The organism is Acinetobacter sp. neg1 (assembly GCF_000788125.1).
Classification (GTDB): Bacteria; Pseudomonadota; Gammaproteobacteria; order Pseudomonadales; family Moraxellaceae; genus Acinetobacter; species Acinetobacter vivianii.
Genome location: NZ_JSZD01000014.1, coordinates 173,065 through 288,407, shown reverse-complemented (window position 1 = coordinate 288,407; position 115,343 = coordinate 173,065). Strand labels below are relative to the sequence as shown.

Sequence of the window (115,343 nt, the reverse complement as noted above, 5' to 3'; positions counted from 1 at the left end):
AACTATCGAATTTTCAAATATAAATATACAACTGTAAAATAATGATTGAATCTTTAATTAGAGATACTACATAATAAAAACGGGTGTTAAACGGATTTTAATGATGAGCAAAAAACTAATAAGCGTTTTATTTTTAACAATGATCAGCAGTTTTACTTTTGCAGAGGATATTACGGGGCTCTGGCAAAGTATTGATGACAAAACAGGGGCGCCAAAAGGGTTGGTTGAAATTCGAAAAGAAACCAATGGAACATATACTGGCAAAGTTGTAAAACTCACACCACGTACAGGCTACACACCTAAAGAAACCTGTGTAGACTGCCCTGCACCTTATACCAACAAACCGATTGTAGGTTTAGATGTGGTGACAGGTTTAAAACATAGTGAGGGCCTAAACTATAGCAATGGCCGTATTCTTGATCCGAATACAGGCAAAATTTATAGTATGAAAGCCAAATTAAGTGCAAATGGCAAACGTCTGCATTTACGTGGATATCTGGGTGTTTCTGCACTGGGCCGTAATCAAATCTGGATACGTGCCGAATAAGACATTCTGGTTAAACAAATCAGCAATGCAACTCGGATGATCCAACGTCAATCCATCGTAATCTAAGACAAAGGCTTCTTCATCTTTGTAAAAGGTGAAGAAGCTTTTTCTATTCTCTTTAAAACTGACAGGCATAAAATGATGCCAATGTCAGATCCTCTTACATGTACGTAGCGACATGAGAATCGAGATTAAAAAAGCAATAAAAAGCCCTGTATCAAACAGGGCTTTTTATTTAAAACAATATCAACTTAACGATTTTGTAGCTTGGCATAATCTAAAAGTACATTTGCCGCTTCGGTGATGAAGGTTTCTTCTTCAGGAAGTGGCGGACGTAAATGCGCTTTCATTTTGGCACGAGATTCAATCAAAGCATCAATCGAAGCTTGGTAACTTTCCCAGTTTGCATAAGGTGCCAGACCTGTTGCTGCACGGCGCTGATTTTCAGCATTCAAAGTTTGCTTTTCTAGATCAAGTAACTCTGCACGACGCTGGTTGATATCCAGCACCACTTTCTTCTGATCAGAGGTTTTCTTGGCAATCGCTTTACGCGTTTCCAAATACTTAAACTGTGAATCGGCTGCTACACGTTGCTGAGATGATTCCGTTAACTTGGCAATATAAGGTTGTACTGAACCTTCACGCTTAAATGGTGCAGTTGGAATCGTATCCCATTTCAAAGCATTTTTCGCTTTACGTTCACCAAACTCTTCATTATAGATATCAACGAGTTTGATGTCTGGCACAACCCCTTTATTTTGCGTACTTCCACCCGTAATACGGTAGAACTTACGTTGGGTCAGCGTTGCCTGACCATAAGCCAGTGAATCCAGTTGAACCTGCGCCGTACCCTTACCTGTAGTGGTACTACCAATGATAATACCGCGCTCATAATCCTGAATCGCAGCCGAGTAAATCTCACTTGCAGAAGCCGATGCCAAGTTGACTAATACCGCCATTGGGCCAGCATAAAGCTGTTCGCCGCCATCCGTATCTTCAAACACATTAACATTGCCATTGCCATCACGGATCTGTACCACTGGCCCTGACTTGATCACCTGACCCAGCATACGTGCCACTTCTTCTAAAGAGCCACCTGGGTCATTACGCAAGTCAACCAAAATACCTTCAACTTTTTGAGCTTTCAGCGATTCCAAAGCTTTAGCCGTATCTTCAGAAACTGAACGGTATTCAGTTCCCGCACGGCGTGAGCGATAGTCAAAATAGAATGATGGAATTTCAAGAACACCAAATAGATGTTTTTTACCATCACGGGTGATTTCAACCGTACGCGAACGAACACCCGCATCTTCTTCCTGAATAATGTCGCGCGTTAAGGTGACATTACGTGCCTGACTCATTGGTGCCCCTGCACCTAATAAACGAACCACTACTTTGGTGCCACGTTTACCACGAATCAAGCCAACAATTTCCGAGCTCGGCCAGCCGATCACATCCACCATTTTATCGCCATCTTGAGCGACACCAATGATGCGGTCTCCTGATTTCACCTGACCAGACTTACTTGCAGGGCCACCCTCAACAATCGTTTCGATCTTGGTGTAATCTTCATTGCCACGTTCTGGACGGATCGAAACACCAATCCCCTCAAGTTGCAAGGTGGTCTGACGATTCAGCTCCATCGCATCAATTGGCGGATAATAGTTACTATGCGGATCATAGGTCGCCATCATCGCATTCAGGGTTTTATCAAGTACATCATCACTCTTGACCCGACCAATACGCTCTAACTGGCGGGTATAACGCTTGGTTAGCGTCTGAACTGGAGTTAAATCTTCTGGACCAGTCAAATCCTGACCATTGGCAAGCGATGGATCTGCTTTTAACGCCTTTTGCTTGGCCTGTTCTTCTTCTTTGCTAATCGTCAAATTAATCAGCTGTGAAACCAGCATTTTTTGCCAGTGCGCCCGTTGCTCAGCAGCGGTCTGGAAATAAGGTGCTTTTTCACGATCCGTCTCAAGATAGACATCTTTTTGATTTAAGTTCTGTGGCTTCTTCAACTCGGCCAACATAAACTCATAGAACTGTTTCAAACGGTCACGATATTGAGCATGAATGGCAAAAGGCCCAATTAAGTTCCCTGCTTTTAATGAGCTACCAAAAGTTGAACCATACTTATTCTTATAGTCCGCAACTTCACCGCTTAAAAATAATGAATGATCTGGATCAAGACTATCAAGATACATATCCAAAATACGGTTTGAAGTGGTTGCATCTAAACGCATATTCAAATAATGCTGGCGATCAACCAAAGTTGCGAGCTGACGTGACACGAGCGCTTGTTCTTGTGATGGCTTGATGACGGTTGAAACAACTGGAGTCTCGGTCGCCGCAAACGCCTCATTCATGGTATGAGAGAAAAATAAACCACCAGTCGCAATCGCAACTGCACACGCTATCATTTGAAGTTTCATAAAATTTTGGTACTTCCTTGGATATGGCAATTATTACACGCTGATACTGTCAATATGAACACATTTCATTCGATACTTTACCAACTTGCAGAACTCATTGGTCGTCATAAATAAATGACCAATAAGCACTTATCATCAATATCATGTAGTTTTATCATATTCTGTACTGACAAAATGTAGCAAATCATTGCACAATTTAGCTATCGTTTTTTTCATCAAAATTCAAACGGAATCCTTATGATCGGCGCATTGATGCTAGATATTGCTGGCACAGAACTTACTCAAGAAGATATTGAACTATTACAAGCTCCGCAAGTCGGTGGCATGATTTTATTTGCGCGCAACATTGAATCACCTCAACAAGTCCGTGCTTTAACCGATCATATGCGTCAAGTCCGTCCAGATATTCTGATTGCTGTCGATCAGGAAGGGGGACGTGTACAGCGCTTAAGACAAGGCTTTACCTTGTTACCTGCAATGGGACGCTTAGGCGAGCGTTATCTCACTCATCCTGAGCAGGCAATTGAACTGGCTGAACAATGTGGCTGGCTCATGGCGATTGAAGTATTGGCTGTCGGCATTGATTTTAGCTTTGCACCTGTTCTCGACCTGAATGACGTTAGTGATGTTATTGGTGACCGCGGCTTTGCAAAAAATATGCAGGATATCGTTCCACTTGCAGATGCCTTTATGCGAGGTATGAAAAAAGCAGGTATGGCGACGACAGGTAAACACTTCCCAGGGCATGGTTCAGTCAAAGCTGACTCACACGTTGCAGCTGCAATCGACAACCGTTCATATCAGGAAATCTATGATAAAGATATGCAAAGCTTTATCAAGCTGATGCCACAACTCGATGCCTTGATGCCTGCTCATGTGATCTATGATCAAGTTGATCCAAATCCAGCAGGGTTCTCACCTTTCTGGTTACAAGAAATCTTACGTAAACAACTTAAATTTGATGGTGTACTCTTCTCAGATGACTTGAGTATGCAAGCTGCTTGTGTTGCAGGCGGTGCGGATGCACGTATCCTAGCAGCATTAAATGCAGGTTGCGATATGGGTCTGGTATGTAATGACCGCGCCGCAGCATGTACCGCATTGGATGGCATCCAAACATTGGCTTTACCAAACCAACAACGTTTAGAGCGTATGCGCGGTAAAATTCCAAATATCCAAATCGGTACCACATTAACTTTAGACGATGAAAACTGGCATAACGTCAGAAAAGTCATTGAAGAATTTAAGAATTCATTCTAACTTAGCTCACATCAAAAAGATGTTTTTGCCGATATACGATACTCGGTAAAGTCATCCGCAACCTGCGTGATCTCAAAAGGATAGATGCCATGTCTACCCGTTTGCAATCAATCACATGCAAGGAGTGAACAGGTTTTGCGGATGACAATGCCTTTGGTTACTTTTTGGGCAAAACCAAAGTAACTCCAGCTGAAAGCTTATCCTGTTATTAGATGAGAACTCGGCAAGACACCGTTATAAATATCGTTAAAAATAAGAATCAGGAAAATAGAGTCTAGGACAGATGACACAACAACTTTCAAAACATCGCCATATTTCATTTACTGCACACTACACAGGCTATATCTGGTATCAAATGGGGATCTCACATCCAGCACTGGCAACAAAAAAAGGTAAGACCCTCGCCGCCTTAGTCCATCCAATTGAAAGCTGGGCCGAAAAATATGTTGGCGGCAGCATGCGTACCACATTAAAACAACGCCACACCATGCTTGATTCACATTTAGATGCATTGATCCAGCAACATCCCGACTTGCAGGTACTGGAAATTGCCTGTGGCCTATCCCCTCGCGGCTGGTGGTTTAGACAACATTATCCTGAGATCACCTATCGTGAGCTAGACTTGCCGGACATGGCAGCCACAAAACAAGCAGCATTACAACAGATTGAACAAAATACCGATGAAGTGTTGTCTGTCGACTTATTTACTGAAGCATTTGCTTCAGCATTTGAAGTTTTTGACCCGCAACGTCCATTGGTGATTATGAGTGAAGGGCTGATCAACTACTTTGAAAAGCCGTTATTACAGCAACTCATTCAAGCCATTGCCACCTACGGCCAAAATTTTAAAGAACTGCACTATTTAACAGATATTTATCCAGAACCAACACAAAACAAATTGGCGACCATTATCTGGAACAGCAGCCGTTTACTCAAATGGATGTCACGCAGTGCCTTTAGCTTCCATTTCAAAACCCCTCTCGAAGTCGAAAACTTTTTCCATGCAGCAGGTTTTAACCAAGTCGATGTCTTGCAACCCAAACAATTTTTTGAACAGACCGCTTTAGAAAACAAGCAACAACATTTAGGCGATTTAGTCTGGGTCATTCAGGCAAGCAATAAATAATCTTCAATAAAAAAGGGAAATGGTTGATCCACTTCCCTTTTCCAATTTTGAAAGATTGATTAAATCTGTTTTTGACGCTCAATAAAGCGGGTTAAGCGCTCAGCCACATCAAAACTACCATGCTTAAATAAGATTCGTAACCCTTGTTCTGTTGCATCAAAAATTAAGCATTCAATCTTAAACTCGCCTTCTTCATCCGCTAAATTCAAAGCCAAATCACGTGAATGCTGACTGACAAAATCAAGCTGTTCCAGTTGATGAAGTTTCAAGTAAACGCCAAAGAAGGTGATATCAACAATGCTCACCGCTGCCTCAGTATCTAAATGACGATGGGTCAGTTTGGTTTCTGGTTGCAAGACTGGAATACGTTCTTCACCACGACGCTCAATCTGTTGCATCTGTTCACGATTCATCGGAATGATGCCATCCAGATTGTCGATAGATTCACCTTTTAAGAAGGTGGTAAACAGATTCATGGTTTCTTTACGACGTTGCAATTGCGGGACATGATCTGCATTAGCAATCAAGGCAAACTGCATGTCTTGGCATTGCAAGGCAAAATCGGCATTTTCATGGGGCAAGGTAAAGCTATCGTACTGCCCTGCCGCAACCAACGTTTTACATTGTGGTACAGGCACATTACTTAAACGCAATAAGCGGTTGCAGTTAATTTCATAACGCTCGCGCTCTGTGGCGCTAAACTCAGCCATCTGTCTGAAGAACAGGCGCTTAGCAGTTGGCGACATGCGTGTTTTGTCCAGTTTCGCATGATTCACAAGATAGAGAATAACAGCCTGTCCAAACTCTTCCATGCGATCTTCACGCATTAAATGCAAAGACTCTTCAAGCAGCATACGCCAGCTTTTACGTGTCTTCTGCATGACCCCCATCAATACCATACGGTCAATCAGTTCTGGACGCTGGTCTGCAAATGAAGAAGCGACCACCGACCCCAATGACATCCCCATCATTGAAACCTTATCGATACCAACAATATCAAGCCATTGACCAAGCATTTTTGATAAATCAGGGAGTTCCAGAATTCCAGCAGATTCACCTGTATCAACATTACGAATCTGTTGATTCGCGCCCATTGAAGGTAAATCGATTAAAATCACAGGCCCGCTCTCAAAGAGTTGCTCAACGCAATACTTATAAGAGTTAAAATTTTGAAATGCGCCCCCGACAATGACAATCGGCGTGTTATAGATCGTTTTAGGATCTGCAATCGCCATATATTCAATTTTCCAACCATCGATCCATGTTGTACGCGCTGGTTGTTTAAAACTGTTTTTATTGTATATGTCGAAAAAACCAAAGCCTGTGTAGGTATGATTTATATCCGAGTCCATTTGGATAATGGAATTCATGTCCTTCCTCCATCCTTGTTTATTTTTCTGTTGCAAGCATCACACTTTTACCAATTGCTAGCTGCAAGTTAACAAATTTATAAAATTTGTATTACATTTATCCTATACTTTTTCATTCTATACATATGCACGTTTTATACGCAATCATTTCCTTAACCACTTATCTTGTTTAAATGAATAATCTTTTGCAAAATATGTAGTCTTGGCTTTAGATTCAATATCTTCATCGCACTAAAATAAAAAATTTTGCGCCAATTAACGTTTTATAATTTTTTGAATTGTTAGTTTCGCCTATTCATTGTTCAGCATTTGGCTGTTACTATCTTTATAAATACATGCAAATATCAAACTGCTATGCAAGATTCTATTCAAAATTATATGCAACAAGTCGGTGCTCAAGCGCGTCAGGCATCTCGTATGTTAACGAGTGCATCAACGCATTTGAAAAATCATGCCTTGTCTGCCATCTATACAGCCTTGGAAAATAATCAGGCTCAGATTTTAGCAGCCAATCAAATTGATATGGACAATGGTCGCCAACGTCAATTGGATAGCGCCCTGTTGGATCGTTTAGAGCTTACCCCCGCACGCTTTAAAGGCATGCTCCAAGGCTTAAAAGATGTAATTGGTCTTGTTGACCCAATTGGTGAAATTACAGATTTGGCTTATCGCCCTTCAGGTATCCAGTTGGGTAAAATGCGCGTTCCTTTGGGCGTGATCGGGATGATTTACGAATCAAGACCGAATGTGACCCTTGAAGCGGCATCACTGGCGTTGAAATCTGGTAATGCGATTATTTTACGTGGTGGTTCAGAAGCACTTGAGTCAAACAAGGCGATTGCGACCGCGATCCAGCATGGTTTACAAATTTCGGGCTTACCTGAGCATGCGGTTCAGGTGATTGATACGCCAGATCGTGCAGCTGTTGGACATCTCATCACCATGACTGAGTTTGTTGATGTAATTGTTCCGCGCGGTGGTAAAAGCCTGATCGAACGTATCAGCAATGAAGCACGTATTCCTGTCATTAAACATTTAGATGGCAACTGCCATGTGTTTGTTGAAGCTCAGGCCGACCTGCAAAAAGCGTTACCGATTGCCCTGAATGCAAAAACGCATCGCTACGGCGTATGTAATGCCATGGAAAGCTTATTGGTTGACGAAGCGATTGCTGAAGAATTCTTACCACGTATTGCTGAACTGTATGCCGAAAAGCAGGTTGAACTGCGTGGCTGCCCTGAAACCCAACGTATTTTAGGTGTCTCAGTCAAGGCTGCAACGGAAGAAGACTGGTACACCGAATATCTAGGGCCAATTCTTGCTGTAAAAGTTGTGACTGGAATGGATGAGGCAATTGAGCATATCAATAAGTATGGTTCACACCATACCGATGCCATCATTACTGAAAACTTTAGTCTAGCACGCGAGTTTTTGGCACGCGTTGACTCAAGCTCAGTGATGATCAATGCTTCTACCCGCTTTGCTGACGGTTTTGAATATGGTTTAGGCGCGGAAATCGGGATTTCAACCGATAAAATCCATGCTCGTGGCCCAGTTGGCCTAGAAGGTTTAACCTCGCAAAAATGGATTGTATTTGGCGACGGTCAAATCCGCCAATAATTAAATTTACTATATAAAAAAACGCCTGATATTGATCAGGCGTTTTTTTATTTTTATTACTTATGCAGTTAAGTTCAGATTTCTTGACATATGCCCTTGCTTAGCTCAAGTTGTTGCATGACCTGCGTAACAATTTGTTCAGGTGATAAAGCAATATCAATCGTAATTGCTTCACAAGCATCAGGTTCTTCTAAAGTATCCAGTTGGGTTTGTAATAAGGATGGATCAAAGAAATGTCCCGATCTGGCTGCCAGCCTTTGTTGTAATAACTCATACGAGCCTTTTAAGTACAGAAACTTAATGTTCTGGTCTTGTCCTCGTAAAATATCACGATACATTCGTTTTAAAGATGAGCATGTAAATACCGTGGTTTCCCCCATGCTTTGCTTTGTTTCGATCACCTGACGAATGGCTTGTAACCAAGGTAGACGATCTTCATCTGTCAAAGGTATGCCTTGGCTCATCTTACTTTTGTTGGCAACCGAATGCAGTGTATCACCGTCAACGAAATCACAAGCCAGACGCTCCGACAATAACTCACCAATGAGGGTTTTTCCTGTCCCACAGACACCCATTGCAATCACAATCATGAATTATCTCCCTCTAATCCTTACAAAATAGCGCTAAGCAACAATGTAAAAGACAAACCAAGTACTGAAATAATCGTTTCCAGTACCGACCAAGTTTTAAGTGTCTGTCCAACCGTCATACCAAAATACTCTTTGATTAGCCAGAAACCTGCATCATTCACATGTGAGAAAATTAAAGAGCCAGAACCTGTCGCTAATACCAGAAGTTCAGGTCTAACCACCACACCAGCTGCCGCAGCAATCGGCGCAACAATACTACACGCCGTCGCCATAGCCACTGTAGCCGAGCCTGTTGCCAGACGTATCAAAGCGGCAACAAACCACCCTAACAATAAAGGTGAAAGATTTGCTTTTAAGGCAGTCGATACAATTTCATGGGAAATCCCACTATCTCTTAAAATACCACCAAAACCGCCGCCTGCACCGACAATCAACAAAATACCAGCAATTGACGCCAGACATCCACCACAGAATTTTTCGATTTGCTCACGATTGAATCCTTGCATGGAACCAAAGGTAATAAAGCTGACCAATACTGCAATCAGCAATGCAATATCAGAAGAACCAATGAAACGTAATAGCTCATTTGGAAAGGTTTTTGGAACAAAGAAAATATCTGCCCAACTTCCGACCAGCATGAGTACAACGGGTAACATGATCGTAAACAGCGTAAGACCAAAGCTTGGTAATTCGCGAGTTCTGTCATGATTTACTTCAACAAATTGTGTCGCCAATGGGTTGTTTTCAGGCAATTTGACATACTTGTTGATCCATAAAGCATATAACGGACCCGCAACAATGGCAGTCGGAACACCGACCAATAAACTGTACATAATTGTTTTGCCAATATCAGCATGATAGGCCTGAACCGCGAGTAAGGCAGCGGGATGTGGGGGAATTAAACCATGCACCACCGATAGACCTGCGACCATGGGCAAGCCAACGACAAGTAATGATTTACCTGTCCGCTTAGCAATATTGAATACGATTGGGATCAGTAGTACAAAACCGACTTCAAAAAAAACAGGAAGACCAACGATAAGTGCAATAAACATCATGGCCCAATGAATATACTTTTCACCAAACCATTCAATTAAAGTAATTGCAATCCGTTCTGCACCGCCCGACTCGGCCATCATCTTGCCGAGCATGGTGCCTAACGCAATCACAATTGCAAGGTGACCCAAAGTGTTCCCAGTCCCCTTTTCATAGGATTTGACAATCCCGTCCATTGGCATACCAACGGCAAGACCTAAACCGAGAGAAACAATAATCAGAACTAAAAAGGGATAAATTCGAAACTTCGCAATCATAACCACTAAAGCAATAATCGCGATTACAGTGTAGATAAGCAACATGCCACCTTGAACCGTCTCCATGTAAAACTTCTCCTTGGAGTAATACTATTTAGGCACCAACCTAAACAAAGGTCTTCAATCAAAGTAATCCTACTGTTGAGACACTAATTTTTTATATTTAGATATGACCAGCGTTCACTGGCCATAACGACACGACATCTAAAGCGCATAAAATGCACTTCATTTTTTATAAATTTTGACTAGATTTATAAAGCTTTTAACTGGCTCGCAATTTGTGCCAAGCGAGTAATTTCAGCCCAGTCCTGAGTCGCGACAGCCGCTTTAGGTGTTAACCATGAACCACCGACGCACACGACATTAGGTTGTTTTAAGAAATCTGGTGCTGACTCAGCCGTGATTCCACCCGTTGGACAAAAACGTAAGTTTGGAAATGGACCATAAAAGGCTTTTAGCATTTCAACACCACCAGCCTGTTGAGCTGGGAAGAACTTCACGATGTCATAGCCCAATTCAATTGCCTGAATCAGATCACTTGGTGTCATCACACCCGGTAATAGAGGTAAGCCAGCATCTTGTGCAGCCAAATGCAGATCTTTAGTTAAACCCGGAGATACACCAAATTGAGCACCAGCTTTTTTAGCTTGAGCACAATGTTCCGGTTTGGTAATGGTACCGACACCCACCACAATGTCATCAGCCAATTGACTCGCACGCTCAATCGCAGCCAGTCCCGCAGTGGTACGTAAGGTAATCTCAAGAACTTTTACACCACCCGCATGTAACGCGCGTGATACATCTTCACCTTGCTCGGCAGAATCAAATGCCAATACAGGAATGACTGGACCTAATTTGACGATATCTTCAATTTTAATCATTATTTTTCAGTTCCTTTGATTCAAATCTGCTCTGGCGAATTTTCACCAACTAATGCACCAAACACAGATGCGCCGTGTTCAGCTGGCGCAGCAGCAGCACGGAAAACACCAAATAATTCACGGCCAAAGCCAACTTCGTTTTCAGCCTGATGTTCTGGCTGCGCAACAGGTCGTGCTTGCCATACATCGTTATCTATTTCAACATCGAGTACGCCTGCCTCAGCATCAATGATCAACATGTCCCCAGTTTGAACTTTAGCAATCGGTCCATTTAACAAAGCTTCTGGAGATAAATGAATTACCGCAGGAACTTTGCCTGAGGCACCAGACATACGCCCATCTGTCACTAAAGCAACATGGAAACCTTGATCTTGTAAAACACCCAGCACTGGCGTCAGACGATGCAATTCTGGCATACCGTTGGCACGGGCACCTTGAAAACGAACAACTGCAATAAAGTCCCGGTGCAACTCACCACGATCAAACGCAGCTTGCACAGCTTCTTGAGAATCAAAGACAATTGCGGGAGCTTTAACTTTACGATGTTCAGGTGCAACAGCAGAAATCTTGATAACACCACGACCAAGGCGACCTTGCATTAAACGCAAGCCACCATCTGGTTGAAACGGGGCGTCAATGCTACGAAGGACTTTATCATCAAGACTTTGAACCACACCGTCAACCCAAATGAGCTTAGCGTCAATTAATTTAGGTTCTTTTGTATAATGTTGTAAGCCTTTACCTGCAACTGTCGTTACATCGTTATGTAGTAAACCAGCCTTAAGTAAGTTACGAATAAGGAATGCTACTCCACCCGCAGCTTGGAAATGGTTTACATCGGCTTTACCATTTGGATAGATTTTTGCGAGTAGCGGAACAACAGCAGACAACTCATCAAAGTCATCCCAGTCAATCAAAATGCCAGCCGCACGTGCAATTGCAATAAGGTGTAACGTGTGATTAGTTGAACCGCCTGTAGCGAGTAATGCGACGATGCCATTGATAATGGCTTTTTCATCAACAACATGACCAATAGGTGTGTAGTTACCTCGCTCTGCAGTTAAGTCAAGAACACGCTTAGCGGCTTCAGCGGTCAGTGCATCACGTAATGGTGTATGAGGGTGAACAAATGCGGCGCTCGGCAAATGTAAACCCATCACTTCCATTAGCATCTGGTTACTGTTCGCAGTCCCGTAGAACGTACATGTCCCCTGACCATGATAGGCTGCTGATTCAGCTTCAAGCAAAGCATCGCGACCCACTTGGCCTGTAGCAAATTGCTGACGGATTTTGGCTTTATCATCATTCGATAACCCACTACTCATCGGACCAGCGGGAACAAAAATCGTCGGTAGATAACCAAATTGTAAGGCACCAATCAGTAAACCTGGCACGATCTTATCGCACACCCCGAGGCACAATGCAGCATCGAACATGTTATGCGAAAGTGCAATCGCGGTACTCATCGCAATTGTTTCACGTGAAAACAATGACAATTCCATACCAGCATTACCTTGAGTAATACCATCACACATTGCTGGTACACCCCCAGCAAACTGTGCCACACCACCATTTTCACCAGCGGCTGTTTTTATAATGTCTGGAAACGTTTTGTAAGGGGCATGTGCCGAAAGCATTTCATTATATGAAGACACAATACCAATATTAGGTTCACGTCCAACTTTAATAATTAATTTTTCATTATCTTCCATGCTGGCAAAACCATGCGCTAGGTTGGCACACGAAAGCGCGCCACGAGCTGGAAATTTACCTTGGGCATGTTCAATACGTTGTAAATATGCAGAACGCGTTTTTTGGCTACGCGCAATTACTCGTTCGGTAACTTTTGCCAATATTGGGTTGGGCAAGTCCATGCTGGACGCTCCTGTACAACTGGATAAGCTGGAAAATAAATGCAACAGATGATCGACATCCTGATCACCTGTTAAAGGACGTACAATAGTATTAATGCAAAAAGCGACATGCAAGCCCTCAGCAATGCAACAAACTTGTACAAAATAACAGCGCGAATATTTTTATCGCTTAATTCCCTTCACAGAAATGGTTTTACTTTTGTTAATATAAATTGACCCATCAGAATGAATAAATATGAGAAAATTCTATTATTTTCAAAGTAATAAAATATATTTATACATGTAGAATTACCTCTACTTTCAGTGCCATTTTATATTAAAAATATTTATCATTTATTGTTTAAACCTATATAACAGTGGCAAAGGTTGAACTTCATTTACGTATATTATTTGTAATATATTTTTCAAATTAATATAAGAGACATCATTTATTATTTAAGAAACACTTCCACTTAATACTTGAATTTTACACTGAATACTCATCTGTTCTTTATAAAGATATAGAAGAATCTGATTGCATCATCTACAAAAAAGCCGCATATCATGTTTAAACTTTAGACTAAAAAGTTTAGGTGTTATAAAGAAAGGGTTGTCAGATAGTGCTTAAGTCTAATGGGCTAAAGTCTATCTTCGCCAATACGACGTCCCATGTTAAAACATGGCGCTTGATTCCACTGCCTCATACGTTCGTTGCAGCAAGATCAAAGTGTTGATCATAAAATTTAAAATCTGTTAGGTGTTCAAACGTGGCTATATCTGTATTAGTAATTAACTGTGGTTCATCATCAATCAAATACGCGCTCATCTCGGAATTCCGTGAAGATCGTATTTATGGTTTGGCAGAAAATCTCGGCGCAGCAGATGCCCGTATTAAAGGGGTCACACTGGGTGGTGAACCGTTAGAACTTTCAATTCCTTATGCAGATCATGCCAAAGCGCTTGAAACCTTATTGGCACGTTTAGCCAACTATAACCCGCAAGCCATTGGTCACCGCGTAGTGCACGGCGGCAATATCACCAAAGCAGAATTGTTAACACCTGAACTAGTACAACGTATCGAAGCTGCGACTCCTCTTGCCCCCTTACACAATCCAGCACATTTAATCGGGATTGAAGCCACTATGCGCTTGTTCCCGCAACTGCCACAGGTTGCTGTTTTTGATACCGCATTCCATCAGACCATGCCTGAACACGCTTATCGCTATGCACTGCCACAGTATTTGTACACCGAACATCAAGTGCGTCGTTATGGTTTCCATGGCACTAGCCATGCCTACGTGACAGAACGTGCCAGCGAACTGGCAGGCCATAAAAATGAAGGCGGCTGGCTCAGTGCCCATTTAGGTAATGGTAGCTCAACCTGTGCTGTATGGAATGGACACAGCGTTGATACCTCGATGGGTATGACCCCGCTTGAAGGTGTGGTGATGGGAACCCGTAGTGGTGATGTCGATCCGAGTCTTCACCTCTTCCTTGCCAGCAATCTTGGCTGGGATATCCAGAAAATTGACAGTATGCTAAACAAAGAAAGCGGCTTACTGGGCTTGTCTGGCTTATCCAATGACATGCGCACCTTGGTGGAAGCTTCTGAAAATGGACATGAAGATGCAACACTTGCGATTGAAGTATTCTGCTATCGTCTAGCCAAATCTTTATCCGCTTTAAGTTGTGGTTTACCACGTCTGGATGGTTTAGTCTTCACAGGTGGTATTGGCGAAAACTCAGCCTATGTACGTGAAAAAACGTTGGGCTATTTATCTCACTTTGGTTTGCAATTTAGCAAAGAGAAAAATGATGCTTTAGCACGCGGTAGCGAAGGCCGTATTGATAATGGTACGGGTCCACAAATCTGGGTCATTCCAACTGATGAAGAAGGCCGTATTGCCAAAGAAACCCGTCAAGTGATTGAGCCAACTGCTTAATTTATTCAAAATATAAAATAGTGATAAGGTCATTATGAATACAATTTTACTCATCCCAACGGGGGAAGGTGTTGGTTTAACATCTGCTTGTCTAGGCATGATTTATGCGCTGGACTGTAAAGGGATCAATGCGGGTTTTCTAAAGCCATTTTCTCAGATTGCAGATGCACCTGTAGATCGTACTACCACCCTTTACCACCATCTATTTCAACACCCTTCAGTTGAACCGATTAGCTACGAAAAACTGACCCAGCTGATTGCCTTGGGCGAAACCGATGAATTACTGGAAGAAGCAGTAGCACTCCATCGCCAGATTGCCGCCAATCATGATGTGATCATTGTTGAAGGCTTGGTGCCGAATGGACAAGATCATTTTGCCAGTGAAATCAATGCAGCACTCGCGCAAGCACTAGATGCCCAAGTAGTTCTGGTCAGTACCGCTGATTTGGCAGATCCTCGTAAAACGGCGGAAAAAGTCGACGCACATTTACGCCAGTTTGGTGGTGCCGCCTCAGCACGTACTACAGGCGTCCTGTTCATGCGCACCAAGGGTCTTCCAGAGGGCACCGCAGAAATTCCAGTTACGCTTGATCCAAGTTTACGCCTAGACCAGCATATCGAAGCCTTTGCTCTGGAACTGCAACGTTATAATCGTTATATGGGCACAAATGACCTACCGATTATTGGACTGGTACCATTCAGTAATATTCTGAGTGTGCCGCGTAGTCTGGATATTGCCCCAGTCATTAAAGGAACTTGGTTGCATCAAGGTGAAGCCAAACAACGCCGGATTTTACATACCAGTTTAATTGCTTCGAACATCGAATCTGAGCTACATAAGTTTGTTGCAGGTGAACTGATTATTAGTGCCTCACAACGGACTGATGCGCTTCTGGCAGCTAGTCTTGCCAGTAGTAATGGTACGCCGTTGGCAGGTCTGGTCTTAACTGAACAGGCAGCGCCTGCGGATAACGTTTTAGAATTTTGTCAAAGCGCAATTAAACAAGGTTTACCCATCTTACATACGCCATTAGATACGTTGGAAACGGCGCAACTATTACATCGTTTTGGTAATGAAATTCCAATTGATGATACTGAACGTGCCGAGCAAGTGACGCGATTTGTTTCCAGCCATATTGATAATAACTGGCTTGATCAACATACCCAGAATAACCTGCACCCTCGCCTGTCACCTTCAGCTTTCCGCTATGAACTGGTACAAAAATCGATTTCAGCCAAAAAACGAATTGTATTACCAGAAGGTGATGAACCACGTACCGTACAGGCCGCAGTGATTTGTCAGACGCGTGGTATTGCGCAATGTGTCTTATTGGCAAAACCAGAATCAGTGGCGGAAGTAGCAAAGGCACGTGGCATCCAACTGCCAAATGACTTAGAAATTATTGATCCAGATAGCATTCGTGATCAATACATTGAGCCGATGGTTGAGCTGCGTAAAGGCAAGCTCGATGCCTTACAAGCCAAAGCACAACTGCAAGATACCGTGGTACTTGGCACCATGATGCTGGCTCTGGATCAGGTCGATGGTCTGGTTTCAGGCGCGATTCATACCACTGCCAATACGGTACGCCCTGCATTTCAGTTGATTAAAACTGCACCGAACTATTCGCTGGTGTCATCCATCTTCTTCATGTTGTTGCCTGATGAGGTCTATGTGTATGGCGACTGCGCGATTAATCCTGATCCAAATGCCGAACAGCTTGCTGAAATTGCGATTCAGTCTGCCGACTCAGCCAAAGCCTTTGGTCTTGATCCGCGTATTGCCATGATCAGCTATTCAACAGGAACGTCAGGCACAGGTGCAGATGTCGAGAAAGTGGCTGAAGCAACTAAAATTGCACAACAGCGCCGCCCAGATTTATTGATCGATGGGCCATTGCAATACGATGCCGCTTCAGTTGAAAGCGTGGGTCGCCAAAAAGCACCTGATTCTCAAGTCGCTGGTCGTGCCAATGTCTTTATCTTCCCAGATTTAAATACAGGGAATACCACTTATAAAGCAGTGCAACGTGCGGCAAATGTCGTCAGCGTTGGGCCAATGCTACAAGGCTTAAACAAGCCTGTGAATGACTTGTCTCGTGGTGCGTTGGTGGATGATATTGTATTTACTATCGCCTTGACCGCGATTCAGGCTAAGCAACAAGATTAAATCTACGATTCAATCGAAATTTAAAAAGCCCTTTATTGAAAGGGCTTTTTTATTAGCGGTATTGAGCCAACCAGATGGTATGTCCCGTACATTCAACGTCTTCAGCAATCATTTTAATCAGCTTAAACCCATTGTCTTGCAGCAAAGTCTGATATTCCTCAGCCGAGAGACTAGCATGGTACAGTGGTTCTCCACCGAGTTCACCAATTGTCTCACCCTGCGCAGGACCACTGCTAAACATGAGTGCAGTACCTGATTGTGCATATTTGGCAAAACGATTAAACATCTTTCGCTGATCATCTTGGGTTAAATGGAAGAAACTATCCCAAGCAACAATCCCCTGAAACTCTTGTTCAGTAAAGTACTCCCGAAAATCTTGCTGCACCCAGACCTGTTCAGGAAAAGACTGCCGTGCCATTTCAATCATGTATTCCGAAGCATCAACACCTGTTATATGATGTCCTTGAGCAATAAAATAGGCAGCAATAGGTTGAGCTGAACCACAGCCCAAATCCAAAATACTGGCCGAGCTTGGGAGCAACGTTAGAAAACGATCGAGCCAAACTTTCTCAGATAGTCCTTTGCCTCGTCGTTCAATCCATTCACGAGCATGCTTCTGATAGAGTTCAATAATATGCTGTGCTAGATGTTTCTGTACCATATCCTTGCTTGCCTATTATGAGTCATTCCCTTTTAAAGCCCTTGAGCAAAATCTTAACAAGATTCTGGCTTATTTAATGCCTGAACTTTCTTGGTTTGCGGCCCTTTTACAAAGAAAATTGCATTGCCACATAGAATTAAAATTACCCCAATCACCGCATTCATTTGCCAGTGATAACCTTCCCATATCGTTGAAATCACTAAAGCAACCAAAGGAAACAGTAAAGTACTATACGCTGCCTTTCCTGCCCCAATACGCCCCACCAGAAAGAAATAGGCAGTAAAGCCGATCACCGAACCGAAGATTGCCAGATAGAGCAAGGCACTCACGGCGCTGAATGGCATACTCGGAAAAAAGTTGTCCTGCTTGAACCACGAGATCACAGCCATCAATAATGAACCATACAACATGCCATAGGCATTGGTGGTAAAAATATCTAGCCCATGTTTCTGATGGCGCGCACTGATCATATTCCCCAGAGAGAAGCCATAAGTGCCTAAAATACACAGTCCGATACCCAGCAGAGTATGACTGTTTAAAGTAGTGCCCACCACGTCATGCCAGAATAAAGCAACAATTCCCAACACTCCAAGTAATGCGGCAGGATAAAACCGCGCAGATACTTGCTGAGAGAAAAACAATCTGGCATTGATGGTATTGAAAATCACGGCCATAGAAAAAATGACCGCTTCTAAACCACTGCTAATATATTGCACCGCATAGTAAAAACAGACGAAGTTAAAACCAAAAATACAGCACGCCTGTAACATACAGAATAAGTGATCTTTCGGCGCCAGCTTTTGCAATTTTCGGCTCATTGCAACGAAAATAAACAAGACCAGTGCCGCGATAAAGAAACGCCAGAACACCGCAACATTGGCTGAAATCCCACTTTGTTGTTGCAGCGTAATCGCAATCCATGTTGTCCCCCAGATCACCACCACCAAAGCATATAACAGCGCATTCATCTCTTTTAAACCAAACTTGATCACAACGAATGCTATTTTGCGAGATTTGATGACCTGAGTTCTTGCATAATCTTGCGGTGATTATCATAGAGTTGCGTTTTTCTATAGACTTTTTGACCAGATGACAAAACTGGCTGAAAGTTCTACACTAAACTGGATCATATTTGGCACTGCGTATAGAAGATGAAATATCAGATTCTAGATCAATTACAGCAATATAAAGCGCAATTGCTCGACTCGGTAGAACTGGGTTCGGGTATGCAGTTGGCCATGTGGCAAAATAATCAGGATCGTGTCAGTGTCTGTAGTAATCACCACACTTTGAGTATGTATATTCAAGGGGGTTATGAAAGTTACCAAAAGACACCACAGGGCTGGCACAATGGTGGCGGGCCAGATCGTATGTGCCTAATGCCACAGGATTTTGAATCGACTTGGGATCTACGTGATCCACTCACCTTTGTACATCTGTACTACACTGAACAGCACTTGCAACGGGTAGCTGAGCAAGTCTGGGATCGTGAACCTAGCCAGATCATTTTAAATCCGCAGATTTTTGTAGGCGATGCACAAATTTCCATGATCTATCGGCATTTTTTACTCAATGGTGCATGGCAAAACCGCGAAAATCACTTGCAGATGAGCACCGCCACCACGCTGCTACTCAATCACCTCATCAAGAATTATAGCCATGCTCAATGGCAAGCACCCGAAGTTAAAGGTGGACTCTCCCCTTATGTGCTTAAGCAGTTATTGGAATGGATTGATCAACATTTACATTTGAGTTTGACCTTGTCTGATCTGGCTCAGCAAGCACAACTCAGCGAGTATCATTTTGCCCATATGTTCAAGCAATCCATGCACATGCCACCGCATCAGTATGTCATGCAACGCCGTCTTGAACTGGCACATCAGGCACTCGAACTCACCACAGCCAATTTGACTGAAATTGCGGCTCAATATGGTTTTAGTTCCAGTAGCCATTTTAGTCATCGCTTTAAGAAACAGTTTGGCTATTCGCCATCCCAAATCAGAAAAAACTAAAACACAAAATTTATCCTGAAGCGTGCTTGATGATCAGTCTCATTCTTTAGACCTTTCGCCAAATCTGAGCTAAAACTCCCACAATCATTCCTTTTTGTCATATAATTTAGCCCGCCAGCTAATCGCCCGCTCAAGAGAAATTTGATATGACAACGATCATCAAACAAGATGACTTGATTACATCAATCAAGGATGCCCTGCAGTTTATTTCTTACTATCACCCACAAGACTTCATCCAAGCGATGAGCCGTGCCTATGACCGTGAAGAAAACAAAGCTGCAAAAGATGCTATTGCACAGATCCTCATCAACTCACGTATGTGTGCTGAAGGTCACCGACCAATCTGTCAGGATACAGGGATTGTTAACGTTTTCCTTGAAGTTGGCTTAGACGTTAAATTTGATTTAACCATGAGTCTGGATGATGCAGTCAACGAAGGTGTACGCCAAGGTTACCTAGAGAACTCAAACGTACTGCGTGCTTCTGTTTTAGCAGATCCAGCTTTTGGTCGTAAGAATACCAAAGACAATACGCCTGCCGTAATCCACTACAAACTCGTACCTGGTAATAAAGTAGATATTACTGTGGCTGCAAAGGGTGGCGGTTCAGAAAATAAATCTAAACTTGCAATGTTGAATCCATCAGATTCGATTGTGGATTGGGTACTTAAAACTGTTCCAACCATGGGTGCAGGCTGGTGTCCACCAGGTATGCTCGGTATTGGTATCGGTGGTACTGCTGAAAAAGCCATGATGCTTGCTAAAGAAGCACTTATGGAAGAAATCAACATGGACGAATTACTTCGTCGTGGCCCACAAAGCAAAATGGAAGAACTCCGTATCGAGATCTTCGAGAAAGTGAATGCATTGGGTATTGGTGCACAAGGTCTTGGTGGTTTAACCACAGTGCTTGATATTAAAATCAAGGATTACCCATGCCACGCAGCAGGTAAACCAGTCGGTATGATTCCAAACTGTGCTGCAACTCGTCATGCACACTTCCAGTTAGACGGTTCAGGTGTTGCACATATTCAAGCACCAAAACTTGAAGACTACCCTGCTGTGACTTGGGATTCTTCTCAATCGAAGCGTGTCAACCTTGATACCATTACGCAAGAAGAAATGAATGCATGGAAACCAGGTGATACATTATTGTTGAACGGTACGATTTATACAGGTCGTGATGCTGCACATAAGCGCATGGTCGACATGTTAAATAATGGCGAAGAACTTCCAGTCGATCTAAAAGGTAAATTCATTTACTACGTAGGTCCAGTTGATCCAGTCGGTGATGAAGTGGTTGGTCCTGCTGGTCCTACAACGGCTACTCGTATGGACAAGTTTACCCGTCAAGTGCTAGAAGCAACTGGCTTGTTTGGCATGATCGGTAAAGCGGATCGTGGTCCAACTGCAATTGAAGCAATCAAAGACAACAAAGCGACTTACTTAATGGCAGTAGGCGGTGCGGCTTACCTTGTATCTAAAGCAGTACGTGAAGCTGAAGTAGTTGCCTTTGCTGATTTAGGTATGGAAGCAATCTACAAATTCGTAGTTGAAGATATGCCTGTATCTGTTGCGGTTGATGTGAATGGTACTTCAATTCATGCCACTGCACCAAAAATCTGGCAAGCCAAAATTGGCAAAATTCCAGTGGTTGATGCAGCTGCGTCATAAATAATACTCATACAATAATCATAGCCGAATCATCGTATTCGGCTATTTTTTTGCCTAAAGCTTCTGCTAGATTATAAAGATGAGAAGAATAAGGAAATGCAAATGAATAAATATTTACTCAGCATGCTGCTTGGTCTGAGCTTACTCGGCAACATACAGCACGCCTTTGCATCTCCTGCACAAAGCAAATCAATCAAAGAACTGATCAAGCTCAGTGACCTTGAACATGTTTTAAATACCTCACTGGATGAGATGCAACCAACACTGGATCTTGAGGCTGAAAATATTCTATTACGGGTATTGGGCAAAGATGAACTCACCACAACACAAGAACATCTAGCGGTGCTGGAACTCAGTCAATTATTAAAAGAAACCAGCTCAAAAATGTTTGCTCGACCTGAAACCATTCAAGCGATTGAAAAAATCTACGCAGATGCACTCAGTGAAGAAGAAGTCCAAGCCTATTTAAAATTTTTAAAGACACCTGAAGGCCAGTCAATTAATCAAAAGACATTGCAAATCACCACCCACGTTTTTCAATACATGAATAATATCAGTCAAAAAACCTTGAGTGATCCAGAACAAAGTTCACAACTTAAAGAGCAGTTTCTTACGATTATAAAACCGCTGATTCAAGAAGAATAAACGGCTCTTTTTATTGTCATGATTACCAGGTCAAAGGGTTCCAAAGCTTAAATGGTTTGACTAGATGTACCTCTGACTTTGCATCATACTTCGCTGGTTTTAACTCTTGCGGTTTAGAACGCACTTTACCTGATGCATCCTGCGCGACAAAGTTATAGCTAGATGATTTTAAACGGGTAAAGGCAATTTCCTGATGCGCCACTTTATCAGGCATGACCATAAATGGCCCTGTATGCTCACTGCGGGAAATCTTATTTTCTTCGTCATACTTGATGAAATAAGTCTGAGCAGCATCTACCGTAAAATCCAGATATTTCGGCTTTTGGAAATGTAGTCCAGCCAATGGTCGGCTCACACTCAGACGATAGGTGCCTGCGGGTAGCTCCAGCCAGTAATAGTGATTATGCAATAGACTTGGGATACGGTGTCCGTTAATGAATAAATTGGCCGCAGCAATTTCCTGACGGTTCCAGCGCGTATCAGGACGATATAAATAGACCACCGCTGCTTGTTCATTTTGCGGTTTAACTGGCGCGAAATACTGACCTAATTTTTGATTGACCCAGCCGCCCACACTAAAGCCGCCAACATGATATTGATCAAATAAACCCGGTTCTTTTTCTGTATCCACAGGCGGTAATGTTGCAGTCAGTGCGGTTGGTTTTTCTTCAACAGCTTTATGGCTTTGACAGCCAGCGAGCACCCCTGCACAACATAATGACAATATTAAATAACGCATGACATCCCTCAAGGCGTTTTCTTGAATTTATTTTTAACAACGCAAAACTATGCGGATTTTTTTCAATTTTAAGATTAACACCTCATTGCCCAATTGCAAATAAAAAAAGCATGAAAAGCCAAGCCTTTCATGCTTTTTCAGATGGACGAGAATTAAGCCGATTTAGAATCGACGACCTTCAAATCCTTCTTTTCAATCAGTTCTGGTGTACCTGTCTGTGGTAGACGTTCTGGCTTAAAGGTTGGCTTCGCCGTACCGTTAATGACCGCTTCATCTACAATAACCGTGCCTACATCAGTACGACTTGGTAAGTCATACATGGTTTCAAGCAACACATTTTCAAGAATTGAACGCAGGCCACGTGCACCTGTATTACGATCTAGCGCTTTTTTCGCTACTGCACGTAATGCAGACTCATCAAAGACAAGATCGACATCTTCCATCGTGAACAGATACTGGTATTGACGTGTCAATGCATTTTTAGGCTCTGTCAGAATCTGCATCAATGCTTCTTCATCCAGTTCTTCCAAAGTTGCAATCACTGGCAAACGACCAATAAATTCAGGAATCAAACCGAATTTAACCAGATCAGTAGCTTCCACCTGACGGAACAATTCAGAGACTTTTTTACTGTCATCTTTATTCTTCACATCAGCGGTAAAACCAATCCCGCCCTTCTCTTGACGTTGCTGTACGATTTTTTCCAGCCCAGAGAATGCACCACCACAAATAAACAGGATATTTGCGGTATCAATCTGGATGAATTCTTGCTGTGGATGCTTACGACCACCTTGTGGCGGAATAGAAGCAACCGTACCTTCAATCATTTTTAATAATGCTTGTTGTACGCCTTCGCCAGACACATCACGGGTAATTGAAGGATTTTCAGATTTACGCGTAATCTTATCAATCTCATCAATATAGATAATGCCTTTCTGTGCTTTCTCTACATCGTAATCTGCTTTTTGCAACAACTTCTGCACGATGTTTTCAACATCTTCACCCACATAACCCGCTTCGGTTAAGGTGGTTGCATCTGCCATCGCAAACGGTACGTCAAGTAAACGTGCAAGCGTTTGCGCCAGTAATGTTTTACCTGAACCTGTAGGGCCGATCAGCAAAATATTACTTTTCGCAATTTCAATATCTTGATGCCCATGTGTCGACTGCCCCACTTTTAAACGCTTATAGTGGTTGTAGACGGCAACAGATAAGGTTTTCTTTGCAACATCTTGCCCAATAACATACTGATCTAAGGCAGCACGTATTTCATGTGGTTTCGGCAAAGCTTTAGTTGCCCAATCGCCAGCTTCAACTTGTTGACTAGTTTGTACTAGGTCCAAGCAGACATCCACACACTCATTACAAATATATGCGTCCTCACCAGCAATCAATTTTCCAACTTCAGATTGCGTCTTACCACAAAATGAACAATGTTTTTGTCCTTGAGGATGTTCGGACATATTTACTCCACAACTTAAATCTTAAACTTAGGTCCTAAAAATCAGGGACGTTTGCTCAGCACTTCATCTACTAAACCATATTCTTTGGCTGCTTGTGCAGTCATGAAATTGTCACGATCTGTGTCACGTGCAACAGTTTCATAATCCTGACCACTATGTTCAGCCATCAAGCGGTTTAAACGCTCTTTAATAAAGAGAATTTCACGCGCATGAATTTCGATATCAGATGCCTGACCACGGAAACCACCGAGTGGCTGGTGAATCATGACACGTGCATTTTCAAGACAGTAACGTTTCCCTTTCGCACCCGCATTCAACAAGAATGCACCCATTGATGCTGCTTGTCCCATGCAATAAGTTACAACATCAGGTTTAATAAACTGCATGGTGTCATAAATCGCCATACCTGCAGTTACCGAGCCACCTGGTGAGTTGATGTAAAGATGGATGTCTTTTTCTGGATTTTCCGCTTCAAGAAATAACATCTGCGCAACGATTAAGTTCGCCATGTTATCTTCAACTTCACCCGTTAAGAAAATAACACGCTCACGTAATAGACGTGAAAAAATATCGAATGAACGCTCACCACGAGATGATTGTTCAACGACAACAGGAACTAAAGCATTTTCAATTGTTGGAACATACATACGTTTACTTATTCCTAAATTATTGTGACTCGATCTATGCCAACAATATGAGGGATAATCGATGAAATTGCAAAAGGTTCAATCTGAAATATTCGATTATTTAGACTAAAATCTGGTAATTTTTCGAGAAATTAACACTTTCATAACATAGGGTTTTAAGCACTTGCAGCAATACTTTCGAGGATAGAAATTTTCGAATTCTACACGCTCTACTCCCTCGTATTTCACATGCTAAATGATAGAACAGAATTTAAGCCATAACTGCACAATTCATTTTTTAACGATCTACCCAATGCATATAACTTTATCCTAAAGAAAAAGGCGCTTAATGCGCCTTTTTCTTTAATCAACTTTTTGAAAGATTAGCCACGACGAGCTTGTTGTTCTTTCAATAAGTCTTCGTAGCTGATCGCAACATCTTTTACTTTAGCAGCAGCTAAGATGTGATCAACAACTTGATCTTCTAACACAACAGCTTCGATTTGAGCACGTTGTTGTTTGTCATTTTTGAAGTATTCAACAACTTCTGTTGGATCTTCATAAGAAGAAGCCATGTCATCGATGTAAGCATCAACACGTGATTGGTCAACTTCAAGTTTAGCATCAGCCAATACTTTGCTTACCAATACGCCAAGCTTCACTGATTTTTCAGCTTGCTCTTTGAACAATTCATCTGGAAGCATGCTGCTGTCAAATGCGCCTGCACCTTGAGCACCAAACTGTTGAGTGAATTGCTGGATCATTTGTTGACGTTGACGGTCAATTTCTTGAGCAACCATAGATGCTGGAACTTCGATTTCGTTAGCAGCAACAAGTGCATCAAATGCAGCTTGTTTAACTTGGTTACGAAGACCGTTGCGAACTTCACGTTCCATATTCTTACGAACGTCAGCTTTTAACTTGTCTAAGCCTTCTTCTTCAGTTAAACCAAAGATTTTCAAGAATTCAGCATCGATTTCTGGAAGTTTTGGTTTTTCAACTTGCTTCACAGTGATTTTGAATTGAGCAGCTTTACCAGCCAAGTTTTCAGCTTGGTAATCTTCTGGGAAAGTTACATCGATAACTTTCTCTTCGCCAGCTTTCATACCAACGATACCGTCTTCAAAACCTGGGATCATACGACCTGAACCAAGTACAAGTTTAAAGTCTTCAGCAGCGCCGCCTTCAAACTTTTCACCATCAACAGTACCTTCGAAATCGAAAGTCACTTGCATGTCTTTCTTCGCCATACCTTTGGTTACAGCCCAAGTTTGACGTTGTTTTTGCAAGTTTTCGATCATTACATCAACGTCTTTGTCGTTGATTTCTGATGATTTACGTTCAACTTCCAAGTCAGCAAAAGCTTTCACTTCAACTTCTGGATAAACTTCAACAGTTGCTTCAAAAACTAAAGCATCATCTTTGTTTTCAACTTTCTCAATGTTCGGCATACCGACTGCATTGATTTTTTCTTGTTGAATTGCTTCAAATACGGTGTCACGAATGATGTCATTCACAACTTCTTGATAAATGCCTGCACCATATTCACGGCGAACAACATTCAAAGGCACTTTACCTGGACGGAAGCCGTTGATCTTCACAGTTTTGGCAGTGCGTTGTAAGCGAGCTTCAAATTGCTCGTTAACACGGCTCGTCGGTACAGAAACATTTAAACGACGGGCAACGCCCGAAACCGCTTCAGTCGTTACTTGCATGGCTTCCTCGATATATAGTTAGTAATAACAATTTTTAAAGTGCCACATTATATGACAACTTTCTGGATATACAAAATCGGAAGCTAAAAAAGCAAATATATTTTTCATTTTGTTCGAAATCATAGTTTTCTTAAATGAATCTTAAATTGAATGTTACTTTTTGTTGTTAATGATAAATATTATCATTATAATTCGTAATGATTTTGAGCACTTTTCTATTTTTCTCGTCCAGCTTTGGAACTCTAGTTATGAGTAAATTTAATTTATCCCCGCTTTCTTTTGCATTACTTGGGGCAATGACCACTTCGGCTTTTGCTGATACAACAACATCTGAAAACACCAATACACACCAACTTGCAACCATTGTGGTATCAGCTTCTGGCTTCGAACAAGATATTAAAAACGCACCAGCTTCTATTAGCGTTGTGACTAAAGAAGATATTGAAAAGAAAAATGCGACCAGCATTGCAGATCTACTTTCGGATGTGCCAGGCATCGATATCCGTGATGGTATTGGAAAAACCTCAGGCTTAAATATTAAAATGCGTGGCCTAGGCAATGAATACAGCCTCATTCTGATTGATGGTCGCCGTCAAACCACCTCTTCTGATGTGACTCCAAATGGTTTTGGCGAATCGGCAAATGGCTTTTTACCTCCACTGGCTTCAATCGAGCGTATTGAAGTGATTCGTGGACCAATGGCAACACGCTATGGTTCAGAAGCGATGGGTGGTGTAATTAACATTATTACCAAAAAAATTAGCAATGAATGGAATGGTAATGTCACCGTCAGTGGCAATGTGATGGAACATGGCGGCGAAGCTGATTCATGGAAAACCAGCGTTGTTGTAAATGGTCCAATTATTCAAGATAAGCTAGGTCTACAGTTACGTGGTTCTTATTTAGATCGCCAAAAGTCAGAACGTGTGCCAGGCACTTCAGGTCGTGATCCACGTCCAAGTGAAGCAGATATTTATGATGTTGGTGGAAAACTATCATTTAAGTTAAATGATCAAAATAGCTTCTGGATTGATGGTTTTCACTCAAGTCAAACTTATAAAAATGATGACAACCGCTTAGGTACACTGGATACCCCAGAACGTGCCAATGGCTATAAAGATGAGCTGGAATTCAAACGAGACCAAATTGCTGCCGGTCATAATGGTGACTATAGTTTTGGTCAATGGAATTCTTATGTCAGCCAGACTAAAACAGAAACAATTGGTCGTACAATTCCTAGAAATACATTCCCAGGGAATGCTTCAGCAGGTCAGGACCGTACCTTAAAAAATACTGATTTTGTTGCTGATTCGCATGTCATTTTACCAATTGCAGATCACAAACTTACTGTCGGTGCTGAATACAAAGAAGCTGAAATTGCTGATGATATTGCTGGCATTGGTGCAAAATTCAAAAGAGACTCTTTTTCTGTCTACGCAGAAGATGAATGGCGCATCCTAGATAATCTTGGCTTTACACTGGGTGGTCGTTATGAGGATCATTCTGGCTTTGGTGGTCAATTTAGCCCACGCGCCTACCTCGTCTGGAATGCAAATGACGAACTTACAATTAAAGGTGGTGTCAGCACAGGTTATAAAGCACCGTCAGCAAAAGACCTTCACAATGGTATTGTGAGTATTAGTGGGCAAGGTACATCATTTAACATTGGTTCTCCTAACTTAAAACCAGAAGAATCAACCAACTATGAACTTGGCTTCAACTATAATAATGGCAATTTAGACCTGACCACGACAGCATTCTTTAATAAGATTAAGAACCTGATTACTGAGGGGCCTGAATTACTGAACTGTTTCTCTGCAAAAAAACCAAATCAACCAGGTTGTGTGAGCTATGGATCGCATATCACTCAGGATACTTTTTCACAAAAAATTAATGCAGATGAAGCTGAAACCAAAGGTGTTGAGCTCAGCTTGAAGTACAGTATTATTCCTGAATGGGACATTAAAGCTGCATATACCTATATGGAATCAGAAATTACCAAAGGTAAAAACAAAGGTTCTTATCTGAGTAATGTCCCTAAAAATGCATTTAATATGACTTCAACCTGGCACATCAATGATGCCTTTGATGTATGGTTACAACATGAATATAAGTCAGACCGTAAGCGCTACAATACAGAGCAAACCGCTGGTGATGCCGCTATTATTTATAATGCAACCAACAATAAATTAAAGGGTTATAACTTGTTTAATCTAGGTGCAAGTTATAGTGTCAATGATCAATTACGCTTCAATGGTTCAGTGAACAACCTGCTCGACAAAGACTTTAGCAGCAATGGCTCATATATTGATGCCAATGGTAATCCCGCTTCTTATTATGACTATATGCAAATTAGTTCTGGGATGTCTGGTACTTATCTGGCAGGCCGTAACTACTGGTTATCTGTATCTTATGACTTCTAAATAATTTATAAGCTGTAATAAAAAAAACCTGCACATGCAGGTTTTTTTATACTTATTCCCCAATCACGTCATGTCATGCTTATAAATTCGTAATTCAGTCAGTATTGATACACTGGAAAAAATAATCTAAACGTCAAAACTGCGATCACTTTTCAATCCAAGCGTTCGATCACATTCATTAGCTTTTAACTTTTACTCCCACTACTCTTTTCCATTAAAAATAACAAGCTGATATTCAAAAGTTTTCATATTGACTAAATATAAAAAATTAAAACCCGCTTCATTCAAATGAAAAAAATCACCAAATCTAAATTAAAAGTTAATCTTTAAAAAACAATCGTTTTTATAGATTAAAGAAAAAAATCAACAAATTAACTACATTTTAGAACAAAACTTTATTCATATTTCCATAATTAAAAGCTTAAGAGATTGAAAAAATCAATTTCAAACAAATGAATATAGAAATAAGAATGATTATTCTTTGCATAAATTTTTACACAGTCTAGGCGTGCCTCATGTCTTTTATTAAATCACGGAAGAAACTTGTCTCTTCTGCAATTGCATCATCACTTTCTGTCATTGCAGTACCTGCTCTTGCACAAGAACAGCCCGTTCAACTCCCAACAATTCATGCGCATGCCACTCAGGAAGAATCGTTAAAAGTTGACCAGTCTGCAAATGCAAAATTTGTTGCACCTCTTAAAGATACACCGAAGTCAGTCTCCATTCTTTCTCAAAAATTGATTAAAGATACCAACTCAAATACCTTACTCGAAGCACTTCGTTATGAGCCCGGGATTACTCTAGGGGCTGGTGAAGGTGGTACACCATTTACAGATATGCCTTATATCCGTGGTTACAGCGGTCAATCATCAATTTATGTAGATGGTGTCCGTAATACCACCTCACAAAGCCGCGATATGTTTGCCATTGAACAGGTTGAAGTCATCAAAGGCTCTTCATCTGCACTCGGTGGTGGTGGTAGCGTTGGCGGTAGTATCAATCTTGTCCCTAAAGTGGCTCATCAAGGTGATGTCTATCAAGGTAGTATTCAGGGCGGTACAGATAACTATCGCCATATCCAGCTTGATGCAAATAAAGACTTTGGTAACGGTATCGCAGGTCGTGTTGTCGTTATGGGTCATGAAAATGAAAAAGCAGGTCAACACAATGGCGCAGAATTTGCTCGTGCAGGTCTCGCATCAAGTCTTGCTTTTGGCTTAGATACAGCAACTCGCGGTACATTTAGCTATTACTATTTACGCAGTAATGATGAACCAGATGCTGGCATTCCATTCAATAATCCAACGCGTGCCCCTGCCGGCGTCACACTTAACCCAGGCGATGGACGTCCCGTTAGTGTAAAAGCTGGAACTTACTACGGCTGGAAAGACCGTGATTTTGACAAGCGTGAAAATCACATTGGTACCTTCAAATTAGAACATGATTTCAACGAAAATCTAACTTTGTCAAACGTGGCGACTTACAACAAATCTAAGTCAGACTATGTTTATACCAATGCAGATGACTCAAATGGCAATATTTACCGCGGTACAATCGCTCGCCGTGCTTTAAGCCGCATCCTCGATACCGATGCTTATAGTGATCAGCTTTCTTTAAGAGGTAAGTTCAACACTGGTACGTTTAAACATTCATTTAATGTAGGTACTGAGTGGAGCTATCAAAATACCGATCAGGGTATGCATACCTTTACCAATGCTGCCGGCCAGACAACTTCAACCATTCTCTCTTCGAATGTCAGTGGCTGTGACGCGGCTTCCGCTACGTCAAATGGCTGGTGTACAGGTTTAAATAATCCAGGCAATGGTAGCTTTACTGACAGTTTGGGCAGCATCAAAGGTCAGTCAACAACACGTAGCCGTACCGCCTCCGTTTATGCTCTAGACAGCATTGAATTTAACCCACAATGGTTACTTAACCTAGGTGTTCGTTGGGACAAATTTGATACTGAGAAGAAATACAATAAAGATGTCTACGCAACCAATGCTGGCGCTTATGACTATACAAAAGTTGCAACAGCCAAAGGTACTAAATACGAAAGCGATGCTGACTTCTTTACCTACCAAGCAGGTTTAGTCTTTAAGCCAACTGAAGCTGGTAGTATCTATGCAAGTTTTGCGACTTCTGCAAACCCAGTCGGTGTTTTAGCTGAAGGTGATAGCAGTGATAATGCTTTAGGTACCACAGATATTGTGAATAACCTAAAACCTGAAGAAGCACGCACTTTTGAAATCGGAACCAAATGGGACTTATTTAATGAACGTGCCAATTTAACCGCAGCTATTTTCCGTACAGAAAAGCAAAATACTCGTATTCAAATTGATCCAACCACAACCACTAATGCTGGCGAAAGTAAAGTAGATGGATTTGAAGTAAGCTTAAACGGCAAAATTACCAATAAATGGGATATCTCTGCAGGTTATAGTTACCTAGACAGCGAAATCACTAAAGCAGCTTATAACGCAGTCGCTCAAGAAGGTAAACCGCTTCCATTCGTTGCGAAAAACAGCGCAACTCTCTGGTCAACGTATAAAGTATTACCAAACTTAACTTTAGGTGCGGGCGCAGAATATCGTGATCAAGTGTTTGTAAACACGACAGCACCTAAATTTTTGCCAACGTATACCATCTACAATGCAATGGCAAAATATGATGTAAACAAAAATGTGAATTTACAACTTAACGTAAATAACATTGGTGATAAACGTTACTTTACCAGCGCACATGCTGCACATTATGCATTTGAAGGTAATGGTCGTAACGCGGTACTTGCTGTTAATTTTAAATACTAAGCAAAAGCCATAATAACTTTACGGCATTCTACTTAGTTCATATAAAATAGCCTCGTCATGAGGCTATTTTTACAAATGCAATAAATATTCAAAAGGTGTTCACCGTGATCCATCATATTCCCAATGTATTAAGCAAAGAACAAGTTGCAGAATTCCGCCAATTGATGGCAGATGCAAATTGGGTGGGTGGAAAAATCACTGCTGGGACCCTTTCAGCTTCAGTGAAACAAAATCAACAACTTTCAGAACAAGATCCGCTGACCCATGCACTTAGCGAGATTGTGATTAAAGCAATTTGGCAAAATCCACTTTTTCAAGCCGCAGCATTACCACATAAAATTATTCCGCCCTTATTCAATCGTTATGATGAGTCTGAAAGCTTTGGCTTCCATGTCGATAACTCGATTCGTCTGATTCGTGGTTCTTCTGAACAAATCCGCACTGATTTATCATGCACCTTGTTCTTGAGCGAACCAGAAGAATATGAAGGTGGTGAACTGGTCATTGAAGACACTTATGGCTACCATGAGATTAAACTTCCTGCTGGTGATGTCGTGCTTTATCCATCAACCAGTTTGCATGAAGTCAGTAGTATTAACTCTGGCACCCGTTTCGCTTCATTCTTTTGGGTACAAAGCCTGATTCGGGACGATAGTAAGCGCCACCTATTGTTTACACTAGATGAAAGTATCCGTGAATTGCGTAAAACTCATGGCGATGCTTATCCAGAAGTGATGAAACTCACCAATATTTACCACAATCTGATTCGGATGTGGTCTGAACTCTAATTCACATACTTTTCAGCCTATAGAGATAAAATTAATTTTTTTATCTCTAATCATTAAAATTACGGAAAATTTTCCCCATTAAAATTAAAATAGCGCAAAAAACAGGGAAATATTTTCCATTCATTGTCTTTAAAATGTTTTATAGACCTTTGCAGCCGTCTGTATTTTCACCTAGACTGATCACAGTTAGATGATTAATATAACTGCAAAATTAAATAACCCATATGAATGGTAGATGATGAAAACAAATCGCGGCTTTACCCAACCGTCTCATACAACACATCTCGCTGCTGCTCTTCTCCTGATGCTGCGCCTCGCGCGCGTATAAATTTTTTGCCTACATTTTTAGGCACTCGATCCCCAAATTCGCTTTAAATTAATTCTTATAGACACCATATATATTTGTAGCACGTTGCCTTTTATTTGACTCAGCAACCATGCTACGACAAGGAGTTATCTCATGATGTTGGCTGACCCAAGCAAAAAATACCGCCGTATGTACCAACGCGTCGATTTACCAGATCGCCAATGGCCAAATAATGAAATCAATCAAGCGCCAATCTGGATGAGTACCGACCTTCGTGACGGTAATCAGGCAATTTTTGAACCGATGAACATGGATCAAAAATTAAAAATGTTCAAAATGTTGGTCAAGATTGGCTTTAAACATATTGAAATCGGCTTCCCATCTGCTTCACAAATCGACTTTGATTTCACCCGTATGTTAATCGAAGAAAATTTGATTCCAGATGATGTCTATATCGAAGTCTTGGTACAGGCACGTGATCATTTGATTGAACGTACTTTTGAGGCATTAGTCGGTGCAGAACGTGCCATCGTGCATATCTACAACTCAAACTCTCCAACATTCCGTAAGAAAGTTTTAAATGTCGATGCCAATGGCTCAAAGCAGCTTGCGATTAATGCAGCAAGTAAAGTTAAAGAATATGCAGCGCAATACCCTGCAACAGAATGGATTTTCCAATACAGTCCTGAATGTTTCTCTGCAACAGAATTAGAAGTTGCCAAAGATGTTTGTGACGCTGTGACTGAAATCTGGGAAGCATCTCCGACCAATAAAGTCATCTTGAACTTGCCTGCAACCGTGGAAGTGTCTACACCGAATGTCTATGCCGATCAAATCGAGTGGATGCACCGTAACTTGGCGCGTCGTGATGGCGTGATTATTTCTGTGCATTGTCACAATGACCGTGGTTGCGGTATCGCAGCGTCTGAGTTAGCAATTATGGCAGGTGCTGACCGAGTTGAAGGCTGTGTGTTTGGAAATGGTGAACGTACGGGTAATGTTGACGTTGCTGCAATTGCCTTGAACATGTATACCCAAGGTGTTGCACCAAACTTGGACTTCTCCAATATCAATGAAGTCATTGCAACGGTTGAAGAATGTACGGGTTTACCTGTGCATCCTCGTCATCCATATGCTGGTGATTTAGTCTTTACCGCGTTCTCTGGTTCACATCAGGATGCGATTAAGAAAGGCTTCGAGTTCCAGAAAAACGAAGAAATCTGGGATATGCCTTATTTACCAATCGATCCTAAAGATTTAGGTCGTGACTATGATGCGGTGATCCGTGTGAATAGCCAATCTGGTAAAGGCGGTATTGCTTACTTGTTAGAATCGAATTACAACGTTGCCTTGCCACGTCGTGTTCAAATCGAATTCAGCCAGATCGTACAGCAACATACCGATGAAAATGGTACTGAAATCAGCGCCCATGAAATCTGGTCTTTATTTGAAAAAACCTATGTGGATGTAAAAAACAGTCATTATCACACCAAGCATTATCAATTGTCGGATATTAATGGTACACAAATCATTGAATTAGACGTTGAAATTGACGGCGAAATTCAACGCCTACGCGGTGAAGGCAATGGTCCGATCTCGGCCATGTTAAATGCTTTACAGTTACCAATTGATGTTGTGAATTATGAAGAGCGTAGCATCAGTTCAGGTGCCAATGCCAAAGCCCTTGCCTTGATTGAACTTCAAGTGAAAGGTACAGGTAAAAGTGCCTTCGGTGCTGGCGTACATGACAACATCGTGACCTCATCAATTGAAGCCATTATTGCATGTACCAACCGTTTGATTGAGCAAGGTGTCTTGACCACCGATCAAGTGGCTGCCGCAGCCGTTTAGATGAGTGAAATATCACATAATCGTCAGTAAAGCTGAGTTGTAATATCAGAAAAAATGACTTTTGAAAGGATACCTGAATTGGTATCCTTTTATTATTAATGATTTATTATAGGGCGAATCATTCCAGTGTCTTTTCCATCGGATTCAGTGGGTTTAGTCACACCACAAAAGTTTCAATTTGAACAACCTCTAGAACTTGAATGTGGTCGAGTATTACCACGTTTTGATTTAATGGTTGAAACCTATGGAACACTCAATGCAGATAAATCAAATGCTATTCTGATTTGTCATGCACTCTCAGGACATCATCATGCCGCAGGCTACCATCATGAAGATGATAAAAAAGCAGGCTGGTGGGATAGCTGTATTGGCCCTGGAAAAGCAATAGATACCGACCATTTCTTTGTTGTTTCATTAAATAATATCGGGGGCTGTAGTGGCTCTACAGGACCAACCTCACCCAACCCTGAAAATGAAAATCGTCCTTATGGTCCAGACTTTCCACTGGTTACCGTGCGCGACTGGGTCAAAACCCAAGCCATGCTTTCTGACCGACTCGGTGTTGAGGTTTGGTATTCCATTATTGGTGGCTCTTTAGGGGGCATGCAAGCCTTACAATGGTCACTAGACTATCCTGATCGCCTAAAAAAATGTGCCGTTATTGCCAGCGCACCAAAATTATCAGCTCAAAATATTGCCTTTAACGAAGTTGCACGCCAATCAATTCTGTCAGACCCAGACTTCCATCATGGGCGTTATCTGGAAAATGACAGCTATCCAAAACGTGGCCTGATTCTGGCACGTATGGTGGGTCATATCACCTACTTGTCTGAAGAAGCCATGAAGCAAAAATTTGGTCGTGACCTCAAGTCAGGCAAATTTATGTATGGTTTCGATGTCGAATTTCAGGTTGAAAGCTATTTGCGTTACCAAGGTGAACAATTCAGTCGCAATTTCGATGCAAATACTTACTTGATTATGACCAAGGCACTGGATTATTTTGACCCTTCCCGTGAATACGAGCATTCTTTAACAAAGGCCATGAGTAAGCCGAAATGCCAATTTTTGGTGATTTCATTTACCACGGACTGGCGTTTTAGTCCAAGCCGTTCACAGGAACTGGTGGATGCGTTGATTGATAATCATAAGCCTGTCAGCTACTTGGATATTGATGCTGAACAAGGCCATGACTCTTTCTTGTTCCCTATTCCACTCTATGTGAAAACACTACGGGCATTTTTAGGTGGAGAACAACAGTTGAAATCGACACGACAGGAGCAGCACTGATGCGTATAGATCAACAACTCGCCGAAAAATGGATTAACCCGAACTCTAGCGTGTTAGACTTAGGCTGTGGTGATGGTGAATTGCTGGCTCATATGAGCAAACAGCACAATATTCGTGCCTATGGGCTAGAAATTGATCAAGAAAAGATTGCAATTGCCATCAGTCGGGGGTTAAATATTATCCAACAGGACTTGAACCTTGGTTTAAGTCGCTTTGCCGACCAGTCTTTTGACTCTGTGGTTATGGCACAAGCTTTGCAAGCTGTAGATGCACCTGATGTATTACTTCGTGATATGGTGCGTGTCGGCAAACAGGCAATTATCACTTTTCCAAACTTTGCGCATTGGAAGACGCGTTCTTTTCTTGCATTGAAAGGGAAAATGCCTGTTTCGGAAGCTTTACCTTATATGTGGTATAACACCCCGAATATTCATTTATGTACTTTCCGCGATTTTGAAGCCTTGTGTGCTGAGAACCGGATTAAAATTATTAATCGACTTGCCGTTAATGGTGACCAACAAGGTAGTATGCTCAGCAAGCATATGCCGAACCTATTTGGTGAAGTCGCAATTTATCGAGTGAGCGCTCTATGAAAAAGACATTAATCAGCACATTTTTATTTGGTCTGATCAGTATACAAGCGCACGCTGACTATGTTGCCCAACCACAATCGGTAGCAACACAGGCAGCGCGATATTCAGTGATGGATATCGGTGGATTACAAAGCGCAGCGAAATCTGGTCAGGCTGGGGCACAGTTTTATTTAGCGACCCGTTACCAGTATGGTAAAGACGTTGCTAAAGATGAGAAACAGGCATTTGCTTTATTCAAGGCCGCAGCGGATCAAGGTTTATCTGCAGCGCAGTTAAATGTTGGCCGTATGTATGCCGATGGTATTGGTACCAAGAAAGATGAAGCTTTAGCGCGTCGTTATTTCGAGAAAGCGGCAAGTAATGGTGATAACCGTGCCAGCTTTAATCTTGCAATGATGGAAGAGCAAAAGAAAAACTATATGGGTGCTTATCAGTGGTATGAGCTTTCAACCCGTGATGGCATGCTCGATACCAAAGTAATCAAACTTTCTGAAGGTAAGAAAACGGCGTTGGCGGCTAACCTGACTCAAGACCAGATCCGTACTGCACGTGACCGTGCTGATAAATGGATTCAAGCGCAATAATCTTAATTGTAAGATTTAGCGAAAATATAAAACCGACTTTCTATGTCGGTTTTATATTTAAGAAATTTAAATCATTGAATTCCTCAATATTGTAATCCACCATAGCAAGAAAAAAATCCTCAAAATTTGGAAATCTATCTATTTCTTCTCCTGCTAGCCATATTACTTGGCCTTCTATTAAAGTTCCTTTAGCACCAATTACAAATAAATCCTTATCAATCAAAGTTGTAGCTATAGGTAAAACACTATTTCTAGTTATATTTTTTTGATCAAAATAAGAATCCTCAATAGCATCTAATAAACCTTTTGCATAGCTCATAAGTGGGCTCGCAATTAGATCAACTGTTCCAAATAAATCAACATATTGATATATTCCTTTCCAACCATTCGCATAACTAAGAAAATTGAAATATAAAGGGTCAGCAAATTTTTCTAAGTATTGCTCTACTTCTAATAACTGTATTTTAGTTGCCGCTACTTCTGGCAAATGATATGGCCAAATATTTTGAATATCAGCCTCATTTATCTTATATTTAACATAAGCCATTTTAGAAATCTGTGTAGGCCAATCCATATCTTCCTCTAAAAATTATTCTTAACTACATCTGATATCATATGAAATATAAAATTAAGTAGAATTAGAAAAATACCATAACTCTAATGGCATTAATATTTTTTTCTTATAACACACATATTCACTACTAATTTCTTAAAAAAATTTCTAAAATTCTACTCAATCTAAGCGAATTTAAAATTTATATGTCTACCCAATCATGGCTCAACCAAGGCAGTCTTGTTCTTGCAAGTAATAACAAAGGCAAAGTGGTCGAATTTGAACACCTCTTTCAACAACTCAATCTTCCTGTTGAAATCATTCCTCAAGGCAAACTGGATATTGAAGATGCAATTGAAGACGGTCTCAGCTTTGTTGAAAATGCCATTATCAAAGCACGCCATGCCTCTAAACTTTCAGGTAAACCAGCCCTAGCAGATGACTCAGGACTTTGTGTTCCAATTCTAGGTGGCGCACCAGGCATCTACTCTGCACGTTATGCAGGCGAACACGGTAATGATGCTGCCAACAACCAAAAACTTTTGGCCGATCTCGCACCCTTCCGTAAAGATGGCGAAGTGATTGAAGGCATGTTTGTTTGCGTACTCGCGCTCGTTACTCATGCAGAAGATCCACTTCCACAAATTTTCCAAGGCATTTGGAAAGGTGAGATTTTAGAGGCAGCTCGTGGCGAAAATGGCTTTGGTTATGACCCTTTATTTTGGCTACCTGAACTCAATGTTTCGAGTGCTGAACTGAGCAAGGCAGAGAAAAATAAGATCAGCCATCGCGGGCAAGCCATGCAGCTGTTTAAAGCAAGTCTAGTTTAAAATACTAAAGTGCCCTCCTAAATGAGGGCACTTTTTACATGCAATAAGATGCCATACAAAATAATGGCCAAACAGCTCACCATTGTTCCTGCCGCAATATATCGGGCTGAAATGCCAGTACCCTGATAATGCGTTTCCAACGCCACAATATTGGCGGCTGGCGGCAAACAGAATAAGAAGAACAAAACAGGAAGCAATAACTTAAGCTGTGGAATCGGGATCAAATAATAAGTCATGGCGCAGATCAGCACGCCACACAATAATTTCAACATCAGCGTACGCGTAATTAAAAGTAGATCTACAAAATGTACCCGAGTATGCCTCAGCCACATTCCTAAAATACACATGCCAGCAAAGCTCATCCCAAACTTGGCAATCTCATATATCCCTTCTAACAGCATATTTCCTTCTAGGCGCTGAACTCCCAGAAGCCACAAGATAAAGGCAATCAATAAGGCAAGCACAGGCGGTGATTTTATAACTTTATGTAGCGTTGCGAGATGATTCGCCGGTCCTTCTGAAACGGCTGCAACTGCCCAGATATTGCCAAATAATGAACCACCGATATATAGCGCAATCATGGCAGCGCTGACCTGTTCGCCAAATAAGGCAATGGCAAATGGAAAGCCTAACCAGCCGATATTGCTATAGCTAAAACACAGCGCTTGTAAACGATCTTTTGAATAATAAGCAAATAGATAAAACAGAATAATGGAAGAGAGAAAACTAAACAGAATCAGCGCAAAACTGCCGGCCTGATAAAACACCATATTGTAAATAATCACAACTGGAATAAATAAGCGCGCCAATAAGGATGACAAGACTTTCTTACACTTCTCCGCAAGCTTAAATTGAGCAAGCAACAAGCCGAAAATGAAGGCACTGAGTGGAAGAATAAAAGTCATATTATCTAATTTTGATCGCTTATTTGGCAGCTGTATATGCTAGCACTGTTTTGGGTTGTGCCGATGTTTGTCTTAAAACTGCAATATAAGTGTCACATCTTTGTCATGCCTAGCTGTTGAGATATATCCAAAGTTTTATAGGAATAAAATTATGGCTGGTTTATCGATTTGGCATGTGCTGATTTTTGCAATCGTGGTGATTTTACTTTTCGGTACATCGAAGCTTAAAAACTTAGGTAAAGATGTCGGTGGCGCGGTTAAAGATTTTAAAAAATCGATGAAAGAAGATGAAGTCGCGACGCCTTTAAATGAACCTCGCACCATTGATGCTCAAGTTAAAAATACTGAAAGCTCGGTAAAAAGCTAAGCGAGTACGACTATGCTGAATATTGGAATGTCCGAACTTTTTGTGTTCGGCATTATCGCTTTACTCGTACTTGGACCAGATAAGCTGCCAGAAGCAGCTCGTTTTGCTGGTAAGTGGTATGCAAAAATAAAACGTATGATCAGCAATGTTCAGAATGATATTGATCGTGAACTTCGTCTTTCGGAACTACGAGAACAGATGCAGCAGGAAATGCAGCGGATTACTGAGCTAGAACAAAAAATGCAGGCTCAAATCGCCGAGTTAGAACAGCAAAAAAATATCAGTTTAGAAGCAGAGACGGCAACGCAACTGCAAAAAACAATACAACATCCACATTATCATTATTTAACGGCGACACGATCTTCAGTCTATCTTACACAGCATGTCACGCTCACTGACCCAATTCCCCAAATCGATCCAACGCTCTCGATTCCTGAATTCAAGGTGGCTGTATGAGTGCACCCTCAACATCTCCACTTCCTCATTCAAACTTGAATGACAACGAGCAAGACATTCCGCTGGAAGAGATGCCTATCACCAAGCATTTGATGATTCTTCGCCAACATCTCTTTAAAATTGTTGGAATATTACTGCTTTTATTCTTTTGTTTATTGCCTTTTGCCAATCGCACTTATCAACTACTTTCAGAGCCATTAAGAGCACAACTACCTGCAAGCTCATCGATGATTGCCACAGATGTAACTGCAACATTTATGGCGCCGTTTAAACTGAATTTTTTTGTGGCCTTGATGCTGGCAATGCCTTTTATCATTTACCAGATCTGGTCTTTTGCAAAACCAGCGTTATATGAAAAAGAAAAAAGTCTGGCCATTCCCCTATTACTGAGCAGTATTACCTTATTTTATACAGGGATTGCTTTTGCTTATTTCATTGCACTCCCTTCAATTCTGCATTTCTTTATTAGCGTGTCGCCTGAAACTGTTGCACCAATGACAGATATTAATAGCTATCTAGCATTTTGCTTAAAGCTATTTCTTGTCTTTGGTTTAACCTTTGAAATTCCAGTAATTACCCTTCTGCTCATTCTGATTGGTGTCGTCAGTACACAAAGTCTGATCGAGAAAAGACGCTTTATTGTCGTGGGTTGTTTCTTTATTGCCATGTTTGTTACACCACCCGATGCAATTTCGATGATCATGCTCGCTGTTCCTATGTGGCTCTTATTTGAATTGGGCTTATTCTTCGGAAAAATAATCGAAAAAAGAAAAACAGCATAAGTAAAACAAAATTTAAAAACAGGTCTCAGACCTGTTTTTTTATTGTCATTTATCCATTGATTTTTCACAAATCTGTCATACAAGTGTCAATGCTTCGTCACATTAAAACACTAAGTTTATGGGGGGCAAACTTTTAGAACAACTGTCATTATTTAGGAATTTTCCATGACCGAGCTATCGCCATATCATGAAGATCAAGAGTTGGACAACAATACATCTGACAACATCCATTTCAGAGATATTCTAGAACAACATATTAGCCGTCGTAGCTTAATTAGCAAAACGGCAAGCGGGGCTGTTGCATTAACACTTGCATCAACATTAACAGGCTGTAATGACGACGATAATTCAAATAATAATGGAACGCCAACGACACCGACCAATCCAGATAAAAAACCAGAAAAATTAACATTTAATGCGGTTGCAAAAAATCTAAATGATATCGTAACGGTTCCTGAAGGCTATCAAGCCACTGTTTTATATGCTTTAGGTGATTCAATTAACCCTGCTTATCCTGAGTGGGATGACAACAATATTCCTTCTGGCCCAAGCTTCCAGTTCCGTTCAGGTGACTGCCATGACGGTATGCACTTTTTTGGCTTAAATGCAGCAACACAACGTTTTGACGAAAGTGTATCTGATCGTGGTTTATTGGTCATGAACCATGAATACATCAACCCAACCTTCTTACATCCTAAAGGCCCAACCAAAGTTGATGGTCGTCGTCCAGAAGATGAAGTCATTCGTGAAGTAAATGCACACGGCGTGTCAGTCATTGAAATTAAAAAAGACCAGACCACCCAGAAAGTCGAAGTTGTTAAAAATTCGGTTTTCAACCGTCGTATCACTGGTTCTACCGTGATGGATTTTGCGGGTGTTGCAGCTGGTTCAACGCTATTGGCAACAGGATATTCTCCTGCTGGCCGTCAAACACGTGGTACCCACAATAACTGTGGTAATGGTTATACACCGTGGGGCACATACCTGACGACTGAAGAAAACTTTATCGGTTATTTCGTTCGTAGTGCAGGCGATGATGCGTTGCGCCGTCCAGAAGAAATCATTGCTTTAAAACGTTATGGTTTAAAAGCTGGCTCAAGCTCACGCTACGCATGGGAAACAGCAAAAGGCGGTGTAGAGTCACAAGATTTATATGACCGCTGGAATGCAGATGTAAAAACGGATACAGCAAGCTCAGACTATCGTAATGGCCCAAATACATTTGGCTGGATGGTTGAAATTGATCCGTTTGATGGTCGCCAAAACCCAGTGAAACGTACTTCTTTAGGCCGTTTCGCTCATGAAGATAGCGCATGCCGTGCAGTTGCAGGCCAACCACTTGCCTTCTATATGGGTGATGACTCACGTGGTGAATATATCTATAAATTTGTATCTGATGCGAAATGGGATACGAAAGATGTAAATGGCGGTTACCGTGCTGGCGATAAATACATGAATACTGGCAAACTTTATGTTGCCAAGTTCAATAACGATGGTTCAGGTCAATGGATCGAATTAAGTTATGGAAAAAATGGATTAGATCAAAGCAACACAGTTTATCCATTTAGCTCACAAGCAGATGTTGTTACATTTGCACGTTTAGCAGCAGATTCTGTTGGCGCAACCAAAATGGACCGTCCAGAATGGTGTACGGTAAATCCAGAAAATGGTGAAATCTACGTCACTTTAACCAATAACTCAAACCGCGGTTCAAGCTATCCAACAGATGCAGCCAACCCACGTGCTTACGAAGACCTTTATAACAATGAAACCGTTCAAAAGGGCAACGTAAATGGTCATATTATTCGTTTCCGCGAAACGGGTGACCTGACCACTGCTGAAAGTTTCAAATGGGATATTTACTTATTTGGTGCAGAAGCATCAATGGCTTCAAATATCAACCTTTCAGGTTTGACAGATAATAACGATTTATCTAGCCCAGATGGTATGTGGTTTGACCCTCGTGGTGTACTTTGGATTCAAACTGATGACGGTGCTTATACAGATGTAACCAACTGTATGATGTTAGCTGCATTACCTGGCCAGATTGGTGATGGTACTAAAGTAACAACATCAAACGGCACAGAGACACTCGTTGGGAAAAAAGTAACTGATGATACACTCCGTCGCTTCCTGACTGGGCCAAAAGAGTGTGAGATTACAGGTATTGCGATGACACCAGATTACAAAGCCATTTTCATTAATGTGCAACATCCTGGTGAAGACTCAGCGGACTATGCAACACCAAATAGTCACTGGCCTGCAACACAAACCAACCCTGGTAATACAACTGCTCGCCCACGTTCAGCAACAGTCGTCATCACACGTAAAGATGGCGGTGTAATCGCAGGATAATCCTTCGATCCACTCAAAAATGCCGACTCTATGTCGGCATTTTTTATTTCTGTAAATCTACACTTAATTCAACAATCTCACCCTGCTCTTCTCCTTGCTGAGATTTTTCCAGCCATTGCCATTGTGTAGGCGTAAGTCTTAAAAAGTTAGAGCATCGTGTTCCATATACAGGACTCTGGATAAAAGTTGAAGACAATAGAGCTTCCATTTCAGTACTGATGCCTGTGTCAGGTAATAAATCTGGAATGACTTTGCGCTCATCCTCCAAAATATCCCAAGCCGCATGTCTGAGTTCAGATTCCAGAATCTGGGGTTGTTGCAACATTGGTAAAAATTCTTGAGTAAAGCGCTTGCGCAAATTTCTGGTCTTTTGCCAATCTTCGGACATTAGGCCATTGGACACTACGTATACCCCATTCGGCAGCACTTGAGGTGCCTCCCCACGGTTACTCATGTAAACCGCCTGTTCCCGATCTCCAACAAATAGGTTGAATCCTGCATAGTCCTGTTGTTGCTGTTCCAGTTGCTGTGCAAAACGAATCGGTGCCAGATCACTTTCCAGAAAAGATTGAATCAGATGCCCACGTGATGTTGTATAGGATTGCTGATCCCGACCATTTCGGAAATTGGTCAGAATGGCCCATCGCCCTGATGCAGTTACACCCATCCATGTACCGCCTGACTGTAAGTCCTGCCCAGCCACAATCACATGATTTGGCCACTGATGTAGGCTTGCACTGGGACGGTGATAGAATTCATCACGATTTGAAAGTAAGCATAATGGCATCTCATCCAGCACATGCCATGCGAAAGCAACAATACACATTGATTTGGTTCTCACATCTTTACACATTGAATGTACAACATTTTTCACATCATTCCGCTACAATCTGATCAAAACTTAATTCCAAATTCTAAATTGAGGAACAGCAATGCTGACCTATCCAAATATTGATCCAGTTGCGCTGAGCTTAGGACCAGTCAAGGTGCACTGGTATGGACTCATGTATCTCTTGGCTTTTCTATGTGCTTGGGGTTTAGCATCGTATCGCGCTAAACAACGTGATGGCTGGACTGCCGATATGGTTTCAGACCTGGTCTTTTACGGGGCGCTGGGCGTTGTGCTGGGTGGTCGTGTAGGCTATGTGCTGTTTTATGAATTCGGTAAATTTCTGGAAAATCCACTCTGGTTATTTCAGGTCTGGACAGGTGGCATGAGCTTCCACGGTGGTTTCCTCGGCGTCATGATTGCAATGTTGTTCTGGTGTAAAAAATACCAGAAAACATGGTTTCAAACCTTGGACTTTATCGCACCATGTGTACCAACAGGTTTAATGTTTGGACGTTTTGGTAACTTTATCGGTGGGGAGCTCTATGGTCGTCAGGTTCAAGATCCAAACTATCCTTTCGGGATGATTTTTCCGACAGACCCATTAGGTCTAGTGCGCCATCCCTCACAAATCTACCAAGCCATCTGTGAAGGGCTGATCCTATTTATCGTGCTGTGGTGGTTTAGTTCTAAGCCACGTCCACGTATGGCAGTTTCTGCACTGTTCCTGACTGGATATGGTGTCGCACGCTTCTTTATGGAATTCTTCCGTCAACCCGATGCAGACCAAGGCTTTATCTTGTTTGGCTGGATGACCAAAGGCCAGATCCTCAGTTTCCCAATGATCATCATTGGTCTGTGGATGATCTGGTATGCCTATCGTCGAAATATCTATGACTGGCAGTTAAAGAAATAACAGGATGGGAGCTTAGGCTCCCATTTTTTTGCTCTTTATAAAATACGAATAAAAAGCGTATAGTGATTTTATAAAATAACGATTCCCAACAGACCAAGGCGATGTCAGATCACAATTCAGGTTTTAAAATCCATCAACTCGTTTTATCACGATCGCCCCTACACTTGAATCGGGAGATTGTGATAGAAATAGAAAAAAGACTTGGCCTTTCATTCCTTAATGAAGATCAGCCGCATCGGGTTTGTTTTGCCAATCTAAATGCTGAACTACAAGACGCCTATAAACAGGTTTTCAGTGCAATCGACCTGCTTGATTATGTCTATGCCATGTTGCTCTCAGAACAAGGCAATCTCGATAAGATCTCTCTGCTCAGTGAAAATCAGAGCATGATCGCCTATCCAACCGATCCTCTACAGTTTTGGCAATTGGTTCGAGTCGGACAAAATTACCGTCTTTCGATGCGTTAAAGTTTTCCAGCCAGTGCTTTTACAACTTCACCCAAACGTTTGCCTTGTGCTTCACACAAAACCTTTTCATCTTGACTCAGGCTTTGGTCATGGCGTGGTCCGCTGACATGACTGGCGCCATACGGCGTTCCACCCGTTTTGGTATTCGACAATGCTGGAATCGAGTTCGGTAAGCCCAAGATCATCATGCCGTGATGAAACAACGGCGGCAGCATCGTCAATAAAGTACTTTCCTGCCCGCCATGCATTGAACCTGAAGAGGTGAAGACACATGCAGGTTTATTATGCAAAGCACCATTCAACCATAAGCTGGTGGTTTGATCCCAAAAGTACTTCATTTCGCTGGCCATATTGCCAAAACGGGTCGGTGAACCCAACGCTAAACCTGAGCAATGCGTCAGATCATCCAGACTACAATAAATGTCACCATCTTCTGGAATACTGGCCTCAGCCTGAGTTACCACCGTCGCCAAGTTGGGCACGGTTCGGATGCGTGCAGTCACACCCGCAGCTTCAATTCCATCGGCGATGAGGTGCGCCATTTGCTTAGTTGAACCATATTTACTGTAATAAAGAACAAGAACGTAAGGTTGCATCACTTTCAAGAATTTTGTTAAAAAGAACACTATACGACATTTTATACATTTTAGGCTGTTACAAGTCCTGTGCTTTCACAGGATTTTTATTAAAAATAATTAGGATAGAACCCATGATCTTACACCGTTATCTAAAAAAACTGCCCTTTTTAGAAAAAACATGGTTTCAATTTATTGTGTTTGTGTTACGGCGTTTTGAAGCTGACCGCTGTCGGGAACAAGCAGGAGGACTGACCTATACCACCCTGTTTGCAGTCGTGCCAATGTTGACTGTTTTTCTGGTGATTATCTCTTCCATTAAAGCATTAGAACCAGCTCGGCAACAGCTGCAACAACTGATTTATAGTAACTTTTTACCGAAAAGTACCATTGCCTTTGATAAAGCCTTAAATGCATTTACCGAGAAGTCCAGTAACCTCACGGTGATTGGTGTGCTGTTCCTGTTTGTCACCACCGTTCTGATGCTGACCTCTATTGAAAATGTATTTAACCGGATCTGGCGGGTGAAAGAGACCCGTACTGGTCTGGTCGGTTTTATGCGTTACTGGACCATTATTTCACTGGGGCCGATCGTATTAGGCAGTGCTTTTGTACTGTCTTCCACAGTCGCTTCGATGAGTATTCTCAGCAATAATTTTGCAGGCTATCAGCTGGATGGTGCATTTCTGCTCTGGCTGATCTCGTTTTTACTGACTATTGTTGGTTTCTTCATTTTATACTGGACCATTCCCAACCGTATTGTCCCTGTCTTTTCAGCTTTTATTGCGGCCTGTTTTAGTGCGACGGTATTTGAGGTTTTAAAACGTTTTTTTGGCTGGGTCATGAGCAACTTCACCAGCTATGAAATTGTCTATGGTGCATTTGCTGCGGTGCCAATTTTCCTGCTCTGGATTTACCTCTCTTGGAATATTATTTTACTGGGTGTGGAAATCAGTTTTGCCCTCACCGCATTCCATTCTGGAAAAGAACAGAAACGTCATCCAATCTTGATGTTACTCGACATTCTGGAACTATTTTATAAGAAGCAACAGATTGGACAAAGTGTCAGTGAGAAAGAGCTGTTGAATATTATTGGGCGTGGTGAATTAGGTCGTTTACCTGCTTATATCCTGCAACTGGAACAGCAAAACCTGATTATGCGTACCGATAAAGATGAATATGTACTGGTTCGTAATTTAGCGCAGGTTGATTTCTGGAGCTTCTTCACTGCCCTTCCTTATCCATTGCCATTACGTAATGATGTTGAGCATATTCACCAAGATGATGAATGGATGGAACGACTCGGCCCATCCCTGATTGAAAGTAATGATTATTTAGCTGCCAAGCTCTCTATTCCGCTTTCCACCATCTTTGAACAAAAATAGTCAAAAGGCCTCAATCGAGGCCTTTTTTATTTCCTGAGCCAGCCTTGCAAACTGACCACCACAATTCCAAGTAACACCAGCGCTGAACCAATCACAAAATTCAGTTCAATTCTTTCACCCAGCAACCACACACCAAAGGCCATGCCAAATAACGGAGTGAGGAAGGAAAAAACGCCCAATCGGGAAGCCAGATAATTGCGTAATAACCAGAACCACGCTAGAAAACTGGCAAAGGATACAATCAAGGTATGAAAGGCCAAACTGCCGATCACCAGCGGGGTAAAATGAATCGTGGCTTGTCCAAGGAATATAGCCAAGCCAAACAATAGAACAAAACTACCAGCCAGTTGATAAAACAAGGTTTGCGTGACGGCAGCTTGTGCCAGAGAAGATAAACGCACCGTAATTGTGGTTGCAGCCCAAGCAATACTTGCTGCCAGCGCCAGCAAATCTCCCCATAACATTTGCTGTTCTAACTGCGTTGCACCCTGATTTGCTCGCATGAAAGTGACCACAATCCCTAGAAAAGCAATAGCAATACCGCCCCACTGCAACACACTTAAACGCTCGGAAGGAAGCTTCCAATGCAGCCCCAAAGCCACAAAGATCGGTGCGGTATACAACAGCACCACCGCATGAGATGCAGACGTCCATTGCAAGGCCTGCGCCAGCAGAAAGAACTCTAACGAAAACAAAAAAGCGACCAATGCGCCTGCTTTGAGATTCTGACGATTGAATAACTGACTGGCTTTATCCAGATATAACAAAGGCAACAACAGAACAGCAGACAAACCAGAACGTAATGCAATCTGCATTAAGGGCGAAATATCGGGAGCTGCCATTTTTAAAATGACTTGTTGTAAGCCCCAGATCATACACAGTACGATCATCAGACCTGATGCGGTTGCATCTAATGCTTTGCGCTCATCCATAGCACGCTCCCAATTCTATAATTTGAGAACCAATATAAGACTGTCAGATTTTCATGATATAGTGAAAATCTGACAAGACATGCGTGTTTTCGGGCAATTCTCATCTTATGAAAAAGTCAGCACAAAGGATTCAGGATTTTCAGGCGATTCCGACCTACAATGATATTCCTGCGCCGTTATGGTTAAGCGTTCGGGATGCCCCCGCAGAGACTTTTTATCCTAAACATGCTCATGCCTGGGGTGAGTTTATTTATGCTTTTGATGGCGTACTAGAAGTCAATATTGAGCAAATCAATTACCTTACGCCTCCACCTTATGGCATCTGGCTACCGCCACATTTGCAACATAGCGGGATTAACCGTAATGATGTGACCTATTGTACGCTTTATATCCATGAGTCTTTATGCCAACGGATGCCGCAACAGGCAGGTATTTTACTGTCCGCACCACTGGTTTCTGCGCTGCTGGAACATATTCGCCATCATTCATTTTCAGAACAAGAACCAGAATATATACGCCTTCTACATGTTTTACTGGACACATTAACGCATGCCGAACTTGTCGGTAGTTATTTGCCTACCACTCAACATCCAGCACTGGCGAAGATCCTGACCCATTTACATGAATTTCCTGCCGATAACAGTACTCTTGAACAACTCGCACACATGATCAATATGACCGAGCGAACCTTAGCGCGTTATAGCCAAAAAGAATTGGGGATGTCACTGCATGAGTGGCGGCAACGTTTAAAAGTCATGAAAGCCATGTCGATGCTGAATCAGGGAAAAACCATTGAAAGCATTGCCCTAGATCTAGGCTATGCCAGCTCATCGGCTTTTATTTATATGTTTAAACGCTGGATGCATTTCACGCCCGATCAATTTCGCAAGCTCTATCAAGGTCGTTAGGTCAAGGTAGATCAAAACGTTTTAAATTGTCCTGTTCGTAAGGTGCATCTTCAGCTGGATAACGTAACTTTGCCTGACCTTTTTGCTTCGCCAATGACCAGATCAAACTTTCTCCAGCAGGCAAAATATCAGGATGTTGCTGATACAAAGGATCGGTATAAGCTTGCTCAGTCTCAATCCATTGCCAACCTTGTTTTTCGAACGCTTCAATCACGTCATTCAAAAATGCAGCATTAATCGCATTTACATGGAGTAGCAACACATGCTTTGGAGAATAGCCAATCGTTTCAACAGCCAGTTGATCGTAATAGGCAGCTCGATCGAGTAAATGGGCAATATACGCTTGTTTTAATCTTTCAAGTTGAGCTGTATTTTTCTGTTTCTGATAAGACAAATATTTCAGATTATAAAACCAGTCACTGGCATCGATACTTACCGCACCTGACTGATAGCCCTTCTGTTTTAAATATTGGGCAACACTATCCCGCTTTTCCTGAGTATTGCCTTCTTTTAAGAAAGGATAACGATATCTGGCAACCCAACCTTGTAAAGGACGAAAAACCTGCTCCGCACGCTGAATACCCGCAATGTACTGCTGACTAGAGATTTGATCTTTATTGAGGTTGAGATGTAATTCGCTATGATTACCAATCCGATGGCCTTGTCTACCCCATTCCTTGACCAGCTGTAAGCCAGCATAATCTCCAATTTTAATCACACTTGGGTAAATCATACTTTTGAGCTGATGCTGTTTAAGCTGTTGTAAAATTTGCTGATTAATCTGAGTCGCTTGTGCATTCAGATCAGGATTTACGCCATCATCAAAACTGAATGCAAGCTGTTTCGCATGGCTGATGCTGGTCATTAAAAAGAGTGCGACATATAGCCAAGTTTTCATTCTATTTTTCTCATTGTTAAAAAATGGCGCTGATATTTTCATAGCAGCGCCATTTTATTGATGGTGATGATTATGCTTTTACAAAGCTATCCCAATCATATTCACCAGACTGGGTAATCAGTTTCATGGTCAACTGATCATTGGCACGTAAAGCGCCGACACCTGCGGGTGTACCCGTCATAATCACATCACCTGCTTCCAGACTAAAACATTGATTGATCTCAACCAGTAATGCACCAATATCCCGAATCATATCTTTGCTAAAACCATGCTGACGCTCAACGCCATTAATGGTGAAAATGAGTTCTAACTCTTGTAAGTCACCCACTTCATCTGCTTCGATCCAGTCCGCCAAAAGACAGGCGCCATCAAATGCTTTGGCACGTTCCCATGGTTCGCCTTTGGCTTTTAAATCCCCTTGCAAATCACGCAAGGTTAAATCTAGCCCCAAGGTCACTGCACCGATCGCTTCTAAAGCTTTGGCAGGATCAGTTTCCTGAGATAAAGGATGGGTGATTTTCAAACAGATTTCACATTCATAATGACACTCACCTAAAGCCTGATTCCAGCTAATTCCTTGCGATAAAGGACTCAAACTGCTGGGTGGCTTGATAAATAAGATCGCACGATCAGGAATAGGGTTACCTAATTCTTTCGCATGTTCAGCATAATTTCGGCCTACACACACAATTTTTGAAGGACGTGTACTCATGAATGTTCCTTGTTCTTTGAACCGCTGATAAGTTTACTTTTTAAAACTATTTTCAAATTTGGTTTGATCTGCTGAATTTTCAAATGCACGCTTCGGTACAATGATGACCGTATGGCTTTTCAGTTCCAGCATATAAGTCAGCTTGCCAATTGCAAAGGATTGTACCTCGGCATATTGGGCTCTCTGGGTTTTGCCTGTTGAATACAGCTCAAAATGATCCTGATATAAATCAACACCCTGTTCACTTTTCCCAAATTGATAACGTACAAACTGGCGCTTGAACAACATCGGCAATAACCAGTAGCGCATCACACCCTGCATAAGCAAGAAAAAAGCACCCAGCGCAACATAATAACGCCCTACCCCAGAGAAGCCTAAATAAACGCCCCATAGGATAATGGCAATACTAATCACGGGAGTCAGAAAACGACTAAACGTCTTTTTACCAAAAGTGACCAGAGCAAAACCATCTTGTGATTCTTCCAGATTCAGATAATAGCGCACAGAGACTGTTGGACGTTGTTCAGACATTTTTAAATTTCTAACATTTGAAAAAACTGACCTATTAGAACATAAATGCTTCGCGGGGAAATCACATTTATGGCGTTTTGATACAAAATTTAAATGTGATATTTTCTGTTTTTTGTTTCGCCCTTTTATCAATTCTATTTTTAGAAGTATTTATTAATACGAGAATTATTTAGATGCACCAGCTTTTCAGATCTTTATTCCTTATTTTAGGTATTGTGCTTGCCCTCACAGCCTGTAGCCAACAAGCTTTCTTCGACAAAATCGTGCCCCAAGAAGAAAATACCTTTGCTCAAGAGATGTTTACCCAGCTCAGCCAAAAGAATTATGTAGCTGTTGAAAAGCACCTAAGCCCTGAGTTACAAGATGAGTCGACACGTACAACGTTAGTTAAAATGGCCGCTTTTTTCCCTAAGGAAACCGTTAAAGAAGTCAACTTAATCCACGCCCAGAAATCGCTATTTAAAGATGATGTCACTTATCACTTAATATTTGAATATGAATATTCTGATCAATGGTTGATTAATAAAATCTCCTTACGTCAACATGACAATACCATTAGTATTCTCGGCATGCATACGGAACCAGTTGATCGAGCCCTGAGTAAAGTTAATGAATTTACATTTAATGACAAAGAACTTATACATTATCTCACCTTTATTCTGGCCATTTTTATTCCCCTCTTCATTATTTATGTATTTATCTTATGTATCAGAACGCCAATGCAAAAACGTAAATGGTTGTGGCTGATTTTTATCAGTTTAGGTTTTATTAAGTTTTCACTGAACTGGACTAGTGGTAGTTATGCAATTCAGCCAATTAGCTTTTTACTATTAGGTGCGGGTTATTTCCAAGACAATTTGTACAGTCCAATCATTTTACAAATCTCTTTACCGTTGGGTGCAATTCTGTTTCTTTATCGACGTCATAGCCTGACAACTAAAGATTAAATATCATCAATCCCACTCAAACTGACACTTGAGTGGGTTTTACACAACACGACTATTTTTCAACACTAAAAAATCTTATTAATAATCGGCAGGGATATGCTCAGTCATGAGGTATTAACCCCTGTCCACCAAATCACAAATAAAAATCAAAGGAATGTGATGCGTTATTTGAATGGTCTACTTGTCTCTTGTATTTTTTTAGGCATCACACAAAGTTGTTTTGCACAGATTCTGTCATGGAATGACAATATTCCCAGTGCCTTACAACCATTTCAGAACAATCCACAAACATTGGCAAGCTATACCCAAAACAATATTTTTATCTTTGGACATCCTGTAACAAAAACTGCGGTGCCGACCTTAAAAACCAATCCTCAGCCCAGTGTGAGTTTCAATTCAGCGGCGATTATTGTGCCTGTCAATGCCCAACAGGTCGCCAAAACCCTGACTGACTTTAGTCAATATGTCGGTTTATTTCCCACCTTGAAATCTGCTAAAACACTGCAACAGTCAGGCAATATTGTGCAGATGAAATATCGAATCTCAATTCCAACCCCTATTCCTGTATTGAATTTCAATGAAGATGTCACCTTACAGCATCAGATCAAATCCAATAGTATTTCCAGCTTAGTGATTGATGCGCCTATTCCCTACGGGGTAGGCAAATTTGAATGGTTTGCATTGGATGAGCACCGTACCTTAATTACCTTGACTCAATGGGGCGATTTAAATCAACCGAAGGGTTTTATTTTTAAGAAAATTCTGAATGCTATTCCCGAAGCCAAGTTAGGTCTACCAAGTAGCAGCAATGCCTTTGTTTTGGAGGCCTTGCGCAACCGCTTTAACAAGCAGACGGTCACGCCATTAAATGCAGGACAACTCCCGACACCACAATTAAATCCAGCTCAGCTCGCCAAAATTAGCCAGTTGATTCAGACTACACAACAACCGGTAAGCTTTATTCATGCACCCACCAGTATCCTTTATACGCATGGGCGGGAAGCTATGCGTTTTACTACCACCTATCAATTTTATAAACAGTCACCGCAGCAACTGCAAAAATGGTTAACACCCGCTGCCTATCAGGAATTGTTTCCTCGCCAGATTAAAAAAGTCATCACCACACCGATTCAGAATCAGGGGCAAGATGCTGATATTCAGGTCAATTTCGGGCTTGGTGTTATCAATATCCCCTTCGCTTTTAAATTACATTTTAATTATCCAGAAGCGACTAAAAGTAGTTTTTATGCCAATGGAGGGGATTTAAGATTTATTAAAGGCGAGATGCGATTTACTGAGATGAATCAAGGCACTTTATTTAAAATGACCAGCAGTATGAAAGTCGATGAGAAAGCCCCCTTTTTATTAAGAGCAATGCGAAGCCTGCCTTATCATGAGGTTCTACCAGCCGTTGGCGGTAATGCTGTCTTTGTTCAGAAACTCAAGGCAAAAATTTGAGGCACAAAAAAACCGCATTTAAGCGGTTTCTTTTTTCAAATTGGTGCGCTCAGAGAGATTCGAACTCCCGACCCCTTAGTTCGTAGCCAAGTGCTCTATCCAGCTGAGCTATGAGCGCATATTTGATGGAGGGCATTATACGCACTTTTTAGCAAAAGATAAGTCCTTTTTCCAAAGTTATCGATCAACTGGCTATAGATTCAGCACATGATCCAGATACAATCAGCGTAACGAAGCCCGTTTGACTAAAAAATATGTTATTCACCGCTATGATTAAAAATATCATCATGGGCCAATTCAAATCAGTACCTAAAAAGAACTTTAAATAGATTAGTTATTAAAATTCAATTAACTAATTAATTTTTCGATACATCATCATAAATGACTCTGTAATTTTTATAAATAATCTATAATTTCATAATATTAATAACAATTAAAATCCAGACTTTAAAATTAGATTCCAATTCTTTGTTTTATATCAATTTTATAACCCATTAAAAATATGATACATACTGCAATATTGACATTAAAGCGTTAATCAACCAATACTAATTGGTATATTATGAGACAGGAGTCACATAATTATTAAGCTAAATAAAACAAAACTTTAATAATTATAGGTATATCGACATGTTATTTAAAAATATTTTATCACCAATTACGGGTATTCTCTCGCTTTCGAGTAGTAATAGCCAAGCAACGGCGCCAGTTCCTGTTAACACTGTATCGACAACAAATCATGTTCAGGTCGAAGATACCACCATCACCAATAATAGTAATGGTTCAGGTGATGGTTTATTAGGCGGTGTTATCACAGGCAATGGTCATCAAAATTACGGTGTTGGGGTTGGTAACGCCCAAGATCTTAATTTTCCTTTCCCTTTTACGACAGCTTTTCATTCATTAGGCAATTCATTCCCTTGGCTTGGAGGTACGTCATCTGTAAATACGGCGACGACAACATCTTCGACTCACGTCCAAGACAATGACATTATCAATAACAGCAATACTGGCGCAGGTGCTGGGAATGGCAGCAATGGCGGTTTATTAAGCGGTATCGCTTCTGGAAACGGCGATCATAATTATGGCGTTGGGAATGGCAACGGAGATGATGCCAATCTTACGACACCTGTTACAGTGCCATTCGAAGCTTTAGGTAATTCTGTTGCAGCGCTTGGTAATGGCGATCTGGAGTCAGTTAATACAACACCAACCAGCTCAACTACACTCATTGAAGACAATGACACCACCAATAATAGCAATACTGGCACTGGCGCTGGGAACGGCAATGGTGGTGGCTTACTAAATGGTGTGGCAGCAGGAAATGGCGAACACAATTATGGCATTGGTAATGGAAACGGTGATGATGCCACAGTCACGATTCCATGGACGACACCTGTTCAAGCGGTAGGTAATTCGATTGCTGGCTTGGGTAGTGGTGATGTGAATTCTATAAATACCGCACCGACCTCCTCCTCCACCCACATTCAAGATAATGACACCATCAATAACAGCAATACAGGTACGGGTGCTGCGGGCAATGGCAGTGGTGGTGGCTGGTTAAATGGTGTCGCTGCTGGAAATGGCGAACAGAACTATGGCATTGGCAATGGTAACGGTGATGACGCCAGTATCACGACACCCGTCACAGCACCATTTCAGGTACTCGGCAATTCAGTTGCAGGTCTTGGTGGCGGTGATGTGAACTCCGTTAATACAGCACCAACTTCAGCTTCTAATGTGATTCAAGACAACGATACAACTGACAACAGCAATCAAGGTACAGGTGTCGGAGGCTCGGGTAATGGCTTAGGTGGCTTACTCAACGGCATTAGTGCAGGCAATGATGAACATAATTACGGAATTGGCAATGGCAACGGTGACGATGCCAGCGTAACCGTACCGTGGACTACGCCAGTGCATGTACTCGGCAATTCATTTGCAGGTTTAGGCGATGGCGATGTGAACTCGACCAATACCGCACCAACCACCACGTCCAACATTATTCAGGACAATGACACAACCGATAACAGCAATAGTGGAACAGGTCTTGGTGGCGTCGGAAATGGTATTGGTGGTTGGGGCAATGGCCCTGCCGCAGGCAATGGCGAACAAAACTACGGCATTGGGAATGGCAATGGAGATGATGTCGATATTACTGTGCCTTGGACTACACCATTGAATGTACTCGGAAATTCTGTTGGCGGTGGTGGCAATAACTCATCTACCAATTCAGCACCAACCACCACACTGAACCATGTTCAGGACAATGACAGCACTGATAATAGCAATAGTGGAACAGGTACAGGCGGCACTGGCAATGGTCTGGGTGGCTTACTCAATGGTATCAGTGCTGGCAATGGTGAACACAACTACGGCATCGGCAATGGTAACGGTGATGACGCAGACTGGACTTCTCCAGTTGTGACTCCAATCAATGCCATGGGCAATAACGTTTCATGGTTCGGCAGCAATGATCCGGCTCATACAGGCAATACCTCGGTCAACAATGGATCAACCAATACCACCAACATCGTAGAAGACAATGATCATATCGACCATAGCAATAGTGGCGCAGGCACTGCTGGCAATGGAATCGGAGGCCTACTGAGCGGTATTGGTGCAGGCAATGGTGAGCAAAACTATGGTATCGGTAATGGCAATGGTGACGATGTAGGTATCACCACACCCATCACGACGCCAATCAATGGCCTAGGCAATGAATTCTCATTCTTTGGTGATGCCAATAACTCATCTCATAATAATGCTTCGACCACCACCACCAATATTGTTCGTGACAATGACACGACAGACAATAGCAACAGCGGCGGCACAGGTGTAGGTAGTGGTTCTGGCAATGGTATCGGTGGTCTACTCAATGGTGTCGGTGCAGGCAATGGCGAACATAATTATGGTATTGGCAACGGTAATGGTGATGACGTTGGTGTGGTTATGCCAATCACCACCCCACTCAGCGGCTTGGGTAACTCGTTCTCTGTCTTTGGAGACTCGACCACAAGCTCAGTCAATAACTCATCGACCACAACCGTCAATCATTATGAAGACAACGACACCACCGACAATAGCAACAGCGGCACTGGCCTGACTGATGGCTCGGCTGGCAATGGCGTTGGTGGTTGGGGTAATGGCCCTGCATCAGGGAATGGCGACCATAACTTTGGTATTGGCAATGGTATCGGCAATGATTCTAGTGTCGTTGCACCCATCACAACGCCAATCAGCGGTTCGGGTAATGCCTTCTCCCTCTTTGGCAATGCCACTTCAAACTCAGTCAACGACTCCTCAACCAAAACCACAAACTACTTCCAGGACAATGACAGCATTAATAACGGCAACAGCAGTAGCGGTGTTGGCGGTACGGCAGGTAACGGCGTTGGTGGTGGCTTATTAAATGGTGTCGGTGCAGGCAACGGCGAGCACAACTACGGTATTGGTAATGGTATTGCTGATGATGCCAGTGTGGTTGCTCCTATTACCACGCCAATCAACGCATCGGGTAATGCCTTCTCTCTCTTTGGTAATGCCACTTCAAACTCAGTGAATAATTCTTCGACCACAACCAATAACTACTTCCAGGATAACGATACAACCAATAACAGTAATAGCGGTGGTAACGGTACTGGCAGCGGTTCAGGCAATGGCACAGGAGGCGGATTATTAAATGGTGTTGCCGCAGGTAATGGCGAACACAACTACGGTATTGGCAATGGTATTGCCGATGATGCCAGTGTGGTGATCCCGATTACGACGCCAATCAATGCATCGGGTAATGCTTTCTCGATCTTTGGTAACGCAACAGCCAACTCAACCAATAATTCCTCAACCACAACCAATAACTATGTTCAGGACAATGACTCCACCAATAATAGTAATAGTGGCGGCAATGGCGTAGGTGGCGGTTCAGGCGGCTTGCTTGGTTTGGGTGGTTTACTCAACGGTTTTGCAGCAGGTAATGGTGAACATAACTATGGCATCGGTAATGGTATTGCAGACAATGCCAGCATCGTCGCCCCGATTGCCATTCCGATTAACCTCTCAGGTAATGCAATCTCTTTATTTGGTAGTGCAACTGCCAACTCTCACAATAATTCATCGACCACAACCAATAACTATGTTCAAGACAATGACAGCATCAACAATGGGAATGGTACAGGCAACGGTGGTAGTGGTAATGGTTCAGGCGGCTTGCTCGGTGGTATTGGCGCAGGCAATGGTGAGCATAATTACGGTATTGGCAATGGTATTGGTGATGATGCCAGTATCGTGACACCGATTACGATTCCAATTAACTTCTCAGGCAATGCCATCTCGGTACTCGACCTCAGCGGTTTAAATGGTGAAGGTGAATTTAATCCACTAAGCCCAGTGACCAACATTATTCATATTGTGGCGGGTGATGGCGAAGGCGGTACAGGCCTACTCGGTACAGTGACTGGGGTTGTTGGAGGCGTCACTGGCGGTATTGGTGGTGAAGGCGGCCCTCTTGGTGCAATTACTGGAATCATCGGCGGTATTACTGGTGGTATTGGCGGCGGTGAAGGTGGTCCTTTAGGTGCAATTACTGGAATTATCGGTGGCATTACTGGTGGTATCGGTGGCGGTGAAGGCGGTCCTCTTGGTGCAATTACTGGAATCATCGGCGGTATTACTGGTGGTATTGGTGGCGGTGAAGGCGGTCCTTTAGGCTCAATCACTGATATTATCGGCGGCATCACTGGCGGTATCGGCGGTGGTGAAGGCGGTCCTTTAGGCTCAATCACTGACATCATTGGTGGCATTACTGGTGGTGACTTAGGTAACAATCCAGTTACTGGTGTGATTCAAACTGGTATTGATGTACTGCAAGGTGTTGAAAGCCTGAAAACAGATATTATCAACACTGGTATTAGCACTGTAGGCGGTGCAATTGGTAGCGTACTTCCAGGCGTTCATCCAGTTACTGACTTGACTAATCTTGGAACCCTCACCTTTGAAACTTCTCGCGATACAGTCAATGGCACACTTGAAGCCATTTCTGATTTAGCAGGCGCTGATATTGGCGGTGCTGCGGGTTCTCTTACTGGCGTTGTCGGTACACTAATCACCAACGGTTCAACAGCTTCTGGTCTGGTTCAACATGCAGTTGGTGACCTCACTGATGTGGGTGGATTGTTAGGTGGCATTACTGGTGGTATTGGCGGCGGTGAAGGTGGTCCTCTTGGCGCAATCACTGGAATTATCGGTGGTATTACTGGCGATATCGGTGGCGGTGAAGGCGGACCTTTAGGTTCGATCACTGACATTATCGGAGGAATCACTGGCGGCATCGGCGGTGGTGAAGGTGGTCCTTTAGGCTCAATTACTGACATCATTGGTGGCATTACCGGTGGTATCGGCGACGGTGACGTGATTTCTGGAGTCGCTCAACCTATTCAAATTGTGGTTGGCAGTGGTAGCTTAACTCTCGATCTTCTGCAAGACAGTCTGGGTAGCCTATCAAATGGCAATCTATTCGATGGCATTAGCAACCTTGTTCATGTCAATAACGAAGATGGTAGTGTTGATAACATCTTAACTGCGATTACTGGCACAGTTTCATCAAGTTCAGGTATTGCTGTAGGTGAGCCAAATCCAAATGGCGGCTCTTTAACAGATATTATTTCAATCACCTCACCATTATCAGGCTTAACCGATCACCTCTTCGGTTCTGTTCATCACTTTTAATCTTTAAATTTTAGAAAAGCTGCTGAGGTCAGTGGCTTTTCTATTCCCTTAGACCACAATTTCAATCTACTTAGGCAAGAATCGTAGTTTTCATTAATAAGTTTTTTTTAACAACACATTGCTGACCTATAAAAAGATCATCATTTTTTACTTGATTTTTATTTTAAAAAAACTTACCAAACAATATTAATACCATGATTTTTATCTATTTTTTAAACATACTATTTTAGTCGAAATATTTATTTTCAAATGAGTAACAAATTTTATAACTTTTCCCATTTCTGCCTAAAAAAGGAGCGCTTTTGAGTGGGAAATCCATTTTAATTGACTGATAAATTTGATTATATTTTATTCTAATGAGTTTATCGCCCTTTTTAGAATAAAATACACATGTAGATTTAATAGAATATTTTATATAAAAAAAGAAATATTATTCAGCAACTTAAACTCAAATTTAACAATCCAGATCAATACCGTTACAGATTGACAAAATAACTGCCACATATAACACTAAAATAGATTAATGTGACTTTAATCACAAAATAATCATAGCAATTTAATAACTACTTAGAACAACACAACTTTAAAAATATAGGTATCGTTATGCTTTTTAAAAGTCTTCTATCACCCATTAAAAGCATTACTTCGAGTTTAGTCGATAGTAATAGCTCAACATCACATGTTGGCGGTTCACTCCTTGCTCCCCTGTCACTCTCTACCATTACCAATATCGTTTCAACAAATACACTCACGAATACTGTTAGCAGTATTACTGGCGGAGCAGCCAACAATCCTCTTGGGGCAGTTACAAACATTCTTGGTAGTGTGACAGGTGGAACAAGTGGTAGTCCTCTTGATTCTGTCACACATATTATTGGAGGAGTTACAGGTGGCGCTACGGGCAATCCACTGGGCGCAGTTACCGGAATCATCGGTGGTATCACAGGTGGAACTGACGGTGGCCCATTAGGTGCCGTCACAAATATTATTGGTGGTATCACTGGCGGGGCTGGTGGCAATCCACTCGGTGCAGTAACAGGCATTATCGGTGGTATTACAGGTGGTACAGAAGGCGGCCCACTTGGCGCGGTCACTAATATTATTGGTGGCATTACAGGCGGTGATTTAGGTAATAATCCTGTCACAGGTGTAATCCAGACTGGTATTGATGTTCTTCAAGGGCTTGAAAGCTTAAAAACTGAAGTGATCAATACAGGTATTGATACGGTTGCAAATACAATTATTGGTGCAGTTCATCAATCTGAACATCCAATTGGTGATCTTGCAGATTTGGGAACGCTTACATTTGAAACCTCTCGCGACACTGTAAATGGCACACTTGAAGCCATTTCTGATTTAGCAGGCGCTGATATTGGTGGTGCTGCGGGTTCTCTTACTGGCGTTGTCGGTACACTAATCACCAATGGTTCAACGGCTTCTGGTCTGGTTCAACATATTGCTGGTGATCTTACCAATGCAGGCGGAATCATCGGTGGTGGTGACGGCGGTCCTCTTGGTGCGATCACAGGTATCATTGGTGGCATTACTGGCGGTATCGGCGGCGGCGAAGGTGGTCCTCTGGGTGCAATTACTGGAATTATCGGTGGTATTACTGGCGGTATCGGTGGTGGTGAAGGTGGTCCTCTGGGTGCAATTACTGGAATTATCGGTGGAATCACTGGCGGTATCGGCGGCGGCGAAGGTGGTCCTCTTGGCGCGATCACTGGAATCATTGGTGGTATTACGGGTGGTGATCTAGGCAACAATCCTGTCACAGGTGTCATCCAAACTGGTATTGATGTACTGCAAGGCGTTGAAAGCCTGAAAACAGATATTATCAACACAGGTATTAGCACTGTCGGTGGTGCAATTGGTAGCGTACTTCCGGGTGTTCATCCAGTTACTGACTTGACTAATCTTGGAACCCTCACCTTTGAAACTTCTCGCGATACTGTAAACGGTACACTTGAAGCCATCTCTGATTTAGCAGGCGCTGATATTGGCGGTGCTGCGGGTTCTCTTACTGGCGTTGTCGGTACACTAATTACCAATGGTTCAACAGCTTCTGGTCTGGTTCAACATGTAGTTGGTGACCTCACTGATGTTGGTGGCTTGCTTGGTGGTATCACAGGCGGTATTGGCGGCGGTGAAGGTGGTCCTCTTGGTGCAATCACTGGAATTATCGGTGGAATCACTGGCGGTATTGGCGGTGGTGAAGGTGGTCCTTTAGGTTCAATCACTGACATTATCGGCGGCATCACTGGCGGTATCGGTGGTGGTGAAGGTGGCCCATTAGGTTCAATCACTGACATTATCGGAGGTATCACTGGCGGCATCGGCGGTGGCGAAGGTGGTCCTTTAGGTTCGATCACTGACATTATCGGCGGCATTACGGGTGGTATCGGTGGCGGTGAAGGTGGTCCTTTAGGCTCAATCACTGACATCATCGGTGGAATCACTGGCGGTATAGGTGGTGGTGAAGGCGGTCCTTTAGGCTCAATCACTGACATTATCGGCAGTATTACAGGCGGCATTGGCGGCGGCGTAAATAGCGGAGATATTATTTCTGGTATCGCTCAACCAATCCAGACCGTGATTAGTAGCGGAAATGTGGCTGTTGATACATTACAAGACCACGTGAGCACCCTCTTCGGTGATGGCTCGCTTGATAGCCTCAATAATCTCATTAGTATCAGTGCTGGAAATGGCGACTACAGTATCCATGGTAGCGTTGATGGAATTTTAGATGCGATTACAGGAACAGTTTCATCAAGTTCAGGTATTGCGGTGGGTGAACCAAATCCAAATGGTGGTTCTTTAACCGACCTTGTATCGCTTCAATCTTCTTTAGATAATTTAACTGATCATCTCTTCAGTTCAGTAAATCACTTCTAAACAAATCAATAAAAAAGCCGCTATTATTAGCGGCTTTTTATTTTTTAACAATATAACCGTTTACACCCTAAAAAAACAACTCACATAAAAACCCCGAAATCACTTAAATCAAATATGAAATCTAAAAAATAATAAATACACCTATAAAAGATTAAAATAATTTTATTTAAACCACTCCAATAACCACTCCGCTATAGTGCTTGATAAAAACAATTCACTCTATTAAAAATCTACCTGTATTAAAGGCTTAAGCATTTTAATATTTTTAAACAACACAACAATGACACATCATCCCTAAGGGATGCTTTATAAACTTTTCAGGATGAAAAAATGAGAGTTACGGTTTTAATTGCCAGCATATTCACGATCATCACCAGTTCAGCATTTGCTGCTCCTCACATGTATGGTGAGATCGACGCCAGTGTTGATTATTTACCCGAAAAGAATGCCCATACAAAAAATAAAGATGTATGGAAAATCAACACGAATAGTTCCTTTGTCGGTCTTAAAGGTGAGGAAAAACTAACAGATCGTTTAGACGCAGTTTACTTAGTCGAATGGGCATTTAATGCTGATGGAGATGGTACCGATTGGTCACAACGGGATCGATATGTAGGTTTAAAAGATAAATATCTAGGTACGCTAAAAGTTGGCAAACATAATTCACCGTTAAAGAGACTTTCAAGCCCAGTAGATAGCTTTAACAACTATGTTCGTAATACCGCAGATGTCACTGGCATTATGCCTGGTGAAAACCGGATTAATAATTCGGTGTTATATGAATCACCTAAGTTTTCTGTGGGTCAGGATGCCAATGTTGAATTTATTGCCCTTCTGGCAACTGGAGAAGGCCAAGGTATCAAAAGCAGTCAAGGGGGCGTTACTGTTGACGGTAAAGGCTTAGGTGATGCATGGTCAAGCTCTCTGACCTATACCAATCCATTCCTTGTCGCAGGTATTGCCTATGATAAGGCGATCCCAAGTAACTTTTTAGGGCAAGGTTTCCTGAACGCATCCGATACAAATATTGATATCGATAGACTATTGGCTGCAGCAAACACAACACGCTTAATCACCCGTATTAAAGCAACTGATGACCTTGCTTTAAAAGCTTTGATTCAGAAATCTCAAATCGAACAAGCAAAAGGAAATCCAGAAGGTGCAGCCAATATTGATGATTCAGTGGGCTGGCTTATCGGTACGGAATACAAGATTCCAAATCATGAAAAATGGAATGTACAAACCCAATACAGCACCAACAAAACCAGTTTTAAAGATCAATCTGCCGACTATACAGCCCAGCAAATCATGACAGGTATCGGTTATTCATTTAGCAAGCAGGTAAGATCGTATGGCTATACAGGCTATGCGCGCTTTAAACAGGCAAATCTAAAGGATAGTCAAACTCTTGTAGGCACAGGTTTAGAATTTAAGTTCTAAGTCCCTACATCGCTCAGAATTTATAATCATTAAAAGCCAGAAGTTGTATATTTCTGGCTTTTAAACACAGGAGCAAGATCATCTCTCACAACAGGAAAAACTATTTTACTCATCAGATTAATCCATTAAAAAATTAAAACCGTTTAAATTCAGCAATCCGTACCTTCTACATCCATTTTTAAAAACACCTAACACTCCAAATAAATTAACAATATAGGAATATTTTAAAACCACACCATTGACTCATAAAATATAGTGCTAATCTCAATAATAACCAAGTCACACAATAGTAAAAATCTAAAACAGAGGTTAATGGACCACCTCCAAACTAAAATTCAATTATTAATAGAAATTCTAAACTCTTATTAAAAGCAGCACCATTAAATATGTATGCATTTGCATATCAATATAATTGTTTACGGAGAAACATTTAAAATGTTAAGAAAAATTTTATTCACAACTACATTGATCACCTTAGGATTCGGTTTATCTGCATGTGATAAGAGCAAAGGCCAAGTCGGAGAACCCAAACGTCCTGAATGTATTGCCCCTGCTAAACCGGGTGGTGGCTTTGACCTGACTTGTAAACTGGCACAAAAAGCATTTAGAGAAACTGAACTTCTCAACTCTCCAATGCGAGTGACCTACATGCCAGGCGGTGTGGGTGCAGTGGCATATAACAAGATCGTCGCTAATGATCCAGCAAATGACAATGCCATTGTCGCATTCTCAACAGGCTCACTACTTAATTTAGCCCAAGGCAAATTCGGACAATACACCGAAAAAGACGTACGCTGGCTCGCAGTGGTCGGTACAGACTACGGCGTTGTTGCTGTGAGTGCTGAATCACCCTACCAAAATCTTAATGACCTGATTCAGGCTCTTCAGAAAAATCCTAAATCAATTAGCTTTGGTGCGGGTGGCAGTGTTGGCGGTCAGGACTGGATGCAAACCGCAATGTTGGCGAAAGCCGCTGGCGTCAATCCGAAAGATATGACTTATATCGCGATGGAAGGTGGTGGTGAAGCCATTACTTCAGTTTTAGGCAATCATATTCAAGTTGTCAGTGCAGGCATTGCGGAGGTTATTCCTCATGTTAAATCAGGCAAGTTACGCGCACTTGCAGTTTTTGCACCTGAACGTCTTCCGAATACCTTAGCAGATATACCAACAGCCAAAGAACAAGGTTATGACATCCAGTGGCCTGTTGTACGAGGCTATTACGTTGGTCCTAAAGTGAGTGATGAGGCCTATCAGTGGTGGAAAACAGCATTCGATAAAATGCTCACCGATCCAAAGTTCACTCAGACCCGCGAACAGTTTGATTTACTGCCATTTTCGATGACTGGCGCCGAGTTAGATCAATTCGTCTTACAACAAACCAATCAGTTAAGAGATCTCTCCAAAGAGTTCGAACTCATTACCAAATAATCCCGAAAACAATAAATAAAAGTATTTCAGCCTCTGGAGGTTTCTCTCGCTGAAACTCCAGTGTCCTGAAATGTATCTAAAAACCAGATCAGAAAAGGAATGATTATGCCCATAGAAAGAATTTTTTCAGGGATTTTAGGGATTGTGAGTCTTGGTCTGCTTTATTTATGCTGGAGCTATGTTGCACCCATTCCCTATGATCCATTGGGGCCACGCCCCTACCCCGCACTTCTATTATTACTATTAATTTTATGTTGTTTTTATCTCGTTATTCGGCCCAAGAAACTTGCAGAGTTACTTAACCTAGGGCTATCCAGAAGCATCTTAAAAAAAGTTGGTTTGCTCATGTTATTCATGCTGATTTACGCAACCACTTTTGAGCTTTTAGGTTTTCCTATCTCGACTGCCCTGATGTTTTTTCTGGTCGGCCCTCTTTTCGGTGGCAGCCTCAAGGCTTCACTTGTCACTGGCATTGTCTTTGGTTGCTTACTCTACGGACTATTTGATTATGTACTAGATGTCCCTCTGCCATTAGGCCTCTTTAATTAAAACGGGGAAGAATAAATGGATGTTTTTGAATATTTAATGTACGGTTTTCAGGTTGCACTGACCCCACAAAACTTACTTATTGCCCTTATTGGTGCATTTATCGGAACCATTGTCGGCTTATTACCCGGCTTAGGTCCGATTAATGGCGTGGCCTTACTGTTACCCTTTGCTTATGCGCTTGGCCTACCTCCTGAAAGCGCACTGATTCTTCTTGCTTCGGTCTATTTAGGCTGTGAGTTTGGGGGACGAATTTCAGCAATTCTGATCAATGTGCCTGGTGATGCGGCAGCCATTATGTCAACGCTTGATGGTTATCCACTTGCTAAACAGGGTAAAGCTGGTATTGCATTATCACTGTCAGCCATGAGCTCATTCATTGGAAGTATCATTGCCATTGTTGGGATTATTTTATTTGCTCCCCTTTTGGCAAAATGGGCGATTGTGTTTGGCCCCGCCGAATATTTTGTTCTGATGGTATTTGCACTCACCTGCTTAAGTGGTTTAGTCAGTGATCAACCTGTAAAAACAGCAATCTCCGCTTTAATTGGTTTATTACTCGCGACAGTGGGCGTAGATGCTGTGACAGGTGTATATCGCTTCACTTTTAACTCTGTCAGTTTAAGTGACGGAATTCAATTTACTACGATCGTGATTGGTTTCTTCAGTATCAGTGAAATCCTGATCATGCTGGAACAAACGGCGATTGGGCAAAAAGCGTTAGGACAAGGTAAGCGTAGTCTATTCAATTTAAAGGAATTTACTTTTACACTCGGCTCTACCCTTCGCAGTTCTTTTCTAGGCTTTATTATTGGTATTTTACCCGGTGCAGGTGCCACGATTGCCAGTGCTTTGGCTTATACCAGTGAACGCAAGCTGGCAGGCAAAGACAGTAAATTTGGTGAAGGAGATTTACGCGGAATTGCTGCGCCAGAAGCTGCGAATAATACCTCAGCATGTGGCTCGTTTATTCCAATGTTGACTTTGGGCGTGCCTGGTTCTGGAACGACAGCGGTCATGATGGGCGCTTTAACTTTATATAATATTACGCCAGGTCCACAACTCTTTACCGAGCAACCAACGATTGTGTGGGGACTTATTGCTTCGCTCTTTATTGCCAGTGCCCTACTCCTATTTATGAACATTTCACTGGTTCGCTACTTTGCCAAGCTCCTGAGTGTTCCACATTTCATTTTACTACCCGCCATTGCCGCAGTAAGTTTTGTTGGGGTATATGCCATCCACAGTACGATATTCGACCTGATTTTAATGGTCGTACTCGGTATCTTTGGTTATATTTTACGTAAGCTCAACTTTCCGCTTTCAGCCCTGATCCTCGGTTTTGTATTGGGTGGACTGATGGAATCCAGTTTACGTCGTGCTCTTTCTATTTCACATGGTGAATTATTTATTCTCTTTGATGGTTATATCACGAAGGTGTTATGGATCATGGCAGGTATCATGATTGTGTTGCCACTGATTCGCTGGTTACGTAGCAAACGTCAAAGATCTTAATTGCATGGCCAATAGCAATCATGTATTGCTATTGGCACCTTTGCTTTGGTTTATTCACTTATTTTCGGTGGTTTGAATGATGTACCTCAAGTATGCGTTGAGTCTAGCGGTTGCCTTTTTAGGTGCCCACTTGGCGGAATGGTTACATCTGCCACTTCCATGGCTACTTGGGCCTTTATTCATTACCGCATTTCTTAAAATGAATCATGCGCCGATCGAATGCCATCACAGCGCACGTAATATCGGCTTGTCGATTTTAGGACTGACGCTAGGTCTCTATTTTACTCCTCAAATGATTCAACTGATTGCAACGCAGTGGCCTCTTCTGCTTGGCGGGCTACTCTTTGCCTTATTCTTGGGTGCAATCGGCTCTGCCATATTGTATCGCTGGGGAAATGTTGACTTTAAAACGGCCTGGTTTGCTTCCGCAATCGGTGGTGCAAATGAAATGTCTAACTTGGCTGAGCATTATCAAGCCCGCGTCGATAAAGTTGCCTCTGCCCATACCTTACGTGTGTTAATGGTGGTGGTCATTGTTCCATTTTTTTATCAATTTATGGGATGGCATGGCCTTGATCACAGTACGCTTCATCGTCATGGCGAAGTGAATTGGTATGGTCTTGCCCTGTTAGCAAGTTTGGCTTACTTTGCCAGCCGTATTTTTAAATATTACAAGCTGCCAAACCCTTGGACCTTCGGTGCACTACTGGTTGCAATTTTATTTACCACACAAGATATTCACCTGTCGGCGATGCCAACAACAATTTTACATTTAGGCCAAGTCTTACTGGGCTGGTCTTTAGGCAATAAATTTAAGTCAGGATTTTTCAAAACCGCACCGCATTATCTCAGTATTGTGGCCCTAAGCAATCTAGGCGCCATTCTGTTCGCTGGCTTGCTCGCCTACACCCTCTCCTTCTGGACAAATATTCCCTTACCCACACTTGGTTTAGGTCTTGCCCCAGGTGGTGTAGCTGAAATGGCATTAACCGCCAATGTGTTACAGCTCGGCGTGCCTATGGTGACCGCATTTCATGTGATCCGTATGGTGGGTGTGCTTGGGACAGTGGGTTATCTTTATCAATTGTTTGAAAAGAAAATAGTAAAAGTAAAATCTAGCTAAAACTAAGGAACGCAATGCCAAAAACTATTTTCGAGAACCATAATGCAGAAGAAAATTACATCTCAAACCACTTTAAATCTGCCTTCCTATGCTTTCTTTATTCTTTCATAATTTTATTAGTTTTTAGCTCTTTGCACCAAGCAGCCTTACACCAAGTAGACCTTGCTAGAAATCACACATGGAAAATCTCAAAACAATATATCAACTCAACCAACCAATTTCACATCCGTCGTGAACGAGCTGGTGCATCGTTGATACTTCCAACAAACGTCAATAATTCTTTAACAATGAAGTGTGATGTCAAACTCATGAAGTTATGCCAGCAAGAGCTTAAGCAACCGACTCATGCGATCCAAACAATCTATTATTATCAAACAATTCCGATAGGAAATAATCGGCCCGAATACCAGCTTAAAGCTATTGATTATATTGATCTTAAAGGAAATTTAATTCATCTAAATTATCAGCAATTAGCCCCCAACACCCCAACCGCGATACAGAAAAAGAATTGGAAGCTCTGGATAATCACATTCATTAGAGCATGGATGTTTTTATTGATTGCTTTTATGGTGTCTACTTTATTAAAAATATTCTCAAATAAATCAAGAATTATACTCATGGCTTTACTGAGCCTATATTATATTTTAGCCGTTTATAGCAGCGTGATGATTTATATCTCTTAAAATTCAGGCACAAAAAAACCGCAATTAAGCGGTTTCTTCTATTTAAGTTGGTGCGCTCAGAGAGATTCGAACTCCCGACCCCTTAGTTCGTAGCCAAGTGCTCTATCCAGCTGAGCTATGAGCGCATTACTTAGGTTGCCAATAATGGCATGTGTTACTTTAAATCTTTACTTGGTGCGCTCAGAGAGATTCGAACTCCCGACCCCTTAGTTCGTAGCCAAGTGCTCTATCCAGCTGAGCTATGAGCGCCTTAAGTAAAGTGGCGGTGAGAGAGGGATTCGAACCCTCGATACAGTTACCCGTATGCATCCTTAGCAGGGATGTGGTTTCAGCCACTCACCCATCTCACCGTAACACGAGCGCAATAATACAAACTAAAACCACATTACACAAGGGATGTTCCTATTTTTTTCCACTATTTCAGCTCAATCAAATACTTTTTAATCAATTTACGCATTTTTTCAGCATTTTTTAGTTCTACGCTTGTTAATATAGTGTTCTCTCCTTTATTCAGATCGGAGCGATAAACAGAATCTTGCAATCTTTGACGTGCAGTTAGAGTTTGAATGACTTATGCTAAACCGATCTGCCAGATGTGAAATGAAACGATATGACTAAAAATTGGGCTGATCCCGAAGCAAAAGCAGAAGCGCAACGTTACGATAATCCTATTCCTAGCCGAACTCTTATTTTAACTACATTAGAACAATTAAAAACTGCACAGTCTCATGCAGAGCTGGTTGACCACTTTAATATCCCAGATCAAAAAAGTATTGATGCATTAAACCATCGTTTAAGCGCAATGGTGCGTGATGGGCAATTAATGAAGGATGGTTTCAAATACCAACCTGCAACAGATTTACCGAGCCATGAAGCAACGGTCTATATCAATAGTAAAGGACTGGGCACCGCCAATATTGCTGGTCAGGATGATGTCCTCTTGCCTGAGCGTGAGTTACGTCTAGTCTTTAATGGTGATCGCGTTAAAGTACGCCAAACGTCTGTTGACCGTAAAGGCAAAGCTTGGGGCTTTATTACCGAAGTGGTACAACGTCGCGTTAAGCAGATTATTGGTAAAGTCTCTGAGCATGATGGTGAATATTTCATTCAACCCAGCAATCCCAATCAGCATCAACCGATTACCTTAGAAAAAGAATTGATTGAACATGCCAACGCCAAAGTTGGTGATATGTTGCGTGTTGCCATTGATGACTATCCGACCCGTGAAGAACTGGCGACAGGTCATGTGGTTCAATCCATGGCAGACAAAGCAGATACGGAAATCATCATTCCGCAGACGATTTTAGAATTTGGTTTGCCTTATGAATTTCCAGAGGCTGTGATTAAAGAAGCAGAAAGCTTTAAAGAGCCTTCTGAGCAGGATCGTCAAGGTCGTGTTGATTTACGTGATCTGCCATTGGTTACGATTGATGGTGAAGATGCGCGTGACTTTGATGATGCGGTCTTTGCTGAAAAACGCCCAGGCGGTGGCTACCGCGTTGTCGTCGCCATTGCAGATGTCAGCCATTATGTTCGTTTAGATTCGCCGTTAAACGAAGAAGCAGAAGATCGTGGGACATCAGTATATTTCCCGCACTTCGTGTTACCAATGCTGCCAGAAGCATTATCCAATGGCTTATGTTCTTTAAATCCACATGTTGACCGTCTATGTATGGTCTGTGATTTAAAACTTTCTCGTGCAGGTAAAGTCACAGGTTATGAATTCTACCCTGCGGTGATGCATTCTAAAGCGCGTTTGACCTACACCCAAGTCGGTCAATATTTTGAAGGCGCAACGGATGCTATCCCAGAAGATAAGACTATCCATAAATCGCTGAACACCCTATTCCAGCTTTATCAAACCTTAAAAGGTCTTCGTGCTGAACGTCATGCAATGGAATTTGAAACCATTGAAACCTACATGACCTTTGATGAGTTAGGTGGAATCAAGGAAATCTTGCCACGTACACGTAATGATGCGCATAAGCTGATTGAAGAATGTATGTTACTGGCAAACGTTGCAGCAGCTGAATATGCTCTAGAACATGATATTCCTATGCTTTATCGTGTGCATGAAGCGCCTGAATTCTCACGTATTCAAAAAGTCCGTGACTTTGTGAAGTTACTCGGCTTGCCGTTTCCTGAGCAGCCAACCCAAGCCGATTACCAAGCCGTGATTGAAGCGACCAAAGATCGTTTAGATGCACCAAGTATTCATGCAGTGTTATTACGCTCAATGATGCAAGCATATTATGGCGCGAAGAATGCCGGACATTACGGTCTTGCTTATGAAGCGTATACACACTTTACTTCGCCAATTCGTCGTTATCCTGATTTATTGTTACATCGTGCGATTAAGGCTTATCTTGATAAGAAACCTTACCCGCTTTCAGGTGCAGCATTAGATGATGCAGGTGAGCATTTTTCACAAACTGAACGTCGTGCCGATGAAGCTTCACGTAGTGTCACAACATGGTTGAAATGCCATTATATGCAACAGCATTTAGGCGATGAGTTTGTTGGTATCATTAGTGCCGTGACTGAGTTCGGCCTATTCGTCACCCTCAAAGATCTTTATGTTGATGGCATGATCCATGTCAGCCAATTGGGTGAAGACTTCTTCCTGTATGATCAAGCCAGCCAAAGCTTAATCGGTCAAAATCGTGGTCAATCGTTTAGTCTCGGCGATGAAGTCAAGATTCAAGTGGCAGGTGTAAATCTGGAAGAACGTAAAATTGACTTCCAGTTGGTTCAGCAATTAACGCATTTAGGCCGTGTAATTCGCCAGAAAGCACCTCGTACAGCGAATCCTTCTAGCTCAAATCGTGCTTCAACAACTGAAGAAGTCTTTGGTAAACCCGCCTCTACAAAGTCTAAAGTAAGTGAAGACGGCGAAAAGCCTGTGCGTAAGAAAAAAGATAAGAACAAACCAAGCTCTTATAGCAAAAAGCCAGCTAAAAAAGCAGCGGCTAAGCCTGAAACGAAAGAAAAGGCCAAAAAGAAAGTGAAAAAGAAAAAGTCGAATGCGAAAGCAAAGGCTGAGTAATTGATAAAAGATAAGGGAGCTTCGGCTCTCTTTCTTTTTTAGAGTTTCATCCTTTCTTAAATTAAGTTCTATCTAAAAATACAAGTACTCCCCAAAAGCCCAATAAAACAAGATACCAAATCTGCCCCACCAATTCTTTCCCACCAAAAGTACTCAGTATTTCAAAAGTGAGTCCGGATGCAAACAATGCTAACAGCCCAAATACGGCTAGCATTATTGCCCAATCCCCCAAGCCATATAAACGTTGTGGTTCTTCACCACCTTTCTTACGTTTAAACCAGCTTAGGAATAATTTATAGTAGACATATAGTGCCCCAGCGCCACATACAAGAAAGAATAACGTCGAGGCTGGACTATTGGCAGATGGACTTCCTGTTCCTCTAGAGCCAATATATATCGCATTATTTACCGTAGCCCCAACTTGAAGAGATACAGTCAAGAATAAGAAAAAAGCACTGATATTTTTTAGCATAATAATTACGGTTTAACCCATCCTTCCTCTAATCACTCGACAAAACTTAATTAATTAAGTCTTTCTTTAGTAAATAGTTTATTAAACAAATGATTCCCTTCAGAATTGCTATTCCGAAGATAGGCTGTCTTCTCATCACCATAACGCATACATATCCTCCATCAACCATAGACATTAATGATTTAAAAATACATATACATGTTTATGAATAGAGAAAATTAATCTAAATATAAGAGATGAAGCATAGTCACACTTGATTTCTCCCTTGCTAAGCCCTACATCTATAACTATGTTTAAAGATGATATGGCAAAAATACAATGACACTACAGCAAGCGACACTTCCCGTTCCTCAGTTTGATCGCATTCAACTTGCCGAATTAAAACAACAGATCGAACAGACGATTCAAAATGGTCAGAACTTCTTAAATCAACTCAATGAAGTTCCGCAAGGCACAGAAGCCCAACTTGCAACATTGACCGAAGTCGATCAACTTGAAAATAACATGAGTGAGTCATGGGGCATTTTGTCGCATCTGAATGCGGTCATGAACAATGCCGAAACCCGTGAGGTTTACCAAGCACTTTTACCAAGTTTGAGCGAATATTATACCCAATTGGGTCAACATACACCGTTGTATCAAACTTATCAGCAGATTCACGATAGCGCTGCATTTCAGACACTTAGTGAAGCACAACAAAGCGCCATTAAACTGGCTTTACGTGACTTTAAACTGTCTGGTGTTGCACTCGAAGGTGAAGCGAAAAAACGTTATGCAGAAATCTCGGCACGTTTGTCCCAGTTGTCTTCGGACTTCTCGAACCACGTGCTCGATGCAACCCAAGCCTACTTCAAACCATTAACCGAAGATCAGCTCAAAGGCTTACCACAAAGCAGTATCGAACTGTTAAAGCAGTACGGACAACAACGCGAGCTAGAGCAAGCCGTTGCCACGCTCGACTTCCCTGCTTATTTTGCGATTATGACCTATGCCGATGATCGCAAATTAAGAGAAGAACTCTACAAGGCTTATGTCACCCGTGCATCTGAACAGTCCGACAAGACTGAGTTTGATAACACACCTGTGATGGAAGAAATCCTGAGCTTACGTCAGGAAATGGCACAATTGCTAGGTTTCAATAATTTCGCTGAATATTCACTTGCCAGTAAAATGGCACCAGATGTCGAAACTGTCGATAAATTTCTGGTCGATCTGGCAGAACATGCGCGCACCCCAGCACTGGCTGAAATTGCAGAGCTTAAGGCCATTGCTCAACAAGACGGTCTTGAAGAACTCAAACCGTGGGATGCAACCTATTACTCTGAAAAGTTAAAACAACAACAGTTCAACCTTTCTCAAGAAGCGCTTAAACCATATTTCCCAGCACCCAAAGTGGTACAAGGTTTATTCCAAATCGTACAACGCCTTTACGGTATCCAGATCGTCGAACGTCAGGCACCCGTTTGGCAAAATGATGTGCGCTATTTTGAAATTGAAGATCAAGGCCAAGTGGTCGGTGGTTTCTACTTCGATTTATATGCCCGTAATGGCAAACGAGGTGGTGCATGGATGAGCGGTTTCCGTTCCCGTGTGCAAACGGCAAATGGCCTGCAAAAGCCAATTTGCTACATGGTATGTAACTTTACGCCGCCGATTGGCGATCAATCTGCCCTGCTGACCCACGACGAAGTGATTACCTTATTCCACGAGTTTGGACACGGCTTACATCACATGCTCACCGAAGTAGATAACATCTCGGTTGCAGGTACACACGGCGTGGCGTGGGATGCAGTTGAATTACCAAGTCAGTTCATGGAGTTCTGGGCATGGGATAATGAAAGTCTGGATGTCCTGAGTGAACATACCGAAACCAAACAAACCCTGCCACAAGAACTGCTATCCGCGTTATTGAATGCACGTTTCTTCCAGTCAGGTATGCAAACCCTGCGTCAGATTGAATTTGCCTTGTTTGACCTAACGATCCATCGTCAAGCACCAGCATTAAACAGCCAGCAGATTCAGGAAACATTGGACGAAATTCGCAATAAGTTTGCCGTTGCCCCGACTGTTCCATACAACCGTTTCCAGCACAGTTTCAGTCATATTTTCGCGGGTGGCTACGCTGCGGGCTACTACTCATATAAATGGGCAGAAGTTTTAGCAAGTGATGCCTTTGACCGTTTCGAAAGCGAAGGTATTTTTAATACCGAGACTGGAAAAGAGTTTAGAAAGTTTATTCTAGCAGTTGGCGGAAAAGATACAGCACTTGATGCGTTTCGCAATTTCCGAAAAAGAGAGCCTAAAATAGATGCGTTATTACGTCATCAAGGTTGGACGAACACAGATAAAACCGCTTAAACTATGTCATTATTATTCACAGGGTGTAATTAACTGACATGAAAAGACAATTCATCGCGGGTGCAAAATGTCCCAAATGTGGAGCGTTAGATCGTGTGGTTAAGATCATCACTGTGGATGACGAGTGGATTGAATGTATCGACTGTGCTTATAGCGAGAAGCGCCCAACCCACGTGGAAGAGCAACAACCCGCTGAGCCAGATGAAATTGGGGTGATACAGTTCAAACCTCGTCATTTTGACTAGAAAGGTTAAAAATGATGTCCACATATCCAACTGAAAATTCCAGATTATTATGGATGATAATCGGTGGAATAAGTGTTGTTGTGGTTCTGTTCCTTGCTGTCCAATGGTTTTTAGCACAAAAAGATCAGCAATCGACAACAATGCCAACACAACCTGTTGCAGCTCAAACTACTGTTACAAGCTCTCAACCAGACACGACAGTCAGCAATGAAACAGTGACTGCGGAAAATGAGCCTGTTGAACCAATTAAACTGGTTGAAGAATCGATTATTAAAGCGCCTCTTCCCACCAATGACAGTCTAGCCAAGGAAGAAATTGCAAAACTGGATGATATTCACCTGCAACTTCAAGACCAGCAACATGAGCTTAAGCAACAACATGAAGATGTTGATCAAATGCTTAAATTAAAAGAAGAGCAGATCAAGTTATTAGAGGCGCAACTCGCTACCCAGAATCACTCTTAAAACAGAAAAAGCTTTAACCTTCGTTAAAGCTTTTTTATTACCGAACGTTTTAATCTAAAATTTGTTCAGAACGAGATTTCAACTGAAGCGGTTTTTGAATCGTTTGTGCAATCAAGATTCCCACCAAAGTCAAACCACCACCAATATAATGGAACATTTGCAAATGTTCTCCGAGTAGAGCCACTGCAATCAATGCGGTAAATAAAGGCAACAGGTTCATAAAAATACTGTTGCGATTCGGCCCTAAATGCCTGACCCCTTCAATCCATAAATAAGACAGCAATACCGATGAGAAAATGCTGGCATACACAATCAACGGAATAGTTTGCTGATTCAGTTGTATATCTTGGGCGGGTAAAAACAGAAAGAATGGCAATACATATAAAATAGCAAAACTAGACTGTACGAAATTAGATTGCCAAGCAGGAATCGGCATTTTCCAGCGTTTTAACAACACGCCATATAAAGCATAGCCTGCTGCTGCAATCAGCATTAAGCCATCGCCGAGATGTACGCCCTGCCCCCATATATTGCGAATACTACCGTGACCCAATAAATATAAAATGCCATAAAAAGAAAGTGCGCCACCGAATAACATGCCATAGCTGATTCTGTCTTTGAGCATCACGCTACTCAAGATCATGGTGAGTAATGGAATCAAGGCGGTGACGATCGCCATATTGGTTGCCGTGGTCGTCGATGCGGCCTGATACGATAAGAATTGGAACAGTGACACTGACAAGAAACCGCCCAATGCCAATTGCTTCCAGTATTGCCTGATGGTGTGCCGGTTTTTCCAGACAGGAATCAGAACAAACGTACTCATCACGGCGAGCGCCAGTACCAGTCGATAAAAAGTAATCGCCACAGGAGAAATGGCATGACTCGCCATTTTGGAAACAACAACATTGCCAGCCCAAAATAAAATGGCGAACAATGGATAAAAATAAGCTTTCTGAAACATAATCTAAACCTGTACATTGCCGTACAGATCATGCTAAAAAATAATCAACTTATAGTTTCTCGATAAAAAGACGACAACTATCGTAAAAAGGACAATTTATTTCAGGTTTGCTCAGTATGGGGAAAAACTTTAAACATGGCTTCTTGGATTATCCAGTCTATGCCTTCTCGGAGAATTATCCGCATGGCCATATTGAAGACTGGCATAGTCATGACCGTATCCAGCTAATTCATACCCTGACAGGCGTGATCCGTGTCCAGACCCATGAAGGAATCTGGATTATTCCACCTGGACGTGGTGTGTGGATTCCCGCACACAAACCCCATGCCCTGTTAAGTAGCGGTGATGTCAGAGCACGAGGCGTATTTATTGAAGATACCTTGCAGCACGATATACGAAATGAATGCCGTGTAGTTGCGATTCCTGCCCTATTAAGGGAGTTAATGAGCAGCGCGATGGACATCCAAAACGAGATTCAACCTGAAAGCCGCAATGAAAGATTATTGCAACTCATTCTGGATGAAGTCCGTTTGTTACCTGCACTGGCTTTTAATTTACCTGATCCACAAAGCCCGAAGCTTCAGCAGCTCTGTCAGAGAATTAAAGAAAGTCTGGCTTTGGAATGGAGTCTGGAAGAGAGCGCACAACAATTACATATCAGCAGTAAAACACTGGCACGTCATTTTCAAAAAGAAACAGGCTTACATTTTTCTCACTGGGTTCGACAGGCAAAACTGATGCAAGCCATGATTGATCTCGCCATGAATAAGCCCGTACTCAATGTTGCCTTAGATTTGGGATATGAAAGTCCCAGCGCTTTTAGTGCGATGTTTAAACGTGAAACCAGCATGACACCCAGTGATTATCTAAAACAATTTTCCAGCCCTACACTTTGAATGTCGGCATTAGTTCAAGTCTATTGGCCTCTATGGCATTTGTGACTGTTCGCGCCCTCACTCAAACCGAACCACCTGAACGCATCGTATTTTATTTCTGCCTAATCGGCTCTTTGCTTTCAGTGATTCCGATGTTCTGGGTTTGGCGACCTTACCACCTGTATGAATTATTTTTCCTGATCTCAGCAAGTGTATTGGCCAATGTCAGCCAGATTTTTATGTCTCACGCCTATCGTCTAACACCAGCTGGACAGATTGCACCTGTCAATTATATTGCGATTATCTTCGCGGGCATTTGGGGATTTTTGCTCTGGAATGAAGTACCTGATTTATACAATGTGATTGGCTTCGGTATCATTTTATTGGCAATTTTATTATGCAGTCCGCTGATCCAAAGCAAAAAGCGAACTTCATAAATAAAGACATTAAAAAAGCACCCGTAGGTGCTTTTTTAGGTTCAACTGTTAGTGCTTATACCAGCCAAACATCTGGAAGATATAAGGTGCATAGGTCACCAACACCAACGATGAGAACAATACAATAATCGGCAATAACCAACGTTCATAACGGAAGTAGAAACTGGTGTATTTCTCTTTCGCTTCCCTGTCGGCGGCCGAGACTTCCTCATCCCCGACCGAGAGCCTCGTCAGCAAGTGGTTCAAGGCAACAGGTGGTGTCACATAACCAAACTCAAAGGCAACCAGTACAATCATCCAGAAATGAATCGGATGGATACCATTCTCGTAGGCCACAGGTGCAACCGTTGCAGCAACCAGAATCACCGCACCAAATGGATCTGTCGTCATACCAATAATGGCAAGTAGCAGTGCAATAAAGGCAAGTGAAATATAAATATTACCGAGATGTGTTGGTAATAATTCCACAACTTCAGCACGTTCAATTAAGCCACCGACGCTTGCAGACAATGCCATAAGCAGAATCAACGCACCAATATGCCCAACTGTTTCTGAGGTTGCAAAACGTAATGCTCCACCAAAACCTAAGTGCTTACCGCCATGTGGATCATGTGATTTCAGGAACTCGGATTTTTTCTCATGTTCACGAACCAGAGCTTCATGCTTAGGATCAACCACAGGCGCTGGTGCCACTTTTGATGCAAATAACTTGTCAAACAAGATCATTGCAATCAATACCAACGGTAAAATCATTGGTGCAGTGAATTCATTGATAGACGTATCTAAAGCCAGCTTATAGAACATCACGACGGCGAAACCGATAATCACATAAGGAATGACAGGGAGACATGCGCGTAACATGCCTGGTACCGCAACTTTAGGTGAATTCACACGGAATTTTTCTTCGGCAAGAATCAATGAAACACCAAGGAAAATAAATGCTGTTAGCCAGAAGACATAGATACCATGATCAAATAATTCGGTAGATGTCACATGGCGACTGTCTAACATTGAGATCAGGATTACAAGTAGACATGGACGAATCACCACACCTAAAGAGCCTGACATTGCCGATACAGCTAAGGCGTATTGACGACGAGCGCCCGAATTCCAAACTTCCTTATAGATGATTGCACCCGCTGCAATAACGAAAATCCCTGAAGCACCTGTATAGGCTGTTGGAATCGCTGCCGCAATCAAGATTAACCAAGTTAACGTTTCAGGCGCCAAGTTCCATGGACGCAGGATATTTAAGAATAAATCCATGACACGGGTTTGGGTCAGCAACATACCAGCCCAAATAAACAGTGCAAGATTCAGGAAAATACCCGAGAACTCAACCAGAATACCCAAGTAGATCCCTTGCCCCATTGGATAGTCCATGAAGAAGGTAAATACAATACCGGTCACCAAAGACATGAAGGCATACAACGGTACACTGAGTAAGGCTAAACCAAAGTTACCCTTCGGCTGAGCCGTTTTCGGTATAAAGATAAACTGGAAAATACTGATAATGGTCAGGGATACGAATAACGCAATCCATAACCAGTATAAGACTGTGGTTTTACCAGCAACTTCAACGCCTGAATTCAAGACTGAATGATATTGGCTTAAGACCGAATAACTTAGTAAAGCATTCCCCGCCACCATCAATGCTGAATAAACACGGAAGTCAATTCTGGTTTTCGGTGCACGTAAACCAATGTGGTGGTAACGCAAAGACGCTGTAATTGAAGCAAATAAAACCATAACCAGTAGAATTACAGTCTGGTTTTCAGAACCTAATTTGAAAATTCCGAAGAATGTTGTCTCAACTTTACGATAAGTACGAATACTTGGATGTGCTTCCAAATGCTTCATCGCTTTATCATAGAATTGATATTTTTCTTCACACTGCTGCTGTGCTGCCAATAATGAGGTACGCACATCAGACTCAGAAGCAGCCCCGAACATACTTGCAAATTCATCCGCAGCATTGGCCTTCATCTGCTCTTGAACTTGTGCATCAATGTTAGGATGTCGATCGCAAGATGGTTTTTCAGGCTCCGCCCTCAAAAACGAATATTGCATTCCTGTGGTTTGATCACCGTAAAGCCGCTCCCCCATACGGAGCATTTGACCGTGAATCATCTCGCCAGTACCAATAAGCAAGGTCATTAGCAACAAAGCAAGAATGATGAATGTTGATATCCAATCATTCCAGATATAGCCTAATCGGGCTAATCCAGACTTTTTCTCTTGATCATTTTGCATGTCTATTCCAGTTTATTCTTATCAACATCCATCCAAAGATGTTGAATCATGCGCTGTCCATGGTTGATAGATAAATGAATTTACCCTCTTATTAACCAATCCCTTTAAACCGCTTAAATTTGAATCAATCTTTTTCAAAAAAGAATGACTACAATCACTTTTTTGTTGGTTGTTTTTATCAATTTATGTGTTCTCTATTTTTTTCCTTCTTACAAATAAATAACTTAACCCACATAGGAGGCCACCGATAGCACCAATTAAATGTGCTTCAGTCAGGACTGGGCTGCCAATCAACTGAGCTGTTCCAGTTTGTCCAAAGGTATTTTCCCAAATCAGTTTTGCTGCAATCAGGGCTAAAACCAGTATTGCAAACTTACGTTCTTTCTTATATTGCAGATAAACCAGCCCTACGGCGGTGTACAGACCATGTAGCACACCCGAAAGCCCAGCATAAGCATCAATATAAGGTAAGTAGAAATAGAAAACTAAACTAATGAATGGCGGCAAAATCAGTAGTAATGCCCATAAATGCCAATTGCGGACATGCGGAAAAATGAAAGGTAAACACGCAAATGCCAGCATATTTAAAAGAAAATGAATCCAGCCGACATGTACCCAGTGTGCGGTCCATAAACGCCAGAACTCACTGAGTAAACTCGGTCGCCAGTAAATGAAATGATCAGCAAAAACTTGCAGACATGCCGATATCGAAACACATATCGCGATCAAAATGACTTTTTCTATCCATATTTGATCTTTCATTTATCGACCACCTCTTGAAAAAACAGACCTTTTACAAAGTGTAGATGTTTGCAATGTAAAAGGCCGTTTAATTCAGGTTACTCTGCTGGTGTTTCTTGCGCTGGAGCAGCCTCATCCTGTGCAGGTGCAGAGGCACCCTCGCCACCATCAAAGAGTGAATCCAGTTCAGCCGAGCTTTCTTGTTTATCATCCCAGAATGTGGTCAAGCCTTCATCGCTTGCTCTCACACCTGTATTTTCAGTCCAATAACGATCTGCGATGCCGCGAACCATCAAACCTGCCATTTTATCGATAAGTCTGAACTGAGGATTTGCAGGTTTGTCATCACCTGTTGCTGCTGCATAAGAACGAAGCGCATCACGTAATTTTGCATCATCGCCACTGGCTTGTGCTGCCACGGCATATAAAGCATGCGATAAGCGAACACCTTTCTTCTCACCGATCGCCATCGATTGCTTCATTGTGGCATAAGGTTCAGGTTTACCATCGCCTGCACCTGGCAATAAAGTCCAGATCACGGCGCGAGTCGCCATTGGCGCACCCCAGAATTTTTCATTGTCCAGACAGGTCATGCCACGTTCAACAATCCCTGCTATATCCTTAGGAACATTGATCGCACCGCCAGAGTTAATGTCATTGGTCATGGCTTGTAAACCACTCACCATACCCAACAAATAAACAGTCTGATCCAGATCATTACGCATGGTTGGGCATGAATCACCTAATTTATATTTGTATTTTGATTCCCAACGATTTGCAAAAAGTTGATAGCCTGCATATTGACGTTCAGCCGCAATCCCAGCCCAACGTTTCTGTTCAATACGAGCATCTTGTGCTTCCGATACCTGACCTGCTTTAGAAGCACGCAAATAGCGTAACTCTGCTTCCAATGCCTGATTTTCAGCACAAATTCCTGCTGCGGTATAAAGCAGAACTGCCATGCGGGTTGGGTCTGCACCCATATCTTTGGTCGACATCACTGCCGGTGTTAATGCATTTCCTGAGTTACACACCATTTCAGCATCATCCATTGCCAAAATCGGTGGAACAATATGTTTTTCACCAAAACCTAAGGCGACATTCGCTCCAGTTTTAACGACGTAAGAACATCCAGATAACATTGATGTTGTCAGCAAAGCAACCGCTACGCCCTGTCCCATTTTATGGAGTTTAGACATACTTCCTGTCCCTCTAATAATTTGTTTTTTCCTTTTAGCTGTACATTATCAGATGCAATACTTGAATTAAAGAGTAATTGCTCTAATTTCACGGGGACATTTTGACATACTTCACAAATGAATGAATTGACAGATTTGCGGGAATACAGAAATTTCAGGCAAAAAAAAGTAGCATTGCGACGGTTCAGCACATGCTACTTATTAACTGGTAAAATCGTGAAACTCTTTATATTTTAGTTTTGTTGAAAATAATCCTTGAGTAATGTTCCAGCTCTTCCTACTACAATCGCCATAACGATCGCAATTACCAGAAACATCCACATTGAAATCTCCATAGAGACCTCCTACACTTTTGTATCTACTTTTGATAGATACTAGATTGGCGTTCACCATCGATATTCACGGGAGAGTGATATATTGATGATACTTTCAATCTCTTTCTCTTGGTCACAGCAACAGGTTGATGTGATTCAAGATATTCCCTGAGTAAAGTTCCTGCTCTTCCTACTACAATCGCAAAAACAATTGCGATCACCAGAAACGACCATGTTGGAATTTCCATTTTGGACCTCCACCACACTTTACGTTGGTGTTTGTACTTTAACGAAAATAAATCAGCCTTGACTGCCAGATTGTCTGACAATCATAATTTTCACTATTTTTTAGAGTATTTAATCTAACAATTTGACTAAAAAAGACACTTAAAACAACTATGCTATTGAAATTTATAAAATAATTAATTATATACAGATGTAAAATTGTCAAACAATTATGCAAGTTTTGCGTGTAATTTTAGGTTTTTCCACTGTAAAAGTGATAACTGATCCCACCAAATAATGAAATTTTTATGTTCTGGATCAGAAAAATAAAGCACGATATAGGCTTGATGATCGATTATTTTTTCGATTTTGCGGCACTGGATGGGGAGAGATGAATCATAAAACTCAAATGACCATTCCTGCTGATCCAGATGTTCAAAACGTTTTAATCGGGGTTGTTTAAGAAATAGAAACCAGCTCAACGCCAATAACAAGCAACTGCTTAACCATAAAGCTAAAGAAAGTAGAGAATAAGTGAGGCTAACAATCAAGAGTAGAATAAACAGTTGCAATGCAATCGAAAAACGACTGTATTGCAACTCAAAAACGCGATTAGCCATGAACATAATGTTTTAATTTTAGAATAAATTCTTTCAGTTCAGTACGTGGAGGTTCCCCAACTTCCATGAACCAGTCCAGTAAATCTGGATCTTCCTGATCAACCAGCTCTGCAAACAAGGCCTTTTCAGCAGGATCCGCGGTGAGATAGTAGCTTTTAACATACGGGTCAAAATATACATCGATTTCTTTTAAACCGCGACGTGCACGATACACGACCTTACGTTCTTCCAGTGTCATTTCATCAGACATTATCTGTTCCACTATGCAACAATTTTCTCTCATAGTGTACCCGATCCCCGTTTAACTTCGCAGCGTTTTTTCTCAAGTGACCAAATACATCAATCAAATTGAGCATTGATCACATTGTTCACTATTTTCCCTTTCTTGTATGGTGAGGTAGATGATTTACATTCAACAAACTAGGGAAAATATAACAAATGCAATCAGGTGCAATTCGTCCAGTTCCAAACATGCTCGCGCGTAAACTTTTTACTTCTGATCATGAAGCATTTCGTGAAACTGTACGTAAATTCTATGAAAAAGAAGTTGTTCCCAATATTGAAAAATATGAAAAACAACAACATGTTGACCGCGACCTATGGAATAAGGCAGGCGAACTTGGCCTGTTATGTACCACCATGCCAGAGCAATATGGCGGTTCGGGTGTTGACCGACTCTACAGTATGATTCTGATCGAAGAACAAGCCTATGCAATGGATTCCAGCACTGGTTTTTCATTACATTCAGATATCGTTGCCAACTATATCAACAACTTTGGTAATGAAGAACAAAAGCAGCACTGGCTTCCAAAAATGGCAACAGGTGAAACGGTTACCGCGATTGCCATGACCGAACCAGGGACAGGTTCAGACCTTCAAGCTGTACGTACTACAGCGGTACTGGATGGCGATGAATATGTCATTAATGGCTCAAAAATCTTTATTACCAATGGCTACCTATGCGACATGGCCATTGTGGTCTGTAAAACTGGTAATAATGAAAAAGGATCAGCCAATCTTTCTTTAATTATTGTGGAAGCAGATCGTGCAGGCTTCAGTAAAGGAAAACCTTTAAATAAAATCGGGATGAAAGGTCAGGATACTTGCGAATTGTTCTTTGATAATGTTCGTGTTCCTAAAGAAAACCTGCTCGGTATGGAAGGCATGGGCTTTATGATGCTGATGAAAGAATTGGCATGGGAACGTATGTTGGTTGCTATTATTTGTCAGGCTGGTGCTGAAGCTGCTTTTGCGCATACCGTTCAATACACCAAAGACCGTAAAGCGTTTGGTAAACCAATTGGTACCTTCCAGAATACCCGCTTTAAACTGGCTGAGTTACGGACTGAAATTGATTTCTGCCGTACTTATTTAGATCGCTGTATGGAGTTACAACTCGAAGAAAGCTTAGGTGTTGATGCTGCCGCAGCTGCAAAATACAAAATTTCGGATATGTTCTCGAAAGTTGTCGACGAATGCTTACAATTGCATGGTGGTTATGGCTATATGCTCGAATATCCAATTGCACGTGCTTATATCGACAACCGTGCCAATCGTATTTATGCAGGTACCAATGAAATCATGAAAGAGTTGATTTCACGTACCCTCTAATAAATCTATAAAACCAAAGGGATCACGCTAGATGCATGATCCCTTTTTTCTTTATTTTGGTGCTAATTTCTCATTCGCCGTTTGAGCAGGTTGCGGATTCATCCGTTCCATTAACTGCTTCACCTTAGGATTTTCACTGTATTGTTGCATGGTCGTATTGAGTGCATTACGCGCATTTTGTGTGGTGAAATGTGCAACCTCACTGCCGACATCACTTGCCTTCTTCGCCCAGACTTTACCTTCAGCAGATTGATAAAAATTTAAAGCTGCTTGCAGTTCTTTTTGATTAAAGCTTTCAACATAACGCTGCACAATAAACTGCTTACGCTGTTCACTATTCAAGTTTTTACTTAAATCGGCATAGAAGCTTTCTGGTAAATCTTTCGGCAAACGCATCCGAATTTGCTCTAAAATCATTTTATCTGTGTTTTGTAAACCTTGCTCGGTACCATCAACAGATACCAGTTTTTGTGCAATCGCTTCCTTCTGTTTTGCATCATCTGCAAAAGCCAAACCACTTGATAATATCAGCCCCAAAATGATGAGTTTTTTCATCACACTATCCCTAATCTTAATTTTCTAATCTGCCCAATATACGTGATATTTTTAGAATTCAAAGCCTCTTTCAAATAAAAAAACCCTATGCACTGACATAGGGTTGTTCAATTATTGAGTATTTAAATTACGATACCAATTTTGGTTTACGATCTGCATGTTCATCACGTTTGTGGAACTGTAGAACACCATCATTAAATTTAGCATCTTTCAATTCTTTACGGTCTGCCAAATAGTTATTGGTAATTTTCCAAGGGGCTTGCTTGCCTTGTTTAGGCATCACATCTGCCGCACGAGCAATATAGCCAGAAGACATTTTGCCCATAATCGTGTCATGTTCAAGTTGCGATGGATCTGCATGCGCAATCACTTCATCAAAACCATTCTTGTCCATATGATTAAGCAAGCGGCAAATGTATTCAGCTGCAATATCAACTTTTAATGTCCAAGACGCGTTGATATAACCAATGATCATTGCCATATTAGGTACATCGCTAACCATCACACCTTGATATAACATGTGCTGCGATGTATTCATCGGTTTACCGTCAATTGAACCTTTTACACCACCCAGAATCTGAATTTCCAGACCTGTTGCAGAAATAACGATATCCGCTTCAAGATGTTTACCAGATTTTAGTTGAATACCATTCGCCGTGAATTTCTCAATTTGATCTGTTTCTACACTCGCTTGACCCTGACGTAATGCTTTAAACAAATCGCCATCTGGTACTACACATAAACGTTGATCCCAAGGGTTATAGCTTGGAGTAAAGTGCTTCATGTCAACTTTACCTTTCAACTGCAATTCAATCCCTTTCAGTAATAAGCGACGCACAGTTTTTGGATATTTTTGAGCTAAAGCATAAATACCACGTTGCATACCAATATTACGTGCACGCGTAAATTTATAAGCAGTTTCTTCAGACATAAATTTACGGGTTTTCTCGTAAATAAAGTCAATTGAAGGTACTGTTGCAATATAGGTTGGTGAACGCTGTAACATCGTCACATGGCCTGCCCCACCTTTCACCATTGAAGGAACCAAGGTAATCGCAGTTGCACCACTACCAATGATCACGACTTTCTTACCCGTGTAATCCAGATTCTCAGGCCAGTGTTGCGGATGAATGAACTGACCCTTAAAATCTTCCTGTTTCGGGAATTTCGGTGCATAACCTTGATCATAGTTATAGTAACCCGTACAACCCATCACGAAGTTTGCTGACCAGATTTGCTTTTTCTTGTTGCTGTCTTCTACTTCAACAGACCATTTTTTCTTTGTTGAATCATAGTTTGCAGAAAGCACACGATGACCAAAATGGATTTTTTCTTTCAATTGATTTTCGCTAATGACATCACTCAAATAGCTTTTGATTTCAGAGCCACTCGCAAGTACTTTTTCTTTTGCCCATGGTTTGAAGTTAAAACCAAAGGTCGACATATCCGAATCAGAACGAATACCAGGATAGCGGAATAAATCCCAAGTCCCGCCAAAACTGTCACGACGCTCTAAAATTTCAAATTTGCGTTGTGGGCAATGCTTAGAAAGATGTACAGCCAATCCGATTCCTGAGATCCCTGCACCAATAATTAATACGTCAACTTGCTTTTCCATTTTTTTTATACCCTGTATAAACCATGTCTTTATTAAAGCACAAATTTGACAATACACAATGTCAAGTTTAGTCATTCATCGGTTTTTTTATATCAGTTCGGGACATTTTGATAAAAAATCGCTGTCAAAAATGTTGAGATTTTTGCTTGGATTTCTTGGATAAGCAGGGTGAGTCGAGTAAGAGGATTGGGGAAATTTTAAAGTGATGACACATTGATTGTGTGCAATCTCAGCACAGCATTGTTGTTAGAAAAAATCCAAATAAGATAAGACAACTTATTAAAATCAGCCTAATACGTCTTTTTATAGAAGAATTTAAAATGAATGACTCTGAAAAATGGCTTTTGAGCAATTTCAAATAATACAGTCTTTAAAAGTTTGTAAATGAAGAACCTAGAGCAGAAAAAGCTTCATTAAAAGCTCATCTGTATATTCAGCATTATTTTTCAAAGCTTTTTGCTCCGCCCCATAGACCTGAAAGCCAAATTTTTCATAAAGCCTAATTGCTGACTGATTTCCATCAGCAACTGTCAGCAAAATTTGTTCGACATGCGCTTTAGCATAGGCAATAACAGTGCGAAGCAATGCACATGCAATACCTTGTCTTTGAAATTCAGGTTCAATAAATACACTAGATAAAATAGCCTTATGCGACAGCTTTATACCTTGCTCTCGTGTTAACGTCGCCAAACCTATAATTTTATCTTTATGATAAACCCCGAAGATTGTTGAACTTGATAAGCAACTTTGAAAAAAGCTTAACGGCTTTACGACTTCTGCATCATAAGTAGAACCAAACATTTCTGGGGCTTTTGCTAAAGCTGAAAGCCGAATCTCTCTGAAATCATTCAGCTCATCTACATCTAAAATTTTAATCTCAATATCTAACATATGTATCTGTTTAAATTTTTTATAGTATCTCGGCTTAATTTAGCATATTGGTCAAATACTCAAAGCAGTATTGAGAAGCAAATTATTATTGAGAATCTTCTCGTCTCAAAAATGATTAAAAATAAACAATAAAAAAGGCCGGTTATTACACCGGCCTTTTTTGGAACAACTGACTGTTCTACACGTAGAAGTATTATTTTACTTCACGGTCAACGAGTTCAACGTAAGCCATCGGTGCAGCATCACCTGCACGGAAGCCCGCTTTAAGAACACGAAGATAACCGCCGTTACGTTCTTTGTAACGAGGGCCAAGAACGGTAAATAATTTACCAACAGTTGCTGCAGAACGAGTACGAGCAAACGCTAAACGACGGTTTGCTACTGTATCGTTTTTTGCCAAAGTGATTAAAGGCTCAGCAACGCGGCGAAGTTCTTTCGCTTTAGGCAAAGTTGTTTTAATTAACTCGTGCTCAACTAAAGCATTTGTTAAGTTTTGGAACAACGCCTTACGGTGGCTGCTTGTACGGCCTAATTTCACACCACTATTACGATGACGCATGGTGATAGTCCTACTTAATTAACGGCTACGATAGGCAAAACGGTCATCCATACGGAGACTAGCTGGTGGCCAGTTCTCTAAACGCATGCCGAGTTGTAAACCTTTCGATGCCAAAACATCTTTGATCTCTGTTAACGATTTTTTACCTAAGTTAGGAGTTTTTAACAACTCAACTTCAGTACGTTGAACAAGATCACCAATGTAGTAAATATTTTCTGCCTTCAAACAGTTAGCAGAACGAACAGTTAGCTCGAGATCATCTACTGGACGAAGCAAAATTGGGTCAACTTCTTCGCGAGGTTCTTGAGCAACAGGAGTTTGATCTTTCTGAAGATCAACAAAAATTGCAATTTGTTGTTGCAAGATTGTTGCCGCTTTGCGGATTGCTTCTTCTGGATCAACAGTTCCGTTAGTCTCAAGATCGATCACTAACTTATCAAGATCGGTACGTTGTTCAACACGAGCATTTTCTACTGTGTATGAAACACGCTTGATCGGGCTATAAGAAGCATCTAACTGTAAACGACCTACTGGACGTGTTTCACCTTCAGGGAAACGTGAGTCAGATGTTTCATAACCACGACCTTGAGCAACTTTAAGGCGCATTTTTAATGAACCTGAAGAACTCAAAGTACCGATTAAATGATCAGGGTTAACCACTTCAACATTATGAGGTAAACGAAGGTCAGCTGCAGTTACGTCACCTGCCCCTTGTTTCTCTAATGTTAAATATGCTTCATTTTGATCGAACAGCTTAATAGACAATCCTTTTAGGTTCAGCAAGAGCTCGACGATGTCCTGCTGCAAGCCTTCTAAAGTACTGTACTCGTGCTCGACGCCTTCTATTTCCACTTCAACCACAGCTGCGCCAGGTAAAGAAGACAATAGAATGCGACGTAAAGCATTACCTAGAGTATGACCAAAGCCACGCTCTAAAGGTTCCAGAATCACTTTTGCCGAGGTCCCGCTCACCGCTTCGACCTTGATCGCTTGCGGAGTTAGAAACTCGTTTGCAGTACGCGTCATTTATTGCTACCTCAAGGATTATTTAGAATACAATTCTACAATCAAGCTTTCGTTGATTTCAGCAGGTAAATCAGAACGATCTGGCGCAGCTTTAAACGTACCTTCTAACTTAGAATGGTCAACTTCCATCCAAGCAGGGATACCACGTTGAGCAGCTAATTCAATTGCGCTTTTGATACGTAATTGTTGTTTAGCGCCTTCATGTACTGCAATTACATCACCAGCTTTAACTTGGATAGATGCAATGTTAACACGACGACCGTTCAAAGTGATGCTACGGTGAGATACTAACTGACGAGCTTCTGCACGTGTAGAACCAAAACCCATGCGATAAACAACGTTATCAAGACGGCTTTCAAGCAACTTCAACAAGTTTTCACCTGTTGCGCCTTTAACACGAGCAGCTTCTTTATAGTAGTTACTAAATTGACGCTCTAACACACCGTACATACGACGTACTTTTTGTTTTTCACGTAATTGTAGTGAGTACTCAGATTGTTTGCTACCACGAGCTCCGCCATGTTGGCCAGGAGCTTTAGCATGTTTTTTAGTCTTAACGTCAAATGGTTTAACGCCAGATTTTAATTGCAGGTCTGTCCCTTCGCGGCGAGAGAGTTTGCATTTTGGACCAATATAACGAGCCATGAATGTTTCTCCTTACACGCGACGTTTTTTAGGTGGACGGCAACCGTTGTGCGGAATTGGAGTCACATCGGTAATGCTGTTAATTTTATAACCCACTGCACCTAATGCACGAACCGCAGATTCACGACCAGGACCAGGACCTTTTACAAGGACGTCCAAGTTTTTCAAACCGTAATCTAAAGCAGCTTTACCAGCAACTTCAGCAGCTACCTGAGCAGCAAACGGTGTTGATTTACGTGATCCACGGAAGCCTTGTCCACCTGAGGTAGCCCAAGCCAATGCATTACCTTGACGATCGGTAATCGTAACAATGGTGTTATTAAAAGAAGCGTGAATGTGTGCGACACCTTCAGAGACGGTACGAGTGACCTTCTTGCGTGCGCGAGTATCTTTAGCCATCTTTTAGCTTCCAGAAATCTTATTTCTTAATCGGTTTGCGCGGACCTTTACGGGTACGTGCGTTAGTTTTGGTGCGTTGTCCGCGAACAGGCAAGCTGCGACGATGACGAAGACCGCGGTAGCAGCCTAAATCCATTAAACGTTTAATGTTCATGGAAATTTCGCGACGTAAATCACCTTCGGTCGGAACCTTAGCAACTTCTGCACGAATCGCATCAAGCTGAGCATCATCTAATTCACGAATTTTCGTAGTTTCAGTGATACCTACAGCAGCTAAGATATTCTTAGCAGTGTGGCGACCTACACCAAAAATATACGTGAGAGAGATAACAGCATGCTTGTTATCCGGAATGTTTACACCGGCAATACGAGCCATTCAATTTTCTCCAAAAAGGCAGTCAAGATAATCAACCGCCCCACAAAAATCTTGAGGGGCGGATAATAACCTAATTAGCCTACTGAAATCAACAGGTCTTAATTAAATTAACCTTGACGCTGCTTATGACGAGGTTCTGCGCTACAAATTACGCGAATTACCCCATTACGACGGATAACTTTACAGCTACCACAAATTTTCTTTACAGAAGCTTGTACTTTCATGATGAAACCTTCTAAGTGCGCTTATCCCTTAGGATGAGCAGTCGTTTTTCTCATTAACGTTTGATTATCATACTGATGCGAAGTAAGGTGCGCTTGGAGTTGCGCCATAAAGTCCATTACTACTACCACTACAATCAGTAACGATGTCCCACCCAAATGGAATGGAATACCGAACGAGCTTTGTAGCACCATAGGCATTAAACACACTACAGTGATGTAGATTGCACCAATGAAGGTCAAACGGTTAAGAATATGATCTAAATAACGAGCCGTTTGCTCACCTGGGCGGATACCAGGCACGTATGCCCCGCTACGTTTTAAATTCTCTGAAACCTCTTTAGGACTAAATACTAGCGCCGTATAGAAATAACAGAAGAAAATGATCAACGCGCCGAAGAGCATTAAATACAACGGCTGTCCAGGCGATAACACCAATGCCAGATCTTGTAGGCTACGTTTTACAATCCCTGCATTTGGATCAGCACTTCCTAACCATTGTCCCAAGCTCGCTGGAAATAATAACAATGAGCTTGCAAAAATCGCTGGAATTACACCTGCCATGTTAATTTTTAACGGCAAATGTGTTTGCTGTGCAGTAAATACACGACGACCTTGTTGTTTTTGTGCGTAGTTCACTGGAATACGACGTTGTGCTTTTTCAATAAACACGATCGCAGCTAATACGGCTAATGAGAGTAAGCCGAATACAACCAAACCAATTAAACTACCCTGACCATTCTGAACAGACGTAAACGACTGAATCACAAGATTTGGCAAACCTGCCACAATACCTGCGAAAATGATCATCGAGATACCATTACCAACACCACGTTCGGTAATTTGCTCGCCCAACCACATCAAGAACATTGTTCCTGCAACTAACGAAGTTACTGCTGGAACATAGAATGCCAAGCCTGACGTTAAGGTAATACCTTGACTAATCAAGCCAGCACACATCCCTACACCTTGCACGAGTGCAAGAAATAAGGTGCCATAACGCGTATATTGATTGATCTTACGTTTGCCTTGCTCGCCTTCTTTTTTCAAAGCTTCCAGCGAAGGAACTACCGTAGACATTAACTGCACGATAATCGATGCAGAAATGTACGGCATGATCCCTAACGCCAGAATCGACATGCGTTCTAATGCACCGCCAGAGAACATATTAAATAAACCTAAGAAGGTACCTTCATTAGCTTTAAAAAAATGTGCTAGCGCGACATTATCAATCCCCGGCAACGGAATATGCGCTCCTAGTCGAAAGACCAATAACGCGCCAATCAAGAACATTAATCGACGAATAATTTCACGGTATTTCACATGAAACGGTTGGCCTTTCATCATGTTGACATGACCTGAAGAACTAGGAGTCATAGACACTCGAGATTACTCCTCGACTTTACCGCCAGCAGCTTCAACAGCAGCTTTAGCGCCTTTAGTCAACACAACACCTTTAACAGTGAATGCGCGAGTGATTTCACCAGAAAGAACGATGCGAGCACGAATTTGGTCACGACGAACAACATTCGCAGCTTTTAAAGTTTCAAGGCTAACAACATCACCTTCAACTTTATTCAACTCAGACAAACGTACTTCAGCAGTTTTCAAAGCGATTTGGCTAGTGAAACCGAATTTAGGCAAACGACGATATAAAGCAGTTTGACCGCCTTCAAAGCCCGGACGAGTACCACCACTTTTACGTGAGTTTTGACCTTTGACACCACGGCCACCAGTCTTACCAACACCAGAACCGATACCACGGCCTAGACGACGGTTTTCACGTTTTGCACCTTCTGCAGGTGAAAGTTCATTTAAACGCAGAGTCATGGCTTATTCCTCTACACTAACCATATAGTAAACTTTGTTGATCATACCACGGTTAGAAGGCGTATCTTGCACTTCTACAGTATGACCAATACGACGCAGACCTAAACCTTGAAGGCAAAGTTTATGATTTTTTAAACGATGCGATGAAGATTTAGTCTGGGTAACTTTAATCGTTTTCATGATTGATTACCCTTGAATTTGTTCTACTGAAAGACCACGTTTCGCAGCGACTTTCTCAGGAGAAGTCATATCACGCAAACCTTTGAAAGTTGCGTTTACTACGTTAGCAGCATTTGTAGAACCATAACATTTAGCAAGTACGTTATGTACACCTGCAGCTTCAAGAACAGCACGCATAGCGCCACCAGCAATTACGCCAGTACCTTCTGAAGCAGGTTGCATGTATACACGGCTTGCGCCATGACGAGCATTCACAGGGTGTTGTAAAGTAGTACCCGCAAGGTCTACAGTGATCATGTTACGACGAGCAGCTTCAAGTGCTTTAGAAATAGCAGCTGGAACTTCACGTGCTTTACCACGACCAAAACCTACACGACCGTTACCGTCGCCCACAACAGTTAATGCTGTGAAAGAGAAGATACGACCACCTTTAACAACCTTGGCTACACGATCAACGGCAACCAGCTTTTCAACGAGACCTTCGTTTTGTTCAACTTTCGCCATGATTAGAACTCCAAGCCGCCTTCACGAGCAGCATCAGCCAAGGCTTTGATACGACCATGATATTTAAAACCAGAACGGTCAAATGCAACTTTAGTAACACCAGCTGCTTTAGCACGTTCTGCGATCAAAGCACCAACTTTCGTAGCTGCATCTACGTTACCAGTAGTACCACTACGCAAAGATGCATCTAAAGTTGAAGCTTGCGCTAAAACTTTGCCACCATCTGCTGAAATAACTTGCGCATAGATGTGACGCGGAGTGCGGTTTACACACAAACGAGTCGCACCCAATGCACGAATGTGCAAGCGTGTGCTTTTCGCACGACGCAAACGGGTTTGTTTCTTTTCGTTCATAAGAACCTCGCGCCTTATTTCTTCTTAGCTTCTTTACGAAGAATAACTTCATCCGAATAACGAACACCTTTACCTTTATATGGTTCAGGAGAACGGTATGCACGGATTTCCGCTGCCACTTGACCTAACAACTGCTTGTTTGCTGATTTCAAAATGATTTCAGTAGCAGTTGGAGTTTCCGCTGTTACACCTTCAGGTAAAGCGTAGTCAATTGGGTGTGAGTAACCAAGGTTAAGGTTTACAACAGTACCTTTAACCGCAGCTTTATAACCAACACCAACAAGCTGTAACTTACGTTCGAAGCCTTCGCTAACACCTTTTACAAGGTTGTTCAATACAGCGCGAGCAGTACCAGCTTGCATCCAAGCGTCTTTCGACTCTTTAGCCGGAGCAAGTTGAAGTTTACCTTCTTCCTGTTTTAGCTCGACCAGCGCATGCAGGTTGAAAGACAATGTACCTTTGCTGCCTTTCACTTCGACCTGCCGGCCGTTCTGAGTAACTGCTACACCATTAGGTACAGTTACTGGGGCTTTAGCCACACGAGACATGAGGAATCACCTATTAAGAAACAAAAGCAATAACTTCACCACCGATGCCCGCAGCACGTGCAGCGCGATCAGTCATGATGCCTTTGCTTGTAGAAACAATTGCAATACCCAAACCTTGCTTAACGCTAGGAATTTTATCTTTACCGCGGTATTGGCGAAGACCTGGACGGCTTACGCGCTTAACGGTTTCGATAACTGGTTTGCCTTCGAAATATTTTAAAGTAATTGTCAGAGTAGCTTTTGTCTCTTCTTGAGCAACTGCTACATCTGAAATATAACCTTCTTGTTGAAGAACGTTTGCAATCGCAACTTTCAACTTAGAAGAAGGCATAGAAACAGTTTGTTTCTTAGCCATTTGTGCGTTACGAACACGGGTTAACATGTCGGCAACGGTATCTTGCATACTCATTTAGTCGCTCCTTACCAGCTTGCCTTAACAACGCCCGGTACATCACCTTGCATTACTGTGTCACGTAATTTGTTACGGCTTAAACCGAACTTACGGAAGTAACCATGAGGACGACCAGTTAAACCACAACGGTTACGAAGACGTACTGGAGATGCGTTACGTGGCAATGCCTGTAACTTTAATGTCGCTTCGAAACGTTCTTCGTCACTCGCATTTACATTTGCAATCGTTGCTTTTAATTCAGCACGTTTTGCAGCGTATTTAGCAACTGTCTTTTCGCGTTTCAATTCGCGATTAATCATACCTTTCTTAGCCATATCGACCTCTTATTTGAACGGGAAGCCGAATGCACGCATAAGCGCACGGCCTTCGTCATCGCTACGAGCAGTGGTCGTAATAGTGATATCTAAACCACGGATACGATCAATTTTGTCAAAATCGATTTCAGGGAAAACGATTTGCTCTTTTAAACCCATAGAGTAGTTACCACGACCATCAAATGATTTCGCAGAGAAACCACGGAAGTCACGGATACGAGGGATTGCGATCGAGATCAAACGATCCAAGAATTCGTACATTTGGTCGCCGCGTAAAGTAACTTTACAACCGATCGGCCAACCGTCACGGATTTTGAAACCAGCGATTGATTTACGAGCAAGAGTCACAACTGGTTTTTGACCAGCAATGAGTTGCATATCAGCAACAGCGCCATCTAATAATTTCTTATCAGTTGCAGCTGCGCCTACACCCATGTTCAGGGTGATTTTCGTGATGCGAGGAATATCCATCACGTTCTTAACGCTAAGTTCTTCTTTTAACTTTGCTTTAAGTTCGTCGTTGTAACGTGCTTTAAGTCTGGCCATTGCCTTTTCAACCTATTACTTCGCTACCGCCACTGATTCACCATTTGATTTATAAACACGAGTTTTCGCGCCATCAATCACTTGGTAACCAATACGGTCAGCCTTTTGGGTTGTAGCATTAAAAATTGCCACGTTTGAGATATGAAGCGTAGCCTCTTGAGTAACGATACCGCCTTCAGCGCCAGTTACACGGTTTGGCTTTTGATGCTTCTTCACTAAGTTAAGGCCTTCGACCTTAACTCGATCTTCAGAAACAGACAAAACAACACCTTGTTTGCCTTTTTCTTTACCTGCGATCACGATTACTTGATCGCCTTTTTTAATCTTAGCCATGATTGCCTCTTATAGAACTTCAGGAGCCAATGAAATGATTTTCATGAACTGTTCAGTACGAAGTTCACGAGTCACTGGTCCGAAGATACGAGTAGCAATCGGAGCTTTGTTGTTGTTCAAAATAACAGCTGCGTTATCGTCGAAACGAATAACTGAACCGTCTGGACGACGGATGCCGAACTTTGTACGAACAACTACAGCATTCATCACGTCACCTTTTTTAACACGTGCGCGTGGGATTGCTTCTTTTACAGTAACTTTAATAATGTCGCCAACTGAAGCATAACGACGGTGTGAACCACCAAGTACTTTAATACATTGTACGCGGCGTGCACCACTGTTGTCTGCTACGTCGAGCATACTTTCGGTTTGAATCATTGCCCTACTCCAAAACCGAGCATCACCGGTCACAATTTCGAAAGGCTCAAAGAGTACTCGAAATTGTCCGATGATGCAACAAGAACGTCTAATTACTCAGCAGCAGCTTCAACTACTTCCACTAAAGTCCAAGCTTTAGTTTTAGAAATTGGGCGGCTTTCTTTGATGGTTACCAAGTCGCCTAATTTAGCAACATTGTTCTCATCATGAGCGTGTAATTTAGTTGAACGGCGGATTGATTTGCCATACAACGGGTGTTGAACGCGGCGTTCAATAAGCACAACAATAGACTTGTCCATTTTGTCGCTTACGACTTTGCCGGTTAACGTGCGGACTGTTTTTTCACTCATTGTCCGTTCCCCTGTTTTTCGGTAAGGAGTGTCTTAATACGAGCAATTGTCTTACGAGCAATTTGCACTTCATGCGATTTGCCTAGTTGACCAGTTGCTTTCGCCATACGAAGACGGAATTGGTTAAGCTGTTGCTCATCAAGCAAAGCTTTCAACTCTTCTACCGACTTTTCACGTAGATCTTTAGTTTTCATTACATCACCGTCCGAGTCACGATAGTGGTTTTAAACGGGAGTTTAGCAGCAGCTAAAGCAAAAGCTTCACGCGCTAACTCATCGCTAACACCTTCAATTTCGTACAGGATCTTACCTGGCTGGATCTGACAAACCCAGTATTCCACGCTACCTTTACCTTTACCCATACGAACTTCTAATGGTTTTTCGGTAATTGGTTTGTCTGGGAATACGCGGATGAAGATTTTACCACCACGTTTGATACGACGGCTAATGGTACGACGTGCAGCTTCAATCTGACGCGCAGTCATACGACCACGTTCAGTTGCTTTAATTGCAATCGAACCAAATGATACTGTACTACCACGATGCGCTAGACCAGTGTTACGGCCTTTGTGCACTTTACGGAATTTGGTACGTTTAGGTTGCAACATGGATTATTCTCCCTTGTCAGCAGCACGGTCACCGCGACGACCACGACGCTCTTGACCTTCACCACGACCACGACCGCGTTTAGCTGGACGCTCTTCAGCAGGAGCAGGGTTCATGACTTGTTTCATGCCACCTAAGATCTCACCACGGAAAATCCAAACTTTAACACCGATCGTACCGTATGTTGTTTCTGCGCGCATAGTTGCATAGTCGATGTCAGCACGAAGTGTATGCAAAGGTACACGACCTTCACGATACCACTCAGTACGAGCGATCTCTGCACCACCTAAACGGCCAGAAACTTCAACTTTGATACCTTTAGCGCCAGCACGCATAGTGTTTTGAACCGCACGCTTCATAGCACGACGGAACATAACACGCTTTTCTAATTGAGAAGCAATTGCTTCAGCAACTAAACGTGCGTCCAAGTCAGGGCGATCAATTTCATTGATGCTAACTTGAGCTGGAACACCCATAATATTGGTGAGTTCGCGCTGTAATTTTTCAATGTCTTCGCCTTTTTTACCGATAACGATACCAGGACGAGCAGTGCTAATAGTTACTTTAGCAGCGCCTGTAGGACGTTCGATAAGAATATTGCTGATCATCGCGTTTTTAAGTTTTTTGATTAAAAACTCACGAACTTGAAGATCTTTAAGCAAGTATTCAGCGTATTGCTTCGGATTCGCATACCAGTTAGCGTTATGGCGTTTCACAACACCTAGGCGGATACCGATTGGATGAACCTTCTGACCCATATCAAACCCCTACCTTAACGGTGATGTGACAAGTACGCTTAGTAATACGATCTGCACGGCCTTTAGCACGTGGCATGATACGTTTAAGGCTCATGCCTTCATCAACGTAAATCGTAGTTACTTTAAGGTCATCAACATCTAAGCTGTTGTTGTGTTCAGCATTCGCGATTGCAGATTCAAGTGCTTTTTTAACGAGCACAGCTGCTTTCTTGTTGCTGAAGTTTAAAATGTCTATCGCACGTGCAACCGACTTACCACGGATCAAATCAGCAACTAAACGTGCTTTTTGTGCCGAGATAGCGGCACCGCGTAATTTAGCAGTTACTTCCATCATAGCACCTATTAACGTTTAGACTTCTTATCAACACCGTGACCACGATAGGTACGAGTTGGCGCGAATTCACCCAATTTATGACCAACCATGTGTTCAGTAACAATTACTGGAACGTGGTTACGGCCATTGTGAACAGAAATTGTTAAACCAACAAAGTCTGGAAGGATCATTGAACGACGTGACCAAGTTTTGATCGGCTTACGGTTGTTAGCAGCTACAGCAGCTTCAACCTTAGCGAACAAATGTGCGTCGACGAATGGACCTTTTTTTAATGAACGAGGCATTATTCAGATTCCCTTACTTGACGCGACGGTCGCGAATAATCATCTTAGTCGTACGCTTGTTGGTACGTGTCTTGTACCCTTTAGCTTTTTGACCCCATGGGCTTACAGGTTGAATACCTTTACTACGCCCTTCACCACCACCGTGCGGGTGATCTACTGGGTTCATCGCCATACCACGAACGGTAGGACGAATACCACGCCAGCGCGCAGCACCAGCTTTACCCAATGAACGAAGGTTGCTTTCTTGGTTAGAAACTTCACCAATTACAGCACGACATTCAACATGGACTTTACGCATTTCACCAGAACGTAAACGAACGATAGCGTAAGAACCATCACGACCCAACAACTGAACTGAAGTACCAGCAGAACGTGCTAATTGAGCACCTTTACCGATTTTAAGTTCAAGATTGTGAAGTGTAGAACCGATTGGCATGTTACGAAGTGGTAAGCAGTTACCTGGACGAATTGGAGCATCGTTACCAGATTGAACTTTATCACCAGCACGTAAGCCTTTAGGTGCAATGATGTAGCGACGTTCACCATCAGCATATTTCAATAAAGCAATATGAGCTGTACGGTTAGGATCGTATTCGATGCGCTCTACAGTCGCTGGAATACCATCTTTGTTACGTTTAAAGTCAACAATACGGTAGTTTTGCTTATGACCACCACCCACGTGACGTGTAGTGATGTGACCATTGTTATTACGACCACCAGTACGTTTTTTAGCTTCTACCAACGGTGCATAAGGCGCGCCTTTGTGAAGGTGGTCATGAACCACTTTCTCTACAAAGCGACGTCCTGGAGACGTTGGCTTACATTTTTGAATTGGCATAATTCTCGTCCTTATTCCGCTGCGTTTTCAGCGGTATCGCCCAAGTCAGCCATTTCTACATCTTGGCCAGCTTTCAGGGTGACGTATGCTTTTTTCACATCAGAACGACGTCCTAATGTTTTACCAAAGCGTTTTGTTTTACCTTTAGTGATCGTTGTATTGATTTTTACAACTTCAACACCGAAGAGCTGCTCAACTGCTTTCTTGATTTCAAGTTTGTTTGCATTTAATGCAACTTTGAACACTTGAACACCAGCAGTATCACCTAAAACTTGTGCTTTTTCTGAGAATACTGGTCCTAATAGGACTTGATAGATACGTTCGTTGTTCATCCGAGTTCTACCTCAATTTTCTTAGCAGCAGCTACAGACATTACAACTTTATCAAATGCGATCAAGCTAACAGGATCAATAGCAGTAGCATCAACCACATCAACGTGTGGAAGGTTGCGAGCTGCGAGATACAAGTTCTCATCTACAGCATCTGTAATGATCAATGCGCGAGTTGCATTCAAGTCAGTAAGCTTTGCAAGCAATTCTTTAGTTTTTGGAGCTGCAACAGCAAACTCTTCAACTAATACAAGACGATCTTGGCGAACAAGTTCAGCTAAGATACATTGCATTGCACCGCGGTACATCTTACGGTTTACTTTTTGAGACCAATCTTGTGGGCGAGCAGCAAAAGTTTTACCACCACCAACCCAGATAGGGCTACGAATAGAACCCGCACGAGCGCGACCAGTACCTTTTTGACGGAATGGTTTTTTACCACCGCCAGAAACATCTGCACGTGATTTGTGAGCACGAGTACCTTGACGACCACCAGCTAAGTAAGCTGTAACAACTTGGTGTACAAGAGCTTCGTTAAATTCACGTCCGAAAGCAACTTCAGACAATTCAACAGCAGAGCCGGAAACAGTTTTTAAATTCACAGTATTTCCCCTCAGGCCTTGATGGTAGGACGTACAACAACGTCACCGCCAGTTGAACCAGGAATAGCACCCTTAACAACTAAAACAGAACGTTCAGCGTCAATAGATACGATTTCAAGACCTTGAACTGTTACGCGTTCGTCACCTAAGTGACCAGCCATTTTCTTGCCTTTGAACACGCGACCAGGAGTCTGGTTTTGACCTGTAGAACCTAATACACGGTGAGATACAGAGTTACCATGAGTAGCATCTTGCGTACGGAAATTCCAACGCTTAACACCACCTTGGAAACCTTTACCTTTTGATTGACCAGTTACGTCAACAATTTGACCAACTGTGAACAAATCAACACCGATAGAAGCACCAACTTCACGGCCTTCAAGCTCAGCTTCAGTAACACGGAACTCTTTAACTAAACGACCAGCAGCAACACCAGCTTTCGCGAAGTGACCTTTCTGAGCGTTAGTTACGCGCGATTCGCGACGTTCACCAGTAGTTACTTGAATTGCTTGATAACCATCAGTTTCAAGTGTTTTGATTTGCGTAATGCGGTTTGGATCGACTTCGATAACTGTAACAGGTACAGATACACCAGCATCCGTAAAGACGCGAGTCATACCACATTTGCGACCGACTAAACCAATAGCCATGTGCATAAACCTCTAATAAAGCGGCCTAATTAACTTAAAAGTTAATCAACCGAAAGCCTTAACCCAAAGCGATCTGAACATCAACACCAGCAGCAAGATCTAACTTCATCAATGCATCAACAGTTTTATCTGTTGGTTGAACGATATCGATCAAACGTTTATAAGTGCGGATTTCGTACTGATCACGAGCGTCTTTGTTGACGTGTGGTGAAGTAAGAACGTTGAAGCGTTCGATGCGAGTAGGCATCGGAATTGGACCACACACTTGTGCGCCAGTACGCTTAGCGGTTTCTACGATCTCTTGAGCAGATTGATCAATCAGACGATGATCAAAAGACTTCAAACGGATACGAATTCTCTGGTTAGACATACCAGTAAACTCCAAGCCAAATATATAAAGAATCACCCATGACGCACCTCACCTTTTGGTAAGTGTCAAGGGCAGTGAAAATCACTATGGTCGTGATCGATGCCACGACTGTAATGCGTTGACTACTTTCTTCGTAGTAAACGCCCTCCATTTGAGGGTCGCCCATTATAACGATTGTTTAAGTCTTATGCAATTCTTCTTTTCATTTTTTAAGCATTTTGTCAGCTCAAGCACTCACCACATAATCAATCGCCTGATTCAGCAAACGGTTTCCCTGCTCAAATTTACTTTTCAAGCTTCTTTTTAATTCAGCAATAGGCTGTACATACCTTCCATTAAAAACAGCCATCTCTTCCTCCCCCTCAATTAACAGCGCCAAGGCGTGTGGTGTCATCTCTGGATGAAACTGAAATCCCAATACATTACGTCCAATCTGATACATCTGATTTAAACACGCCTTATTTTCCGCTAGACGTATTGCGCCTTTGGGAATTTCAAACGTTTCGCTATGCCACTGTAAAATATTCAATTGTTCTGGTATCTGGAAACATTGCTCTGGAATGTGTGAAGCACGTCCTACATCCATCCAGCCAAGCTCCTGATCAGGATTACGACTGACTGCTGCACCCAAGGCATTCGCAATCAATTGTCCACCCAAACACAAGCCAATGGCAGGTTTTCCCGCAGCCAAATAACGTCTTAGCCACCTTTTTTCTAATTTTAACCAAGGATAATTCGCCTCATCATTCACGCTCATCGTTCCCCCCATAATAATCAAGAGGTCAACTTCATCTATGCGTGGCAGCGCTTCAAGCTCCAATGGCAAATCGACAGGTAATGCAAAAAATTCTGTTGCTGTAATTTTTGCGTGATGTGCTTTTAAAAAGTCATAGCAACTGCCAAAACCTTCGCCAGCGATGTGCTGAAAATAATGCACTCTTAAATGCGACTTCATGCGCGAAAACCTATTATCGTTAGAATGATGATTAGTCTTAGCAAAAATAAAGCCAGTTTTTATTGATGACCTGAATCTGTACCGATTCTGTACAAAAGCAGCAAAGCACTAGCAGCTTTCATCATTTTCTCTTAACCTGAGACGCATTCTATTGATTTAATTTTGCCCTATGACAACTCACAATAAAGCACAAACTGATCTCATTCATGCACCACGTAAAGCCCCTCAATACATAGAAACCATCCAACCTCCCCTATTTCGTGCATCTACGATTATTTTTAAAACAACAGCGCACCTTTTTGATCGCCACTGGACTGATGCCTATGACTATAGTTATGGCACACACGGCACCCCAACTACTTTTACATTAGGGGACAATATCGCAAGAATTGAAGGCGGAAATTATTGCCTGCTTGCACCCAGCGGCTTATCTGCAATTAATCTGGTGAACAGTACATTTCTAAGCACTGGTGATGAGGTGTGGGTCGCCGACAATATCTATGGCCCCAATCTTGAACATTTGAATAATCTGCAAGACCGTTACGGCATCAGCGTAAAAGTTTACAATCCAGTTGATGCAGCCAGCTTTCAACCCACAGAGAAAGCCAAATTAATCTGGCTCGAAGCAGCTGGCTCAGTCACCCTAGAATTTCCCGATCTCAAAAATCTGGTCAAGAAAGCCCAACAAGCCAATATACTCACTGCATTAGATAACACATGGGGTGCAGGACTTGCTTTTAATGCCTTCGATTTCTCTGATGAACATTTAGCGGTCGACATCACTGTACATGCTCTTACCAAATACCCAAGCGGCGGCGGCGATATTCTCATGGGTTCAGTTGTGACTCGTGATCAACAATTACATCACAAGCTCTATCGCATGCATGCCATTCAAGGGATCTCTGTATCAGGCGATGATACTGCTCAGATCCAACGTAGTCTGGCACACATGTCGCTTCGCTATGAACAGCAAGCACAAAGCGCCCGTGTGTTGCTGGAATGGCTCAAACAACAGCCTCAATTTAGTCAGGTTTTACATCCAAGCTCACCAGATTCAGCAGGTCACTCGTTCTGGTCAGACATTTGTACCACAGGCAAAAGCGCAGGCTTGGTCAGCGTCATTTTTAAAGCCACCTATGACTTGACGGCGGTTCGACAATTCTGTGATAACTTGAAATTGTTTAAACTTGGATTTAGCTGGGGTGGCCCAGTCAGCTTAGCCATGCTTTATGATTTAAAGCAGATGCGTTCGCTGGAAAATACACATTTACAACAAGGTTTATTGGTGCGCTTCTGTATAGGACTAGAACATCCAGAAGATTTAATCCAAGATATTCAAAACGCATTAAAACAGCTCGATTGAGATCAAAAAAACAGGTGAAGAATGAGTACACCAATCGTTATTGCTAAAAAAACCACAGATACAACACAAGATATTGTTTTGCATTCTAAATTTGCAAACCGACATGGTTTGATTGCTGGTGCAACAGGTACGGGGAAAACCGTTACTTTAAAAGTACTGGCAGAAAGCTTTTCCCGACTGGGTGTACCCGTCTTCCTCGCCGATGCCAAAGGCGATGTTTCTAGCCTTGCCAAAGCTGGTGAGAGCAATCCTAAATTTGATGAACGACTGAAAACCTTACAACTTGAACCCGTCCCATTTGCAGCTTCTCCTGTCATTTTCTGGGATTTATTTGCTCAGCAAGGCCACCCGATCCGCACCACGATTTCCGAAATCGGCCCCTTGCTGCTGGCGCAAATGCTTAATCTGAACGATACACAAGAAGGTGTCCTTTCGGCCGTGTTCCGTGTTGCTGATGATCAAGGCTTACTGCTGATCGATTTTAAAGATTTAAAAGCAATGCTGACCTACGTCAGTGAAAATGCTGCTGAACTAAAAGCTGAATATGGCAATCTCTCTCCTGCCAGTCTAGGCGCGATTCAACGTAATTTACTGGCCTTAGGCGATCAAGGTGGAGAACAGTTCTTTGGTGAACCAAGTCTAAATATCCTCGATTTCATTCAGACCGATACCAATGGACATGGCTATATCAACATCTTAGCTGCTGACAAGCTAATGAATACCCCGAAACTGTACGCCACTTTCTTACTCTGGATGATGTCGGAACTGTTCGAACAACTGCCAGAAGTCGGCGATATGGATAAACCAAAACTGGTGTTCTTCTTTGATGAAGCCCACCTGTTATTTGACAATGCCAGTCCAGCTTTACAACAAAAAATTGAACAAGTGGTTCGTCTGATCCGCTCTAAAGGTGTTGGGATTTACTTTATTACTCAAAACCCGCTGGATCTACCTGAAAGCGTTTTAGGACAACTCGGGAATCGCATACAACATGCTTTACGTGCTTTTACCCCTAAAGATCAGAAAGCTGTCAAAACTGCCGCAGATACTTTCCGCGCCAATCCAGAGTTTAAAGTTGATCAAGCCATTACCGAACTCGCAGTTGGTGAAGCATTAATTAGCTGTCTAGATGAACAAGGCACACCACAAATCGTAGAGCGTGGCTGGGTCATGCCGCCCTACTCATCATTTACACCGATTAGTCCCGAAGAACGCCAAGTGATCATTTCACAAAGCATTGTCGCTGGTGTTTACGATCAAGCGGTGGATCGGGATAGTGCCTATGAAATGCTGCAAAAGAAAGTATTGCAACAATCCCAGCAAAAAGAAGCCGATGATCTAGCACAACAACAAAGTAAAGAACAGGAAGCGCTCGCCAAGCAACAGGCCAAAGAGCAAGAACGTTTTGCCCGTGAACAGCAAAAAGCTGCTGAAAAAGCACAACGTGACCGTGAAAAACTGACACAGGATATCGTGGGAACATTTGCCAAAAGTGCCGCGCGTAGTCTAGGCGGTAGTACTGGACAGAAAATTGTGCGTGGTCTACTCGGCTCCCTCTTTGGTAAAAAATAAAACAATATTCGATTGAAAATTAAGGGATAATTTATTATCCCTTAATTTTTTTATGGCTTTTATTTAATTTAGCATTGCAAATCTATTTTTAAAGGTATATTTTAAATACATCTTATAAATGATAGCCAAGAGAGATCTCCTATGACTCCGCAGCAAATTGACCTTGTTAAAGCAACAGTTCCAGTTCTTCGTGAAAACGGCGTAGCGCTGACTGGATACTTTTATAACCGCATGTTGGGTAACAACCCAGATTTAAAAGAAACCTTTAACATGGGACATCAGCGCAGTGGTGCACAGGCACAGGCGCTTGCGGGGGCAGTTTTAGCTTATGCGGAGAACATTGAAGATCCTTCTGTGCTTTTACCTGTGGTTGAACTAATTGCGCATAAACATGTCAGCTTAAATATTCAGTCACCAGATTACGGCATCGTGGGTGAAAACCTGCTGCATTCCATTAGTGAAGTACTGAATATTTCAATGGAAGATCCATTAATTGGTGCATGGGCTGCGGCTTATGGTCAATTGGCTGATTTATTTATCAGTACTGAAAAAGCAATTTATGACCAACATCAACAAACCAAAGGCAGCTGGTTAGGCTGGCGTAATTTCAAAATCGCCAAGAAAGTCGTAGAAAGTGACGAAATCACCTCTTTCTACCTTGCGCCTGTTGATGGTGGTGAATTACCAAAATATGAAGCAGGCCAATATATTTCAGTTCGTGTGTTCGTACCTGAGCTTAATTTAAGACAACCCCGCCAATACACACTTTCAACTAGTCCACAGACAGATTACCTACGTATCTCAGTAAAACGTGAAGATGAAAAAGGCGAACTTGCTGGTGGTTGGGTATCAAGCACATTACATGGTTTAGCTGAAGGTTCAGAAATTGAAGTGTCTGCACCGACAGGAAACTTCTATTTAATCGACAGTAACAAACGCAATGTATTTATCAGTGGTGGTGTCGGCTTAACTCCAATGATCGCGATGCTGAATCAATTGGTAACTTTAGATATGCCACAGCCTGTCAGCTTTATTCATGCATGTCGTAGTAGCCAAGTCCATGCGATGAAGAAGCATATTCATGAACTGAAAAGCAAATATCCGCGCTTAAGTACATTCACTGCTTATGAATTTCCACATGCAGCAGATGTGCTCGGTGAAGATTATGATGTCGCTGGTCGTTTAGACCTCAGCACCTTAGATGCAGGGTTATTACCAGCCAATGCCGATTACTATTTATGTGGGCCGATGCCATTTATGGCAGAGCAACACAAGGCACTGGTAGCACGCGGCATCCCTGCTGAGAATATTCACAGCGAAGCCTTTGGTACAGGTGGCGTTAAGCTCAGCTAATTTACACCACATTTTGTATAAGGCTAGCCTGTGATAGACTAGCCTTTTCTATTTATTGCTCCAGATTGAGCGAAACCACATGCAACTTAATAAGTTTACAGATTATGCACTCAGAATCCTGATGTATGTCGCTCGCCCGAGTGATGTACCGTATACGATTGCAGATATCGCGCAGGACTTACATGTGTCACAAAATCATCTGGTGAAAGTGGTTCACTTCATGGGCAAACAGCAATGGATTGTGACCATTCGTGGCAAAGGAGGCGGTCTTCGCCTAAACCCTGAAGCCAAGAGCTTGAAGTTAGGTGAGATTGTCCGAACCTTGCAAGGTAGCCATCAAATTGTTGAGTGCAATACCCCACCCTGCGTATTACGCTCCCATTGCGGTCTGAAAGGTATTTTAGATCAGGCACTAGAAAGCTTTTATCAAAGTCTGAATCAATATACGCTCGGTGAAGTGGTTCAGCACGGTATTGTTCCTTCTCCGATCCATTCAGAGATTAACTTTTTAGAGTTGTCACAGAAAGCTTAATAAGCACTTCAACATCAAGATTCGCACGAAGCCGTCACATCCTTTATAATGGTCGTTGCTATTTCAATTCAAAAGTAAGCTTCTATGCGTCGCAGTGAAAAATCCAAAGACACCAAAGCCAAACTCGCTCCCAAACAAAAAATCAGTTATGAGAAAAAAGCTGACCCTGCAGTGACTGAATATGCAGTACAGTCTCTCACTTGGTTACGCCAAGCTGAATTTTTGATGAGTGCGCCAAAACTGTCTTTATGCGTAGAAGATACAGGCTATGAAATTGCATTTGCTGGTCGTTCTAATGCGGGTAAATCCAGTGCCATCAACACCTTAACTAATCAAAAGCAACTCGCACGTGCTTCTAAAAAACCTGGTCGTACTCAAATGATCAACTTTTTTAGTTTGGGTAATCCTGATCAGCGTCTGGTTGATTTACCAGGTTATGGTTATGCGGCTGTTCCGGAAGCTATGAAAATCGTCTGGCAAAAAGAATTGGAAAATTACCTGATTCACCGTAAGAGCTTACAAGGTCTAGTGTTATTGATGGATATTCGTCATCCATTGCAACATTTTGACTTGATGATGCTGGAATGGGCACATTCACGTCATTTATTCGTGCATATCCTGTTGACCAAAGCGGATAAACTGAACCGTGGCCCTGCCAACAAAGTGCTGTTAGAAGTTAAACAGCAGTTGAAAAAGATGAAACTTGATTTCTCAATTCAGTTGTTCTCGTCATTGAACCGAATCGGCTTAGAAGAACTGGCCAGTGTGATGGCAGGTCGCTTGAATTTTACTCTCGATCAACCGACAGAATTTGACCTCGATCAGATCCCTGAAGCCTCAGAAACTGACGTAGAAGAATAAAAAATGCATTTTATGCAACTTGATGCATTAAATAATTTTTAATTGTCCCGAATTGCTAAACACAAACACTAGGTAGTTTACATATACTGCTTAGTGTTGGTTCATTGCACTATCGATTAGGACTAAACAACAATGAAATTACTATCATTTGTGAAGAACAAACTTGGTTCTTCGATTGACTATAAAATCCTCCCGCGCAAAGTTAAATTTGATTGGGAAAATACACCAGTGGATTGGATTCCAAACCAGCCTTTTGCCAGCTATTTTATTAATGAAATTAACAATATTCTACCTGCTGGTGAGTTTTGGTTTTGCCGTTTATATAACAAAGTCCTCCCTGAAATTACCGATGAAAAACTAAAACAGGATGTGCAGGCATTTATTCGTCAAGAAGCCATGCATGCCGTTGCGCACACCTCTGCCAACAAGGAATATCTCAGCCAACGTAATATCGATATTCAGCGCAATCTCGACATTATGGATTTCTTATTCACCAAAGCTTTGGCAGATAAACCTTTTGGTAAAGAAATTCCAAAAGCTCTTGATCATCAATGGGATTTATTCCGTCTCGGAGTGATTGCCACCGTTGAGCATATGACTTGTGTATTAGGTAAATATGCGCTTTACAACAAACGTTGGGAAGAACTGGGCGCCGATCCTGAAATGCTTGATTTGATTAAATGGCACGGGTCGGAAGAAATTGAACATCGTACCGTTGCCTTTGATCTTTACCGTCATTTAGGTGGTAGTTATATCGCACGTTACTATCTAAGTGTTGCAGTCATTGCGGGCGTTTTAGGACTCTGGGTCGACGGCGCAGCGCATATCATGAGTCAGGATCCACGTTTCGCTGATAAGAAGCCAAGTGTGTTTAAGCCATGGATCTGGATTGAATGGTCGAAGATAGCATTAAAAGATTCTAAAATTTTGCCGGGTCCAGCATGGTTAGTGGCACAGCAATTGGATTATTTAATGCCGTGGTACGATCCTGTTAAGGAAGGTAATACTCAAGATGCCGTGAATTACTTAAACAATTCACCAGCCGCAAAACGTGCTTTACAACAAGCCGCTTAAACTTTAAAGACAAAAAAAGCAGGAGTAATCTCCTGCTTTTTTTATTCCAATTCAGCTTAGCCTGCTTCAGTCTCTGCCTGTTTGGCATAACGATCTACCACCACACTGATCATCATGTCACCCTGTACATTGACCACTGTACGTACGGTATCTAAGACACGGTCGATCGGCAGTAAAATCGCAATCGCTTCGGCTGGTAGCCCCACAGATTGTAATACCATGATCATGGTGACCATGCCTGCACTTGGAATACCCGGTGCGCCCAATGAAGCAATCATCGCGGTTAAGCAAACGATAACTTGCTGAGTCAAACTTAGATCCAGTCCCATCAGATTCGCAATAAATAAAGCTGCGGCTGCCTCATAGAGTGCCGTACCATCCATATTTAACTGCGTACCCAGTGGAATCACGAAACCTGCGGTTTGTGGTCGCACTCCTAGATTTTCCTGAGCACATTTCATACTCAATGGCATGGTAGCAGAACTTGAGCTGGTCGCAAATGCGGTGACCAATGCAGTTCTCGCACCTCTGAAAAAGGTGATCGGATTCATGCGCCCGAAGATCCAGAGTAAGGCAGGTAACACCACCACTCCATGAAAAATGGTTGTCCCTGTCACCACCGCAGCAAACTCAACCAGACGACTGAGTACGGACAGATCTTCCGTCGCAATCAACTTCGCCAATAACGCAAAAATACCAATCGGCGCAAGCTTCATTACCCAGCCCACCAGCATCATCATGATGTCAAAAAATTGCTGGCTGATATTACGGACTAAAGCAAAACGCTCCCCGCCCTTGACCAAGGCCACGCCAAGGAATAAAGCAAATACCACCACCGCAAGCACATTGCCTTCGCTGAATGCTTTGAAGGGATTAATTAAGGTATTTTGAATAAAAGTAGTGAAAAAGCTGGACGGCGTTAAGGTATCGGGTGTTTGGTGATTATCCATGGCAGCCTGAAACAGCTGGATATCGACACCTTTGCCCACATCAAACAAATGCGCACAACTGATCCCTAAAATCAAAGCCAAAGTGGTGGTGGTAAAACAACTCAAAGCTGTAATTTTCCAGACCCGACCAAATTGACCGCCTGCTTGTAAATTGGAAACACCCACCACAATTGAACTAAAGATCAATGGAATCAGTAGCATTTTCAGCAAGCCAATAAAGATACTACTTAAGACACCAAGACCATATAGACTGTAGTCAACAAATGCCGTTTGCGGATAAGCAATTAGCAGAAAACCAAATGCTACACCGAGCACGGCTGCAATCAAAATCTGTGTATTTAAATTCATTGTGATTGATAAAGCTCTTTAACTTCACCTTACTATGGCATGCTCATGTTGAAGAATCGAGCAATTTTTTGTCAGCCTTATGCTAAAAAAGCCATCATAATGATGGCTTTAGTATGAGCTTATTTTTATTGAGTTTCGATTTCTCTGAGCCGAATCAAACCTTCTTGGACAGTACTACAGACCAACTGACCATTTTGCCACATCCGCCCAAAATTCAGACCGCGAGAACTAGCACTCACTGTTGCCTCCATATCGTAGAGCATCCATTCATCAGCACGTAACGGACGATGGAAATAGATGGTGTGATCAATACTTGCACATTGCAGATTCGGAGAAATCCAAGATAAACCATGTGGACGCAATGCCGTCGTCATCAAGGTAAAGTCCGAATAGAACGCAACAATTGCCTGATGTAATGAGATTTCATCCAGATCTTTCGGAATCGTACCGTGGGTACGAATATAGTGCGCATAAAATGGAGCTTCAGGTTGAGGCTGAAATGGATTGATTAACTGCGTTGGACGAATCTCGACATGACGTTCACGCATAAAGCTGGCACGCACATTTTCAGGTACGAAATTAATCAGACTTTCTTTCAGTTCATTTTCTGACTTTAATGTTTCAGGCGCAGGATATTCTGGCTCTTTGTGCTGATAGTTCAACCCTTCTTCCGGATAGGCAAAAGATACCATCGCAGAAAAAATAGTACGTCCATGTTGAATGGCACGAACCTGTCGGCTGGCAAAACTCTTACCATCTCGAAGTGGATCGACTTCGTAGATAATCGGCGCATTGACATCGCCCCCGTACAGGAAATAGGCATGTAGAGAGTGTGCCGGACGATCCGTCGTATATGACGCTGCTCTCAAGGCCTGTCCAAGAACCTGTCCGCCGAATACCCGTTTGCCTACCAAATTGCGGCTATTGCCTCGGAAAATATGCTGTTCCAGCTTTTCCAGAGTCAAAAGTTCAACCAATTCTTGAGTTAACACATTCATGTAATATTCTTCCAACATCAATGGGGAGAGATCAACCAATCCTTTCAGGGTTGATAATTTTGATTGTGCCACAAATTCAAATGACAATGGTCAGGATAAAATGATTCATCCGTCACGTTAATCGTATTTATAACTGCTAAAAATACGATTTTTAACGATAAAATCTACCAAATACGCTATATTTTGTCAGAAAATAACATACCGTTTTATGTAAGAATACCGCAGAATGTCGTGTTCATCATGAATCGATGCCAGGATTATGATTTAGGAGTTTGTAATGTCCAAGACTGGATTTGGTCAAATGTATCGCCAACTTTCGAGTAAGTTACTTGACCTTGTGGTAACCCCACATGTTCTTGGTGAAGTTCCTACAGAATCCACCACAGCAGAGCAAAATACAACAGAATCAAATAAGTTAGTTTGCTATGTTTTACAGAATTATTCGCGTAGTAACGCATTGGTGGTCGATGGTGAAACCCGTCGCCTCAATTTAAAACCAGCACTGGATCCGTTGAGTTTTGGATCATATCAAGAAAAAAACTCAGTCCTGTTTTTACATCACAACGAAAATAATTTCTTTAATACGCAAACCTTCCCTCCTCGCCTATTGCAACTTGTTGAAGCGCTTGAACAACATCCTGATGTTGATGTTCAACTTGTGCCTGTTACGGTACTTTGGGGACGTTCGCCAGACAAAGAAGATTCCTGGTTCAAACTTTTATTCTCTGATACATGGGCAACCCCGGGTACAGTCAAACAGTTGATGAATATTGGTCTGCACGGCCGACAATCTTATTTAGAGTTTCATGAACCACAATCGCTACGTGAACTGGTTGACTATGCCAAGACCAATCATCCAAATGTTTCACCAGCAACCTATATTGCCAGCTCACTAGACACTTACCTCGATCAACAGCGTGAAGTGGTTCTCGGCCCCGATTTATCAGATCGCCGTAATGTGATGCAATCGGTAATCAAGTCACCTGAAGTGCAAGATGCGATTCGTCGTGAAAGCATTCAGCATAAAATCAGCATGCTCGAAGCAGAACGTCGTGCAATTGGCTATGTCAATGAAATCGTCTCTGATTACTCGGCATCTGCAGTGCGTTTTGCCGATATGGCTTTAACCCGTTTATGGACACAGCTCTATGACGGCGTTGAAGTCCATAACTTCAGTACGGTTCGTGAACTGGCAAAAGACTACGAAATCGTTTACACCCCTTGTCACCGTAGCCATATCGACTATTTATTATTGTCATACGTGATTTATAAACGTGGCTTGATGATTCCGTATATCGCAGCAGGTGATAACCTCAACTTACCATTTGTAGGCCAGTTATTACGTGGTGGTGGTGCATTCTTTATTCGTCGCTCTTTCCGTGGCAATGCACTTTACACATCTGTATTTAAAGAATATTTATACAGCATCTTATCGCGCAACACCCCAATCGAATACTTCATTGAAGGTGGACGTTCACGTACAGGGCGTTTATTACCGCCGAAAACAGGTATGTTGGCGATGACCATTCAAGGGCATTTACGTGGACCAGCCAAGCCGATCGTATTTGTTCCCACCTATATCGGTTATGAGCGTCTGATGGAAGGCTCAACCTATGTTGGTGAAATGCAAGGTAAGCCAAAAGAAGCCGAGTCAATTTTTGGTATTGTAAGAACCTTACGCAAAATTGAACGCATCTTCGGTAAAGTGCATGTGAACTTCGGTGAACCTGTGTTCCTGAATGACATTCTGAAGCAGAATAATATCGAGCAAAACCCGACTGACGTACCAAGCTCTACCGAGATTTCAACGGTCGTTGCAGACTCAGCGCATCTGATTCTGGAAAACATCAACCGTGCAGTGGTAATCAATCCAGTTTCATTGCTTTCTTTAATCTTGCTTGCAACACCAAAACACACTTTGGATGAAGAGATCTGTGCGAAACAACTCGACATCTATCGTGATTTGGCAACCCAGCAACCTTATGATGAACGCACTCAAGTGACCTCTTTATCAGGTAAAGAAATCGTTGCCTATGGTCTCAAGTTGAAACTAATTAAACGCGTACAACATGTATTAGGCGATATTATTGCGATTGAAGATAACCAAGCAGTCTTGCTGACTTACTTCCGTAATAACATCCTGCATGCCTTTGTATTACCGTCACTGGTCGCTTCTCTGGTTGAGCACAACGGAAAAATTCACAAGAATGATTTAAGCAACGTGATTCGCACCTTATATCCATTCTTGAAAGCTGAACTGTTCATGAAATGGCAAGTGAGTGATTTACAGCAAAAGATTGATAGCTATATCGATGCATTGGTGAAGATTGGCCTGATTTTCCAAGATAACGATGGCAACCTGTTTAGCCCAACACCAAACAGCGAAGAACATCAAAAACTGGTTACATTGGCAATGCCAGTGAAACAGAGCCTAGAACGTTACTACATGACGCTGGCACTGATCACACAACGTGGTTCAGGGAATATCTCAACCAAACAAGTGGAAGAACTAAGCCATTTACTGGGTCAACGCCTGTCTGTGCTGTATGAATTCAACTCGCCAGAGTTCTTCGATAAAGCGCTATTCCAGAGCTTTATTAAAGTCCTGACACAGCAAAATTACATTCGTAACAATGAGCAAGGCTTCATTGAATATGATGATAATTTCAGTGAAATGGCAGCTGGGGCACAACTGGTGCTGGATGAAACCACCTTACAAATGCTACAGCACATCACCACTTTTAGTGATGAAGAACTGGCTGAGGCATTGGAAGCAATGGCATCACAACAAGCCAAACGTCGCCTAAAACGTAAGAAAGCATAAGCATAAAAAGGCAACTTCGGTTGCCTTTTTCTTTCACTGTTAGTGGCGACAGCCCAAATATTTAGGATCATCCTGACAACGCAGCCGATTAATCAACTCGACAAAGTACGCATCGTAATAGCCTGCATCGACATAACGTTTACTAATCTTGGCCACCAAAGCATCGTATCCCTGCTTTTCATAACCCGAGATATCCGCCCAGTAATAAGCAGGTAAATGATTTTCCCACTGGATCGCCTGTGCAGCCAAGACGTTGCTATTATTGACAAACCATGTGCGTATCTGATGACCAAAACCAGCAGGATAAGCTTGAGGCCGAATCACAATATTCATGGCAAAATAAGCCACAGGAAAATTCACCACCTGTGTGGTCTCACCAAATTCTTTTTTTAAGTTATATGGCAGTATTCCATAAGCGGGAGCCGCCAGA

110 protein-coding genes, 4 tRNA genes and 2 pseudogenes (1 of these 116 running past the window's edge) are annotated in these 115,343 nt (G+C 42.1%); 49 read left to right on the top strand and 67 right to left on the bottom strand.

Features of this window, described 5'->3' with window-relative positions; translation table 11 throughout:
- Positions 1 to 103: 103 nt before the first annotated feature.
- Complete coding sequence (locus tag PJ15_RS10970) at positions 104 to 547, top strand: DUF2147 domain-containing protein (protein WP_373869378.1); 444 nt, start codon at positions 104 to 106, stop codon at positions 545 to 547.
- Between the two features lie 251 nt (positions 548 to 798).
- On the opposite strand, the gene PJ15_RS10965 is transcribed toward PJ15_RS10970, so the two are convergent.
- On the bottom strand, positions 799 to 2,982 hold the full coding sequence (locus tag PJ15_RS10965) for a carboxy terminal-processing peptidase (RefSeq protein WP_047430648.1): 2,184 nt from the start codon (positions 2,980 to 2,982) through the stop codon (positions 799 to 801).
- A gap of 237 nt (positions 2,983 to 3,219) precedes the next feature.
- Here PJ15_RS10965 and nagZ point away from each other — a divergent pair, with 237 nt between their 5' ends.
- On the top strand, positions 3,220 to 4,242 hold the full coding sequence (gene nagZ, locus PJ15_RS10960; protein ID WP_047430645.1) for a beta-N-acetylhexosaminidase: 1,023 nt from the start codon (positions 3,220 to 3,222) through the stop codon (positions 4,240 to 4,242).
- Between the two features lie 283 nt (positions 4,243 to 4,525).
- Positions 4,526 to 5,368 (top strand): class I SAM-dependent methyltransferase, encoded by an 843-nt coding sequence (locus tag PJ15_RS10955; RefSeq protein WP_047430642.1) that lies wholly within the window; start codon positions 4,526 to 4,528, stop codon positions 5,366 to 5,368.
- A 59-nt stretch (positions 5,369 to 5,427) separates the two neighbouring features.
- On the opposite strand, the gene PJ15_RS10950 is transcribed toward PJ15_RS10955, so the two are convergent.
- Complete coding sequence (locus tag PJ15_RS10950; protein WP_047430639.1) at positions 5,428 to 6,738, bottom strand: alpha/beta fold hydrolase; 1,311 nt, start codon at positions 6,736 to 6,738, stop codon at positions 5,428 to 5,430.
- 354 nt (positions 6,739 to 7,092) lie between these two features.
- Here PJ15_RS10950 and PJ15_RS10945 point away from each other — a divergent pair, with 354 nt between their 5' ends.
- Positions 7,093 to 8,358, top strand: a complete 1,266-nt coding sequence (locus PJ15_RS10945) for a glutamate-5-semialdehyde dehydrogenase (protein WP_004775773.1) — start codon at positions 7,093 to 7,095, stop codon at positions 8,356 to 8,358.
- Positions 8,359 to 8,432: 74 nt separating this feature from the next.
- Here PJ15_RS10945 and PJ15_RS10940 read toward each other — a convergent pair whose 3' ends face one another.
- From PJ15_RS10940 to edd, 4 genes are all read right to left on the bottom strand, one after another.
- Positions 8,433 to 8,948: a gluconokinase gene (locus PJ15_RS10940; RefSeq protein ID WP_047430636.1), complete on the bottom strand. Its 516-nt coding sequence runs from the start codon at positions 8,946 to 8,948 to the stop codon at positions 8,433 to 8,435.
- A gap of 20 nt (positions 8,949 to 8,968) precedes the next feature.
- A complete protein-coding gene (locus tag PJ15_RS10935; RefSeq protein WP_047430633.1) occupies positions 8,969 to 10,327 on the bottom strand; it encodes a GntP family permease in 1,359 nt (452 codons plus the stop codon).
- A gap of 185 nt (positions 10,328 to 10,512) precedes the next feature.
- Positions 10,513 to 11,142: a bifunctional 4-hydroxy-2-oxoglutarate aldolase/2-dehydro-3-deoxy-phosphogluconate aldolase gene (eda, locus tag PJ15_RS10930; RefSeq protein ID WP_047430630.1), complete on the bottom strand. Its 630-nt coding sequence runs from the start codon at positions 11,140 to 11,142 to the stop codon at positions 10,513 to 10,515.
- Positions 11,143 to 11,162: 20 nt separating this feature from the next.
- Positions 11,163 to 13,016, bottom strand: coding sequence for a phosphogluconate dehydratase (edd, locus tag PJ15_RS10925; protein ID WP_047430627.1), 1,854 nt, complete (start codon positions 13,014 to 13,016; stop codon positions 11,163 to 11,165).
- A 746-nt stretch (positions 13,017 to 13,762) separates the two neighbouring features.
- Between edd and PJ15_RS10920 the strand changes: the two genes are divergently transcribed.
- Both PJ15_RS10920 and pta read left to right on the top strand, forming a co-directional pair.
- Entirely contained in the window at positions 13,763 to 14,938 is a 1,176-nt protein-coding gene (locus PJ15_RS10920) for an acetate/propionate family kinase (RefSeq protein WP_047430626.1), read from the top strand.
- 34 nt (positions 14,939 to 14,972) lie between these two features.
- Complete coding sequence (pta, locus tag PJ15_RS10915; RefSeq protein WP_047430623.1) at positions 14,973 to 17,108, top strand: phosphate acetyltransferase; 2,136 nt, start codon at positions 14,973 to 14,975, stop codon at positions 17,106 to 17,108.
- A 52-nt stretch (positions 17,109 to 17,160) separates the two neighbouring features.
- Here pta and PJ15_RS10910 read toward each other — a convergent pair whose 3' ends face one another.
- Positions 17,161 to 17,769, bottom strand: a complete 609-nt coding sequence (locus PJ15_RS10910; protein ID WP_047430622.1) for a class I SAM-dependent DNA methyltransferase — start codon at positions 17,767 to 17,769, stop codon at positions 17,161 to 17,163.
- 53 nt (positions 17,770 to 17,822) lie between these two features.
- Positions 17,823 to 18,737, bottom strand: coding sequence for a DMT family transporter (locus tag PJ15_RS10905; RefSeq protein ID WP_047430619.1), 915 nt, complete (start codon positions 18,735 to 18,737; stop codon positions 17,823 to 17,825).
- A gap of 183 nt (positions 18,738 to 18,920) precedes the next feature.
- On the opposite strand from PJ15_RS10905, the gene PJ15_RS10900 reads away from it, so the two are divergent.
- The 3 genes from PJ15_RS10900 to PJ15_RS10890 all read left to right on the top strand — a co-directional run bounded on the left by PJ15_RS10900 (position 18,921) and on the right by PJ15_RS10890 (position 22,099).
- Positions 18,921 to 19,781, top strand: coding sequence for a helix-turn-helix domain-containing protein (locus tag PJ15_RS10900; protein ID WP_047430616.1), 861 nt, complete (start codon positions 18,921 to 18,923; stop codon positions 19,779 to 19,781).
- 146 nt (positions 19,782 to 19,927) lie between these two features.
- The gene (locus PJ15_RS10895; protein ID WP_004775785.1) at positions 19,928 to 21,454 is read left to right on the top strand and encodes a fumarate hydratase; all 1,527 of its coding nucleotides are present in this window, start codon (positions 19,928 to 19,930) and stop codon (positions 21,452 to 21,454) included.
- 102 nt (positions 21,455 to 21,556) lie between these two features.
- Positions 21,557 to 22,099, top strand: a complete 543-nt coding sequence (locus PJ15_RS10890; protein ID WP_047430613.1) for a DUF2059 domain-containing protein — start codon at positions 21,557 to 21,559, stop codon at positions 22,097 to 22,099.
- A 22-nt stretch (positions 22,100 to 22,121) separates the two neighbouring features.
- On the opposite strand, the gene PJ15_RS10885 is transcribed toward PJ15_RS10890, so the two are convergent.
- The 4 genes from PJ15_RS10885 to tig form a co-directional block, all read right to left on the bottom strand.
- Entirely contained in the window at positions 22,122 to 22,838 is a 717-nt protein-coding gene (locus PJ15_RS10885) for a DUF2846 domain-containing protein (protein WP_047430609.1), read from the bottom strand.
- Between the two features lie 152 nt (positions 22,839 to 22,990).
- Positions 22,991 to 24,301 (bottom strand): ATP-dependent Clp protease ATP-binding subunit ClpX, encoded by a 1,311-nt coding sequence (gene clpX / locus PJ15_RS10880; protein WP_004775788.1) that lies wholly within the window; start codon positions 24,299 to 24,301, stop codon positions 22,991 to 22,993.
- A 41-nt stretch (positions 24,302 to 24,342) separates the two neighbouring features.
- Positions 24,343 to 24,948 carry an ATP-dependent Clp endopeptidase proteolytic subunit ClpP gene (clpP, locus tag PJ15_RS10875; protein ID WP_004775790.1) on the bottom strand — a complete coding sequence of 202 codons (606 nt, stop codon included), beginning with the start codon at positions 24,946 to 24,948 and terminating at the stop codon, positions 24,343 to 24,345.
- Positions 24,949 to 25,310: 362 nt separating this feature from the next.
- On the bottom strand, positions 25,311 to 26,642 hold the full coding sequence (tig, locus tag PJ15_RS10870) for a trigger factor (protein ID WP_004775791.1): 1,332 nt from the start codon (positions 26,640 to 26,642) through the stop codon (positions 25,311 to 25,313).
- 248 nt (positions 26,643 to 26,890) lie between these two features.
- Between tig and PJ15_RS10865 the strand changes: the two genes are divergently transcribed.
- From PJ15_RS10865 to PJ15_RS10835, 7 genes are all read left to right on the top strand, one after another.
- Positions 26,891 to 29,065 (top strand): TonB-dependent receptor domain-containing protein, encoded by a 2,175-nt coding sequence (locus PJ15_RS10865; RefSeq protein WP_047430607.1) that lies wholly within the window; start codon positions 26,891 to 26,893, stop codon positions 29,063 to 29,065.
- Between the two features lie 515 nt (positions 29,066 to 29,580).
- Positions 29,581 to 31,878, top strand: coding sequence for a TonB-dependent receptor (locus PJ15_RS10860; protein ID WP_047430604.1), 2,298 nt, complete (start codon positions 29,581 to 29,583; stop codon positions 31,876 to 31,878).
- Between the two features lie 104 nt (positions 31,879 to 31,982).
- Positions 31,983 to 32,666: a Fe2+-dependent dioxygenase gene (locus PJ15_RS10855; RefSeq protein WP_047430692.1), complete on the top strand. Its 684-nt coding sequence runs from the start codon at positions 31,983 to 31,985 to the stop codon at positions 32,664 to 32,666.
- A gap of 460 nt (positions 32,667 to 33,126) precedes the next feature.
- Positions 33,127 to 34,824: a 2-isopropylmalate synthase gene (leuA, locus tag PJ15_RS10850; protein WP_004775796.1), complete on the top strand. Its 1,698-nt coding sequence runs from the start codon at positions 33,127 to 33,129 to the stop codon at positions 34,822 to 34,824.
- Between the two features lie 126 nt (positions 34,825 to 34,950).
- On the top strand, positions 34,951 to 36,111 hold the full coding sequence (gene metX, locus PJ15_RS10845; protein WP_004775798.1) for a homoserine O-succinyltransferase MetX: 1,161 nt from the start codon (positions 34,951 to 34,953) through the stop codon (positions 36,109 to 36,111).
- Entirely contained in the window at positions 36,111 to 36,704 is a 594-nt protein-coding gene (gene metW / locus PJ15_RS10840; protein WP_004775800.1) for a methionine biosynthesis protein MetW, read from the top strand. The genes metX and metW overlap by 1 nt, the downstream gene beginning before the upstream one ends.
- Entirely contained in the window at positions 36,701 to 37,288 is a 588-nt protein-coding gene (locus PJ15_RS10835; RefSeq protein ID WP_047430602.1) for a tetratricopeptide repeat protein, read from the top strand. The genes metW and PJ15_RS10835 overlap by 4 nt, the downstream gene beginning before the upstream one ends.
- Positions 37,289 to 37,328: 40 nt before the next feature.
- Here the strand turns inward: PJ15_RS10835 and PJ15_RS10830 are convergent, their stop codons facing one another.
- On the bottom strand, positions 37,329 to 37,862 hold the full coding sequence (locus tag PJ15_RS10830) for a hypothetical protein (protein ID WP_047430599.1): 534 nt from the start codon (positions 37,860 to 37,862) through the stop codon (positions 37,329 to 37,331).
- Positions 37,863 to 38,047: 185 nt separating this feature from the next.
- On the opposite strand from PJ15_RS10830, the gene rdgB reads away from it, so the two are divergent.
- Positions 38,048 to 38,671, top strand: a complete 624-nt coding sequence (gene rdgB / locus PJ15_RS10825; protein WP_004775805.1) for an RdgB/HAM1 family non-canonical purine NTP pyrophosphatase — start codon at positions 38,048 to 38,050, stop codon at positions 38,669 to 38,671.
- Positions 38,672 to 38,688: 17 nt separating this feature from the next.
- Here the strand turns inward: rdgB and PJ15_RS10820 are convergent, their stop codons facing one another.
- Positions 38,689 to 39,576: a permease gene (locus tag PJ15_RS10820; RefSeq protein WP_047430596.1), complete on the bottom strand. Its 888-nt coding sequence runs from the start codon at positions 39,574 to 39,576 to the stop codon at positions 38,689 to 38,691.
- Positions 39,577 to 39,727: 151 nt separating this feature from the next.
- Here PJ15_RS10820 and tatA point away from each other — a divergent pair, with 151 nt between their 5' ends.
- From tatA to PJ15_RS10800, 4 genes are all read left to right on the top strand, one after another.
- Positions 39,728 to 39,943 carry a Sec-independent protein translocase subunit TatA gene (gene tatA / locus PJ15_RS10815; protein ID WP_005259752.1) on the top strand — a complete coding sequence of 72 codons (216 nt, stop codon included), beginning with the start codon at positions 39,728 to 39,730 and terminating at the stop codon, positions 39,941 to 39,943.
- A 12-nt stretch (positions 39,944 to 39,955) separates the two neighbouring features.
- Positions 39,956 to 40,399, top strand: a complete 444-nt coding sequence (gene tatB / locus PJ15_RS10810) for a Sec-independent protein translocase protein TatB (protein ID WP_047430594.1) — start codon at positions 39,956 to 39,958, stop codon at positions 40,397 to 40,399.
- A gap of 71 nt (positions 40,400 to 40,470) precedes the next feature.
- On the top strand, positions 40,471 to 41,181 hold the full coding sequence (gene tatC / locus PJ15_RS10805) for a twin-arginine translocase subunit TatC (RefSeq protein ID WP_413772465.1): 711 nt from the start codon (positions 40,471 to 40,473) through the stop codon (positions 41,179 to 41,181).
- A 165-nt stretch (positions 41,182 to 41,346) separates the two neighbouring features.
- On the top strand, positions 41,347 to 43,536 hold the full coding sequence (locus tag PJ15_RS10800) for a PhoX family protein (RefSeq protein WP_047430588.1): 2,190 nt from the start codon (positions 41,347 to 41,349) through the stop codon (positions 43,534 to 43,536).
- Between the two features lie 43 nt (positions 43,537 to 43,579).
- Here the strand turns inward: PJ15_RS10800 and PJ15_RS10795 are convergent, their stop codons facing one another.
- Complete coding sequence (locus tag PJ15_RS10795) at positions 43,580 to 44,362, bottom strand: NRDE family protein (protein ID WP_047430690.1); 783 nt, start codon at positions 44,360 to 44,362, stop codon at positions 43,580 to 43,582.
- A gap of 106 nt (positions 44,363 to 44,468) precedes the next feature.
- Here PJ15_RS10795 and lgt point away from each other — a divergent pair, with 106 nt between their 5' ends.
- Together lgt and PJ15_RS10785 are read left to right on the top strand one after the other, a co-directional pair.
- A complete protein-coding gene (lgt, locus tag PJ15_RS10790) occupies positions 44,469 to 45,281 on the top strand; it encodes a prolipoprotein diacylglyceryl transferase (RefSeq protein WP_004775818.1) in 813 nt (270 codons plus the stop codon).
- Between the two features lie 101 nt (positions 45,282 to 45,382).
- Positions 45,383 to 45,748: a hypothetical protein gene (locus tag PJ15_RS10785; protein WP_047430585.1), complete on the top strand. Its 366-nt coding sequence runs from the start codon at positions 45,383 to 45,385 to the stop codon at positions 45,746 to 45,748.
- Here the strand turns inward: PJ15_RS10785 and wrbA are convergent.
- Complete coding sequence (gene wrbA / locus PJ15_RS10780) at positions 45,745 to 46,344, bottom strand: NAD(P)H:quinone oxidoreductase (RefSeq protein ID WP_004775820.1); 600 nt, start codon at positions 46,342 to 46,344, stop codon at positions 45,745 to 45,747. The two genes, PJ15_RS10785 and wrbA, sit on opposite strands and share 4 nt — an antisense overlap.
- A gap of 113 nt (positions 46,345 to 46,457) precedes the next feature.
- On the opposite strand from wrbA, the gene PJ15_RS10775 reads away from it, so the two are divergent.
- Positions 46,458 to 47,708 carry a YihY family inner membrane protein gene (locus tag PJ15_RS10775; protein ID WP_004775821.1) on the top strand — a complete coding sequence of 417 codons (1,251 nt, stop codon included), beginning with the start codon at positions 46,458 to 46,460 and terminating at the stop codon, positions 47,706 to 47,708.
- A 26-nt stretch (positions 47,709 to 47,734) separates the two neighbouring features.
- On the opposite strand, the gene PJ15_RS10770 is transcribed toward PJ15_RS10775, so the two are convergent.
- Positions 47,735 to 48,640: a DMT family transporter gene (locus PJ15_RS10770; protein WP_047430583.1), complete on the bottom strand. Its 906-nt coding sequence runs from the start codon at positions 48,638 to 48,640 to the stop codon at positions 47,735 to 47,737.
- Positions 48,641 to 48,747: 107 nt separating this feature from the next.
- Here PJ15_RS10770 and PJ15_RS10765 point away from each other — a divergent pair, with 107 nt between their 5' ends.
- Entirely contained in the window at positions 48,748 to 49,548 is an 801-nt protein-coding gene (locus PJ15_RS10765; RefSeq protein ID WP_047430581.1) for an AraC family transcriptional regulator, read from the top strand.
- A gap of 1 nt (position 49,549) precedes the next feature.
- On the opposite strand, the gene PJ15_RS10760 is transcribed toward PJ15_RS10765, so the two are convergent.
- From PJ15_RS10760 to PJ15_RS10750, 3 genes are all read right to left on the bottom strand, one after another.
- A complete protein-coding gene (locus PJ15_RS10760) occupies positions 49,550 to 50,446 on the bottom strand; it encodes a polysaccharide deacetylase family protein (RefSeq protein WP_047430578.1) in 897 nt (298 codons plus the stop codon).
- A 70-nt stretch (positions 50,447 to 50,516) separates the two neighbouring features.
- Positions 50,517 to 51,158 (bottom strand): fumarylacetoacetate hydrolase family protein, encoded by a 642-nt coding sequence (locus PJ15_RS10755; protein WP_004775826.1) that lies wholly within the window; start codon positions 51,156 to 51,158, stop codon positions 50,517 to 50,519.
- A gap of 33 nt (positions 51,159 to 51,191) precedes the next feature.
- A complete protein-coding gene (locus PJ15_RS10750; RefSeq protein WP_004775827.1) occupies positions 51,192 to 51,689 on the bottom strand; it encodes a YcxB family protein in 498 nt (165 codons plus the stop codon).
- 173 nt (positions 51,690 to 51,862) lie between these two features.
- Here PJ15_RS10750 and PJ15_RS10745 point away from each other — a divergent pair, with 173 nt between their 5' ends.
- Entirely contained in the window at positions 51,863 to 52,636 is a 774-nt protein-coding gene (locus PJ15_RS10745) for a hypothetical protein (protein WP_047430575.1), read from the top strand.
- A 159-nt stretch (positions 52,637 to 52,795) separates the two neighbouring features.
- On the top strand, positions 52,796 to 54,094 hold the full coding sequence (locus PJ15_RS10740) for an SRPBCC family protein (protein WP_047430572.1): 1,299 nt from the start codon (positions 52,796 to 52,798) through the stop codon (positions 54,092 to 54,094).
- A gap of 41 nt (positions 54,095 to 54,135) precedes the next feature.
- Here PJ15_RS10740 and PJ15_RS10735 read toward each other — a convergent pair.
- Positions 54,136 to 54,212: transfer RNA gene (locus PJ15_RS10735), tRNA-Arg, on the bottom strand.
- 512 nt (positions 54,213 to 54,724) lie between these two features.
- Between PJ15_RS10735 and PJ15_RS10730 the strand changes: the two genes are divergently transcribed.
- From PJ15_RS10730 to PJ15_RS10695, 8 genes are all read left to right on the top strand, one after another.
- On the top strand, positions 54,725 to 59,818 hold the full coding sequence (locus PJ15_RS10730; RefSeq protein WP_047430569.1) for a beta strand repeat-containing protein: 5,094 nt from the start codon (positions 54,725 to 54,727) through the stop codon (positions 59,816 to 59,818).
- A gap of 603 nt (positions 59,819 to 60,421) precedes the next feature.
- Positions 60,422 to 62,713 (top strand): hypothetical protein, encoded by a 2,292-nt coding sequence (locus tag PJ15_RS18725; RefSeq protein WP_047430567.1) that lies wholly within the window; start codon positions 60,422 to 60,424, stop codon positions 62,711 to 62,713.
- Positions 62,714 to 63,043: 330 nt separating this feature from the next.
- Positions 63,044 to 64,153, top strand: coding sequence for a porin (locus tag PJ15_RS10720; protein ID WP_047430564.1), 1,110 nt, complete (start codon positions 63,044 to 63,046; stop codon positions 64,151 to 64,153).
- A 435-nt stretch (positions 64,154 to 64,588) separates the two neighbouring features.
- A complete protein-coding gene (locus PJ15_RS10715; protein WP_047430559.1) occupies positions 64,589 to 65,584 on the top strand; it encodes a tripartite tricarboxylate transporter substrate binding protein in 996 nt (331 codons plus the stop codon).
- Between the two features lie 105 nt (positions 65,585 to 65,689).
- Positions 65,690 to 66,133: a tripartite tricarboxylate transporter TctB family protein gene (locus PJ15_RS10710; RefSeq protein ID WP_047430556.1), complete on the top strand. Its 444-nt coding sequence runs from the start codon at positions 65,690 to 65,692 to the stop codon at positions 66,131 to 66,133.
- A gap of 15 nt (positions 66,134 to 66,148) precedes the next feature.
- Complete coding sequence (locus PJ15_RS10705) at positions 66,149 to 67,645, top strand: tripartite tricarboxylate transporter permease (protein WP_047430553.1); 1,497 nt, start codon at positions 66,149 to 66,151, stop codon at positions 67,643 to 67,645.
- A gap of 76 nt (positions 67,646 to 67,721) precedes the next feature.
- Positions 67,722 to 68,768, top strand: coding sequence for an AbrB family transcriptional regulator (locus tag PJ15_RS10700; protein ID WP_047430549.1), 1,047 nt, complete (start codon positions 67,722 to 67,724; stop codon positions 68,766 to 68,768).
- A 14-nt stretch (positions 68,769 to 68,782) separates the two neighbouring features.
- Entirely contained in the window at positions 68,783 to 69,451 is a 669-nt protein-coding gene (locus PJ15_RS10695) for a hypothetical protein (protein ID WP_047430547.1), read from the top strand.
- A gap of 48 nt (positions 69,452 to 69,499) precedes the next feature.
- Here the strand turns inward: PJ15_RS10695 and PJ15_RS10690 are convergent.
- From PJ15_RS10690 to PJ15_RS10680, 3 genes are all read right to left on the bottom strand, one after another.
- Positions 69,500 to 69,576, bottom strand: a tRNA-Arg gene (locus PJ15_RS10690).
- A 47-nt stretch (positions 69,577 to 69,623) separates the two neighbouring features.
- Positions 69,624 to 69,700: transfer RNA gene (locus tag PJ15_RS10685), tRNA-Arg, on the bottom strand.
- An 11-nt stretch (positions 69,701 to 69,711) separates the two neighbouring features.
- Positions 69,712 to 69,801: transfer RNA gene (locus PJ15_RS10680), tRNA-Ser, on the bottom strand.
- 260 nt (positions 69,802 to 70,061) lie between these two features.
- On the opposite strand from PJ15_RS10680, the gene rnr reads away from it, so the two are divergent.
- Positions 70,062 to 72,497, top strand: coding sequence for a ribonuclease R (gene rnr / locus PJ15_RS10675; RefSeq protein WP_047430545.1), 2,436 nt, complete (start codon positions 70,062 to 70,064; stop codon positions 72,495 to 72,497).
- 61 nt (positions 72,498 to 72,558) lie between these two features.
- Here the strand turns inward: rnr and PJ15_RS10670 are convergent, their stop codons facing one another.
- Complete coding sequence (locus tag PJ15_RS10670) at positions 72,559 to 72,972, bottom strand: putative four-helix membrane protein (RefSeq protein ID WP_047430542.1); 414 nt, start codon at positions 72,970 to 72,972, stop codon at positions 72,559 to 72,561.
- 315 nt (positions 72,973 to 73,287) lie between these two features.
- Here PJ15_RS10670 and PJ15_RS10665 point away from each other — a divergent pair, with 315 nt between their 5' ends.
- The 3 genes from PJ15_RS10665 to PJ15_RS10655 are packed head-to-tail and all read left to right on the top strand — an operon-like array spanning position 73,288 to position 76,036.
- Positions 73,288 to 75,327: a M3 family metallopeptidase gene (locus PJ15_RS10665; RefSeq protein ID WP_047430539.1), complete on the top strand. Its 2,040-nt coding sequence runs from the start codon at positions 73,288 to 73,290 to the stop codon at positions 75,325 to 75,327.
- Positions 75,328 to 75,365: 38 nt separating this feature from the next.
- Entirely contained in the window at positions 75,366 to 75,572 is a 207-nt protein-coding gene (locus PJ15_RS10660; RefSeq protein WP_004775846.1) for a YheV family putative metal-binding protein, read from the top strand.
- Between the two features lie 11 nt (positions 75,573 to 75,583).
- Positions 75,584 to 76,036, top strand: coding sequence for a hypothetical protein (locus tag PJ15_RS10655; protein WP_047430536.1), 453 nt, complete (start codon positions 75,584 to 75,586; stop codon positions 76,034 to 76,036).
- A gap of 49 nt (positions 76,037 to 76,085) precedes the next feature.
- On the opposite strand, the gene PJ15_RS10650 is transcribed toward PJ15_RS10655, so the two are convergent.
- Positions 76,086 to 77,000 carry a DMT family transporter gene (locus PJ15_RS10650; protein ID WP_047430533.1) on the bottom strand — a complete coding sequence of 305 codons (915 nt, stop codon included), beginning with the start codon at positions 76,998 to 77,000 and terminating at the stop codon, positions 76,086 to 76,088.
- Between the two features lie 116 nt (positions 77,001 to 77,116).
- On the opposite strand from PJ15_RS10650, the gene PJ15_RS10645 reads away from it, so the two are divergent.
- Positions 77,117 to 77,896 carry an AraC family transcriptional regulator gene (locus PJ15_RS10645; RefSeq protein WP_047430532.1) on the top strand — a complete coding sequence of 260 codons (780 nt, stop codon included), beginning with the start codon at positions 77,117 to 77,119 and terminating at the stop codon, positions 77,894 to 77,896.
- A gap of 2 nt (positions 77,897 to 77,898) precedes the next feature.
- A pseudogene (locus PJ15_RS10640) lies at positions 77,899 to 78,312 on the top strand (DMT family transporter); the annotation flags it as partial.
- 48 nt (positions 78,313 to 78,360) lie between these two features.
- Here PJ15_RS10640 and PJ15_RS10635 read toward each other — a convergent pair.
- The 6 genes from PJ15_RS10635 to PJ15_RS10610 all read right to left on the bottom strand — a co-directional run bounded on the left by PJ15_RS10635 (position 78,361) and on the right by PJ15_RS10610 (position 83,914).
- Positions 78,361 to 80,565, bottom strand: coding sequence for a TRAP transporter large permease subunit (locus PJ15_RS10635; RefSeq protein ID WP_047430529.1), 2,205 nt, complete (start codon positions 80,563 to 80,565; stop codon positions 78,361 to 78,363).
- Between the two features lie 183 nt (positions 80,566 to 80,748).
- Positions 80,749 to 81,327, bottom strand: a complete 579-nt coding sequence (gene rrtA / locus PJ15_RS10630; protein WP_004775858.1) for a rhombosortase — start codon at positions 81,325 to 81,327, stop codon at positions 80,749 to 80,751.
- Positions 81,328 to 81,404: 77 nt separating this feature from the next.
- Complete coding sequence (locus PJ15_RS10625; protein ID WP_004775861.1) at positions 81,405 to 82,505, bottom strand: hypothetical protein; 1,101 nt, start codon at positions 82,503 to 82,505, stop codon at positions 81,405 to 81,407.
- Between the two features lie 358 nt (positions 82,506 to 82,863).
- Positions 82,864 to 83,067 carry a hypothetical protein gene (locus PJ15_RS10620; protein WP_004775862.1) on the bottom strand — a complete coding sequence of 68 codons (204 nt, stop codon included), beginning with the start codon at positions 83,065 to 83,067 and terminating at the stop codon, positions 82,864 to 82,866.
- Positions 83,068 to 83,274: 207 nt separating this feature from the next.
- Positions 83,275 to 83,670 carry a hypothetical protein gene (locus tag PJ15_RS10615; protein WP_047430526.1) on the bottom strand — a complete coding sequence of 132 codons (396 nt, stop codon included), beginning with the start codon at positions 83,668 to 83,670 and terminating at the stop codon, positions 83,275 to 83,277.
- The gene (locus tag PJ15_RS10610; RefSeq protein ID WP_004775865.1) at positions 83,657 to 83,914 is read right to left on the bottom strand and encodes a succinate dehydrogenase assembly factor 2; all 258 of its coding nucleotides are present in this window, start codon (positions 83,912 to 83,914) and stop codon (positions 83,657 to 83,659) included. The genes PJ15_RS10615 and PJ15_RS10610 overlap by 14 nt, the downstream gene beginning before the upstream one ends.
- Before the next feature lie 188 nt (positions 83,915 to 84,102).
- Between PJ15_RS10610 and PJ15_RS10605 the strand changes: the two genes are divergently transcribed.
- Positions 84,103 to 85,275 carry an acyl-CoA dehydrogenase family protein gene (locus PJ15_RS10605; protein WP_004775867.1) on the top strand — a complete coding sequence of 391 codons (1,173 nt, stop codon included), beginning with the start codon at positions 84,103 to 84,105 and terminating at the stop codon, positions 85,273 to 85,275.
- A 51-nt stretch (positions 85,276 to 85,326) separates the two neighbouring features.
- On the opposite strand, the gene PJ15_RS10600 is transcribed toward PJ15_RS10605, so the two are convergent.
- The 32 genes and pseudogenes from PJ15_RS10600 to PJ15_RS10450 form a co-directional block, all read right to left on the bottom strand.
- Entirely contained in the window at positions 85,327 to 85,830 is a 504-nt protein-coding gene (locus tag PJ15_RS10600) for a DUF2059 domain-containing protein (protein ID WP_047430524.1), read from the bottom strand.
- Positions 85,831 to 85,957: 127 nt separating this feature from the next.
- Positions 85,958 to 87,448 (bottom strand): flavin-containing monooxygenase, encoded by a 1,491-nt coding sequence (locus PJ15_RS10595; protein WP_004775870.1) that lies wholly within the window; start codon positions 87,446 to 87,448, stop codon positions 85,958 to 85,960.
- Between the two features lie 393 nt (positions 87,449 to 87,841).
- Entirely contained in the window at positions 87,842 to 88,339 is a 498-nt protein-coding gene (locus tag PJ15_RS10590; protein ID WP_047430521.1) for a GNAT family N-acetyltransferase, read from the bottom strand.
- 193 nt (positions 88,340 to 88,532) lie between these two features.
- Positions 88,533 to 88,898 carry a 50S ribosomal protein L17 gene (gene rplQ, locus PJ15_RS10585; protein ID WP_004641032.1) on the bottom strand — a complete coding sequence of 122 codons (366 nt, stop codon included), beginning with the start codon at positions 88,896 to 88,898 and terminating at the stop codon, positions 88,533 to 88,535.
- Positions 88,899 to 88,916: 18 nt separating this feature from the next.
- Positions 88,917 to 89,924, bottom strand: coding sequence for a DNA-directed RNA polymerase subunit alpha (locus tag PJ15_RS10580; RefSeq protein WP_004660372.1), 1,008 nt, complete (start codon positions 89,922 to 89,924; stop codon positions 88,917 to 88,919).
- A gap of 18 nt (positions 89,925 to 89,942) precedes the next feature.
- Positions 89,943 to 90,569 (bottom strand): 30S ribosomal protein S4, encoded by a 627-nt coding sequence (rpsD, locus tag PJ15_RS10575; protein WP_004775874.1) that lies wholly within the window; start codon positions 90,567 to 90,569, stop codon positions 89,943 to 89,945.
- A 12-nt stretch (positions 90,570 to 90,581) separates the two neighbouring features.
- The gene (gene rpsK / locus PJ15_RS10570; RefSeq protein WP_004281491.1) at positions 90,582 to 90,968 is read right to left on the bottom strand and encodes a 30S ribosomal protein S11; all 387 of its coding nucleotides are present in this window, start codon (positions 90,966 to 90,968) and stop codon (positions 90,582 to 90,584) included.
- Between the two features lie 19 nt (positions 90,969 to 90,987).
- A complete protein-coding gene (rpsM, locus tag PJ15_RS10565; RefSeq protein ID WP_004657696.1) occupies positions 90,988 to 91,344 on the bottom strand; it encodes a 30S ribosomal protein S13 in 357 nt (118 codons plus the stop codon).
- Positions 91,345 to 91,451: 107 nt separating this feature from the next.
- Positions 91,452 to 91,568 (bottom strand): 50S ribosomal protein L36, encoded by a 117-nt coding sequence (rpmJ, locus tag PJ15_RS18380; protein WP_000867907.1) that lies wholly within the window; start codon positions 91,566 to 91,568, stop codon positions 91,452 to 91,454.
- A 21-nt stretch (positions 91,569 to 91,589) separates the two neighbouring features.
- Positions 91,590 to 92,909, bottom strand: a complete 1,320-nt coding sequence (secY, locus tag PJ15_RS10560) for a preprotein translocase subunit SecY (RefSeq protein WP_171067087.1) — start codon at positions 92,907 to 92,909, stop codon at positions 91,590 to 91,592.
- Positions 92,910 to 92,954: 45 nt separating this feature from the next.
- Positions 92,955 to 93,395, bottom strand: a complete 441-nt coding sequence (gene rplO / locus PJ15_RS10555; protein WP_004775880.1) for a 50S ribosomal protein L15 — start codon at positions 93,393 to 93,395, stop codon at positions 92,955 to 92,957.
- A 3-nt stretch (positions 93,396 to 93,398) separates the two neighbouring features.
- Complete coding sequence (gene rpmD / locus PJ15_RS10550; RefSeq protein ID WP_000849088.1) at positions 93,399 to 93,575, bottom strand: 50S ribosomal protein L30; 177 nt, start codon at positions 93,573 to 93,575, stop codon at positions 93,399 to 93,401.
- Between the two features lie 6 nt (positions 93,576 to 93,581).
- Complete coding sequence (rpsE, locus tag PJ15_RS10545; RefSeq protein ID WP_004657688.1) at positions 93,582 to 94,079, bottom strand: 30S ribosomal protein S5; 498 nt, start codon at positions 94,077 to 94,079, stop codon at positions 93,582 to 93,584.
- A gap of 2 nt (positions 94,080 to 94,081) precedes the next feature.
- Entirely contained in the window at positions 94,082 to 94,432 is a 351-nt protein-coding gene (gene rplR, locus PJ15_RS10540) for a 50S ribosomal protein L18 (RefSeq protein WP_004775881.1), read from the bottom strand.
- A 14-nt stretch (positions 94,433 to 94,446) separates the two neighbouring features.
- Positions 94,447 to 94,980 carry a 50S ribosomal protein L6 gene (gene rplF, locus PJ15_RS10535; protein ID WP_004775882.1) on the bottom strand — a complete coding sequence of 178 codons (534 nt, stop codon included), beginning with the start codon at positions 94,978 to 94,980 and terminating at the stop codon, positions 94,447 to 94,449.
- A 13-nt stretch (positions 94,981 to 94,993) separates the two neighbouring features.
- Positions 94,994 to 95,389 (bottom strand): 30S ribosomal protein S8, encoded by a 396-nt coding sequence (gene rpsH, locus PJ15_RS10530; protein WP_004775883.1) that lies wholly within the window; start codon positions 95,387 to 95,389, stop codon positions 94,994 to 94,996.
- Between the two features lie 11 nt (positions 95,390 to 95,400).
- Positions 95,401 to 95,706 carry a 30S ribosomal protein S14 gene (rpsN, locus tag PJ15_RS10525; RefSeq protein WP_004641050.1) on the bottom strand — a complete coding sequence of 102 codons (306 nt, stop codon included), beginning with the start codon at positions 95,704 to 95,706 and terminating at the stop codon, positions 95,401 to 95,403.
- Positions 95,707 to 95,715: 9 nt separating this feature from the next.
- Complete coding sequence (gene rplE / locus PJ15_RS10520; protein WP_004775884.1) at positions 95,716 to 96,252, bottom strand: 50S ribosomal protein L5; 537 nt, start codon at positions 96,250 to 96,252, stop codon at positions 95,716 to 95,718.
- Positions 96,253 to 96,267: 15 nt separating this feature from the next.
- Positions 96,268 to 96,585, bottom strand: a complete 318-nt coding sequence (gene rplX / locus PJ15_RS10515) for a 50S ribosomal protein L24 (RefSeq protein ID WP_004641054.1) — start codon at positions 96,583 to 96,585, stop codon at positions 96,268 to 96,270.
- A 9-nt stretch (positions 96,586 to 96,594) separates the two neighbouring features.
- Complete coding sequence (gene rplN, locus PJ15_RS10510; protein WP_004657680.1) at positions 96,595 to 96,963, bottom strand: 50S ribosomal protein L14; 369 nt, start codon at positions 96,961 to 96,963, stop codon at positions 96,595 to 96,597.
- A gap of 92 nt (positions 96,964 to 97,055) precedes the next feature.
- Positions 97,056 to 97,313, bottom strand: a complete 258-nt coding sequence (gene rpsQ, locus PJ15_RS10505) for a 30S ribosomal protein S17 (RefSeq protein ID WP_004657679.1) — start codon at positions 97,311 to 97,313, stop codon at positions 97,056 to 97,058.
- Positions 97,310 to 97,507 carry a 50S ribosomal protein L29 gene (gene rpmC, locus PJ15_RS10500; protein WP_000849927.1) on the bottom strand — a complete coding sequence of 66 codons (198 nt, stop codon included), beginning with the start codon at positions 97,505 to 97,507 and terminating at the stop codon, positions 97,310 to 97,312. Before rpmC ends, rpsQ begins: the two co-directional genes overlap by 4 nt.
- A complete protein-coding gene (gene rplP, locus PJ15_RS10495; protein ID WP_004657678.1) occupies positions 97,507 to 97,920 on the bottom strand; it encodes a 50S ribosomal protein L16 in 414 nt (137 codons plus the stop codon). Before rplP ends, rpmC begins: the two co-directional genes overlap by 1 nt.
- Positions 97,860 to 98,676: pseudogene (gene rpsC, locus PJ15_RS10490) on the bottom strand (30S ribosomal protein S3). Before rpsC ends, rplP begins: the two are co-directional and overlap by 61 nt.
- A gap of 1 nt (position 98,677) precedes the next feature.
- Positions 98,678 to 99,007, bottom strand: coding sequence for a 50S ribosomal protein L22 (gene rplV, locus PJ15_RS10485; protein ID WP_004657676.1), 330 nt, complete (start codon positions 99,005 to 99,007; stop codon positions 98,678 to 98,680).
- Between the two features lie 11 nt (positions 99,008 to 99,018).
- A complete protein-coding gene (rpsS, locus tag PJ15_RS10480) occupies positions 99,019 to 99,294 on the bottom strand; it encodes a 30S ribosomal protein S19 (RefSeq protein WP_004775885.1) in 276 nt (91 codons plus the stop codon).
- A gap of 13 nt (positions 99,295 to 99,307) precedes the next feature.
- The gene (gene rplB, locus PJ15_RS10475; protein WP_004660349.1) at positions 99,308 to 100,132 is read right to left on the bottom strand and encodes a 50S ribosomal protein L2; all 825 of its coding nucleotides are present in this window, start codon (positions 100,130 to 100,132) and stop codon (positions 99,308 to 99,310) included.
- Between the two features lie 11 nt (positions 100,133 to 100,143).
- Positions 100,144 to 100,464 (bottom strand): 50S ribosomal protein L23, encoded by a 321-nt coding sequence (rplW, locus tag PJ15_RS10470; protein WP_004641070.1) that lies wholly within the window; start codon positions 100,462 to 100,464, stop codon positions 100,144 to 100,146.
- The gene (gene rplD, locus PJ15_RS10465; protein ID WP_004641072.1) at positions 100,461 to 101,063 is read right to left on the bottom strand and encodes a 50S ribosomal protein L4; all 603 of its coding nucleotides are present in this window, start codon (positions 101,061 to 101,063) and stop codon (positions 100,461 to 100,463) included. The genes rplW and rplD overlap by 4 nt, the downstream gene beginning before the upstream one ends.
- Before the next feature lie 11 nt (positions 101,064 to 101,074).
- Complete coding sequence (gene rplC, locus PJ15_RS10460) at positions 101,075 to 101,713, bottom strand: 50S ribosomal protein L3 (RefSeq protein WP_004775888.1); 639 nt, start codon at positions 101,711 to 101,713, stop codon at positions 101,075 to 101,077.
- A 58-nt stretch (positions 101,714 to 101,771) separates the two neighbouring features.
- On the bottom strand, positions 101,772 to 102,083 hold the full coding sequence (gene rpsJ, locus PJ15_RS10455; protein ID WP_000070912.1) for a 30S ribosomal protein S10: 312 nt from the start codon (positions 102,081 to 102,083) through the stop codon (positions 101,772 to 101,774).
- A 226-nt stretch (positions 102,084 to 102,309) separates the two neighbouring features.
- On the bottom strand, positions 102,310 to 103,038 hold the full coding sequence (locus tag PJ15_RS10450; protein ID WP_047430509.1) for a type 1 glutamine amidotransferase: 729 nt from the start codon (positions 103,036 to 103,038) through the stop codon (positions 102,310 to 102,312).
- 169 nt (positions 103,039 to 103,207) lie between these two features.
- Here PJ15_RS10450 and PJ15_RS10445 point away from each other — a divergent pair, with 169 nt between their 5' ends.
- The 6 genes from PJ15_RS10445 to PJ15_RS10420 all read left to right on the top strand — a co-directional run bounded on the left by PJ15_RS10445 (position 103,208) and on the right by PJ15_RS10420 (position 109,793).
- Positions 103,208 to 104,401, top strand: a complete 1,194-nt coding sequence (locus PJ15_RS10445; RefSeq protein WP_047430506.1) for a PLP-dependent transferase — start codon at positions 103,208 to 103,210, stop codon at positions 104,399 to 104,401.
- Between the two features lie 21 nt (positions 104,402 to 104,422).
- Positions 104,423 to 105,973, top strand: coding sequence for a helicase HerA-like domain-containing protein (locus PJ15_RS10440; RefSeq protein ID WP_047430504.1), 1,551 nt, complete (start codon positions 104,423 to 104,425; stop codon positions 105,971 to 105,973).
- 141 nt (positions 105,974 to 106,114) lie between these two features.
- Positions 106,115 to 107,326 (top strand): NO-inducible flavohemoprotein, encoded by a 1,212-nt coding sequence (hmpA, locus tag PJ15_RS10435; RefSeq protein WP_047430500.1) that lies wholly within the window; start codon positions 106,115 to 106,117, stop codon positions 107,324 to 107,326.
- A gap of 79 nt (positions 107,327 to 107,405) precedes the next feature.
- On the top strand, positions 107,406 to 107,858 hold the full coding sequence (locus PJ15_RS10430) for an RrF2 family transcriptional regulator (protein WP_005259826.1): 453 nt from the start codon (positions 107,406 to 107,408) through the stop codon (positions 107,856 to 107,858).
- Positions 107,859 to 107,942: 84 nt separating this feature from the next.
- A complete protein-coding gene (gene yihA, locus PJ15_RS10425; protein ID WP_004775894.1) occupies positions 107,943 to 108,719 on the top strand; it encodes a ribosome biogenesis GTP-binding protein YihA/YsxC in 777 nt (258 codons plus the stop codon).
- Between the two features lie 132 nt (positions 108,720 to 108,851).
- A complete protein-coding gene (locus PJ15_RS10420; RefSeq protein ID WP_004775895.1) occupies positions 108,852 to 109,793 on the top strand; it encodes a metal-dependent hydrolase in 942 nt (313 codons plus the stop codon).
- Positions 109,794 to 109,849: 56 nt separating this feature from the next.
- On the opposite strand, the gene PJ15_RS10415 is transcribed toward PJ15_RS10420, so the two are convergent.
- Complete coding sequence (locus PJ15_RS10415; protein WP_004775897.1) at positions 109,850 to 111,091, bottom strand: dicarboxylate/amino acid:cation symporter; 1,242 nt, start codon at positions 111,089 to 111,091, stop codon at positions 109,850 to 109,852.
- 125 nt (positions 111,092 to 111,216) lie between these two features.
- Positions 111,217 to 112,089, bottom strand: a complete 873-nt coding sequence (locus PJ15_RS10410) for an acyl-CoA thioesterase (RefSeq protein WP_047430497.1) — start codon at positions 112,087 to 112,089, stop codon at positions 111,217 to 111,219.
- A 277-nt stretch (positions 112,090 to 112,366) separates the two neighbouring features.
- On the opposite strand from PJ15_RS10410, the gene plsB reads away from it, so the two are divergent.
- A complete protein-coding gene (gene plsB / locus PJ15_RS10405) occupies positions 112,367 to 114,913 on the top strand; it encodes a glycerol-3-phosphate 1-O-acyltransferase PlsB (RefSeq protein WP_004775900.1) in 2,547 nt (848 codons plus the stop codon).
- A gap of 39 nt (positions 114,914 to 114,952) precedes the next feature.
- Here the strand turns inward: plsB and PJ15_RS10400 are convergent, their stop codons facing one another.
- Positions 114,953 to 115,343, bottom strand: partial view of a putative solute-binding protein gene (locus tag PJ15_RS10400; protein ID WP_047430494.1) — the 3' portion only. It continues 590 nt past the right edge of the window; the window shows 391 of its 981 coding nt (coding positions 591–981); the start codon falls outside the window, past its right edge — the gene reads right to left on this strand; it ends in the stop codon at positions 114,953 to 114,955.

What these genes read in the sequence shown, in the direction of transcription:
- PJ15_RS10970 (WP_373869378.1), top strand. Translation starts at nt 104, where the DNA reads ATGAGCAAAAAACTAATAAGCGTTTTATTTTTAACAATGATCAGCAGT.
- PJ15_RS10965 (WP_047430648.1), bottom strand. Translation starts at nt 2,982, where the DNA reads ATGAAACTTCAAATGATAGCGTGTGCAGTTGCGATTGCGACTGGTGGT.
- nagZ (WP_047430645.1), top strand. Translation starts at nt 3,220, where the DNA reads ATGATCGGCGCATTGATGCTAGATATTGCTGGCACAGAACTTACTCAA.
- PJ15_RS10955 (WP_047430642.1), top strand. Translation starts at nt 4,526, where the DNA reads ATGACACAACAACTTTCAAAACATCGCCATATTTCATTTACTGCACAC.
- PJ15_RS10950 (WP_047430639.1), bottom strand. Translation starts at nt 6,738, where the DNA reads ATGAATTCCATTATCCAAATGGACTCGGATATAAATCATACCTACACA.
- PJ15_RS10945 (WP_004775773.1), top strand. Translation starts at nt 7,093, where the DNA reads ATGCAAGATTCTATTCAAAATTATATGCAACAAGTCGGTGCTCAAGCG.
- PJ15_RS10940 (WP_047430636.1), bottom strand. Translation starts at nt 8,948, where the DNA reads ATGATTGTGATTGCAATGGGTGTCTGTGGGACAGGAAAAACCCTCATT.
- PJ15_RS10935 (WP_047430633.1), bottom strand. Translation starts at nt 10,327, where the DNA reads ATGGAGACGGTTCAAGGTGGCATGTTGCTTATCTACACTGTAATCGCG.
- eda (WP_047430630.1), bottom strand. Translation starts at nt 11,142, where the DNA reads ATGATTAAAATTGAAGATATCGTCAAATTAGGTCCAGTCATTCCTGTA.
- edd (WP_047430627.1), bottom strand. Translation starts at nt 13,016, where the DNA reads ATGGACTTGCCCAACCCAATATTGGCAAAAGTTACCGAACGAGTAATT.
- pta (WP_047430623.1), top strand. Translation starts at nt 14,973, where the DNA reads ATGAATACAATTTTACTCATCCCAACGGGGGAAGGTGTTGGTTTAACA.
- PJ15_RS10910 (WP_047430622.1), bottom strand. Translation starts at nt 17,769, where the DNA reads ATGGTACAGAAACATCTAGCACAGCATATTATTGAACTCTATCAGAAG.
- PJ15_RS10905 (WP_047430619.1), bottom strand. Translation starts at nt 18,737, where the DNA reads ATGAATGCGCTGTTATATGCTTTGGTGGTGGTGATCTGGGGGACAACA.
- PJ15_RS10900 (WP_047430616.1), top strand. Translation starts at nt 18,921, where the DNA reads ATGAAATATCAGATTCTAGATCAATTACAGCAATATAAAGCGCAATTG.
- PJ15_RS10895 (WP_004775785.1), top strand. Translation starts at nt 19,928, where the DNA reads ATGACAACGATCATCAAACAAGATGACTTGATTACATCAATCAAGGAT.
- PJ15_RS10890 (WP_047430613.1), top strand. Translation starts at nt 21,557, where the DNA reads ATGAATAAATATTTACTCAGCATGCTGCTTGGTCTGAGCTTACTCGGC.
- PJ15_RS10885 (WP_047430609.1), bottom strand. Translation starts at nt 22,838, where the DNA reads ATGCGTTATTTAATATTGTCATTATGTTGTGCAGGGGTGCTCGCTGGC.
- clpX (WP_004775788.1), bottom strand. Translation starts at nt 24,301, where the DNA reads ATGTCCGAACATCCTCAAGGACAAAAACATTGTTCATTTTGTGGTAAG.
- clpP (WP_004775790.1), bottom strand. Translation starts at nt 24,948, where the DNA reads ATGTATGTTCCAACAATTGAAAATGCTTTAGTTCCTGTTGTCGTTGAA.
- tig (WP_004775791.1), bottom strand. Translation starts at nt 26,642, where the DNA reads ATGCAAGTAACGACTGAAGCGGTTTCGGGCGTTGCCCGTCGTTTAAAT.
- PJ15_RS10865 (WP_047430607.1), top strand. Translation starts at nt 26,891, where the DNA reads ATGAGTAAATTTAATTTATCCCCGCTTTCTTTTGCATTACTTGGGGCA.
- PJ15_RS10860 (WP_047430604.1), top strand. Translation starts at nt 29,581, where the DNA reads ATGTCTTTTATTAAATCACGGAAGAAACTTGTCTCTTCTGCAATTGCA.
- leuA (WP_004775796.1), top strand. Translation starts at nt 33,127, where the DNA reads ATGATGTTGGCTGACCCAAGCAAAAAATACCGCCGTATGTACCAACGC.
- metW (WP_004775800.1), top strand. Translation starts at nt 36,111, where the DNA reads ATGCGTATAGATCAACAACTCGCCGAAAAATGGATTAACCCGAACTCT.
- PJ15_RS10835 (WP_047430602.1), top strand. Translation starts at nt 36,701, where the DNA reads ATGAAAAAGACATTAATCAGCACATTTTTATTTGGTCTGATCAGTATA.
- PJ15_RS10830 (WP_047430599.1), bottom strand. Translation starts at nt 37,862, where the DNA reads ATGGATTGGCCTACACAGATTTCTAAAATGGCTTATGTTAAATATAAG.
- rdgB (WP_004775805.1), top strand. Translation starts at nt 38,048, where the DNA reads ATGTCTACCCAATCATGGCTCAACCAAGGCAGTCTTGTTCTTGCAAGT.
- PJ15_RS10820 (WP_047430596.1), bottom strand. Translation starts at nt 39,576, where the DNA reads ATGACTTTTATTCTTCCACTCAGTGCCTTCATTTTCGGCTTGTTGCTT.
- tatA (WP_005259752.1), top strand. Translation starts at nt 39,728, where the DNA reads ATGGCTGGTTTATCGATTTGGCATGTGCTGATTTTTGCAATCGTGGTG.
- tatB (WP_047430594.1), top strand. Translation starts at nt 39,956, where the DNA reads ATGCTGAATATTGGAATGTCCGAACTTTTTGTGTTCGGCATTATCGCT.
- tatC (WP_413772465.1), top strand. Translation starts at nt 40,471, where the DNA reads ATGCCTATCACCAAGCATTTGATGATTCTTCGCCAACATCTCTTTAAA.
- PJ15_RS10800 (WP_047430588.1), top strand. Translation starts at nt 41,347, where the DNA reads ATGACCGAGCTATCGCCATATCATGAAGATCAAGAGTTGGACAACAAT.
- PJ15_RS10795 (WP_047430690.1), bottom strand. Translation starts at nt 44,362, where the DNA reads ATGTGTATTGTTGCTTTCGCATGGCATGTGCTGGATGAGATGCCATTA.
- lgt (WP_004775818.1), top strand. Translation starts at nt 44,469, where the DNA reads ATGCTGACCTATCCAAATATTGATCCAGTTGCGCTGAGCTTAGGACCA.
- PJ15_RS10785 (WP_047430585.1), top strand. Translation starts at nt 45,383, where the DNA reads ATGTCAGATCACAATTCAGGTTTTAAAATCCATCAACTCGTTTTATCA.
- wrbA (WP_004775820.1), bottom strand. Translation starts at nt 46,344, where the DNA reads ATGCAACCTTACGTTCTTGTTCTTTATTACAGTAAATATGGTTCAACT.
- PJ15_RS10775 (WP_004775821.1), top strand. Translation starts at nt 46,458, where the DNA reads ATGATCTTACACCGTTATCTAAAAAAACTGCCCTTTTTAGAAAAAACA.
- PJ15_RS10770 (WP_047430583.1), bottom strand. Translation starts at nt 48,640, where the DNA reads ATGGATGAGCGCAAAGCATTAGATGCAACCGCATCAGGTCTGATGATC.
- PJ15_RS10765 (WP_047430581.1), top strand. Translation starts at nt 48,748, where the DNA reads ATGAAAAAGTCAGCACAAAGGATTCAGGATTTTCAGGCGATTCCGACC.
- PJ15_RS10760 (WP_047430578.1), bottom strand. Translation starts at nt 50,446, where the DNA reads ATGAAAACTTGGCTATATGTCGCACTCTTTTTAATGACCAGCATCAGC.
- PJ15_RS10755 (WP_004775826.1), bottom strand. Translation starts at nt 51,158, where the DNA reads ATGAGTACACGTCCTTCAAAAATTGTGTGTGTAGGCCGAAATTATGCT.
- PJ15_RS10750 (WP_004775827.1), bottom strand. Translation starts at nt 51,689, where the DNA reads ATGTCTGAACAACGTCCAACAGTCTCTGTGCGCTATTATCTGAATCTG.
- PJ15_RS10745 (WP_047430575.1), top strand. Translation starts at nt 51,863, where the DNA reads ATGCACCAGCTTTTCAGATCTTTATTCCTTATTTTAGGTATTGTGCTT.
- PJ15_RS10740 (WP_047430572.1), top strand. Translation starts at nt 52,796, where the DNA reads ATGCGTTATTTGAATGGTCTACTTGTCTCTTGTATTTTTTTAGGCATC.
- PJ15_RS10730 (WP_047430569.1), top strand. Translation starts at nt 54,725, where the DNA reads ATGTTATTTAAAAATATTTTATCACCAATTACGGGTATTCTCTCGCTT.
- PJ15_RS18725 (WP_047430567.1), top strand. Translation starts at nt 60,422, where the DNA reads ATGCTTTTTAAAAGTCTTCTATCACCCATTAAAAGCATTACTTCGAGT.
- PJ15_RS10720 (WP_047430564.1), top strand. Translation starts at nt 63,044, where the DNA reads ATGAGAGTTACGGTTTTAATTGCCAGCATATTCACGATCATCACCAGT.
- PJ15_RS10715 (WP_047430559.1), top strand. Translation starts at nt 64,589, where the DNA reads ATGTTAAGAAAAATTTTATTCACAACTACATTGATCACCTTAGGATTC.
- PJ15_RS10710 (WP_047430556.1), top strand. Translation starts at nt 65,690, where the DNA reads ATGCCCATAGAAAGAATTTTTTCAGGGATTTTAGGGATTGTGAGTCTT.
- PJ15_RS10705 (WP_047430553.1), top strand. Translation starts at nt 66,149, where the DNA reads ATGGATGTTTTTGAATATTTAATGTACGGTTTTCAGGTTGCACTGACC.
- PJ15_RS10700 (WP_047430549.1), top strand. Translation starts at nt 67,722, where the DNA reads ATGATGTACCTCAAGTATGCGTTGAGTCTAGCGGTTGCCTTTTTAGGT.
- PJ15_RS10695 (WP_047430547.1), top strand. Translation starts at nt 68,783, where the DNA reads ATGCCAAAAACTATTTTCGAGAACCATAATGCAGAAGAAAATTACATC.
- rnr (WP_047430545.1), top strand. Translation starts at nt 70,062, where the DNA reads ATGACTAAAAATTGGGCTGATCCCGAAGCAAAAGCAGAAGCGCAACGT.
- PJ15_RS10665 (WP_047430539.1), top strand. Translation starts at nt 73,288, where the DNA reads ATGACACTACAGCAAGCGACACTTCCCGTTCCTCAGTTTGATCGCATT.
- PJ15_RS10660 (WP_004775846.1), top strand. Translation starts at nt 75,366, where the DNA reads ATGAAAAGACAATTCATCGCGGGTGCAAAATGTCCCAAATGTGGAGCG.
- PJ15_RS10655 (WP_047430536.1), top strand. Translation starts at nt 75,584, where the DNA reads ATGATGTCCACATATCCAACTGAAAATTCCAGATTATTATGGATGATA.
- PJ15_RS10650 (WP_047430533.1), bottom strand. Translation starts at nt 77,000, where the DNA reads ATGTTTCAGAAAGCTTATTTTTATCCATTGTTCGCCATTTTATTTTGG.
- PJ15_RS10645 (WP_047430532.1), top strand. Translation starts at nt 77,117, where the DNA reads ATGGGGAAAAACTTTAAACATGGCTTCTTGGATTATCCAGTCTATGCC.
- PJ15_RS10635 (WP_047430529.1), bottom strand. Translation starts at nt 80,565, where the DNA reads ATGCAAAATGATCAAGAGAAAAAGTCTGGATTAGCCCGATTAGGCTAT.
- rrtA (WP_004775858.1), bottom strand. Translation starts at nt 81,327, where the DNA reads ATGAAAGATCAAATATGGATAGAAAAAGTCATTTTGATCGCGATATGT.
- PJ15_RS10625 (WP_004775861.1), bottom strand. Translation starts at nt 82,505, where the DNA reads ATGTCTAAACTCCATAAAATGGGACAGGGCGTAGCGGTTGCTTTGCTG.
- PJ15_RS10620 (WP_004775862.1), bottom strand. Translation starts at nt 83,067, where the DNA reads ATGGAAATTCCAACATGGTCGTTTCTGGTGATCGCAATTGTTTTTGCG.
- PJ15_RS10615 (WP_047430526.1), bottom strand. Translation starts at nt 83,670, where the DNA reads ATGTTCATGGCTAATCGCGTTTTTGAGTTGCAATACAGTCGTTTTTCG.
- PJ15_RS10610 (WP_004775865.1), bottom strand. Translation starts at nt 83,914, where the DNA reads ATGTCTGATGAAATGACACTGGAAGAACGTAAGGTCGTGTATCGTGCA.
- PJ15_RS10605 (WP_004775867.1), top strand. Translation starts at nt 84,103, where the DNA reads ATGCAATCAGGTGCAATTCGTCCAGTTCCAAACATGCTCGCGCGTAAA.
- PJ15_RS10600 (WP_047430524.1), bottom strand. Translation starts at nt 85,830, where the DNA reads ATGAAAAAACTCATCATTTTGGGGCTGATATTATCAAGTGGTTTGGCT.
- PJ15_RS10595 (WP_004775870.1), bottom strand. Translation starts at nt 87,448, where the DNA reads ATGGAAAAGCAAGTTGACGTATTAATTATTGGTGCAGGGATCTCAGGA.
- PJ15_RS10590 (WP_047430521.1), bottom strand. Translation starts at nt 88,339, where the DNA reads ATGTTAGATATTGAGATTAAAATTTTAGATGTAGATGAGCTGAATGAT.
- rplQ (WP_004641032.1), bottom strand. Translation starts at nt 88,898, where the DNA reads ATGCGTCATCGTAATAGTGGTGTGAAATTAGGCCGTACAAGCAGCCAC.
- PJ15_RS10580 (WP_004660372.1), bottom strand. Translation starts at nt 89,924, where the DNA reads ATGACGCGTACTGCAAACGAGTTTCTAACTCCGCAAGCGATCAAGGTC.
- rpsD (WP_004775874.1), bottom strand. Translation starts at nt 90,569, where the DNA reads ATGGCTCGTTATATTGGTCCAAAATGCAAACTCTCTCGCCGCGAAGGG.
- rpsK (WP_004281491.1), bottom strand. Translation starts at nt 90,968, where the DNA reads ATGGCTAAAGATACTCGCGCACGCAAGAAGGTCACTCGTACCGTCTCT.
- rpsM (WP_004657696.1), bottom strand. Translation starts at nt 91,344, where the DNA reads ATGGCTCGTATTGCCGGTGTAAACATTCCGGATAACAAGCATGCTGTT.
- rpmJ (WP_000867907.1), bottom strand. Translation starts at nt 91,568, where the DNA reads ATGAAAGTACAAGCTTCTGTAAAGAAAATTTGTGGTAGCTGTAAAGTT.
- secY (WP_171067087.1), bottom strand. Translation starts at nt 92,909, where the DNA reads ATGAAAGGCCAACCGTTTCATGTGAAATACCGTGAAATTATTCGTCGA.
- rplO (WP_004775880.1), bottom strand. Translation starts at nt 93,395, where the DNA reads ATGACTCTGCGTTTAAATGAACTTTCACCTGCAGAAGGTGCAAAACGT.
- rpmD (WP_000849088.1), bottom strand. Translation starts at nt 93,575, where the DNA reads ATGAAAACGATTAAAGTTACCCAGACTAAATCTTCATCGCATCGTTTA.
- rpsE (WP_004657688.1), bottom strand. Translation starts at nt 94,079, where the DNA reads ATGGCGAAAGTTGAACAAAACGAAGGTCTCGTTGAAAAGCTGGTTGCC.
- rplR (WP_004775881.1), bottom strand. Translation starts at nt 94,432, where the DNA reads ATGAACGAAAAGAAACAAACCCGTTTGCGTCGTGCGAAAAGCACACGC.
- rplF (WP_004775882.1), bottom strand. Translation starts at nt 94,980, where the DNA reads ATGTCTCGTGTGGCTAAAGCCCCAGTAACTGTACCTAATGGTGTAGCA.
- rpsH (WP_004775883.1), bottom strand. Translation starts at nt 95,389, where the DNA reads ATGAGTATGCAAGATACCGTTGCCGACATGTTAACCCGTGTTCGTAAC.
- rpsN (WP_004641050.1), bottom strand. Translation starts at nt 95,706, where the DNA reads ATGGCTAAGAAAGGTATGATTAATCGCGAATTGAAACGCGAAAAGACA.
- rplE (WP_004775884.1), bottom strand. Translation starts at nt 96,252, where the DNA reads ATGGCCAGACTTAAAGCACGTTACAACGACGAACTTAAAGCAAAGTTA.
- rplX (WP_004641054.1), bottom strand. Translation starts at nt 96,585, where the DNA reads ATGGCTAAGATTAAAAAAGGCGATCAAGTAATCGTGATCGCAGGTAAA.
- rplN (WP_004657680.1), bottom strand. Translation starts at nt 96,963, where the DNA reads ATGATTCAAACCGAAAGTATGCTCGACGTAGCAGACAACAGTGGTGCA.
- rpsQ (WP_004657679.1), bottom strand. Translation starts at nt 97,313, where the DNA reads ATGAGTGAAAAAACAGTCCGCACGTTAACCGGCAAAGTCGTAAGCGAC.
- rpmC (WP_000849927.1), bottom strand. Translation starts at nt 97,507, where the DNA reads ATGAAAACTAAAGATCTACGTGAAAAGTCGGTAGAAGAGTTGAAAGCT.
- rplP (WP_004657678.1), bottom strand. Translation starts at nt 97,920, where the DNA reads ATGTTGCAACCTAAACGTACCAAATTCCGTAAAGTGCACAAAGGCCGT.
- rplV (WP_004657676.1), bottom strand. Translation starts at nt 99,007, where the DNA reads ATGGAAGTAACTGCTAAATTACGCGGTGCCGCTATCTCGGCACAAAAA.
- rpsS (WP_004775885.1), bottom strand. Translation starts at nt 99,294, where the DNA reads ATGCCTCGTTCATTAAAAAAAGGTCCATTCGTCGACGCACATTTGTTC.
- rplB (WP_004660349.1), bottom strand. Translation starts at nt 100,132, where the DNA reads ATGCCAATTCAAAAATGTAAGCCAACGTCTCCAGGACGTCGCTTTGTA.
- rplW (WP_004641070.1), bottom strand. Translation starts at nt 100,464, where the DNA reads ATGAACAACGAACGTATCTATCAAGTCCTATTAGGACCAGTATTCTCA.
- rplC (WP_004775888.1), bottom strand. Translation starts at nt 101,713, where the DNA reads ATGGCTATTGGTTTAGTCGGTCGCAAATGTGGTATGACTCGCGTCTTT.
- rpsJ (WP_000070912.1), bottom strand. Translation starts at nt 102,083, where the DNA reads ATGTCTAACCAGAGAATTCGTATCCGTTTGAAGTCTTTTGATCATCGT.
- PJ15_RS10450 (WP_047430509.1), bottom strand. Translation starts at nt 103,038, where the DNA reads ATGAAGTCGCATTTAAGAGTGCATTATTTTCAGCACATCGCTGGCGAA.
- PJ15_RS10445 (WP_047430506.1), top strand. Translation starts at nt 103,208, where the DNA reads ATGACAACTCACAATAAAGCACAAACTGATCTCATTCATGCACCACGT.
- PJ15_RS10440 (WP_047430504.1), top strand. Translation starts at nt 104,423, where the DNA reads ATGAGTACACCAATCGTTATTGCTAAAAAAACCACAGATACAACACAA.
- hmpA (WP_047430500.1), top strand. Translation starts at nt 106,115, where the DNA reads ATGACTCCGCAGCAAATTGACCTTGTTAAAGCAACAGTTCCAGTTCTT.
- PJ15_RS10430 (WP_005259826.1), top strand. Translation starts at nt 107,406, where the DNA reads ATGCAACTTAATAAGTTTACAGATTATGCACTCAGAATCCTGATGTAT.
- yihA (WP_004775894.1), top strand. Translation starts at nt 107,943, where the DNA reads ATGCGTCGCAGTGAAAAATCCAAAGACACCAAAGCCAAACTCGCTCCC.
- PJ15_RS10420 (WP_004775895.1), top strand. Translation starts at nt 108,852, where the DNA reads ATGAAATTACTATCATTTGTGAAGAACAAACTTGGTTCTTCGATTGAC.
- PJ15_RS10415 (WP_004775897.1), bottom strand. Translation starts at nt 111,091, where the DNA reads ATGAATTTAAATACACAGATTTTGATTGCAGCCGTGCTCGGTGTAGCA.
- PJ15_RS10410 (WP_047430497.1), bottom strand. Translation starts at nt 112,089, where the DNA reads ATGAATGTGTTAACTCAAGAATTGGTTGAACTTTTGACTCTGGAAAAG.
- plsB (WP_004775900.1), top strand. Translation starts at nt 112,367, where the DNA reads ATGTCCAAGACTGGATTTGGTCAAATGTATCGCCAACTTTCGAGTAAG.